The following is a 97,471-nucleotide window of genomic DNA, read 5'->3' as shown; positions in this document are numbered from 1 at the left end:
CCTCATCCGCCAGAACCACCTCGACCGTCGGCCGACCCATACGCGCCATGAGCCCAGCCTACTTCTATAGCGAAATAAAGACTCAGGACACTAGGCGCTGTCCGGCCAAGCCCGCCGGGCTCGCGTACGACCGGTGCCCACGCCGACGGCCATGTGTCGCCGTCGCCGCCACCGGACGCTGCCCCCGTCGCCGTCGCCGTCGCCGTTGCCGCCACCGGACGCCGCCCCCGTCGCCGTCGGCCCGGCGGCGTACGGCACCGGGCCGGCCGGTCCCCGACCCGTCCCGGTCCGAACGGAAGCTCCCGAGGGCTGTCCTGTGCTCCCCGGTGGGCGCACGGCGACAGCCCTGCCCTGTCCCTCGGCCGGGGGCGCGCCGTCACGCCGGTGAGCCGGGCCATCCGCGCACACCCCGTACGAGAAAGGCGCTCCGCCCCGCGAGGCACCGTTTCCGGGGCCGGGCCGATCTACCGGGGCGACGGGAGAGCCCTCAGCCTTCCACCGTCCGGGCGGCGTCCGCCGTGAGGAGTTCCGCCGAGCGGGGGCCCAGACCCAGGGCGGCCGCGGCCGCCAGATCGTCGGCGGTGTCCACGTCCCGGCGCACGGAATCGACGTCGTCGAGCGGGATTTCCCTCGCCCCCGACGCCGAATGCCGATGCCGTGACCGGCCACCGAATCCGGGCCGCAATTCGACGCCGGAGGCGGCCGAGAGGAATGTCGTGCCGATACCGGCCGCGTCCGCGAGAAAGGCTCTCCGGAATCCCGCCGCGTACGCCAGTACCCGCGTCAATTCAGCGGGGCGCAGCGCGGGCAGATCGGCGTTGAGGGCGGCCACCGCCGCGTCGGGACGTGCCTCGCGAACCGTCCGAGCCCCATGTGCCAAGGCGGCGTTGAGCCCCGCGCCGGGCAGGTCGGGAACAATCCGTGCCCCCAGCCGCGCGAGCTCCGCCCCGGCGACGGGGTCGTCCGTGACAACTGCCACATCCCGCACCGCAGGGCAGGCCAGCAGCGCCGCCACGGTGTCCTGGGCGAACGCGAGGGCCAGACTCTGCCGGGGAATGCCCACGGCCGTCGCGGCCAGTCGGCTCTTGGCCAGTACAAGCGGTTTCACCGGGACCACCACGGACCAGTGGGCCGCGCGGTCGGTGTACATCGTCGGCTCTCCGTCCATGCGCATCGCCCCCCATTGTGGCCCGGTCCTGTGACGATCCGGGGGGCCGGTCCGGTGACCGGGGCGTACGGTGTGCTCGACAGACCAGGGGGCTGGGGCGACACTTGACCCCCGGCAGCCGGGCGAGCGCCCGGTGACAGGTGATTCCGCAAGGGTCGTAGAGGAAGGGTGTCCGCGTGTCCCGCCGTAGAATCGGCTTCTGGTACCGCCTGGCGGCGGTCATCGCGAAACCGCCGCTGTTGGTTCTGTTCAAACGGGACTGGCGGGGAACGGAACACATTCCGGCCGACGGCGGATTCATCACCGCGGTCAATCACAACTCGTATCTCGACCCCCTTTCGTATGCGCACTTCCAGTACAACTCCGGACGGGTGCCGCGCTTTCTGGCAAAGGCGGCGCTCTTCGAGGGTTCGTTCGTCGGGATGATGCTCCGCGGTACCCAGCAGATCCCCGTCTACCGCGAGACGACCGATGCCCTGGACGCCTTCCGTGCCGCCGTCCAGGCCATCGAGCGCGGCGAATGCGTGGCCTTCTATCCCGAGGGCACCATCACCCGCGACCCCGGTATGTGGCCCATGGCGGGCAAGACCGGCGCCGCGCGTATCGCGCTCCAGACCAAGGTGCCCGTCATTCCCGTCGCCCAGTGGGGCGCGAATCTCGCGATGCCGCCGTACGCGACGGAGAAGAAGCTGCGACTCTTCCCCCGTAAGACCCTCATCGTGCAGGCGGGGCCGCCCGTCGAGCTCGACAGGTTCTACGATCTGGAACCCACACCCGAGGTGCTGCGCGAGGCGACCGAGGTCATCATGGCCGCGATCACCGCACTCCTTGAGGATGTGCGCGGTGAGAAGGCACCGGCCGAGCCGTACGACCACCGGACGGCCCGTGCAGAACAGCGGCGCAAGGCCGCAGGGGAAGGAACGATGTGACACACCCCGCCAAGGCAGCCGTCTTCGGAACGGGCTCATGGGGAACGGCCTTCGGCATGGTCCTCGCGGACGCGGGCTGCGAGGTGACCCTCTGGGGACGCCGCGCGGAACTCGTGGAGGCAGTCAACACCACCCGCACCAACCCGGACTATCTGCCGGGAATTGAGCTTCCGCCCCAGTTGCGGGCCACCACCGACCCCGCCGAGGCGCTGGACGGAGCGGACTTCACCGTCCTCGCCGTCCCCTCCCAGACCCTGCGGGGCAACCTCGCCGCCTGGGCCCCGAAGCTGCCCGCCGGGACCGTACTCGTCTCCCTGATGAAGGGCGTCGAACTCGGCACCGCCAAGCGGATGAGCGAGGTCGTCGAAGAGGTCGCCCAGGTCCCCGCGGATCGGGTCGCGGTCGTCACCGGGCCCAATCTCGCCAAGGAGATCGCCCAGCGCCGGCCCGCCGCGTCGGTCGTCGCCTGCCGGGACGAGGCGGTCGCCCGGCGGCTCCAGTCCGCGTGCCACACCCAGTACTTCCGCCCGTACACGAACACCGACGTCGTCGGCTGCGAACTCGGCGGCGCGGTGAAGAACGTCATCGGCCTCGCCGTCGGCATCGCCGACGGCATGGGCCTCGGCGACAACGCCAAGGGATCCCTGATCACCCGCGGCCTCGCCGAGACGACCCGGCTCGGCCTGGCGATGGGCGCGGACCCGCTCACCTTCTCCGGACTCGCGGGCCTCGGCGACCTGGTGGCGACCTGCTCCTCACCGCTCTCCCGCAACCACACCTTCGGCGTCAACCTCGGCAAGGGCATGACCCTCCAGGAGACGATCGCGGTCACCCGGCAGACCGCGGAAGGCGTCAAGTCCTGTCAGTCGGTGCTCGACCTGGCGCGCAGGCACGGCATCGACATGCCCATCACCGAGACGGTCGTCGGCATCGTCCACGAAGGGAAGCCGCCGGTGGTCGCGCTCAGGGAACTGATGTCGCGCAGCGCCAAACCCGAACGGCGCTGACCCGCCGGGAGGCGGCTCCGCGCCGACCCGTGGCACACGGTGAGGCGCACGGTAGTCTCAGGGCGATATGAGCACCGAGAACCTCCCCCAGAGCCCTGAGCAGCAGAGCCTTGAGCAGCGGAGCGACGGGCGCCCGCCCCGAAAGCCGCGTGTGGCCGTCGTCTTCGGCGGCCGCAGCTCCGAACACGGGATCTCCGTGGTCACCGCCGGGGCCGTGCTGCGTGCCATCGACCGCACGAAGTACGACGTACTCCCCGTCGGCATCACGGTGGACGGCAGGTGGGCGCTCACCGCCGACGAGCCCGACCGGATGGCGATCGCCGATCGCCGCACCCCGGGAGTCGAGGAACTGGCCGAGTCCACCGAGGGCAATGTGGTGCTCTCCGTCGACCCGGCCGTCCGCGAGGTCGTGTACAGCGAATCAGGCGCCGTGCCCAAGGCACTCGGCGAGGTCGACGTCGTCTTCCCCGTGCTGCACGGCCCGTACGGCGAGGACGGCACCCTCCAGGGCCTGCTGGAACTGGCCGGGGTGCCCTACGTCGGCTCCGGTGTGCTCGCGTCGGCCGTCGGCCAGGACAAGGAGTACATGAAGCGGATCTTCGTCTCCTTCGGGCTGCCCGTCGGCCCGTACGAGGTGATCCGCGCACGCGAGTGGGAGCTGGACCCCGCCGCCGCCCGCAAGAAGATCATCGGCTTCGCCGGTGACCACGGCTGGCCGCTCTTCGTCAAGCCCGCGCGCGCGGGGTCGTCCATCGGCATCACCAAGGTCGACTCCGCCGACGGCCTCGACGCGGCGATCGAGGAGGCCCGTCGGCACGACCCCAAGATCCTGGTCGAAGCGCTGGTGCGGGGCCGCGAGATCGAGTGCGGGGTGCTGGAGTTCGAGGACGGCCCGCGCGCCAGCGTCCCGGCCGAGATCCCAGCCGTGCAGTCGCACGAGTTCTACGACTTCGAGGCCAAGTACATCGACTCGGCGTCCGGGATCGTGCCCGCGCCGCTCACCGACGAGCAGACCGCCGAGGTGCGGCGGCTCGCGGTGGACGCCTTCGACGCGATGTCCTGCGAGGGCCTGGTCCGCGCCGACTTCTTCCTCACCGAGGACGGCCGGTTCGTGATCAACGAGATCAACACGATGCCCGGCTTCACCCCCATCTCCATGTACCCCCGGATGTGGCAGGAGACCGGCGTCGACTACCCCGAACTGGTGGACCTGCTCATCCAGGCGGCGCTGCGGCGCACCACCGGGCTGCGCTGAGGGCCGGCGGGGGAAGCGGCACAGCCGCGGGACGGCTCGGGGCTCCGGGGCCGGTCACAGCATGGCCGGTCGAGGCCCTAGGGAACCTCGATGGTGGCCGGCACGGTCTTCTTGACCGCGTCGGCCAGTTCCGCGAGCGGCGACGAGTCGTGGGCGTACCGCTCGTCCATCGTCACCTCGACATACGTCTCGCGGTACGTCGTGGTGAAGCGGGGCCCGTCCTTCCGCTCCTCGTACAGCCAGTTGACGCCGTTCGCCTCCATCCCGTGCGCCTGGGCATCGCTCATCCGCGCCGGCCGGGGTACGCCGCAGCGCAGTACGATCGCGGCGTCGCCCCAGCCGGCGGTCAGATCGGACGTCGGCTCCGGGTCGGTGCGGTCCTGTCCGCCGACCGTCTTCGGCAGTTCCTCGTGCAGCGCCGCGCACAGAGTCACTTCCTCGGGCGGGGGGCTGGGAACCGGGACCGAAGCGGCGTCGTCCCTGGTGGAGCAGCCCGCGACGGCGAGCAGCAGCACGGTTGAGGCGGAGATCAGGGCGGACCGGCGGACGGAGTTCACCGGCCAAGCGTAGACGGGGGCTACAGGTGCACGACTGGGCAGGTCAGGGTTCGGGTGATGCCGTCCACTTGCTGGACCTTGGCGACCACCAGACGGCCGAGATCGTCGACCGTGTCGGCCTGGGCGCGCACGATCACGTCGTAGGGGCCGGTCACGTCCTCGGCCTGAATCACTCCCGGAATCTTCCCGATGGTCTCGGCGACGGTCGACGCCTTGCCCACCTCGGTCTGAATCAGGATGTACGCCTGTACCACGGAACCTCCAGGGCGGCCCGGGAATCGCTTCCCCTACCTTCGGCGGGGGGAACCCAGGGGGGAGAAAGGGACGCCACGGTATCGCGTCGCCGTGGGCCTCGGGGAGACCTGCGCGCCGGGTGGCGTCCGTAGTGTGGCGTGCGAAAAGCGGAAGTTGACGTATCTCTTGACGGATCCGCGGGACTTCTACGTATCCCTTACGGGTCCGGCACGGTTCTCGTGTATGGATCTGTTGTTCGCCAATGGGTTCGCCGTACGGAATCGTGGGCGGAGTCCGGTACGGATCCCGGTGCACCATGCTGTACGGAGTCCGGTACGGACCTTGTGCGGATCTTTCGACGGTACCCACCGTCAGCGCGGCTCGCGACCGCGGGGATCCCACGCAGGAACAGCTCAGCCGGGTGGTCCGGCGGGACGACGGAGAGGTGAGACTCGGTGAAGGGCACTGTGGGCGAGTTGGGAGAGTTCGGGCTCATCAGAGAACTCACCTCCCGGCTCACCTCCACCCCCGCGGTCCGGCTCGGACCCGGCGACGACGCGGCGGTCGTCGCCGCGCCCGACCGCAGGGTCGTGGCGAGTACGGACATCCTGCTGGAGGGGCGGCACTTCCGCCGCGACTGGTCCACCGCGTACGACGTCGGCCGCAAGGCCGCCGCGCAGAACCTCGCCGACATCGCGGCCATGGGCGCGGTCCCCACCTCGCTCCTCCTCGGCCTGGTCGTGCCGGCCGGGCTACCGGTCACCTGGGCCACCGAGCTGATGGACGGCATCCGGGACGAGTGCCAGGTGGCGGGCGCGGCCGTGGTCGGCGGAGACGTCGTACGCGGCGAGGTGATCACCCTCGCGATCACGGCCCTCGGCGATCTGCGCGACCTCGACCCCGTCACCCGGTCCGGAGCGCGGCCCGGTGACGTCGTCGCGTACACCGGCTGGCTGGGCTGGTCCGCGGCCGGGCACGCGGTCCTGTCACGGGGCTTCCGCTCACCGCGCGCCTTCGTGGAGGCCCACCGCAGGCCGGAGCCGCCGTACCACGCCGGGCCCGCGGCGGCCGGACTCGGCGCGACCGCCATGTGCGACATCAGCGACGGGCTCGTCGCCGACCTCCGCCATGTCGCGGAGGCCAGCAAGGTCCGTATCGATCTGCGTTCCGGCGCCCTCGACATCCCCGGCCAGATGAACGACATCGGCCAGGCCGTCGGCGTGGATCCGCTGCAGTGGGTGCTCACCGGGGGAGAGGACCACGCCATCGTCGCGACCTTCCCGCCCGAGGTGAAGCTGCCCGCGCGCTGGAAGGTCATCGGGGAGGTGCTCCATCCATCGGCGCTGCCCGAGGTGACGGTGGACGGCGCTCCCTGGCACACCCAGGCCGGCTGGGACCACTTCGGATCACCGGAGGAGTCGTGAGGCCGCCGCTGGTCCTGACGGTCGCCGGATCCGACTCCGGCGGCGGCGCGGGCATCCAGGCAGACCTGAAGACGATGCTCGCGCTCGGCGTCCACGGCATGAGCGTCATAGCCGCCGTCACCGCGCAGAACTCCCGAGGGGTCCAGGGCTACTGGGAACTGCCCCCCGAGGCGGTACGCGCCCAGTACCGCAGCGTCGTGGACGACATAGGCGTCCACGCCGTGAAGACCGGCATGCTGGCGTCGGCGGAACTCGTGGAGACCGTCGCCGACCTGCTGGCCGCCACGGACGCGCCCGTCGTCGTCGACCCCGTCGGGGTCTCCAAGCACGGGGACTCCCTCCTGGCGACCGCCGCCGTCGAGTCCGTACGCACGCGGCTCCTGCCGCTCGCCACCGTCGCCACCCCCAATCTGGACGAGGTGGCGCAGCTCACGGGCGTGGAGGCGCACGACGAGACCGGGATGCGCCGGGCCGCCGACGCCGTTCTCGACTGTGGGCCGCGCTGGGCGCTGATCAAGGGCGGCCACCTCGAAGGCGACGCCGTCGATCTGCTCACCGACGGCACCGACGAGCACTGGCTGCGCGCCCCCCGGCACGACAACCGCCACACCCACGGGACCGGCTGCACCCTCGCGTCGGCGATCGCGGCGGGGCTGGCGAAGGGGCTCGGCGTCCCGGAGGCCGTACAGGAGGCCAAGGGGTACGTCACGGGAGCGATCGCGGCCGGGTTCGCGCTGGGGGAGGGCATCGGTCCGGTGGACCACGGGTGGCGGTACCGCTCCTGAAACCGTCCGGGCGGGCCGGAGGGGCGTCACGGGACGCGGGGGAGGGGCCTGGGGGCCTGGAGACGAAGGACTCGACGGTATTCAACGGCGTTCTGCGGCCGGCCCGGCCGCAGGGGCCCTCGTGGTCCGTACGGGCCCCGGCCCCCGCGCCCCCGAGGCGGCGGAAACGGCGAAAGCCGGCCCACCAGACGGTGGACCGGCTTCCAAGGCAACCGCAAGGGCTGCGCTACGACGAGATCACCCCCGCGCGGACGCGGAGGGCATCACCTCTAGCGCGAGACCTTGCCGGCCTTGATGCACGAGGTGCAGACATTGAGCCGCTTCGGCGTCCGACCGACCACGGCACGCACGCGCTGGATGTTCGGGTTCCAGCGACGGGACGTACGGCGGTGCGAGTGCGAAATGTTGTTGCCGAAGCCCGGCCCCTTGCCGCAGACGTCGCAGTTGGCAGCCACGGGACACTCCAAAGACTTCAGATGCACTTACAGTGAATTCCGGCGCGCCGGAAATCAGTAACTGATCAGTGGCTCTGCCGGGGGAATGGCCTGACTCTCATCAGGCAACCGGAGCAGCATACAACGGCTGCTCCCGCACAACGAAACTACCATGGCCTCTTCCCGCCCCCGCCCCGCTCCCAGCCGCCTGCCGGGGTCTACCCTGCGGTGCGACTTGCTGCCCGAGGCCATCGACCGCGGTCGTGTCCGGCTGTCCGAGGAGGATCACCAGGTGCCGCAGAATCTCGACGCCGCAGCGGTACGCACCTGGTGCTCACGGGCGCTGGAGGCGCTCGGCCGCGAGCGCGAGGAGATCGACGCGATCAACGTCTATCCCGTGGCGGACGGCGACACCGGTACCAATCTCTTTCTCACCGTCGAGTCCGCGGCCACGGCCGTGGAGGCGGTCTTCGCCGCGCACGAGACCGGGGGCGGGGTCCCCGAGGTGTCCGTGGTGGTCCGGTCCATGGCACACGGCGCGCTCCTCGGGGCGCGCGGGAACTCCGGAACGATCCTCGCGCAGCTCCTGCGGGGCATGGCGGAGCGCATAGGGGAGGGGGACCATCTCGCCGGAGCCCTGCGGCGGGCCTCGGCGCTCGCGCGGGAGGCGGTCGCGCATCCGGTCGAGGGCACCATCCTCACCGTCGCCGCCGCCGCCGCGGCGGCGGCTCAGGCAGCGCCGGACGACGCCGCGAAGGCCGCGTACGAAGGAGCCAGGACCGCCCTCGACGCGACCCCGGGCCAGCTCGCCGTACTGGGCCGCGCCGGTGTCGTGGACGCGGGCGGGCGCGGGCTGCTCGCGGTGCTGGGGGCACTGGTGGAGGCCGTGACGGGCGCCGCCCCGGTACCGCTGCCCTCGGCGCGGGTCGCGGTGACGGAGGCGGTACGGGGGCCGGCCCCCGCGGCGGAGGCCGCCGAACCCTGCGACGACGGCGGCCCGGCCTTCGAGGTGATCTACCTCCTGGAGGCGGACGACGCGGCCGTGGCACGGCTGAGAGCCCGGCTGGACGCCCTCGGGGACTCCCTGGTCGTCGTGGGCGGCGACGGACTGTGGAACGTGCACGTCCATGTCGACGACGCGGGCGCGGCGGTCGAGGCCGGTGTCGAGGCGGGCCGCCCGCACCGGATCCGTATCACGCACTTCGACAGCGCGGCCCCTCCCGTACGGGAGCAGGCGCAGCGCGCGGTCGTCGTGGTCGTGCCCGGCGAGGGCATCGCGGGTCTCTGCGCCGACGCGGGCGCGACGACGGTGCTCGCCCGCCCCGGAGAGCCCCCCGCCAGCGGTGAACTCGTGGACGCGATCCGCCGCGCCCACGCCCGTGAGGTGGTGCTCCTGCCGAACTCCGCCGAGCTGCGCCACACGGCCGCCGCCGCCGCGGAACAGGCCCGTACCGAAGGGATCCGCGTCGCCCTCGTCCCCACCCGCGCGACCGTCCAGGGCATCGCCGCCCTCGCCGTCCACGAGCCCGCCCGCCGCTTCGACGAGGACGTCGTCGCCATGACCGCGGCGGCGGGGGCGACCCGCTACGCCGAACTGGCCGTCGCCGAGCACCGGTCCTGGACCTCGGCCGGGGTCTGTCAGGCGGGGGACGTGCTCGGGCTGATCGACGGTGACGTGGCCGTGATCGGCACCGATCTCACGGCGACCGCGACGGCCGTGCTGGACCGGATGCTGGCGGCGGGCGGGGAACTGGTGACCCTGATCCTCTCGGACGAGGTCCCTGACGGCACGGCCGTGGCCACCCGTCTCGAACGCCATGTCAGGGAGACCCATCTGGCGGTCGACACCGTCGTGTACGAGGGAGGCCGGGGGGCCGCTCCGCTGCTGATCGGGGTCGAGTAGCCCGCCGGGCGGCCGGGGCGCACGGGGAGTGCCGGGGGTGAGGGGCCCGCCGGGGACGGTGAAATCCGGCGTGATCCCGCCCGTACCGGCGCACCTGCCCCCGCCTGTCGGTCCCGTGGTGTGCAATGGGATCCGTGCCCGTGCTCGATGAACCGTTGAAGAAGACGCTCGGACCCGCCACCGCCAAGGTGCTGGGCGAGCAGCTCGATCTGCACACCGTCGGCGATCTGCTGCATCACTATCCCCGGCGGTACGAGGAGAGGGGGCAGCTCACCCGGCTCTCCGAGCTGCCGCTCGACGAGGACGTGACCGTGGTGGCCCAGGTGGCCGACTCCCGTGTGCACACGTTCAACGGCGGGCGCGGCAAGCGGCTGGAGATCACGATCACGGACGGGAGCGGACGGCTTCAGCTCGTGTTCTTCGGGCGGGGGGTCCACAGGCCGCACACGGAGCTGCTGCCCGGCAGCCGCGCGATGTTCGCCGGGAAGGTCTCGGTGTTCAACCACAGACTCCAGCTCGCGCACCCGACGTACGCCAAGCTGGCCGCGGGCGGTGCCGAAGGCTCCGGGGGCGCCGGCGGCTCTATCGGTTCTGCCGGTACTGCCGGTTCCTCCGACGCGGCGGACATCGAGTCCTGGGCGGGCGCGCTCATCCCGATCTATCCGGCGTGCAAGGGCATGGAGTCCTGGAAGATCGCCAAGGCGGTCGACGCGGTGCTGCCGCGCGCGCGGGAGGCCGCCGATCCGCTCCCGCCGTCGCTGAGGGACGGCAAGGGCTTCGTCTCCCTGCCCGAGGCGCTGCTCAAGGTTCATCGCCCCCATACGAAGGCGGACATCGAGGACGCCAGGCAGCGGCTGAAGTGGGACGAGGCGTTCGTCCTCCAGGTCGCACTGGCCCGGCGGCGCTTCGCGGACACCCAGCTGCCCGCCGTGGCCCGCAGGCCGTCCCCCGGCGGTCTGCTCGACGCGTTCGACGCCGAGCTGCCCTTCACCCTCACCGACGGCCAGCTCAAGGTCACAGGGGAGATCTTCGGCGATCTCGCGACCGAGCATCCGATGCACCGGCTGCTCCAGGGCGAGGTCGGATCCGGGAAGACGCTGGTCGCGCTGCGCGCGATGCTCGCCGTCGTGGACGCGGGCGGCCAGGCGGCGATGCTCGCGCCCACCGAGGTCCTCGCCCAGCAGCACCACCGCTCCATCGTGGAGATGATGGGCGAGCTGGCCGAAGGCGGCATGCTCGGCGGAGCCGAGCACGCCACCAAGGTGGTGCTGCTGACCGGTTCGATGGGGGCCGCCGCCCGCAGACGTGCCCTGCTCGACCTGGTGACCGGCGAAGCCGGGATCGTCATCGGCACCCACGCGCTGATCGAGGACAAGGTCCAGTTCCACGATCTGGGCCTGGTCGTCGTCGACGAGCAGCACCGGTTCGGTGTGGAGCAGCGCGACGCGCTGCGCTCGAAGGGCAAGCAGCCGCCCCACCTGCTGGTCATGACCGCCACCCCCATCCCGCGCACCGTCGCGATGACCGTCTTCGGCGATCTGGAGACCTCCGTTCTCGACCAGCTCCCGGCCGGGCGCTCGCCGATCGCCAGCCATGTCGTCCCCGCGCGGGACAAGCCGCACTTCCTGGCCCGCGCCTGGGAACGGGTGCGCGAAGAGGTCGGCAAGGGCCATCAGGCGTACGTGGTCTGCCCCCGCATTGGCGACGACGCCGAGGAGGCCGGCGTGGCCGACGCCGGCGGAGCGGGCAAGAAGTCCGCGGGGGCCGCCGGGAGCGACGCCGTTTCCGCCGGGGACGACGCCGAGAAGCGGCCCCCGCTCGCCGTGCTCGACATCGCCGGACAGCTGCGGGACGGTCCGCTGGCCGGGCTCCGTGTCGAGGTGCTGCACGGCCGGATGGCACCCGACGACAAGGACGACGTGATGCGCCGCTTCGCCGCCGGCGAGGTGGACGTCCTCGTGGCCACCACCGTCATCGAAGTCGGCGTCAACGTCCCGAACGCCACCGCCATGGTGATCATGGACGCCGACCGGTTCGGCGTCTCCCAGCTGCACCAGCTCCGCGGCCGGGTCGGCCGGGGCTCGGCCCCCGGGCTCTGCCTGCTGGTCACCGAGATGCCGGAGGCCGCGCCCGCGCGCGCCCGGCTCGGCGCGGTCGCCGCCACCCTCGACGGCTTCGAGCTGTCCCGTATCGACCTCGAACAGCGCCGCGAGGGCGATGTGCTCGGCCAGGCCCAGTCGGGAGTCCGCTCCTCGCTGCGGATGCTCACCGTCATCGACGACGAGGAGATCATCGCCCAGGCCCGCGAGGAGGCCGTCACCGTCGTCCGCGAAGACCCCGAGCTGGAGCGCCTGCCCGCGCTGCGCACCGCGCTGGACGCCCTGGTGGACAAGGAGCGCGAGCAGTACCTCGACAAGGGCTGAGAGACTGAGGCGGACAGCCCGCCCGGAAACGACATCGTGCGCGGTTGTGCGAAGTCGTGTTGAATCGTAGGGATTCGCACGGGTTCGCACGGCATCGTGCGGATTCGTACAGCGTCGTAAGGACTGAGATGACCCGCGTGATCGCCGGTTCGGCCGGTGGACGCCGCCTCGCCGTACCGCCCGGCACCGGCACCCGCCCCACGTCCGACCGCGCTCGCGAGGGGCTCTTCTCCAGCTGGGAGTCGCTGCTGGGCAGCTTCGCGGGGGTCAGGGTCGCCGATCTGTACGCGGGCTCCGGCGCCGTGGGTCTGGAGGCGCTGTCGCGCGGCGCGTCCCACGCCCTGCTGGTCGAGGCGGACGCCCGCGCCGCCCGGACCGTCCGCGAGAACGTCAGAGCCCTCGGTCTGCCCGGCGCCGAGGTCCGTACCGGCAAGGCGGAACAGATCGTCACGGGACCGGCTCCCGGTGATCCTTTTGATGTGATTTTCCTTGATCCGCCCTACTCCGTCACAGACGATGATCTTCGGGAGATTCTGCTCACACTCCGCACTCAGGGCTGGCTAGCGGGCGATGCGCTCGCCACCGTGGAACGCAGCACCAGAGGCGGCGCCTTCCCATGGCCACCCGGTTTCGAGCCTTTGCGCTCCCGTCGCTACGGCGAGGGGACGCTCTGGCACGGTCGCGCCGTCTCTGTCTGCGACGAGACGTCTCTGTGCGAAGACGTCCCATGACCGGACCGGAGAGCGAGGAACTTCCAGTGCGCCGCGCAGTCTGTCCGGGGTCGTTCGACCCCATCACCAACGGGCATCTCGACATCATCGGCCGCGCCTCGAAGCTGTACGACGTGGTGCATGTCGCGGTGATGATCAACCAGACCAAGAAGGGCTTGTTCACGGTCGACGAGCGGATGGAGCTGATCCGCGAGGTCACCAGCGAGTACGGAAACGTTTTGGTGGAGTCCCACCACGGCCTGCTCGTCGATTTCTGCAAGCAGCGCGACATCCCCGCCATCGTCAAGGGGCTGCGCGCCGTCAGCGACTTCGACTACGAGTTGCAGATGGCCCAGATGAACAACGGCCTCTCGGGAGTGGAAACCCTCTTCGTCCCGACCAACCCCACCTACAGCTTCCTCTCCTCCAGCCTGGTCAAGGAGGTCGCCGCCTGGGGCGGTGACGTGTCCCATCTCCTTCCGCCCGCCGTGCACCGGGCTCTTGTCCGCCGCCTCGCCGACCAGTGACACGGCACGGCTCGGCGACCCGCAGGCCGCCGTGCGTCAACCGGTGTCGGAAGAGCGCTGACTGGCCGTACAGTCGTCCGGCACAGGACCCATCAGCGCAGAGAGTGGCGAACCACGGTGGACGTGCAGAAAAAACTCGATGAGATCGTCGAGGCGGTCGGCAGCGCCCGCGCCCTGCCCATGTCGGCATCCTGCGTGGTCAACCGCGCCGAACTGCTCGCCATGCTCGAGGAAGTACGAGAGGCGCTGCCCGGCTCTCTCGCCCAGGCTCAGGAACTGCTCGGCGGCCGGGAGCAGATGGTCGCCCAGGCCCGCCAGGAGGCCGAGCGGATCATCGAGAACGCCCACGCAGAGCGGGGCACCCTGATCTCCGGCACCCAGGTCGCCCGGCAGTCCCAGGACGAGGCGGACCGCATCCTCGCCGAGGCCCGCCAGGAGGCCGAGGAGGTCCGCGCCGAAGCCGACGACTACGTCGACTCCAAACTCGCCAACTTCGAGGTCGTCCTCACCAAGACCATCGGCTCCGTGGACCGCGGCCGGGAGAAACTCCTCGGCCGCGGGCCGGGTCTCGACGAGCGGGGCCACGCCGACCAGGACGCACCCGAGTACAGCGCGGACCCGCAGACCCTGGTCAATCGCGCCGACGAGTACGTGGACGCCAAGCTCGGCGCCTTCGAGGCCGTACTCTCCAAGACCCTCGAAGCGGTCGGGCGCGGACGGCAGAAGCTGCACGGCCGCACCGCCGGCGACGCCCTCGGCGAGCACATGGCCGCCCAGGACGCGGCGGCGTCCGGAGGGCACGCCACCAGCGACGCCGACTATCTGGCCGGTCTGGCGGAGCTGGCCGACCCGGAGCCCCGGCCCCAGGCCCAGCCGCGGACGGAGCCCCCGCGCCCCCAGCACGAGCCCGCGTACCAGTCGCAGCCCCCGATGCCGGCCCAGGCCCCGGTCCAGCAGGACCCGTACGCCTACCAGCAGGCGTACGCGGGATACCAGCAGGACCCGTACGCCGCCGGGTATCAGCAGCAGGGGCACCAGCAGCCGGGCCGGCCGGACCAGCAGGGGTACGAGCAGCAGTACGTTCAGCAGGACCCGTACGCGTATCAGCAGCTCACCGCGGAGCAGCCCCGGCACGAGCCCCCGCAGCACCCTCAGCAGCAGGCCCCGGGGCACGTCCAGCCCCAGGGACAGGCCGCGGCCCTCGACGAGACCAGCCTCTTCGACACCAGCATGATCGACATGGAACAGCTGCGCCGCTACGAACAGGGGCGGTGAAGAGGCCGGGAACCGGGGCCGGACCGGGGCCGGATTGGGCCTATAGCGCCCTTTCCAGTATCCTGACTCATCGGTCGCGCACAGTTTCGCGATTCCGGCTGCCCGCTTCCCGCACAGCAAGGGACGGCAGCCCCTCCCCCCGACGTGTCACCCCGACGCGTTGGCACGATCGGAAAGCAGGAAGAGCCCTGAACGCCCGCCTCGACCACCGCAACCCCCTCGTGTTCGACACGCACGAGCTGGGCCGGCGTCCCGGCGCGCTCCAGCGGCTGTCCCGCTCGGTCCCCGCGCCGAAGGACTTCGGCATCGACGGGGTCGTCGGCGTGCCGGAGGGCGCGACCGTGGAGCTCGACCTCCGCCTGGAGTCGGTCATGGAAGGTGTGCTCGTCACCGGCACCGCCCGTGCGTCGGCCGAGGGGGAGTGCGTAAGGTGTCTGGAGCCGCTGCGCCTCGATGTCGCCGCGGACTTCCAGGAGATGTTCACGTACCCCGACGCCGACGACCGGGGCCGCGGCCGAGCCGCGGAGCCCGGCGACGACGCCGAGGACGAGGACATGCTCAGTCTCGAGGACGGCCTGTTCGACCTCGAACCCGTGCTGCGTGACGCGGTGGTGCTCGCACTGCCGATGCAGCCGGTGTGCCGGGAGGACTGTGCCGGTCTCTGCGCCCAGTGCGGGATCAGGCTCGACGACGACCCGGATCACCATCATGACGCCGTCGACATCCGTTGGGCGGCACTGCAAGGACTCGCCGAGACCGTCAAGGACGGCGAGAAGGACAACATGGGCGGCGCCGATGCGGGCGTCGACGAGAAGCAGGAGAAGTAGCCGTGGCTGTTCCGAAGCGGAAGATGTCGCGCAGCAACACGCGCCACCGCCGGTCGCAGTGGAAGGCTGCGGTCCCCACCCTGGTTTCGTGCGAGCGTTGCCAGGAGCCCAAGCTGCAGCACATCGCGTGCCCCAGCTGCGGCACGTACAACAAGCGCCAGGTCCTCGAGGTCTGATCGGCTGGTGAGAGGCCCGATGTCTGAGCTGTCTGAGCTGTCCAACTCCGGTGCCAAGAAGCAGGAAGACACTGGCAAAGCAGCCAACGCAGTCAACGCAGCCTCGTCCCACACGCTCCTGGAAGGGCGGCTCGGCTATCCCGTCGAGTCCGCCCTTCTGGTGCGTGCGCTGACCCACCGTTCGTACGCGTACGAGAACGGCGGACTGCCCACCAACGAGCGGCTGGAGTTCCTCGGGGACTCGGTGCTCGGACTGGTGGTCACCGACACGCTCTACCGGACCCACCCCGATCTGCCGGAAGGCCAGCTGGCCAAACTGCGGGCCGCGGTGGTCAATTCGCGTGCGCTGGCGGAGGTCGGCCGCGGGCTGGAACTCGGCCTCTTCATCCGGCTCGGCCGGGGCGAAGAGGGCACGGGCGGCCGGGACAAGGCTTCCATCCTCGCCGACACCCTGGAAGCGGTGATCGGCGCGGTCTATCTCGACCAGGGTCTCGAAGCGGCGTCCGAGCTGGTGCACCGGCTCTTCGACCCGCTGATCGAGAAGTCGTCGAACCTCGGAGCGGGCCTGGACTGGAAGACCAGTCTCCAGGAACTGACCGCGGCCGAGGGGCTCGGGGTTCCGGAGTACCTCGTCACGGAGACGGGGCCCGACCACGAGAAGACCTTCACTGCTGCCGCCCGCGTCGGTGGTGTCTCGTACGGCACCGGCACCGGCCGCAGCAAGAAGGAAGCGGAACAGCAGGCGGCGGAGTCCGCGTGGCGGGAGATCCGTGCCGCCGCGGACGAGCGCGCGGCCGCGGAGAAGGCCGCGTCCGAGAACGCGGCGAGGCCCGAACAGACCGGGCCCGTTGACACCTCCGGCGACTCGGCCGCCTCAGAAGGCGCCGGTCCCGCCCGGACCCCCGAGGCGGCCGGGACTTCGACCGAAATCACCGTGGCCGAGGGCCCGCGGGAGACATCCACCGTGGATTCCTCCGAGACCACTCGCCCGACGGCCGTCCCCGAGGCGGGCCCGGTCGGGCCGGCGGACCGAGCCACAGCCTGAGTCCTTCCTTCCGGAAGATCTCTCCGATGCCCCGTGCCCCCTCTGGGGAGCGCGGGGCATCGCAGCATTCCGGCCATGTCCGAAGAGGTACGCTGCGGACACCACCATGAGCGTTTCCTGAAGGAGCCCCGTGCCAGAGCTGCCCGAGGTCGAGGTCGTACGCCGTGGACTCCAGCGATGGGTCAGCGGGCGCACGATAACCGAGGTGCAGGTGCTGCACCCGCGAGCCGTCCGCCGCCATATCGCCGGTGCGGAGGACTTCGCGGCCAGACTCCTGGGGCACAGCATCGGCATCGCCCGCCGTCGCGGCAAGTATCTGTGGCTGCCGCTCGGAGCCACCGACAGCTCGGTCCTCGGCCATCTGGGCATGAGCGGCCAACTGCTCGTCCAGCCCGAGGACGCCGACGACGAGAAGCATCTGCGCGTCAGGGTCCGGTTCGACGACCGGATCGGCACCGAGCTGCGCTTCGTCGACCAGCGCACCTTCGGCGGGCTCTCGCTCCATGACAACACCCCCGACGGGCTGCCCGACGTCATCGCGCATATCGCCCGCGATCCGCTCGACCCCGCCTTCGACGACGAGGCGTTCCACACCGCGCTGCGGCTGCGCCGTACCACGGTCAAACGGGCCCTGCTCGACCAGTCGCTGATCAGCGGGGTCGGGAACATCTACGCGGACGAGGCGCTCTGGCGCGCGAAGCTGCACTACGAGCGCCCCACCGCGAGCCTCCCGCGCCCCCGGTCCGCCGAACTGCTCGGTCATGTACGAGATGTCATGAACGCGGCCCTCGCCGTCGGCGGCACCAGCTTCGACAGCCTGTATGTCAACGTGAACGGCGAATCGGGGTACTTCGACCGGTCACTGGACGCGTACGGACGCGAGAACGAGCCCTGCGGCCGGTGCGGCACCCCGATGCGCAGGAGCCCCTGGATGAACCGCTCCAGCTACTTCTGCCCCCGCTGCCAGCGCCCGCCGCGTCCCTGAGCCGCAGCGCTCGCGGGTTGCGCGGGAGAAGGCGGGATCGCGCCCGCACGGCTTGGACCTGCGGGATTCTCAGAAGCCGAAGTTCTGGGTCCACCACGGGCCGCCCTCGCCCAGATGGACGCCGACGCCGAGCGTCTTGTAGTCGCAGTTGAGGATGTTCGCGCGGTGGCCCTCGCTGCTCATCCAGGATTTCATCACCGCGCGGGCGTCCGCCTGGCCCCGTGCGATGTTCTCGCCGCCGAGGTTCTTCACGCCCGCCTGCTCGGCCCGGTCCCAGGGGCTGTCCCCATCGGGATCGGTGTGGTCGAAGAAGCCGCGCTTGGCCATATCGCTGCTGAAGTTCCCCGCCAGCCGTGCCAGGGCAGGATCGAACCGGACCGGGCCGCACCCTTTCACCTTGGCGCGCTCCTCGTTCACCAGGGCCAGGACCTCGGCCTCCATCGCCTCCTCGGCGGAGGGGGCGGCGGGGCTCCGGCGCTGGGCGGGTACGGAGCTCTCGCCGGTGGCCTCGGTCCGAGGGGCGCCGGCCTTCTTTCCGGGGGTCGGGGCAGCCGTCTTCTCCGGGGTCTTCGTCCTGGCCGAGGGCTTCGGAGACGACGGCGACGGCTTCTTCGTCGTCGGGGACGGGGACTTCGACGGCGAGTGCGGCGCGGTGGGGGTCGCGGTGGCCGCGCCGTCCGTCGACTCGGCGCCCGATTGGCCCTGTGTCTGGAGCTTCGCGGAACCGTCCGAGCGCACCGGACCGCCGGGGGAGCTCTCGCCTCCGACGGTGAAGGTGTCGCCGCCCGGCAGCAGACCGGACGCGACGGCCACGGCGCCTACCGCCATGGCCGCGGAGGCGCCGAGCAAACCGGTGCGTACGGGCCTGCCCGCACGTTTGGCCGAGCGTCGATGCCGTCCCATCTGCTGTGCCTTCCTCGTCCTCGACGACCGAACGGCCGTGAATCGGCCGATGAATCAGCTAACCAGATATCCACTCACCCGAACGGGTGACGTGCATCGCGACCGGACTGTACGCCATGACGTGAGTGAGGGAAGTGTTTCGTGAGCAATCCGACGACTACCGTGGCGCCATGGATGATTGCGCACGGTTCACCGCCTGGGTACGCGGTCGAGTACAGGGAGTGGGATTCCGCTGGTTCACCAGGGCGAACGCACTGGAGATCGGCGGACTCACGGGATTCGCCCTCAATCTCGACGACGGCAGGGTGCAGGTAGTGGCCGAAGGATCGCGTGAGAATTGCCACCGTTTGCTGGAGTGGCTCCGCTCCGACGACACACCCGGGCATGTGGACGGAGTCACTGAGATCTGGGACACCCCTCGCGGGGGATACGACGGCTTCGCGATCCGTTGACGGACATCTGTACCGAGCCCGTTCCAGCGGGTCGGGGCGGGAGTCGCCGGTGGCCGTGCGGAGCGGAAACGGCCAGGTGGTTGCCAAGGAGAGCGACTCGTGCGAGGCTGCGCGGACAAGGATGATCTCCACGCCCGCAGGGCCCCGGAGAAGAGGTGCCACCGCAGGGTTCGCGGGCGCGCGCCCCCGGGTTCGCCCCCTTGAGCGGCGTGTGATCGTGTTGACCGTCAAACTTTTTGGTGAGACTCTGGAAGCCCCGCGCACCTTAGCTGTTTGGCAGTAAGAACCGCAGCGACATCAGCAGTACTCAGCACTGTCGAGCACCGCGGGTGCGAATCCCTCACGACCCACACCGCATCGGTCGGTCACTCAGTGTGGAGGACCATCCATCATGGCAAAGGCGCTTCTCGGTTACGTCGGCGGTTCCGACCCGCGACTTCTCTCCGAGATGCGACGGCTCCAGCAGCGCGTCCAGGACCTCGAATCCGAGCTTGTACGGATTCAGTCCGAGAACGACGCGCTGAACGCTGCCGTCGCTCAGCACCCGGGAGAGTCGCTGCTCGACGGCATCGACATCGACGTACCCCAGGCGGAGCCCGCGCTCACCTGAGCCGAATATCCGCTGGAGAATCATCGCGCAAAGATATGCAAGGGACGCCTCGGCGTCCCTTCTTTCTTTCCCCGACCCGTCCCAAGCCAATACAGTCCTCCCCTCAACGTCTGATGTGCCCTGCACCTTCATCGGTGAAACCGCGAGTGAACCACCGGTCTCCTCCGGGTGTTCCGGGCTGTTCGAGCGACGCGAAAGGTAGAGTCCGGCTGCGTGCACCTCAAGGCCATGACCCTGCGCGGGTTCAAATCCTTCGCCTCCGCCACGACGCTGCGTTTCGAGCCGGGCATCACCTGTGTCGTGGGCCCCAACGGCTCCGGCAAGTCCAATGTCGTGGACGCGCTCTCCTGGGTCATGGGCGAGCAGGGCGCGAAATCACTGCGCGGCGGCAAGATGGAAGACGTCATCTTCGCCGGTACGACCGGGCGGCCACCGCTCGGCCGCGCCGAGGTGTCCCTGACCATCGACAACTCCGACGGCGCACTCCCCATCGAATACGCCGAGGTCACCATTACGCGGATCATGTTCCGCAACGGCGGCAGCGAATACCAGATCAACGGTGACACCTGCCGTCTCCTCGACATCCAGGAGCTGCTGTCCGACTCCGGCATCGGCCGCGAGATGCACGTCATCGTCGGGCAGGGCCGGCTCGACTCCGTACTCCACGCGGACCCCATGGGACGCCGGGCCTTCATCGAAGAGGCCGCGGGCGTCCTCAAGCACCGCAAGCGCAAGGAGAAGGCGCTGCGGAAGCTGGACGCGATGCAGGCCAACCTCGCCCGGGTGCAGGACCTCACCGACGAACTCCGCCGCCAGCTCAAACCGCTGGGCCGGCAGGCGGCCGTGGCCCGGCGGGCCGCCGTCATCCAGGCCGATCTGCGCGACGCCCGGCTACGGCTCCTCGCCGACGATCTCGTACGCCTCCGGAAGGCGCTGACGTCTGAGATCGCCGATGAGGCCGCGCTCAAACACCGCAAGGAAGCGGCCGAAGCGGAGCTGAAGGCCGCGCTCACCCGCGAGGCCGATCTGGAGGACGAGGTACGGCGGCTCGCGCCACGGCTCCAGCGCGCCCAGCAGACCTGGTACGAACTCTCCCAGCTCGCCGAACGGGTACGCGGCACGATCTCCCTCGCCGACGCGCGGGTGAAGAGCGCCACCGCGCAGCCCGCGGACGAACGGCGCGGCCGCGACCCCGAGGACATGGAGCGCGAGGCCGCACGGGTCCGCGAGCAGGAAGCGGAACTCGAATCGGCGCTGGAGGCCGCCCAGCACGCCCTAGAGGACACCGTCGCCCACCGGGCCGAACTGGAACGCGAACTCGGGGCCGAGGAACGCCGTCTCAAGGATGTCGCCCGCGCCATCGCCGACCGCCGCGAAGGGCTCGCCCGGCTGGGCGGACAGGTCAACGCCGCCCGCGGCCGGGCCGCTTCCGCGCAGGCCGAGATCGACCGGCTGACCGCCGCCCGCGACGAGGCGGGGGAACGGGCCGCCGCCGCGCAGGAGGAGTACGAGCAGCTCCGGGCCGAGGTGGAGGGCCTCGACGCCGACGACAGCGAACTCGGCGAACGGCACGACACCGCCAAGCGGGAACTGGCCGAGGCGGAAGCGGCCCTCGGCGCCGCCCGGGAAGCCCTGACCACCGCCGAACGCGAACGCGCCGCCGTCGCCGCCCGCCGCGAGGCCCTCGCCCTCGGACTGCGCCGCAAGGACGGCACGGGCGCGCTGCTCGCCGCCAAGGACCGGCTCGGCGGCCTCCTCGGACCGGCGTCGGACCTGCTCACCGTGGCCCCCGGCTACGAGATCCCGGTCGCCGCCGCCCTCGGAGCAGCGGCCGACGCGGTTGCCGTCACCAACACCGCCACGGCCGCCGAAGCGCTGAGGCTGCTGCGCAAGACCGACGCGGGCCGGGCGGCGATACTGCTGGGAGGCGCGCCGGAGCACGACGTTCACGGCGAGCGCCCCCATCCGGACGAGCGCCCGCCGGGCGATCACCGCACGGCGGGCCGGGGCGCCCCGGCCCTGCCGGACACGGTGGGCAGGGAGGCCGGCGACCCGCCGAGCCGGCCCGGCGGAGCCGTACCGGGGCAGGGGTCGGGCACCGTCTCCGTACCGGATGGACGGCCGCACCCCACGACCGCTCCGACGCGACCGGACCCGTCATCGCGGCACCGCTCTGAGCCGCAGAACCGTTTTGAGCCGCAGAACCGTTTTGACCAGGGGCGGAACGGAACTCACGCCGACCCTGGCCGGTCGCCGCGCGCCGCCGACCTCGTGCGTGGCCCGGACGAGCTGATGCCCGCCGTACGACGGCTGCTCCGGAACACGGTCGTCGTCACCACACTGGAGGACGCGGAGGATCTGGTCCACGCACGGCCGGACCTCACCGCGGTGACCGCCGAAGGCGATGTCCTCGGCGCCCACTTCGCCCAGGGCGGCTCGGCCGGCGCACCCAGCCTGCTGGAGGTGCGGGCCTCCGTCGACGAGGCCGCCGCCGAACTGGCGGAGCTGGCCGTCCGGTGCGAGGAACTGACCGGCGCGCAGCAGCGGGCCGCCGCGAGGCGCGCCGGGTGCGCCGCGCTCGTCGAGGAGCTGGGCGAGCGCCGACGGGCGGCCGATCGCGAGAAGTCCGCCGTCTCCGGCCGGCTCGGCCGGCTCTCCGGACAGGCCCGCGCGGCCGCGGGCGAGGCCGAGCGGACCGCCGCTGCCGTCGCCAGGGCCCAGGAGGCGCTGGAGCGGGCCCGCGCCGAAGCCGAGGAGCTGACCGAACGGCTGCTGGTCGCCGAGGAGAGCCCCTTCGAGGAGGAGCCCGACACCCATGTACGGGACCGGCTCGCCGCCGACGGCGCCAACGCGCGCCAGACCGAGATGGAGGCTCGCCTCCAACTCCGTACCCACGAGGAGCGGGTGAAAGCACTCGCGGGCCGGGCCGACGCGCTCGACCGGGGAGCGCGCGCCGAGCGCGAAGCACGGGCGCGCGCCGAACAGCGGCGCGCCCGGCTGCGTCATGAGGCCGAGGTCGCCTCCGCCGTGGCGACCGGTGCCCGCGTGCTGCTGGCCCATGCCGAGGTGTCGCTCGTACGGGCCGAAGCCGAGCGCACCACGGCCGAGGCGGCCAAGGCGGAACGGGAGCGCGACCTCACGGCCGCCCGGGGCCGGGGCCGGGACCTCAAGGCCGAACTGGACCGACTCACCGACTCGGTCCACCGGGGCGAGGTCCTCGGCGCGGAGAAGCGGCTGCGCATCGAGCAACTGGAGACCAAGGCGCTGGAGGAGCTGGGCGTGGAGCCCGCCGGGCTGATCTCCGAGTACGGCCCCGACCGGCTCGTACCCCCGTCCCCGCCCGCCGAGGGAGAGGAACTGCCCGAGTCTCCCGAGCACCCCCGGAACCAGCCGAGCCCCTTCGTCCGCGCCGAACAGGAGAAGCGCCTGAAGTCGGCCGAACGGGCGTATCAGCAGCTCGGAAAGGTGAATCCGCTGGCTCTGGAGGAGTTCTCGGCGCTGGAGGAGCGCCACAACTTCCTCTCGGAGCAGCTCGAAGACCTCAAGAAGACACGGGCCGATCTGCTTCAGGTGATCAAGGAGGTGGACGAGCGCGTCGAGCAGGTCTTCACCGACGCGTACCGCGACACCGCCCGCGAGTTCGAGGGTGTCTTCTCCCGGCTCTTCCCGGGCGGCGAGGGCAGGCTGATCCTCACCGACCCGGACAATATGCTCACCACGGGCGTGGAGGTGGAGGCCCGTCCGCCGGGCAAGAAGGTCAAACGGCTCTCGCTGCTCTCCGGCGGTGAGCGCTCGCTGACCGCGGTGGCGATCCTGGTGTCGATCTTCAAGGCCAGGCCCAGCCCGTTCTATGTGATGGACGAGGTCGAGGCGGCGCTCGACGACACCAACCTCCAGCGGCTGATCCGGATCATGCAGGAACTCCAGGAGTCCTCGCAGCTGATCGTGATCACCCACCAGAAGCGGACGATGGAGGTCGCGGACGCGCTGTACGGAGTCTCCATGCAGGGAGACGGCGTCTCCAAGGTGATCAGCCAGCGCCTGCGCTGATTCCCACCGGATCCGGCGGCGCCGGGTCGGTCACGGTGCTTCGCGACCTGGTAGCTCGGCAATCCGGCAATCCGGCGACCCGGTGGCTCGGCAACCAGGCGACCCGGTGGCTCGGTTGTTCATTGGTCCGGCCCCTGCGCGGCCCGTCGCCCCCGGGGGCCTGTTCCGGCCGCGCCCGGCCGCCGGAACAGGACCTGTCAGCCCCTGCGGCCCCGTGGCCGCCCTCGGCCAGGCGTTCCCCGGTCCGGCCGCCAGAGCCTCGACCTCAGAACTCGTCCGTCGTGTGCGGCAGCAGCTCCGTGCGCGACGCCGCGCCCAGCAGCCGGGCAGCGCCCGCGGTGTGCTCCGTGGCCAGACCCGCGTGGACCAGCTCGGCCGGATCGGTGCCGCCGAGGTAACACGCGGCCAGCTCGCGTACGTCGAGCGAGAGATCGGGCGCGTCCTCGGTACGGGTGACCCGAGCGGCGAGACCGTCCGCGCCGGCGGCGACGGTGAGACGGTAGCGGCCCGCGTTGCCCGGCACGCCCGCGTCGGTCACCTCCAGCACCACATCGACCGGAGCCGACCAGGCGCGTCCCTCCAGAGCGGCGGCCACATCCACCAGCCGCAGCCAGAGCGCGGGGAACTCCTGGGTGACCGCCACCTGATCGCGGTCGCCCGCGAACCGCAGCAGCGGATCGTCCAGCGGCCGACCCCACGCCCGGACCTTGTCGGCCAGATCGATCGAGGCCACATAGCGCCACAGCGCCGCGGCGACGGCGGGGGAGTCCGCCTCCAGCTCGCCGAGATGGACCGTGCCGCGTCCCTCGTCGTCGGTGAGCGTCCGGTAGATGACGTATCCGGCGGGCTCTTCCCCCGCGTCGCCGATCGCCACCACACGCGGCGGGCTCAGGTCGTTGTCGTCTTCGTCCTCCGTCCGCAGGACGTGGGTCCGCCACCAGAAGTCGTCACGGGCCACCCGTCCCGCCCGCTCCGCCCGTCCCGCCTCGTGCCGTGACCCGATCACCGCGGGAGCGTCCGCCGTGGAGACCAGCCGCAGAGGCCGCTCGTCCGGGGCGATCCGCAGGTCCAGCGGGTGGTCCGCGTCGATCGTCACCGTGTACGAACGGGTCGCCGGATCGAAACCGAAGCGGCCGTAGATCCCCGCCTCGGACACCCAGAGCGCCGCCAGCGGCTGTCCGGCCGCCGCACACCGACGCCACAGCTCGGCGATCATCCCGCTGAGCACCCCGCGCCGGCGGTGCGTCGGCAACACCGAAACGAACGTCACCCCGGCACAGTCCAGCTCCCCGCCGGGTACCGACAGCTTCAGCGCATGAGCGGCCAGCAGCCCGACCAGCTCTTCCCCCTCGTAAGCCCCGATGCGGTCGCAGCTCTCCAGAATCTCCCGGTGTGACTTGCGCAGCTCGTCCTCGGCGTCCTTCCCCAGGAACACCAGATAGTGCAGGTCCAGAGCGCGGTCGAGATGAGCCTCTGGGATGGTTCGAAACTCCAACACGGTCATGAACGGGACGCTAACCCGCCGGGTTCAGACGAGTCATCCGGGTTTTTCCGCCGTGACCACCGTCCGAGCCGCTCCCCGCGCCCCTTGCCGCGTGCCCCTCGCCCGGTGCCGCCGCGCCCCGCGGCCCAGCGGCCCTCCGAAACGGAGGATCGAGCGGGAGACAGCCCACCGCTGTCTCCGCTGTCTCTGCGGTCTTCACGGTCTTCGCAGCTCAGCCGCGATGCCCGGACCCTGTTCCGAGGACGTTCCACGACGGTTCCGGGTCCGCCGGGTGATAACCCGAACGCGCACGGTCATGGAAGGACGCCTTCTACGAATCCCCTCAGCCCGTGACTGATACTGGGTGGGTTATGGAAATCGTCATCCTTGCTGTAGTCATCGCCCTGGTCGCGATCGGCGCGATCAGCGGGCTCGTGATCAGCAGCCGCAAAAAGAAGCAGCTGCCGCCCTCGGCCCCGTCGAGCACGCCGACCATCACCGCTCCGCCCGCCGAGCCGCATGTCGGCGATGAGGCGGAGACACCGCGGGAAGAGCCACGCCGCACCATCGAGGAGGTCGACCTCCCGCCGGGCGGGGGATCCGCGGGCACGGCGGTCATCGCCGAAGCTCCCGAGATCGAGATCCCGGAGCCGACCGCCGGACGGCTGGTCCGGCTCCGCGCCCGCCTCGCCCGCTCCCAGAACTCACTGGGCAAGGGGCTCCTCACGCTCCTCTCCCGCGAGCACCTCGACGAGGACACCTGGGAGGAGATCGAGGAGACCCTCCTGATCGCGGACGTCGGTGTCGCCCCCACCCGCGAACTGGTGGAGCGGCTGCGCGAGCGCGTCAGGGTCCTCGGCACCCGGACCACCGACGAACTGCGCACCCTGCTGCGCGAAGAGCTGCTGACGCTCATCGGCACCGACTTCGACCGGGCGGTCAAGACCGAGAGCGGTCTCGACACCCCCGGTGTGGTGATGGTCGTCGGCGTCAACGGCACCGGCAAGACCACCACCACCGGCAAGCTCGCCCGCGTCCTCGTCGCGGACGGCCGCTCGGTCGTCCTCGGCGCGGCGGACACCTTCCGCGCCGCCGCGGCCGACCAGCTCCAGACCTGGGGTGAGCGGGTCGGCGCACGCACCGTGCGCGGCCCCGAGGGCGGCGACCCGGCGTCCATCGCCTTCGACGCGGTCAAGGAGGGCATCGCCGAGGGCGCCGATGTGGTCCTCATCGACACCGCCGGGCGGCTGCACACCAAGACCGGTCTGATGGACGAGCTGGGCAAGGTCAAGCGCGTCGTCGAGAAGCACGGCCCGCTGGACGAGATCCTGCTGGTCCTGGACGCGACCACCGGTCAGAACGGTCTGGTGCAGGCGCGGGTCTTCGCGGAGGTCGTGGACATCACCGGCATCGTGCTCACCAAGCTCGACGGCACCGCCAAGGGCGGCATCGTCGTCGCGGTCCAGCGGGAGCTCGGCGTACCCGTCAAGCTCGTCGGATTGGGCGAGGGGGCGGACGACCTCGCACCGTTCGAACCGGAGGCGTTCGTCGACGCGCTCATCGGGGACTGAGCCGAAGCCCCGATGGTCCGGCGGGCCGACGCCCGAGCCCGATACCCGGGCCGGAGCCGGGGCGGCGGCGGAGACGCGGACACCGACGGAAGCGGCGACGCTCTCCGCGCGGTGGTGACGCTCTCTGTGCAGTTGTGTGGAGTGGTGGGAGAAGTGCCCGGCACGTGGGGGGTGACGCGCCGGGCACTTCCTTGTGACGCCCGATCCTGGGGATCGGATCCGGCGTCACACCCAACGATGCCGGACGAATGCCCTAGGCCGCCGAGCGATGGCAGATATACGCCAAAGTTCCGAGCAGCAGCCGGGCCTCGGGCGGCGCCGCGGCCGTGTCCAGCGACGGGGGCCGCAGCCAGCTGACCGGGCCCAGGCCGGCGTGATCGGACGGCGGGGCCGTGATGTGGTCGCCGGGGCCGAGACAGTGCAGATCGAGATCCGCGTCGTCCCACCCCATCCGGTACAGCAGCTCGGGCAGTCGCCCGGCCGCGCCGGGGGCCACGAAGAACTGGCACCTGCCGTCGGGCGTCGCCGACACCGGCCCCAGCGGCAGCCCCATCCGCTCCAGGCGCACCAGCGCCCGGCGTCCGGCCGGAGCGGCCACGTCGAGGATGTCGAAGGAGCGCCCCACGGGCAGCAGCAGCGCCGCGCCGGGCACCTCCGACCATGCTTCGGTGACCTCGTCCAGTGTGGCCCCCGCCGGGATCTCGGCGCCGCAGGAGAGCGGATGCGCTCCCGGAGCCGTACAGTCCGGGCCGCCGCAGGAGCACGCGCCGCCCGCGGCCCGCGCCCCCGGCGTCACGGCCCAGCCCCAGAGCCCCGTGTACTCGGCCACCGCCGTCACCGTGCGCTCCGCCGCGCGGCCACGGCGTCGTGAGCCCGGACGGGCGGACCGGATGTCCCGGATCCCCTTGCTGCCGCCGATCGTGAAGCCCATGCCCCCTCCAACGGGTCGTGCTCGCCGGTGGTTACGACCCGAAGTCTCCACGTGACACAGCGTCGCAACCGGTAAAGGTCCGGCGGCGCACAGAAGCGCAAGGGGGAGTGCGGATCGATTCGCGCGCCTATCTGCGCATCGTTCCGCCGCCTTCTGATCGTCTTCTGTCAAGTGAATCGCGCCCGAGTGCGGGGCAGTTCATTCGAAGGGGTGGCGAATGGTGGCGTTTCTGGATTCTCTCTCGCGCGCGAGTGATCGTAGGATTACTTTCGGTGTGCGAACCCTGGAGTTGCGCGCGCCGTTGGCTATGCCGGAGGCAACCGGGTTTCCTGTGCGGATCGACTGTGATGGACCGCATCCTCCGCACAGATGGCCCCGACTCACGGCATTCTGGTAGGGGTTCGAGCTTCAGGCTTCACGGATGGGGGCGTTCCAGTGGACGGCAGCGGAGCCGGTACGCATATCGGCAAGCGCCCGAACGAGCGGCTGAGCTCGTGGTTCGTGCGCAGCGGTTGGTCCAAGGGCGAGCTGGCGCGTCAGGTCAACCGCCGTGCGCGCCAGATGGGCGCACACCACATCAGTACCGACACCTCACGGGTACGGCGCTGGCTCGACGGCGAACAACCCCGCGAACCGATCCCGCGCATCCTCTCCGAGCTGTTCTCCGAACGGTTCGGCAGCGTCGTCGCCATCGAGGATCTCGGTCTCCGCTCCGCGCACCAGTCGCCCTCCGTGTCCGGTGTGGACCTTCCCTGGGCGGGCCCCCAGACGGTCACCCTGCTCAGCGAGTTCTCCCGCAGTGATCTGATGCTGGCGCGGCGCGGCTTCCTCGGGACCTCGCTGTCACTCGCGGCCGGCCCGTCCCTCGTCGAGCCCATGCAGCGCTGGCTCGTGCCGACGCCGGGCGCCGAGCCGGGCGGGCGCGAGTCCCTGCCGGGCCCGCGCAGGCCCTCCCGGCTCTCCAAGCCCGAGCTGGAGCTGCTGGAGGCCACCACCGTGATGTTCCGTCAGTGGGACGCCCAGTGCGGCGGCGGCCTGCGCCGCAAGGCCGTCGTCGGCCAGCTCCACGAAGTCACCGACCTCCTCCAGGAATCCCATCCCGAGCCCACCTCCCGGCGTCTGTTCAAGGTCGCCGCCGAACTCGCCGAACTCGCCGGCTGGATGAGTTACGACGTCGGTCTCCAGCCCACCGCCCAGAAGTACTTCGTCCTCGCCCTGCACGCGGCCAAGGAAGCGGGCGACAAACCGCTCGGCTCGTACATCCTCTCCTCGATGAGCCGTCAGATGATCCACCTGGGACGTCCCGACGACGCCCTCGAACTGGTCCATCTCGCGCAGTACGGCAGCCGCGACTGCGCGACCGCCCGGACCCAGGCCATGCTGTACGCGATGGAGGCACGCGCCTACGCCAACATGGGCCAGCCCAGCAAGTGCAAGCGCGCCGTCCGGATCGCCGAGGACACCTTCGCCGACGCCGCCGCGGACGGCGGGCCCGAGCCCGACTGGATCCGCTTCTTCTCCGAGGCCGAACTCAACGGGGAGAACGCCCACTCCTACCGCGACCTCGCCTATGTGGCCGGCCGCAGCCCCACCTACGCCTCACTCGCCGAGCCCGTCATGGAGCGCGCCGTACACCTCTTCGGCCAGGACGACGAACACCAGCGGTCGTACGCGCTCAACCTCATCGGCATGGCCACGGTCCATCTGCTGAAGAGGGAGCCCGAGCAGGCGACCGGCCTCGCCTCCGAAGCCCTCACCATCGCCCGGCGGGTCCGCTCGGAGCGGGTCAACACCCGGCTGCGGAAGACGGTCGACACGGCCGCCCGCGACTTCGGCGATGTGGCCGAAGTCGTCCACCTCACCGACATGCTCACCGCCCAGCTTCCCGAGACCGCCGAAGCGGTCTGACGCACCGCACCCCCACGGGGGCGGTGCCCGTGGCCGGACGCGACCGCATACAGATGCCGCCTGCCGTCCCCCGCCCCCGCCCCTGACTCCGGCTGCCGGCCGCGGGCGCAGGATACGACCGGGCATGTCCGGGAACCGTCCGTTCACGACGGCGTAACACAGACGACCTCTTCGTCACTGGCGCGAAACATCGAGCGGCATCGGCCGAAACGGCGCTGCGTCAACCTCATGGCCCATACCCGGCCCGCAGAACCGCTTCGGCCTCCGACAGCACCATGCCGCGCCGCCGCACCGACGACGAGGAGACGCCGATGCCCCCAGGCATCTCGACGCTTGCCGCAGAAACCCCGACCCTCTCGGCCGCCAACACCGGCTTCATGCTCATCTGCTCCGCCCTGGTCATGCTGATGACACCCGGCCTCGCCTTTTTCTACGGAGGCATGGTTCGCGTCAAGTCCACCCTCAACATGCTGATGATGAGCTTCATCAGCCTCGGAATCGTCACCATTCTCTGGGTGCTCTACGGATTCAGCCTCGCCTTCGGCACCGATTCCGGCTCCCTCATCGGCTGGTCGTCCGAGTACGTGGGTCTCAGTGGCCTCGGTCTCACCCAGCTGTGGGACGGCTACACCATCCCCGTCTACGTCTTCGCCGTCTTCCAGCTGATGTTCGCGATCATCACCCCCGCACTGATCAGCGGAGCGCTCGCGGACCGCGTCAAGTTCACCGCCTGGGCGCTCTTCATCACCCTGTGGGCCACCGTCGTCTACTTCCCGGTCGCCCACTGGGTGTGGGGCGCGGGAGGCTGGCTCTTCGAGATGGGGGTCATCGACTTCGCCGGCGGCACCGCCGTCCACATCAACGCCGGAGCCGCGGCCCTCGGCGTCATCCTCGTCATCGGAAAGCGCGCCGGGTTCAAGAAGGACCCGATGCGCCCCCACAGCCTGCCGCTCGTCATGCTCGGCGCCGGCCTCCTCTGGTTCGGCTGGTTCGGCTTCAACGCCGGATCCTGGCTCGGCAACGACGACGGCGTCGGCGCGGTCATGTTCGTCAACACCCAGGTGGCCACCGCCGCCGCGATGCTCGCCTGGCTGGCGTACGAGAAGATCCGCCACGGCGCGTTCACCACCCTCGGCGCCGCTTCCGGCGCGGTCGCGGGCCTCGTCGCCATCACCCCCTCCGGCGGCTCCTGCTCCCCGCTCGGCGCGATCGCCATCGGCGCGATCGCCGGTGTCCTGTGCGCCATGGCCGTCGGCCTCAAGTTCAGGTTCGGTTACGACGACTCCCTCGACGTCGTCGGCGTCCACCTCGTCGGCGGCATCGCCGGCTCCCTCCTCGTCGGCCTCTTCGCCACCGGAGGCGTCCAGTCCGACGCCAAGGGCCTCTTCTACGGCGGTGGCCTGGAGCAGCTCGGAAAGCAGGCCGTCGGAGTCCTCGCCGTACTGGCCTACTCCCTGGTGGTCTCCGCCGTCCTCGCCTTCCTCCTCGACAAGACGATCGGCATGCGAGTGGACGAGGACGTCGAGATCTCCGGCATCGACCAGGATGAGCACGCCGAGACCGCGTACGACTTCAGCGGCGCGGGCGGCGGCACGGGCTCCCGCAAGGCCGCACCGGTGCCGAGCGAGTCCGTGGCGTCGGCGGCGCGGAACCAGAAGGCGGCGCAGAACAAGAAGGTGGACGCATGAAGCTCATCACCGCAGTCGTGAAACCCCACCGGCTGGACGAGATCAAGGAGGCGCTCCAGGCGTTCGGAGTCCACGGCCTCACGGTCACCGAGGCCAGCGGCTACGGCCGCCAGCGAGGACACACCGAGGTCTACCGGGGCGCGGAGTACACCGTCGACCTCGTGCCCAAGATCCGTATCGAGGTCCTCGTCGAGGACGACGACGCCGAACAGCTCCTCGACGTCATCGTCAAGGCCGCCCGCACCGGCAAGATCGGCGACGGCAAGGTGTGGAGCGTCCCGGTCGACACCGCGGTACGCGTCCGTACGGGCGAACGCGGCCCCGACGCCCTCTGAGAATGCCCCGGAATCTCTGAAAACGCCCCGGAAGAGGCAAGCCCCCGGTGACGGGGGACCGCACCCGGCGGTGAGCGAGCCGGAGGGCACGCGCCCCCGCCGAAGAGGCGGGGGCACCCTCCGCGGCAGCCGGGGGACGGACCGAGCGAGCGAGGTACGAGCCAGTGAACAGCCCAGAAGCCTCCACCGGGGCTGCCAGCGCCCACAGGCCGGCCGGCACCGGACAGGGCGCCCCGTTGCCCGGCGGATACGCGGCGGCCCGGCTGCTCCTTCTCAACGAGAAGGAGCGGTCCGGGCCGCCGCGCCGTCGATCGCTCGCCGAACTCACCGACCAGTGGCTGGCCGCCCTGTTCACCAGCGCCTGCCAGGCGGCCGGGGTCCGTGGCGCGGCGCTCGTCGCCGTCGGCGGCTACGGCCGCGGCGAACTCTCCCCCCGCAGCGACCTCGACCTGCTCCTCCTCCACGACGGAACCACCGGCTCCGGCGCCATCGCCACCCTCGCCGACCGCATCTGGTACCCCGTCTGGGACCTCGGCCTCGCGCTCGACCACTCCGTACGCACCCCCGCCGAGGCACAGAAGACCGCGGGCGACGACCTGAAGGCGCACCTCGGGCTGCTCGACGCCCGCCCGATCGCCGGAGACCTCGGCCTCGTCGCCTCGCTGCGCACCGCCGTACTCGCCGACTGGCGCAACCAGGCCCCCCAACGCCTCCCCGAGCTGAACGACCTCTGCCGCGAACGGGCCGAGCGCCAGGGCGAACTCCGATTCCTCCTCGAACCCGACCTCAAGGAGGCCCGCGGCGGACTCCGGGACGCCACCGCCCTGCGCGCCGTCGCCGCCTCCTGGCTCGCCGACGCGCCCCGCGAGGGACTCTCCGCCGCCCGCCGGATCCTCCTCGACACCCGCGACGCCCTCCATCTGTCCACCGGCCGCGCCACCGACCGCCTCGCCCTCCAGGAACAGGACCAGGTCGCCGCCAAACTCGGCCTCCTCGACGCCGACGCCCTGCTGCGCCAGGTGTACGAGGCCGCCCGGACCATCTCGTACGCCACCGACGTCACCTGGCGCGAGGTCGGCCGCGTCATCAGGGCCCGTTCCGCACGGCCACGGCTCCGCGCCCTGCTCGGCGCCGGCCGCCGCCCCGAGCCCGAGCGCACCCCCCTCGCCGACGGAGTCGTCGAACACGAAGGCGAGGCCGTGCTCGCCCGTACCGCCAGACCCGAACGCGACCCCGTACTGCCGCTGCGCGCCGCGGCCGCCGCCGCCCAGGCCGGACTTCCCGTCTCCCCGCACGCCGTACGGAGACTGGCCGAGGCGGCCCGCCCCCTGCCGGTGCCCTGGCCCGCGGAGGCCCGCGAGGAGTTCGTCACCCTGCTCGGCGCGGGCGAGCCCACCGTCGCCGTCTGGGAGGCGCTGGAGGCCGAGGGCCTGATCACCCGGCTGCTGCCCGACTGGGACCGCGTCCGCTGCCGCCCCCAGCGCAACGCCGTCCACACCTGGACCGTCGACCGCCATCTCGTCGAAGCGGCCGTCAAGGCGTCCGCGCTCACCCGCCGCGTCGGCCGTCCCGACCTGCTGCTGGTCGCCGCGCTCCTCCACGACATCGGCAAGGGCTGGCCCGGCGACCACTGCGCCGTGGGCGAGACCATCGCCAGGGACATGGCCGCCCGGATCGGGTTCGACCGCGCCGACGTGGCGGTCGTCGCCACCCTCGTACGCCACCATCTGCTGCTCGTCGAGACGGCGACCCGCAGGGATCTGGACGACCCGGCCACCGTGCGCAAGGTCGCGGAGGCCGTCAGGACGACCGGCACGCTGGAACTCCTGCACGCCCTCACCGAGGCGGACGCCCTCGCCACCGGACCGGCCGCCTGGTCCGCCTGGCGCGGCTCGCTCGTCGCCGACCTGGTCGCCCGTGTGGCGGCGGTACTCAAGGGCGAACCCGCCGACGAACGGGAACACACCGCTCCCAGCGCCGAACAGGAACGCCTCGCCGTCGAAGCACTCCGCACCGGCGGCCCGGTCCTCTCCCTGCGCGCCCAAGCCGAGCCCCCTCGGGAAGGCCCGGACCCGGACCCGGACCGGGACCGGGACGCGGACCCGTACGCGGCACCGGAACCCGTCGGCGTCGAACTGCTGATCGCGCTCCCCGACCGGCCGGGCGTCCTGCCCGCAGTCGCCGGGGTCCTCGCTCTCCACCGCCTCACCGTCCGGGCGGCCGATCTCCGGGAGGTCGAGCTGCCGGGCGAAATGGGGTCCGGCGAGCCGGGTGCGGGGGCCGTCCTCGTGCTCGACTGGCGTGTCGCGGCGGCCTTCGGCTCGCTGCCCCAGGCCGCCCGCCTCCGCGCCGACCTCGTACGCGCCCTCGACGGCTCGCTGGACATCACGGCCAGGCTGGCCGAGCGCGAGGCCGCGTACCCCCGCAGGCGCGGGGCCGAGCCCCCGCCGCCCAGGGTCACGGTCGCGTCCGCGGCCTCCCGGCACGCCACGGTCATCGAGGTCCGCGCCCAGGACGCCCCCGGCCTGCTCCACCGGATCGGCCACGCGCTGGAGGACGCGGGCGTACGGGTGCGCAGCGCCCATGTGAGCACGCTGGGCGCGAACGCGGTCGACACGGTGTACGTGACGGACGCGCAGGGCGCCCCGCTGTCGGACGAGAGGGCGGACCGACTGGCCCGGGCCATGGAACAGGCCCTGAGCTGACGCGGGAGCGCGGCGGCCCGGTGACGCCGGCCGCCCCCGGTGCCGCCCGCGCACACCGCCCCCGCACACTGCCCCCGCACACCGCCTCCGCACGGCCCCTCCCGTGTACCGGTCCCTGCGGGCGAGGTCACGTACCTCGTGCGTACGGATACTCTGGAGGGCGATTCCCTTGCCCCCGACTCTGAGGACCGACGAGCGCCGTGTTCGATACTCTCTCCGACCGCTTGGCGAACACCTTCAAAACCCTTCGGGGCAAGGGTCGCCTCTCCGAGGCGGACATCGACAGCGCGGCCCGCGAGATCCGTATCGCGCTGCTCGAAGCGGATGTCGCCCTTCCGGTCGTTCGCGCCTTCATCGCGAACGTCAAGGAGCGGGCGCGGGGCGCCGAGGTCTCCAAGGCGCTGAATCCCTCGCAGCAGGTCATCAAGATCGTCAACGAGGAACTGGTCGGGATCCTCGGTGGCGAGACCCGTCGCCTCCGGTTCGCCAAGCAGCCGCCGACCGTCATCATGCTCGCCGGTCTCCAGGGCGCCGGTAAGACGACCCTCGCCGGAAAGCTGGGCCGCTGGCTCAAGGGCCAGGGCCACTCCCCGCTGCTCGTCGCCTGTGACCTCCAGCGTCCGAACGCCGTCAATCAGCTCTCCGTCGTCGCCGACCGCGCCGATGTCGCCGTGTACGCGCCGCAGCCGGGCAACGGCGTCGGAGACCCGGTGCAGGTCGCCAAGGACTCGCTGGAACACGCCAGGGCCAAGCAGTACGACGTGGTCATCGTCGACACCGCCGGCCGCCTCGGCATCGACCAGGAACTGATGCGGCAGGCCGCTGACATCCGCGACGCCGTCTCGCCCGACGAGATCCTCTTCGTCGTCGACGCGATGATCGGCCAGGACGCCGTCAACACCGCCGAGGCGTTCCGCGACGGCGTCGGCTTTGACGGCGTGGTGCTGTCCAAGCTGGACGGCGACGCCCGAGGCGGTGCCGCGCTCTCCATCGCGCATGTCACCGGGCGTCAGATCATGTTCGCCTCCAACGGCGAGAAGCTGGACGACTTCGACGCGTTCCACCCGGACCGGATGGCGTCCCGCATTCTCGGTATGGGCGATGTGCTCTCGCTGATCGAGAAGGCCGAGCAGACCTTCAGCCAGGAAGAGGCCGCCAAAATGGCCTCCAAGCTGGCGAGCAGCAAGGGCAAGGACTTCACGCTCGACGACTTCCTGGCGCAGATGGAGCAGGTCAGGAAGATGGGCAGCATCTCGAAGCTGCTCGGCATGCTGCCCGGCATGGCCCAGATGAAGGACCAGATCAACAGCATCGACGAGCGCGATGTGGACCGTACGGCCGCGATCATCAAGTCGATGACGCCGGCCGAGCGCCAGGAGCCGACGATCATCAACGGTTCCCGCCGGGCCCGTATCGCCAAGGGTTCGGGCGTCGAGGTCAGCGCGGTGAAGAGCCTGGTGGAGCGGTTCTTCGAGGCGCGCAAGATGATGTCGCGGATGGCACAGGGCGGCGGAATGCCCGGTATGCCGGGAATTCCCGGCATGGGTGGCGGTCCGGGCCGACAGAAGAAGCAGCAGAAGCAGGCGAAGGGTAAGCGCAGGAGCGGCAACCCGATGAAGCGGAAGGCCGAGGAGGAGGCCGCCGCCGTCCGGCGTGAGCAGGCGGCTCAGGGCGGCGCCTTCGGACTGCCCGCGGGCGTCGAAGGACAGGAATTCGAACTGCCTGACGAGTTCAAGAAGTTCATGCGCTGACCTTCGACGCGACCGCGGGCGGGCCCCCGCACGGGCGGACCGGGCCGGATCAGGGCGTGCGGGCGATCAGATAGCGGAAGACGTTCGGCATCCACACGGTCCCGTCGCGGCGGATGTACGGATGCAGCGCTTCCGCTATCGCCTTCTCCAGTTGCGGCCGGGGCGTGTGCCCCTTCGGATACGCCGCGTACTGCCCCGTCGACAGCAGCCCGCGTACGGCGCTGTCCACGTCCGCGTACCCGAAGGGGCACGCGACCCGGCCGGACCCGTCGGGCTTCAGGCCGGCACCGGCGGCGAGGTCCTCCAGATCGTCGCGGCGGGCCGGGCGCCAGCCGCCCTCCGGCCGGTGGGCGAGACGTCCGGCGATCCGCAGGATCCCGGAGGTGGCGCAGCGCTCGGGCGGGCCCCAGCCGGTCAGGACGAACGCGCTGCCGCGGTCCGCCAGCCCGACCGCGGCCGCCAGGTCGGATCCGAGCCGTTCGGCGTCACCGGCCGCGCAGCCGATGGGCCGGAACGCGGTGATCATGTTGTACGGAGTGTCCGCGGGGTCCGCCGCGGCGGCCACTTCCCCCTCCACCAGGCCGATGTCGACCGTCCGGGCGTCGGCGGCGGCATCGGGGGCCGTCCGCTCCCGTGCAAGGGCCAGCCGCTCCCGGTCCGTGTCCACCCCGGTCACCCGCGCGCCGCGCGCGGCGGCGATCAGCAGAGCGAGACCGGAGCCGCAGCCCAGACCGAGGAGCCGGGTCGTGGCATCCGCTTCCAGCCGGTCGTACACGGCCTCGTACAGCGGTACGAGCATCCGTTCCTGGATCTCGGCCCAGTCCCTCGCCTGCGCGGACACCTCCACGGGATGTCGCTCGGCCTCCCGGGCCGGTGACATGGACGCCCTGTGGGGTCGGTGCCGGACGAGCGTTGGTGTCATCGAATGCGCCTCGATCCGCTGAGTGGCCGAATACTGGACACCCCCCTGTGGTGCGTACGACTGCGCTCCCCGTGGTCCTCCCCGTACGCCGGAGAACTCCCCTGTCAGAGAACTCCCCGTCCGCCCTGCGTGCAGGGGGCGTACGGCAGTGCTTATGTGCCCCGGCGCACGCCCCAGGGTTCTGTGTGCTTCACCCGCCGCGGTGCGGTTGCCGCCCGAGAGAGCGGACGCGGCGGGGCGGACGCCCGCATGGAGGGCCCGCGTGCCCGAGGGACCCTCTTTCCGCCCGCCATCCGACAGTCTGACCCGACCGGCGGCGCTGAGCACGTCGAGGCTTCGCGCCGGAGCGGGAGCCGGGCGGGAGTCGGAGTCGGCGGCGCGTCCGGCCGACCGTGTCGCGGTGCGGCCGTGCCGTCGGCCCTGCGGGAGCCGTCGGGCGTCTTCTCCCCGCGATTTCCCGCCGACTTCCCGCCGAGTCCCCGTCGATCCGTACCCGGTCCATTCCAGGCCCGTTCCAGGTCCATTCCCGGTCCGGAGGGCGTTCCGGGTAAGGTCGCCCTCATCGCCCCGCCGCCCTCTGTCCGGCGAGGGGGCGGCGGTGCTCACCCCGGTGGGGAGCTGTGACATGAGGGGTGCCGGGGCGCACGCGTTCGTCTGGGGGTACGCGTTCTCGTTGCGGGCGTCCCGACTCGGGGGCCGGTGCGGCGATCCGGTGGAGCGACCGTCCGGGGCGTATGTGAGGGCTCGCTCGACCCGCGGCTCCTCGGGGCCGTATCCGGAGCCGGGCGACATCGGCGATATCACCGTGTCTTCGGCGCATGAGTGCCGTGGGCGCGGGCACAGAACCGAACGCGCCTCCGGCGATCCGGCAGTCCGGTCACCGGGTCATGTGGTTTCCGCCCGTTGCGCCACGAGGAGTAAGCACGGCTACGTACCACCTTGGTGTGAGCTGCGCGTCTTCTCCGTAGATCGGCGTACCCGCTCCAGTCAGGACGCAACAATGCCAACTGACGGGTACGTGCAAATTATTTGGGATGGCCCGGAATGGAACCCGCGAGCGGTTCGGCTCGTTATCACGACGTGAGCACGACACCACCTGTTCTCGCCGCAGAGCTGGCACAGGCATGGGCCGACATTCAGCGGCACCACCCTGAGCTGCCAGATCTCGCCGCGCCAGAGTCCCTGATCGGAGAGTCCTCGTCCGCTTGCGGCGGGGAACTCTCCTTCGAGCGACTGCTCCATGAGGCAGTCCACGGCATCGCCGCTGCTCGAGGTGTCCGGGACACCTCGCGCGCCGGCCGCTACCACAACCGTCGATTCCTGGCGATCGCCGAGGAGATGGGCCTCGACCACGCCGAGGAGCCGCATCCCAGCAGCGGCTTCTCCCTGGTCGTGCTCAGTCCCGAGGCGAAACGCCGGTACCGCCCCACGATCGAGAGACTGCAGCGCGCCCTCAAGGCGCACACGGTCGCCACGGCGTCCGACACCAAGCGCTCCTTCCGCGGACCCGCCGCCCGGCACGGTTCGTCGGGCGGCGGTGTACGGGTGAAGGCCGTCTGCGACTGCGGTCGCAATGTCCGGGTGGTGCCGTCGGTTCTCGCCCAGGCCCCCATCGTCTGCGGAGGCTGCGGGAAGCCCTTCCGCATCCCCGAACCGGTCGCCGCCGCGAGCTGATCCACGGCCGGCCGCCTGACGGGGGCGGTGCGGGCTGTGCCGGCAGGGAGGGGCGGGCGCGCCATCGGCGTGTGGCACAATGACTAGCTGTACTCGACGGCCGACCAGGACCCCTCTCTCCTCCGGCTGACGCGTCCACCGGGCACCCGAGTACCGCAACCCCACGTGGCATCTCGTTGTGCCCAACCACGTCAAGACCAGGAGACACCACTCCCGTGGCAGTCAAGATCAAGCTGAAGCGTCTGGGCAAGATCCGTTCGCCTCACTACCGCATCGTCGTCGCCGACTCCCGTACCCGCCGTGACGGCCGGGCCATCGAGGAGATCGGCCTGTACCACCCGGTGCAGAACCCCTCCCGCATCGAGGTCGACTCGGAGCGCGCTCAGTACTGGCTGTCCGTCGGCGCCCAGCCGACCGAGCCGGTCCTGGCGATCCTGAAGCTCACCGGCGACTGGCAGAAGCACAAGGGCCTGCCGGCCCCCGCGCCGCTGCTCGTGGCCGAGCCGAAGGCCGACAAGCGCGCCGCGTTCGACGAGTTCGCCAAGGCCCTCGAGGGCGGCGAGCCGAAGGGTGAGGCCATCACCCCGAAGGCGAAGAAGTCCGACAAGAAGGCGGACGAGGCGGCCGACGCCGGCGCATCCTCGGCGTCCGCCGAGCCGACGGCCTGAGTATGCTCGAGGAGGCTCTCGAGCACCTCGTGAAGGGCATCGTCGACAACCCGGACGAAGTGCAGGTCGCGTCGCGGAATCTGCGCCGTGGACGTGTGCTCGAAGTCCGGGTCCACCCCGACGATCTCGGTAAGGTGATCGGCCGCAACGGCCGCACCGCGCGCGCCCTGCGCACCGTCGTAGGCGCCATCGGCGGCCGCGGTATCCGTGTCGACCTCGTCGACGTGGACCAGGTTCGCTGAACCAGTAGAACACCGGCTCGGGCCGGGGAGGGCCGTGCGGCCGTCCCCGGCCCGTAGTCGTATCGAGCCGGACGTGCTGTGTGACAGGAGAGAGTGCGAAGTGCAGTTGGTAGTCGCGCGGGTCGGCCGCGCGCACGGCATCAAGGGCGAGGTCACCGTCGAGGTGCGTACGGACGAGCCCGAACTGAGGCTCGCGCCCGGAGCCGTCCTGGCCACCGATCCGGCCGCCGTGGGGCCGCTGACGATCGAGACCGGCCGGGTGCACGGCGGCCGTCTCCTGCTGCGCTTCGCGGGCGTCGCCGACCGCACCGCGGCCGAGGCCCTGCGGAGCACCCTGCTGATCGCCGACGTGGACCCCGGGGCCCTGCCCGAGGACCCCGACGAGTACTACGACCACCAGCTCATCGACCTCGACGTCGTCCTGGCCGACGACACGGAGATCGGCCGGATCACCGAGGTCGTCCATCTGGCCTCACAGGATCTGTTCATCGTGGAGCGAACGGACGGGAGCGAGGTGATGATCCCCTTCGTGACGGAGATCGTCACCGCGATCGACCTGGAGCTTCAGCGCGCGGTGATCGATCCGCCGCCCGGACTGATCGACGACCGCGCCGAGATCGCGTCCGGTCGGGCCGAGCCGTCGGACGAGCCGGTCCAGGGCCGGCCGTCGGACCGGGTAGACGGCAAGCCGTCGGACGGGACGTCGGACGGAGCCGGCCGGGTCCCGCCGACATCCGGCCCGCGCCCCGGCGGGGACTCGACGGAGGACGAGACCTGATGCGGCTCGACGTCGTCACCATCTTCCCCGAATACCTCGAACCCCTGCACGTCTCCCTCGTCGGCAAGGCCAGGGCCCGCGGCCGCCTCGACGTCCACGTACACGACCTGCGGGAATGGACGTACGACCGCCACAACACGGTCGACGACACCCCCTATGGCGGCGGTCCCGGCATGGTCATGAAGACCGACCCCTGGGGCGAGGCGCTCGACGACGTCCTCGCGAGCGGATACGAGGCCGGGGCCCACGGACCCGTCCTGGTCGTTCCCACCCCCAGCGGCCGCCCCTTCACCCAGGAAACCGCCGTGGAACTGTCCCGGCGGCCCTGGCTGATCTTCACCCCGGCCCGCTACGAGGGCATCGACCGCCGGGTCGTGGACGAGTACGCCACCCGGATACCGGTCATCGAGGTCTCCATCGGCGACTACGTCCTGGCCGGCGGCGAAGCGGCCGTCCTGGTGATCACCGAGGCCGTGGCGCGACTGCTGCCCGGCGTCCTCGGCAACGCCGAGTCCCACCGCGACGACTCCTTCGCACCGGGAGCCATGGCGAATCTCCTCGAAGGGCCCGTCTACACCAAGCCGCCCGAGTGGCGAGGACGCGCCATCCCGGACGTGCTCACCAGCGGGCACCACGGGAAGATCGCGCGCTGGCGAAGGGACGAGGCACTGAGGCGTACGGCCCTCAACCGGCCGGATCTGATCGAGCGTTGCGATCCCGCCGCCTTCGACAGGAAGGACCGGGAGATCCTCTCCATCCTGGGCTGGGCTCCCGAGCCCGGCGGCCGATTTTGGCGCAGGCCACAGGCCGTGGAACAATAGGCCGCTGCCGTCCGTCCGGCGTGCGCCCCTGCCACAGGGGGACACGACGCCCGCTCCGACTCAGCGGCCCCTGATCTCATCCTCTCTCCCGCTGATGACCTGTGGCATCGGCGAAGAAAGCAGACGAACATGTCGCATGTGCTCGACGTAGTCAACTCCGCCTCGCTGCGGTCCGACGTCCCCGCGTTCCGTCCCGGTGACACCGTGAACGTCCACGTTCGCGTCATCGAGGGCAACCGCTCGCGTATCCAGCAGTTCAAGGGCGTCGTCATCCGCCGCCAGGGCTCCGGCGTCAGCGAGACCTTCACGGTCCGCAAGGTCTCCTTCTCCGTCGGCGTCGAGCGCACCTTCCCGGTGCACAGCCCGATCTTCGAGAAGATCGAGCTGGTCACCCGCGGCGACGTCCGCCGCGCCAAGCTCTACTACCTCCGTGACCTGCGCGGCAAGGCCGCGAAGATCAAGGAGAAGCGCGACAACTGAGTCCGGGGCGCCCGCGGGCGCCTTCGGCGGCCGGGTCACTGAGCTTCGGCTCACACCACGTCCGGGTCCACCGCGTGGCCGGATAGGCTTCGCCATCGATGGACACCGAAGCGACACACACGGAGCGCGACCGCTCTTCCGCCCCCACAGCCGGGGCCCCCGGGAACGGGGAGACGGAAGAGGGGTCGCGCTCCGTGCGTTCCGGACCCTCCTCAGGGGTATCGAATCCCGAGGGAGCACCGCGCCCCTCCCGGACGTTCTGGCGGATGTCCTGGCGGAGAGCCGTGCTCCTGGGCGTGGTCTGCGTGGGCGTCGTCCTGCTGTTCAGCCGTTTCGTGGTGCAGCCCTTCCAGATCCCCAGCGGTTCCATGGAACCGACCCTGCGGATCGGGGACCGGGTGCTGGTGAACAAGCTGGCGTACCGTTTCGGTGAGGATCCCGCGCGCGGAGACGTGATCGTCTTCGACGGCACGGGATCCTTCGTCCAGGAAGGCGTACGGGAGAATCCGGTCAGTGCGGCGGCACGGGGGGCGCTCGTGGCACTGGGGCTGGCGGAGTCCGCGGAGACGGACTTCGTCAAGCGTGTCGTGGGTGTGGGCGGTGACCGAGTGGTCTGCTGTGACAAGGGGGGCAGGATCGCGGTGAACGGCGTACCGGTCGACGAGGGATATCTGTACCCCGGCGACGTACCGTCCGAGGTTCCCTTCGACATCGTCGTCCCCGACGGCACTCTGTGGGTCATGGGGGACCACCGGAGCGACTCGCGCGACTCCCGAGACCATCTCGGATCGCCCGGCGGCGGCATGGTCCCCGTGGAGCAGGTCATCGGGCGCGCGGACTGGATCGGCTGGCCGGTCGGCCGCTGGACCTCCGTACAGCACTCGGACGCGTTCTCGCGGGTCCCGGAGGCGCCGACGGCGCAGGGGCGGCCCCATGGGTAGCCGTGGACGGCGTCGGGCCGACCACCCGTCCGATACACGGCTGCCCACCGGGACCAGGCCCACGGACGGCGACGCGCGGCCCCTGCCGGGGCGGGCGGAGCGGCGCAAGCTGGCGAAGAAGGTCAAGCGCAAGCGCCGCCGGTCGGCCGTCAAGGAGATCCCTCTCCTGATCATCGTGGCGCTGGTGATCGCGCTGGTGCTCAAGACATTCCTGGTGCAGGCGTTCGTCATCCCGTCCGGCTCGATGGAACAGACCATCCGCATCCAGGACCGGGTGCTGGTGGACAAACTCACCCCCTGGTTCGGCTCCAAGCCGGAGCGTGGCGACGTCGTGGTCTTCAGGGACCCGGGCGGCTGGCTCCAGGACGAGCCGAGCACCTCGAAGGGCAACGACCCGATCGTCGTCAAGCAGATCAAGCAGGGGCTCACCTTCATCGGACTACTGCCGTCGGACGACGAGCAGGACCTGATCAAACGGGTGGTCGCGATCGGCGGCGACAAGGTGAAGTGCTGCGACCAGGGCGGCCGGGTCACCGTCAACGGCGTACCGCTCATCGAGCCGTATCTGAACCCCGGAAACGTTCCCTCCGCCCAGCCGTTCGAAGTCGACGTCCCGCCCGGACGGATATTCGTCATGGGCGACCACCGCGCCAATTCGGCGGATTCCCGTGCCCACCTCGACGAGCCGGGCCAGGGCACGGTCTCGGAGGACGAGGTCGTGGGCCGGGCGGTCGTGATCGCCTGGCCGATCAGCCACTGGAGCAAGCTCGACGAGCCGGAGACCTACGCGTCCGTCCCCAACGCGCGTCCCGGTGCGACCACTGCCCTCGGTGCGTCGAATACTCTGTCGTCACAGGACCGCAAAGCAATGGTCCTCCTCCCGAGCCTTGCGGAACTCTCGCTCGTTATGGGAGTGGTGGGTCTGCTTCTCTACCGGGAATTCCGGGCATCGAGACGTGGACGGTTCGCACGGAGTGAGGAGTGGATGTGGGGGACGTTGCGGTCGGCGCACGGTCCGGGCACGAGCAGCCGGAGGACAGGCCGGAGAGTCCGAATGGGACCTCGGCGTCTTCCGCGTCGGTGACGGGCGATGCGACGGAGCAGCCGGCGGGCGAGGGCGAGAACGACGGAATGACCGGCGCGTCCGGCCCCGGGGACGGCGGCAACGCCTCGGGGGACGACGGTGCCGCCTCCCCCGGAGACGACACCGCCAGGCGGCGAGGCAGTCAGCGGTCGTTCTGGAAGGAACTGCCGATCCTGATCGGCATCGCTCTGATCCTCGCGCTGCTCATCAAGACGTTCCTGGTGCAGGCGTTCTCCATCCCGTCCGACTCGATGCAGAACACCCTGCAGCGAGGTGACAGGGTGCTGGTGGACAAGCTCACCCCGTGGTTCGGCTCCGAGCCCGAGCGCGGCGAGGTCGTCGTCTTCCACGATCCTGGCGGCTGGCTGGACGGCGAGCCCACACCCGAGCCGAACGTGGTGCAGAAGTTCCTCAGCTTCATCGGCCTGATGCCGTCGGCGGAGGAGAAAGACCTGATCAAGCGGACGATCGCCGTCGGCGGCGACACCGTGGAGTGCAAGAAGGGCGGTCCGGTCGAGGTCAACGGGAAGCCGCTCAACGAGCCGTACATCTTCCCCGGCAACTCCGCCTGCGACGACATGCCCTTCGGCCCGTTCAAGGTGCCGGAGGACAAGATCTGGGTGATGGGCGACCACCGGCAGAACTCCCGTGACTCCCGGTACCACACGGAGGACGTGAACGGCGGTTTCGTTCCGGTCGACAAGGTCGTCGGACGCGCCATCGTGGTCGCGTGGCCGGTCAACCGCTGGTCGACCCTCCCCGTACCCTCGACCTTCGACCAGCCCGGTATCAACACCGCCGCGGCGGCCGTCGTCTCCGGCGCCCCACTGGCCATGGGCGCCGTGGGCGCTCTGCCCCTCGTGCTGTGGCGCAGAAGGAGGCTGACCGCCGGGCATACCGCCCGGTAGGGTGCCGTCCCGGACCGCGGATCCGCGGATCGCCGCCACTGCGCGGGGATCCCCCGACGCAGGGGAGAGCTGGGATGGCAACAGGACGTACGGGTGACGGCCACGGCCGGCTCGGCAGCGCGCTGTCGGGGCTGGCCGTGGCCGTCGGCTGTGTGCTCTTCCTCGGAGGCTTCATCTGGGGTGCGGTCGTCTACCAGCCGTACACCGTGCCGACCGACTCGATGACGCCGACGGTGGACGTGGGCGACCGGGTGCTGGGCGAACGGATAGACGGCGACGAGGTGCGGCGGGGGGACATCGTCGTCTTCCGGCAGTCCCAGTGGGGCGATCTGCCGATGGTGAAACGCGTCGTCGGCGTCGGCGGCGACACCATCGCCTGCTGCGGCGACGGCGGAAAGCTCACGATCAACGGCACCGTGATCGACGAACCGTATCTGCGCCGCACCGACGGGCCCGCCTCGCCGAACAACTTCACGGCGACGGTGCCCGAGGGCCAGCTCTTCCTGCTCGGCGACGAGCGGATGGGCTCGCTGGACTCCCGTACGCACCTGGAGGACCCGGGACAGGGCTCCGTGCCCCGCTCGGCGGTGGAGGCTCGCCTGGACGCCGTGGCCTGGCCGCTGAGCGGTGGTGTACTGGAGCGGCCGGAGGGTTTCGCCGGGCTGCCCGGCGGGATCTCGAGGCCGGGGCCGATTCGTTTCGTCTTCGGATCGGTGGTGGCCGGCGCGGTGCTGATCCTCGCCGGGGCGGTATACGGGCCGCTGGCCAGGCGTTTCTCGGGTAGACGGCTCTCGAACAGGGGGAGCGGGAAGGTGGCGACAGGTGCCGGGTGAGGCTCGTGATCCAGAGCGCGGAGGTTCGGGCGTGCGCGGTGGCTTCGGCGACCCCGGCGGTTCCGGTGACCCCGGCGACCCCGGCGGTTCCGGCGGCCAGGGCGGCCAGCGCGGATCTGGAGTTTTCCTCGGCGAGCAGAGGAGAGTGGCGAGGGTCGTTCTGCTCGACCCGCGGGACCGCATCCTGCTGATGCACGGACACGAGCCGGACAACCCGGCCCTGAACTGGTGGTTCACCCCCGGCGGCGGCCTGGAAGACGGCGAGACCCGGGAGGAGGCCGCCCTGCGGGAGCTGGCGGAGGAAACCGGGATCACCGATGTGGAACTGGGCCCGGTGCTCTGGCGGCGGGCATGCTCGTTCCCCTTCGACGGACGCCGCTGGGAGCAGGACGAGTGGTACTTCCTGGCCCGCACGGCACAGACCGTGACCGCCCCGCTCGGGCTGACGGAACTGGAGCGGCGCAGTGTCACGGGTCTGAGGTGGTGGACCTCCGCCGAACTGTCCTCGGCGCGTGAGACGGTGTACCCGACCAGGCTCGCCGAGCTGCTGCGCACGCTGCTCGACGAGGGTCCCCCGCATACGCCGGTGGTCCTGGCCCCGGAATTCGCCTAGGGGTGCAGGAGGGGCTGGCGCACAATGGGGGGACGCAAGGCTGAAGGGGAACATGCCATGAGCGCCGAGGACCTCGAAAAGTACGAGACCGAGATGGAGCTGAAGCTCTACCGGGAGTACCGGGACGTCGTCGGGCTCTTCAAATACGTGATCGAGACCGAGCGCCGCTTCTATCTCACCAATGACTACGAGATGCAGGTCCACTCGGTCCAGGGCGAGGTCTTCTTCGAGGTCTCGATGGCGGACGCCTGGGTCTGGGACATGTACCGGCCGGCGAGGTTCGTCAAGCAGGTGCGCGTTCTCACGTTCAAGGACGTGAACATCGAGGAGCTGAACAAGAGCGACCTCGAACTTCCGGGTGGCTGAGTTATCCACAATGGGCGGGTTGTCCACAGAGATCCACACCTGAGAGCCGGACGCGTCACAGTCGGTGCCAGGAGGTGGTGCCGAGATGAACCCGACGGGGGCACTGGGAAGGTACGGCGAGGAACTGGCGGCGCGGCTGCTGACCGAAGCCGGCATGACGGTTCTCGCGAGGAACTGGCGCTATGGACGGGCCGGCGAGATCGACATCGTCGCCCGTGACGGCGACACCGTGGTGGTCTGCGAGGTCAAGACCCGCAGGGCGGGCACGTTCGAGCATCCGATGGAGGCGATCACCCCGGCCAAGGCCGACCGGTTGAGACATCTCGCCGAGGGCTGGCTGGAGCGGCACGGGGGAGCGCCGCCGGGCGGAGTGCGCATCGACCTCGTGGGGGTCGTGGTGCCCCGGCGGGGGGCGCCGGTCGTCGAGCACGCTCGGGGGGTGGCGTGAATGGGGTTCGCGCGGGCGTGTTCCGTCGCCCTGGTGGGCGTCGAAGGCGTGGTGGTGGAGGTGCAGGCCGATCTGGAGCCGGGAGTGGCCGCGTTCACCCTGGTCGGCCTGCCGGACAAGAGCCTGACCGAGAGCCGGGACCGGGTCCGGGCGGCGGTGGTGAACTCGGGGGCCGAGTGGCCGCAGAAGAAGCTCACCGTCGGGCTCAGCCCGGCGTCCGTGCCCAAGGGCGGAAGCGGCTTCGATGTCGCCGTGGCCTGTGCCGTGCTCGCGGCGTCCGAGCGGATCGACCCCCGGTCCATCGTCGATCTGGTGCTGATCGGGGAGCTGGGGCTCGACGGCCGGGTGCGGCCCGTGCGGGGTGTGCTGCCCGCGGTGCTCGCCGCCGCCGCGGCGGGATACCGGCAGGTCGTCGTTCCCGAGCAGACCGCGGCGGAGGCGTCGCTGGTGCCGGGGGTGTCGGTGCTCGGAGTGCGGAGTCTGCGGCAGCTCATCGCCGTGCTCTGCGACGAACCGGTACCGGAGGAGGAGCCGGTCTCCACCGGCCCGGACCCCATGCTCGCCGGGCTGACGGTGCCGGGCGCCGGAGTGGGCACGGGTCTGGCGGCGGCGCCCGGCGAAGGCCCCGATCTGGCCGATGTGGCGGGACAGCCGATGGCGCGCAAGGCGCTGGAGGTCTCCGCCGCCGGAGCCCACCATCTGATGCTGTCGGGGCCGCCGGGAGCGGGCAAGACCATGCTCGCGGAGCGGCTCACCGGAGTCCTGCCGCCGCTGACCAGGCTGGAGTCCCTGGAGGTCACGGCCGTGCACTCGGTCGCGGGCATCCTGCCGCCCGGACAGCCCCTGGTGCGGGAGGCTCCGTACTGCGCTCCGCACCACTCGGCCACGATGCCCTCGCTGGTCGGTGGGGGGAACGGTCTGCCCAGACCGGGAGCGGTCTCCCTGGCTCACCGTGGGGTTCTCTTTCTGGACGAGGCTCCCGAGTTCGCGGGCAAGGTGCTGGACGCGTTACGGCAGCCACTGGAGTCCGGACATGTGGTGGTGGCGCGGAGCGGGGGAGTGGTCCGGCTGCCGGCCCGCTTTCTGATGGTTCTCGCGGCGAACCCCTGCCCATGCGGCCGGCACACGCTGCACGGCGCGGGATGCGAGTGCCCGCCCTCGGTGATCCGGCGCTACCAGTCGAGGCTGTCCGGGCCCCTGCTCGACCGGGTCGATCTGCGGGTGCGGGTCGAGCCCGTCAGCCGCGCCGACCTGCTGGGCCGGAGCGGCCGGGGCGAGCCGACGGCAGCGGTCGCGGCCCGCGTCCGCGACGCCAGAGAGCGCGCGGCCGCCCGGCTCAGGGACACACCGTGGACCGTGAACAGCGAGGTGCCCGGCCATGAACTGCGAACTCGCTGGCCCGTCGTCCCCGGAGCCCTCGCGGCGGCCGAGCACGACATGGAGCGGGGGCGGCTCACCGCCCGCGGCCTCGACCGGGTCCTCCGCGTGGCCTGGACGATCGCCGACCTCGCGGGCCGCGACCGCCCGGAGGCGTACGACGTCGACCTGGCCCTGGAGATGCGTACGGGGGTGGCGCGGGGTGCCGCCCCCGTGCCGGCGGGCGGAGGAGTCCGGTGACGCGGGGCGAGAGCCTCGCTCCGGACGGCGCCGGTCGTGCCGGCCCCGGCACGTCCCCCGGCGAGCGGGAACGGATCGCGAGGGCCGCACTCACGCGGGTGATGGAGCCGGGCGATGAGCGCGGTGGACGCCTGCTGCGGGAGTTCGGGCCCCGGGAGCTGATGGCGCGGCTCACCGCGCCGGACGCCGACGGGTCGACGCTGCCCGGCACCTCGCCCCGCAGGCTCGCCGGCTACCGGATACGGGCGGCCGCCGCCGATCCGTACGCCGACCTGGACGCGATCGCGGCCACCGGTGGCCGTTTCATCTGCCCGGGTGACGGGGAGTGGCCGACCCAGCTCGACGACCTCGGGGACGCCCGACCCGTCGGGCTCTGGGTCCGAGGCCGATCCGACCTGCGGAAGTGGGCTGTGCGCTCGGTCGCCGTCGTCGGCGCGCGGGCGTGCACACCGTACGGGGCGCATATGGCGTCCGCCCTCGGCACGGGCCTCGCGGAGCGTGGCTGGGTCGTGGTCTCCGGAGCGGCCTTCGGAATCGACGGCTCCGCCCACCGGGGCGCGCTGGCGGCGGGCGGAGCCACGGTGGCCGTGCTGGCCTGCGGGGTGGACGTCGCCTACCCGCGGGGCCATGCCGAGCTGATCGGACGGATCGCGGAACAGGGGCTTGTGATCGGAGAGTTGCCGCCGGGCGGCCATCCCACCCGCAGCAGGTTCATTCTCAGGAACCGGGTGATCGCCGCGCTCACGCGGGGCACGGTGGTCGTCGAGGCCGAGTACCGCAGCGGTTCGCTGGTCACCGCGCGCAGCGCCCTCAGGCTCGGCCGTTACACCATGGGCGTGCCCGGACCGGCCACCAGTGGGCTCTCCGCCGGGGTGCACGAACTGCTGAGAGGCGAGGGAGTGCTGGTCACCGACGCCGATGAAGTGGCCGAGCTGGTCGGCGAGATCGGTGACCTGGCGCCGGCCCGCCGGGGTCCGGTCCTCCCTCGTGACCTGCTGGACCCCATGAGCGCACGGGTTCTCGAAGCCCTTCCGGCACGGGGCGCGGTGGACGGTCGGCAACTGGCCCGCAGCGCCGGGACCACGGCGGACGAGGCGCTCGGCAGGCTGTACGAACTCCACGCGCTGGGCTTCGTCGAACGGTTGGGGGACGGCTGGCAGTTGACCAGTCAAGCGAATCGCGGATCGAAGGTACGGCGAGGCGGTTCTTGATTTGGAGCATTCGGGTGAAAAAGTGATGGGGGTGACCTTTTGCGGTGCTGTCGCAGACACCGGAAGGGCCGGTGTGTGTTGTGTCGGCGCCGGTTTCGAAGGTGTGGCCGATGGCTGTACCTCGCACAGGGGCGCCCCCCCGTCCTTCGCCCGTCGCATCCACGCAGTCACGCTACGCTCACCACCTCCGGCCGAGTTGTCCGTCGGTTCCCCGAAACCTCCGAGCTCCTCCCGCACCGAGTCCCCTCACAGCAGAACGGCTCAAGGCAACGCATGCCCCAGCACACCTCCGGGTCTGACCGCGCGGCAGTGTCCCCCGCTGCCCGGGGCGCCGCGCGGCCCCCTGCTCCCTCGTCGCTCGAGGAGTTGTGGCAGTCGTACAAGGCGACAGGGGACGAGCGGCTGCGGGAGCAGTTGATCCTGCACTACTCACCGCTGGTGAAGTACGTGGCGGGCCGGGTCAGCGTCGGGTTGCCGTCCAATGTGGAACAGGCGGACTTCGTCTCATCCGGGGTATTCGGACTCATCGACGCGATCGAGAAGTTCGACGTCGAGAGGGCCATCAAGTTCGAGACCTACGCCATCACCAGGATCCGCGGCGCGATGATCGACGAACTGCGCGCGCTCGACTGGATCCCGCGCTCGGTACGGCAGAAGGCCAAAGCCGTGGAGCGCGCCTACGCCACGCTGGAAGCCCAGTTGAGACGGACTCCCTCCGAAGGGGAGGTCGCCTCCGAGATGGGTATCGGGGTGGACGAACTTCATGCGGTTTTCAGTCAGTTGTCGCTGGCCAACGTTGTCGCGCTGGAGGAACTCCTCCATGTCGGAGGCGAGGGCGGCGACCGGCTCAGTCTCATGGACACCCTGGAGGACACCGCCGCGGACAACCCGGTCGAGGTGGCGGAGGACCGGGAACTGCGGAGGCTCCTCGCCCGCGCGATCAACACCCTCCCCGAGCGCGAGAAGACCGTCGTCACCCTCTACTACTACGAGGGGCTGACCCTCGCGGAGATCGGAAACGTGCTCGGAGTCACCGAGAGCCGAGTCAGCCAGATCCACACGAAATCGGTGCTTCAGCTGCGGGCGAAGCTCGCGGACGTGGGCCGTTGACGCTGAATCGTGGCTGCCTCTTGCGCGGCATCCGTAAAGTGGAGACGTGCCCAGGATTCGAGCGGCCTCCGTGGCCGAGCACCGGACCATGCAGCGCGACGCCCTGCTCGACGCCGCGCGCTCCCTGCTGTCCGAAGGCGGTACGGAGGCGCTGACCTTCCCCGCCCTCGCCGAACACACAGGTCTGGCCAGGTCTTCCGTATACGAGTACTTCCGCTCCCGAGCGGCGGTCGTCGAGGAACTGTGCGCCGTCGACTTCCCCGTCTGGGCGGCGGAGGTCGAGGCCGCGATGGGGCTGGCGGACAGCGCCGAGGGCAAGATCGAGGCGTATGTGCGCCGGCAACTGGACCTCGTGGGCGACCGGCGGCACCGGGCCGTCGTCGCCATCTCCGCCGGCGAACTGGACGACGGGGCCCGGGAGAAGATCCGCGCGGCGCACGGCGGCCTGATCGCCATGATCGTCGAGGCGCTCGCGGAGCTGGGCCATGAACAGCCCCGGCTCGCGGCGATGCTCCTCCAGGGCATGGTGGACGCCGCGGTCCGCCGGATCGAACTCGGCGCGGCGGAGGAGCCCACAGTGATCGCCGAGGCCGCGGTCTCCATGGCCCTCGGAGGCGTCCGGGGCTGACCCGGGCCCTCGCGCCGAGCGATGCCCGCGCCGCGCCCGCTTTCCCTCGCCGCCCCGGTTTCCCGCGCCGCTCCGGCTTCCCGCGCCGCTCCGGCTTCCCTCGTCGGCGCTGCCGCCGTGGGAGCGCCGTGCCCGCACCGTTCCGGGACCGGTGCCCACGCCGACCGGGTCCACGAGGGTCCGCGCCCGACCCCAGCGCGCCCGGACCAGTACATCTGAGCCCGGTACGGCGGCGGAGGCCGAGATGCGTGCCCCAGGCCACCGCCAGAAGCAGTGCCGCATGGAGCGCCTCCGGCCGGCCTGACGTGAAGGCGGCCGGCTCCGGGCTCCGCCGAGCGGCCGGTCCCAGTGGCGGTGTGCCCGCCACCGGAAGGAGCCGGGACGGCGCACGGCGCACCATCCGGGGCGGCAGCAGGGAGAGCGGGTCCAGATAGCCGGATCCGCGCAGCAGACCCCAGTGGAGACAGCCCGAGGCGCAGTGCGACGGTCCGGACTCGACCCGCGCCACCACCTGCCCCGCACTCACCTCCGAGGCCGGGGGAACCAGCGCGGTCACCGGCTCGTACGTGACCCGCAGCGGCGGGTCGCCCGTACCGGGGAGGGTGATCGTCAGGACACCGCGCCCCGCGATCCGGCCCGTGAACGAGATACGGCCGGGCGCGGCGGCCCGTACCACCGTGCCCGCGGGCGCGGCGAGGTCGATGCCTCGGTGACCCGGCCCGTATGCCGTAGGGGGCGGTTCCCAGCCGCGGACGACCAGAGGGCGCGGCGGGCCCACGGGCCAGCTCCGGTCCACGGCCCGATCACCGCCCACCTCGCTCACCGCACCGCCCGCGCCACCTATCGGACCACCCGTCTCACTCACCGGACCGCCCGGAAGGCCGACGGAGGCCGCCGGCCCCGCCGCCGTGGCGTACGCCGCGAACGCCAGGGCGGGCGCACCGGCGATCGGTGGAATCAGCGGCGGCAGCGCCGACAACAGAAGAACAACGAAGGAGACGAAGGAGACGAAGGAGACGAAGGAAACGGAGAATCCGCGGTACATGGGACAGACCGTCCCGCGGAACGCCCGCCCCGAGTGGATCATGGTCCGGATCTGTGGAGTACCCGCCGGTTGTGGACAACGCCGTCACCCGGCACCGCGTGGGTCCCGTACACTTCTTCTGGCGATCCGGGTCACCGGGTCGACTTCGCACGCCCCGCCACCACTCTCCCATCTCAGGTCGGTGGCCGCGCCCCTCGGTCCATAGCGGCAGGCGCGCCGGGGCGTCAGGACAAACCGAGAATCCAAGGAGATACGGCCATGGCCGTCGTCACGATGCGGGAGCTGCTGGAAAGCGGCGTCCACTTCGGTCACCAGACCCGTCGCTGGAACCCGAAGATGAAGCGCTTCATCTTCACGGAGCGCAACGGCATCTACATCATCGACCTGCTCCAGTCGCTGTCGTACATCGACCGCGCCTACGAGTTCGTCAAGGAGACCGTCGCCCACGGCGGCTCCATCATGTTCGTCGGCACCAAGAAGCAGGCCCAGGAGGCGATCGCCGAGCAGGCGACGCGCGTGGGCATGCCCTACGTCAACCAGCGCTGGCTGGGCGGCATGCTGACCAACTTCTCCACCGTCTACAAGCGTCTGCAGCGCCTCAAGGAGCTTGAGCAGATCGACTTCGAGGATGTGGCCGCGTCCGGCCTCACCAAGAAGGAGCTGCTGGTTCTCTCCCGCGAGAAGGCCAAGCTGGAGAAGACCCTCGGTGGCATCCGCGAGATGCAGAAGGTGCCGAGCGCCGTCTGGATCGTCGACACCAAGAAGGAGCACATCGCCGTCGGTGAGGCGCGCAAGCTCCACATCCCGGTCGTCGCGATCCTCGACACCAACTGCGACCCCGACGAGGTCGACTACAAGATCCCTGGCAACGATGACGCGATCCGCTCCGTCACCCTGCTCACCCGCGTGATCGCCGACGCCGTCGCCGAGGGCCTCATCGCCCGCTCCGGCGTCGCCACCGGCGACTCCAAGCCGGGCGAGAAGGCCGCCGGTGAGCCGCTCGCCGAGTGGGAGCGCGACCTGCTCGAAGGCGACAAGAAGGCCGCCGACGAGACCGTCGAGGCCGCCGAGAAGCCGGCCGAGGACGCTGCCGAGGCCCCCGCCGCCGAGGCCGAGAAGCCCGCCGCGGACGCCGAGCAGGGCTGATCGCCGCACAGATCCGGTAGGTGACGACGGCGGGGGGCGGTGCTACGAGCACCGGCCCCCGCCGCTCACCCGTAGATCTGCGCGGACTCTCGGGTGGATCTTCGACTTTCGACCTTTTCGAGAAGAGATCAAGGACATGGCGAACTACACCGCCGCCGACGTCAAGAAGCTCCGTGAGCTGACCGGTGCCGGCATGATGGACTGCAAGAAGGCGCTGGACGAGGCGGACGGCAACGTCGACAAGGCCGTCGAGCTGCTCCGCGTCAAGGGGCAGAAGGGCGTCGCCAAGCGCGAGGGCCGCAGCGCCGAGAACGGTGCCGTCGTCTCCCTCGTCTCCGAGGACAAGACCTCCGGCGTTCTGCTCGAGCTGAAGTGCGAGACCGACTTCGTCGCCAAGGGCGACAAGTTCCAGGCCGTCGCCAACACGCTCGCCGCGCACGTGGCCGCGACCTCCCCGGCCGACCTCGCCGCCCTGCTCGCCTCCGAGATCGAGGCCGGCAAGACCGTGCAGGCGTACGTCGACGAGGCCAACGCCAACCTCGGCGAGAAGATCGTCCTCGAGCGCTTCGCCCAGTTCTCCGGCTCGTACGTCGGCGTCTACATGCACCGCACGATGCCCGACCTCCCGCCGCAGGTCGGCGTCCTGGTCGAGCTGGACAAGCCGGACGCCGAGGTGGCCAAGGACATCGCCCAGCACATCGCCGCCTTCGCGCCGAAGTACCTCACCCGCGAGGACGTCCCGGCCGACGTCGTCGAGCAGGAGCGCCGCGTCGCCGAGGCCACCTCGCGCGAGGAGGGCAAGCCCGAGGCGGCCCTCCCCAAGATCGTCGAGGGACGCGTCAACGGCTTCTTCAAGGAGGTCACCCTCCTCGACCAGCCGTTCGCCAAGGACAACAAGAAGACCGTCCAGAAGATTCTGGACGAGGCCGGTGTCACGCTGAAGCGCTTCGCGCGCATCCGCGTCGGCGCCTGAGCGCACGGTCGGGTACCGGCGTACGGAGGGAACCCCGAGTACGCCGGGTACACGAGCGAGTACGCGAGGACGCGAGTACGCGATCGATCCGGGAGCCCGATAGGGTTTCTCACGCAGTCATCGGCCGCGTGAGCCCCAAGGCGGCACAACTGCCTTGAAGCGCCGGACGACCGCAGATCTGACGAGGAGGCCATTGCCGAGAGGGACACCAGCACCCACGGCAATGGCCTTCTCGTATGTGCACGAGGAGATCTCCATGAACAAGGGCGCGGACGCCAACCAGGCTGCCGGCGACAACAGCGACCACGACGGGAAGCACGACGTGAAGAAGGCCGGGCGCTTCCTGCTGAAGCTCTCCGGTGAAGCCTTCGCCGGTGGCGGGGGGCTCGGCGTCGACCCCGATGTCGTCCACGCCATGGCACGGGAGATCGCGGCGGTCGTCCGCAGCGGCGCGCAGCTCGCGATCGTCATCGGCGGCGGCAACTTCTTCCGTGGCGCCGAACTCCAGGTGCGGGGCATGGACCGGGCCCGCTCCGACTACATGGGCATGCTCGGCACCGTCATGAACTGCCTCGCCCTCCAGGACTTCCTGGAGAAGGAGGGCATCGACTCGCGCGTCCAGACCGCCATCACCATGGGCCAGGTCGCCGAGCCCTACATCCCGCTCCGGGCCGTGCGCCATCTGGAGAAGGGCCGTGTCGTCATCTTCGGCGCGGGCATGGGCATGCCGTACTTCTCCACCGACACCACCGCGGCCCAGCGGGCGCTGGAGATCGACGCGGAAGCGCTGCTGATGGGCAAGAACGGCGTTGACGGGGTCTACGACTCCGACCCCAAGGCCAATCCCGACGCGGTGAAGTTCGACGCGCTGGAGTACGGCGAGGTCATCTCCAGAAACCTCAAGGTCGCCGACGCCACCGCGATCACCCTCTGCCGTGACAACTCGCTGCCGATCCTCGTCTTCGAGCTGCTTACCGAGGGCAACATCGCGCGGGCGGTACGGGGTGAGAAGATCGGCACGCTCGTGAGTGACCAGGGCACCCGGGCCTGAACTCCGGGGGGTGTCCGACGGCGGTCCGGTGACGGACGCCGGAGGACATCCGGGATAGACAAAGTCCTGCCGGTCGGACACCGTGCAGGAAAGACGCGACGCAGGTTCCGCCCGACCGGTTGGTTGCATGCCGGGCCGCCTACTCAAGACACGCAGGAGCAAGTGGTGATCGAAGAGACCCTCCTCGAGGCCGAGGAGAAGATGGAGAAGGCCGTCCTGGTCGCCAAGGATGACTTCGCCGCGATCCGCACGGGACGCGCGCACCCGGCGATGTTCAACAAGATCGTGGCCGACTACTACGGTGCGCTGACCCCGATCAACCAGCTGGCCTCGTTCTCCGTGCCGGAGCCCCGGATGGCCGTGGTGACCCCGTTCGACAAGAGCGCGCTGCGCAACATCGAGCAGGCGATCCGCGACTCGGACCTCGGCGTCAACCCGGGCAACGACGGCAATATCATCCGGGTGGTGTTCCCCGAGCTGACGGAGGAGCGCCGCCGCGAGTTCATCAAGGTCGCCAAGAGCAAGGCCGAGGACTCCCGTATCTCGATCCGTGCCGTACGCCGCAAGGCCAAGGAGACGATCGACAAGTTCATCAAGGACGGCGAGGTCGGCGAGGACGAGGGCCGCCGTGCGGAGAAGGAGCTCGACGACACCACCGCCAAGTACGTGGCGCAGGTCGACGAGTTGCTGAAGCACAAGGAAGCCGAGCTGCTCGAAGTCTGATGAACGAGTCTTTCCGGGGGGCCCCGCAGCGGGCCGATTACGTCGGCAGGCGGCGACGGCCCGACCGGGGTCCCGCCTCGGCGGGTCCGGCGTACGACTCGGCGGGTCCCGCCTACGATGAGCTTGACGCAGAGCAGACTCGGCCCATGCCCATCGTGCCGGACGTCCCCGACGCAGGTAGAGACGCCGAAGACCGTGATGCCAGCGATCGCGACCACCGCACGGCTCGCGGCGACCGTGACCACGACCAGGGGGCCGGCCGGCTGAGCGGCCCCCTGTTCCGCGACGAGATTCCCCAGGAGCCCATGCCCAGCCCGCAGCCGGCGCCTCAGCCGCCGAAGAGGAAGCGGGACGGCGGTGGGACCGGCCGGGCGAAGAAACGGGCCGGCCGTGATCTGCGGGCCGCCATAGGGGTCGGCGTCGGCCTCGGTGCGGTGATCATCGCCTCCCTCTTCGTCGTCAAGGCGGTGTTCGTCGGCGTCATCGCGGTCGCCGTCGTCGTCGGGCTGTGGGAACTCACCTCCCGGCTGGAGGAGCGCAAGCAGATCAAGGCCCCGCTGGTGCCGCTCGCGGTCGGCGGCGCGGCGATGGTCGTGGCGGGGTACGCCCGCGGCCCGGAGGGGGCGTGGGTCGCCACGGCGCTTACGGCGCTCGCGGTGCTGGTCTGGCGGATGACGGAGCCCCCCGAGGGATATCTGAAGGACGTCACGGCGGGGGTCTTCGCCGCGTTCTACGTTCCGTTCCTGGCGACCTTCGTCGCGATGATGCTCACCGCGGACGACGGCCCGCAGCGGGTGCTCACCTTCCTGGTCCTCACCGTGGTGAGCGACACCGGGGCGTACGCGGTGGGCTGGCGCTTCGGCAAGCGCAAGCTCGCGCCCCGCATCAGCCCCGGAAAGACCTGGGAGGGTCTGCTGGGCGCGGTCGGATTCGCGATGGCGGCCGGTGTGCTGTGCATGGAGTTCGTCATCAACGACGGCACCTGGTGGCAGGGGCTGCTGCTGGGCCTCGCCGTCGCGGCCAGCGCCACGCTCGGCGACCTGGGCGAGTCGATGATCAAGCGCGACCTCGGCATCAAGGACATGGGCACCCTGCTGCCGGGCCACGGCGGCATCATGGACCGGCTGGATTCGCTGTTGCCTACGGCGCCCGTGGTCTGGTTGCTGCTGGTGGTGTTCGTGGGTTCGGGGTGACGGGGCGCGATACCGCGCGCCGGTAGCCGTGGGGCGGGCCGGCGGCGGACCGGACACCGTACGGACCGGGTGACGGCACGGGCGGGGCACACCGTGGACCGGACACCGTACGGAACGAGCGACGGCACGCCTCGGGCACCGTACGGACCGGCCGGATGCGCCGTCCCGACGGCATCGGCCCGGCGGCCCCGTAGGTGATCTTCGCAGGAAGCGGCGGAGCGGGACCCGTTACCCTGGATGGGCGTGCCGCTTCGAGCGGCACGCCCTTCTTGCCCCGCACCCGCGGGGGTGACCCGGTGAGGTCTCCGGGCTTCGGCACCGTCCCACCGTCGGCTCCGGGCCGGCGGAGGTGAACCGACCTCGCCCTACTGAGGAGTTTCCGCTCATGTCCCCCGCACCGGGAGAACTCACCTTCATCGCGCCGCGCGGAGCCAAGAAGCCTCCGCGGCACCTCGCCGACCTGGCACCCGCCGAGCGGAAGGAAGCCGTGGCGGCGATCGGCGAGAAGCCGTTCCGCGCCAAGCAGCTCTCACAGCACTACTTCGCGCGGTACGCCCTCGACCCGGCGCAGTGGACCGACATCCCGGCCGCCGCCCGGGAGAGGCTCGCCGCCGAGCTGCTGCCGGAGCTGATGTCCGTCGTGCGGCACATCTCGTGCGACGACGACACCACCCGTAAGACACTGTGGCGGCTGCACGACGGGACGCTCGTCGAGTCCGTGCTGATGCGCTACCCGGACCGGGTGACGATGTGCGTCTCGTCACAGGCGGGCTGCGGGATGAACTGCCCGTTCTGCGCCACCGGGCAGGCAGGGCTCGACCGCAATCTGTCGACGGCCGAGATCGTGCACCAGATCGTCGACGGGATGCGCGCGCTACGGGACGGAGAGGTGCCCGGCGGGCCGGCGCGGCTGTCCAACATCGTCTTCATGGGGATGGGCGAGCCGCTCGCCAACTACAAACGGGTCGTGGGCGCCATCCGACGGCTCACCGACCCCGAGCCGGACGGGCTCGGCCTCTCGCAGCGCGGGATCACCGTTTCGACGGTGGGTCTGGTGCCCGCGATGCTGCGGTTCGCGGACGAGGGTTTCACCTGCCGTCTCGCCGTCTCGCTGCACGCGCCGGACGACGAACTGCGCGACACCCTCGTCCCCGTCAACACCCGCTGGAAGGTACGCGAGGTGCTCGACGCGGCCTGGGAGTACGCCGCGAAGTCCGGCCGCCGGATCTCCATCGAGTACGCGCTCATCCGGGACATCAACGACCAGGCGTGGCGCGGCGACCGGCTGGGCCGGCTCCTCAAGGGCAAGCGGGTCCATGTGAACCTGATCCCGCTCAATCCGACGCCGGGGTCCAAGTGGACCGCCTCCCGGCCCGAGGACGAGAAGGCGTTCGTCGAGGCGATCGCCGCCCATGGCGTGCCGGTGACCGTGCGGGACACCCGCGGCCAGGAGATCGACGGCGCGTGCGGCCAGCTCGCCGCGTCCGAGCGCTGATCCGCCACACGCCCCCCGCGACGCGGCTCCGGCGCACCCCCGAAGCGTCCCTGATACCGCGCTCATACGACCCCGATACGGCGGTCCGGCGCGACAGGAGACCGGTACGCCGCTCAGCACCGGTGACCTCGCACTCGGGTCCTCGGGGCGCTCCGGGTATGGTGTGCCGGAAACATCTGCATACATCCGACAGGGGAGCGCCACAGCGCTGAGAGTGCGGTACCCACCAGACCGCAGACCCTCTGAACCTTGCCCAGGTCATTCTGGGTAGGAAGTTCGGTCGTAACTCAAGCTGTTGCGCCCTGCCCGGATTCTCGTTCGAGAACCGGGCAGGGCCGCGTCTCTTCCTGGCCACCCCCAGGAGGACTGATCATTGAGCACCACCAGAAGGATCACGGTCACCGCACTGGCCGCGGCGCTGGGCGTGAGCACGCTCGCCGCCTGCGGCGGAGAGTCGAAGGACTCGCCGTCGAACGGCTCCAGCGGGACGGGCGGGGCGAAGTCCAAGACGGTGACGCTCGTCAGCCACGACTCGTTCGCCGCTTCCGACGCCGTGCTGAAGGAGTTCACCGAGGAGACCGGCTACACGGTCAAGGTCCTCAAGAGCGGTGACGCCGGTGAGGCGCTCAACAAGGAGATCCTCACCAAGGGCTCCCCGCAGGGCGATGTCTTCTTCGGCGTCGACAACACCCTGCTGTCGCGGGCCCTCGACAACGGTCTGTTCACACCGCACGAGGCCAAGGGGCTGGCCGGGATTCCGGCGGCCCTTCAACTCGACGCGGACAAGCACCGGGTCACGCCCGTCGACACCGGCGACATCTGCGTCAACTACGACAAGAAGTACTTCGCCGACAAGAAGCTCGCACCCCCGCAGACCTTCGACGATCTGCTCAAGCCCGAGTACAAGAACCTGCTCGTGACGGAGAACGCGGCCACCTCCTCGCCCGGCCTCGGCTTCGTCCTCGGCACGGTCGCCGAGTACGGCGAGAAGGGCTCCTCCAAGGGAGGCTGGCAGGAGTACTGGAAGAAGCTCAAGGCGAACGGCGTCAAGGTCGTCGGCGACTGGGAGCAGGCGTACAACGAGGAGTTCTCCGGTTCCGCGGGCGGCAAGAAGGCGAAGGGGGACCGGCCGCTGGTCGTCTCGTACGCCTCCAGCCCGCCCGTCGAAGTCCTCTACTCCGAGCCGCAGCCGACACAAGCGCCCACCGGGGTCGCCACCGGCACCTGCTTCCGTCAGATCGAGTTCGCGGGACTGCTGAAGGGCGCGAAGAACGAGGAGGGCGGCAAGGCCCTGCTCGACTTCCTCGTCTCCGAGAAGTTCCAGGAGGACATGCCGCTGAACATGTTCGTCAACCCGGTGGTGGAGGGGACGAAGCTGCCCGAGCTGTTCACGAAGTTCGGCGCGGTGGTGGACAAGCCGAGGACCGTCGCCCCCGACGCGATCGCCGACAACCGTGAGCAGTGGATTCAGACGTGGTCCTCGCTCGTAGTGAAGTAGCGAAGCCCGGCCGTACGCGGGCGGTCCGGGAGAACGCGGCGCGGCTCGGTCTGATGACCCTGCCCGTCGCGTTCTTCGCCGTCTTCTTCGCCTACCCCGTCGTCTCCATCGTCGGCCGCGGTCTGGAGACCGACGGGGTCTGGCAGTTCGGCCGGATCGGCGAGGTCCTGGGCCGCTCCGACATCCAGAGCGTCCTCTGGTTCACCGGCTGGCAGGCGCTCGCCTCGACCGCGCTCACCCTGCTGATCGCGCTGCCGGGCGCGTATGTCTTCGCGCGCTACGACTTTCCGGGGAAGGGGCTGCTCCGGGCGGTGGTGACCGTTCCGTTCGTGCTGCCGACCGTCGTCGTGGGAACCGCCTTCCTGGCGCTGCTCGGGCGCGGCGGGGTCCTGGACGAGATGTGGGGCGTCCGCCTCGACACCACGGTGTGGGCGATCCTGCTCGCGCACGTCTTCCTCAACTACGCGGTCGTCGTCAGGACCGTCGGCGGGCTCTGGTCGCAGCTCGACCCCGGGCAGGAGGAGGCCGCGCGGGTCCTGGGCGCCGGGCGGTTCACGGCCTGGCGGAAGGTCACCCTGCCCGCCCTCGCGCCGTCCGTCGCCGCCGCCGCGCTGATGGTGTTCCTCTTCACCTTCACCTCCTTCGGCGTCGTGCAGATCCTCGGCGGGCCGTCGTTCGCCACGCTCGAGGTGGAGATCTACCGGCAGACCGCCCAACTGCTGGACCTGCGGACGGCCGCCGTCCTGACGCTGGTGCAGTTCGCGGCGGTGGGAGCCGTACTGGCCGTGCACGCCGCGACCGTACGCCGACGGGAGACCGCGCTGCGGCTGGTGGACCCGGCGCTGACAGCACGCCGGCCGCGCGGCGGCCGTCAGTGGGCGCTGCTGGGCGGGGTGCTCACCGTGATCGTGCTGCTTCTCGTGGTCCCGCTGGGCATTCTGGTCGAGCGCTCGCTCGACACCCCCGCCGGTTACGGCTTCGACTACTACCGGGCGCTCGGATCGGTCGACGAGCGCGGCGGCGTGTTCCTCGTGCCGCCGATCGAAGCCGTGCGCAACTCCCTTCAGTACGCGGCCGTCGCCACCCTCATCGCGGTGGTCGTCGGCGGGCTGGCCGCCGTGGCGCTCACCCGCCGGGCGGGACGGCTCGTCCGGGGCTTCGACGCGCTGCTGATGCTGCCGCTCGGGGTCTCCGCGGTGACGGTCGGGTTCGGGTTTCTGATCACCCTGGACGAGCCGCCGCTGGATCTGCGGACGTCCTGGATCCTGGTGCCGCTCGCCCAGGCCCTGGTCGGTGTGCCCTTCGTCGTACGCGTCATGCTGCCCGTCCTGCGGGCGGTGGACGGACGGCTGCGCGAGGCCGCCGCGGTGCTCGGGGCGTCACCGCTGAGGGCGTGGCGAGAGGTCGATCTGCCGCTGGTGCGGCGGGCGCTGATGATCGCCGCGGGGTTCGCCTTCGCCGTGTCGCTCGGTGAGTTCGGCGCGACCGTCTTCATCGCCAGGCCGGACAGCCCGACACTGCCGGTGGCGGTGGCGCGGCTGCTGGGGCGTCCCGGAGAGCTGAACTACGGGCAGGCGATGGCGTTGAGCACGATCCTGATGGCGGTGTGCGCGGGCGCGCTGCTGTTGCTGGAGAGAGTCCGCGTCCGCGGTACCTCGGCAGGGGAGTTCTGATGGCGCTGCTCGGACTTGACGATGTGACCGTGCGTTTCGGGGCGCGGACCGCGCTCGACCGGGTGGATCTGGAGGTCGCCGAGCACGAGATCGTCTGTGTGCTCGGACCGAGCGGCAGCGGGAAGTCCACGCTGCTGCGGGTCGTCGCCGGGCTCCAGAGCGCGGATGCGGGACGGGTGCTGCTGGCGGACGCCGACCAGACGAGGGTGCCCGCGCACCGGCGCGGGGTCGGTCTGATGTTCCAGGACCATCAGCTCTTCCCGCAGCGCGACGTCGGCGGCAATGTCGCCTTCGGGCTGCGGATGCGCGGTGCCGGGCGGGCGGAACAGCGGCGCCGGGTCGCGGACCTGCTGGAGCTCGTCGGGCTGCCCGGAGCCGAACGGCGGGCCGTCTCCGCCCTGTCGGGCGGTGAGCAGCAGCGGGTCGCGCTGGCGCGGGCGCTCGCCCCCGAGCCCCGGCTGCTGATGCTGGACGAGCCGCTCGGCCAGCTCGACCGGGGCCTGCGGGAACGGCTCGTCGTCGAACTGCGGGAGCTGTTCGGACGGCTCGGCACCACGGTGCTGGCCGTCACCCACGATCAGGGGGAGGCGTTCGCGCTCGCCGACCGTGTCGTGGTCATGCGGGACGGCCGGATCGCCCAGACCGGAGCACCGCTGGAGGTCTGGCAGCGGCCCGCCGACGAGTTCGTGGCCCGCTTCCTCGGCTTCGACAACGTGGTGACCGCGACGGTCGGCGGTGCCGCGGCGGACACGGTCTGGGGGAAGATCCCCGTGCCGGACGGCTCCCGGGACGGCGAGTGCCGGCTGCTGGTCCGGCCCGCGGGCGTACGCCTCGCCGACGCCGAGGAGGGGCTGCGCTGCACGGTCGAGGGGCGTACGTTCCGGGGCCACCATGTGGCGATACGGCTGAAGCCTCTCGACGGTCCGCCCCTGGAGGCCGCTGTGCCGCTGCGGGACGCGCCGGAGCCCGGGGCCGTGGTGGGGGTGATCTTCGCCGCCGAGGACGTGGTGGTGCTGGGCTGAGCCCGCCGGTCGTCCCGGTCCCCTTCGGTAGGTCCCCTTCGGTAGGTCCCCTTCGGATCGGTCCCCTTGGGAATCGTCTTCGGAAGCCTCGGCCGGCGGGACGATCCTGCGGAGAGCCGGTACTCGATCGCCCGCGAGGTGACGGCCACCCTCGCGGGACCGTCTCAGCCCTTCAGCGGAACCGCCGCCATCATCGCCACCACCAAGGTCAGCGGGGCGAAGACCAGCAGCAGGACCGCCCCCCGCAGGGCGGCGGCGGCACGCAGCGCCTTCGCGGGCGCGCCCAGTCGGCGCAGTTCCTCCGTGGTGGCCGCGCGGGCGTTCCGGGCCTCCACGGCGGAGGTCAGCAGGGTGGCGGTCGTACAGGCCACGACCAGCGCCGCGCCGAGGCCCGTCAGCGGACCGAAGGGGCGCGGGCCCGCGTCGTACAGGGTCCAGGCCGCGATCGCCGCGGAGCCGACCGCGCACACCACCCCGAGCGGGCGGCCGATCCTGCGGGACTCCTCCATCAGGATCCGGCCCGCGAGCAGCCGCACCCCGCCGGGTCCGAACATCTGGAGGAGACGGCCGCAGAAGTGGGTGAGCGCCGGTCCCGCGATCGCGAGGCCCACGGCGGTGAGCGTCCACCCCGTGAGGACCCCCGCCGGGTTGGAGCCGAACTCTCCGGGCAGCGGCAGCGACCCGCCGGTGTGCGTACGGGCCGCGTACGTCCCGACGGCCAGGCCCGCCGCCGTCAGCGCACAGCCCCAGGGCAGCCCGCCGGGCGCGCTCACCGGCTTCGAAGGCCCGTCGGGGGCGGGAGCCGGCGGCGGGGTGGGACGGGGGCGCAGGGCGAGCGCCGCGGCGACCGTCGCGGTGAGCGGTACGAGCGCCAGCAGGGTCAGCGCGGCGGCGAGCGGCAGCGGCTCGTCGGCGGCCAGCAGCTTCGACGCGGCCCCGTCGAACGGCAGACCGGTCAGATCGCCCCGCAGATGCAGGAAGAACAGCAGGGCGAGCATGCTGCCGAGCGTGCCGGACACGGCGGTGGAGGCGGCGGCGAACGCGGCGAGCCGGCGCGGGCCGAGCCCGACCGCCGAGAGCCCGGTGCGGGGCCGGGTGCTCGGGTCCGTACGCGCCACGGCGACGGCGAAGTGCACCGTCGCGGCGAGCGGGACCAGACACCAGGCGAGCCGCAGCAGCGAGGCCGCCGATTCGCCGGGGTGGCCGAGCGCGTACGTCAGGGCGCTCAGCAGCAGAAAGCCGACACCCGCCGATGCCGCCGCGACCGACAGCCGGCGCAGCAGGATCAGGGGGCGGGCGCCACGGACTAGAGGGAGAGCGAGCACTCGGCCCGCCCTTCCGCGTCGGCCGCCACCGGCGAGCCGGCGCAGCGGCCGTCGACGATCGTGATCGCACGGTCCCCGAGGGCCGCCACCTCCGGGTCGCAGGTGGCGAGCACGGTGGTGATCCGGTGCGAGCGGGCCGCGGTCAGCACCGTGCGCAGTACCTGGGCCCGGTCGGCGCGGTGCAGGGTCGCCGTGGGCTCGTCGGCGAAGAGCACGGACGGTTCGGCGACCAGCGCCCGCGCGGTGGCGGTCCGCTGGCGCTGCGCCTGGTTGAGTGCGTCCGGGCGGCGGCGGGCGCACGCGTCGATGTCGAGGCGCTCCAGCCACTCCATCGCGGCGGTCTTGGCCCGGCGGCGGGTGGTGCCGCGCAGGAGCAGCGGGAGGGCGGCGTTCTCCCAGGCGGTCAGTTCGGGTACGAGGCAGGGCTCGGAGCCGATCCAGCCGTAGTGTTCGCGCCGCAGCCGCTCGCGCTGCGGCGGAGGCAGCTTGTGCACGGGGGAGCTGTTGAACCACACCTCGCCCTCGTCCGCGACGAGCTGCCCGGACAGACAGCGCAGCAGCGTCGTCTTGCCGCTGCCGCGCGGGCCGCACACGGCGAGGATCTCGCCCTCCCGCACCCCGAGCGAGACACCGTCGAGGGCGGGGGATCCGTTGTGGGCGTGGTGGAGGGAGCGTGCCCAGATCACATCGTTGTCCGGCGGGGCCACCATGGCGTACACCTCGGTTCTGATCAGATTCGTCGTCCCCCGTATGGGGGAACGAGGTCAGGTCCTGATCGGTCACGAGCACGCTAGGCAGCCGGATGCGGGGTCCCGGGAAGCACACGGCCCGGGTGCGCGCCATCCACTCGGATGGGCGCACCCGGGCCGTGCAAACGCTCCGGACACCGGGTCCGTACGGCTGATCCGGCGTCGACGGTCGCGGATCGGCGGTTCCGGACGGCCGTGTCCCGGACCACCGAGCCCCGGAACCGGCCGCTGTGGCTAGAGCTTCGTCCACGCCTCGGTGAGGACGCCCCGCAGCACCTGCTCGATCTCGTCGAACGTCGTCTGGTCGGCGATCAGCGGCGGCGCGAGCTGGATGACCGGGTCGCCGCGGTCGTCGGCCCGGCAGTACAGACCGTTCTCGTAGAGCGCCTTGGAGAGGAAGCCGTAGAGCACACGCTCGGTCTCCTCGTCCGTGAACGTCTCCTTGGTGGTCTTGTCCTTGACCAGCTCGATGCCGTAGAAGAAGCCGTTGCCGCGGACGTCACCGACGATCGGCAGGTCGTGCAGCTTCTCCAGCGTGGACTTGAAGGCGCCCTCGTTGTCGAGGACGTGCTGGTTGAGGCCCTCGCGCTCGAAGATGTCGAGGTTCGCGATGCCGACGGCCGCGGAGACCGGGTGGCCGCCGAAGGTGTAGCCGTGCAGGAAGGTGTTGTCGCCCTTGTAGAACGGCTCGGCGATCCGGTCGGAGACGATGCAGGCGCCGATCGGGGAGTAGCCCGAGGTCATGCCCTTGGCGCAGGTGATCATGTCCGGGATGTAGCCGAACTTGTCACAGCCGAACGTCGTGCCGAGCCGGCCGAAGGCGCAGATGACCTCGTCCGACACGAGCAGCACGTCGTACTGGTCGCAGATCTCGCGGACGCGCTGGAAGTAGCCGGGCGGCGGCGGGAAGCAGCCGCCGGCGTTCTGTACTGGCTCCAGGAAGACCGCGGCGACCGTCTCGGGACCCTCGAAGAGGATCTCCTGCTCGATCTGGTCGGCGGCCCAGCGGCCGAACGCCTCCGGGTCGTCGCCGTGCAGCGGCGCGCGGTAGATGTTGGTGTTCGGCACCTTGTGCGTACCGGGCACCAGCGGCTCGAAGGGGGCCTTCAGCGCGGGCAGGCCGGTGATGGACAGGGCGCCCTGCGGGGTGCCGTGGTAGGCGACCGCGCGCGAGATGACCTTGTACTTGGTGTGCTGGCCCTTCAGCTTGAAGTACTGCTTGGCGAGCTTCCAGGCGGTCTCGACGGCCTCGCCGCCGCCGGTGGTGAAGAAGACCTTGTTGAGGTCGCCGGGGGCTTCGTTGGCGAGGCGCTCCGCCAGCTCGACGGCCTTGGGGTGCGCGTACGACCAGACCGGGAAGAAGGCCAGCTCCTGGGCCTGCTTGTACGCGGTCTCGGCCAGCTCGGTGCGGCCGTGTCCGGCGTTGACCACGAAGAGGCCGGCGAGGCCGTCGATGTAGCGCTTGCCCTTGTCGTCGTAGATATAGGTGCCTTCACCACGGACGATGGTGGGGACGGGAGAGTTCTCGTACGACGACATGCGGGTGAAGTGCATCCACAGGTGGTCGTAGGCGGTTTTGGAGAGGTCCTGGCTCACGGCTATCGGGTTCCCCACATGTAGGTCTGCTTCTTGAGCTTGAGGTACACGAAGCTCTCGGTGGACCGCACACCGGGGAGTGCGCGAATCCGCTTGTTGATCACTTCGAGCAGGTGGTCGTCGTCCTCGCAGACGATCTCCACCATCAGGTCGAAGGAGCCCGCGGTCATGACCACGTACTCGCATTCGTCCATGGCCGTCAGCGCCTCGGCCACAGGGTCGAGATCGCCCTCGACGCGGATGCCCACCATCGCCTGGCGGCGGAAGCCCACGGTGAGTGGGTCCGTCACGGCGACGATCTGCATGACGCCCTGGTCGAGCAGCTTCTGGACGCGCTGCCGTACGGCCGCTTCGGACAGGCCCACGGCCTTGCCGATCGCGGCGTAGGGACGGCGACCGTCCTGCTGGAGCTGCTCGATGATCGCGAGGGACACGGCGTCGATCGTCGGGGACTGTGTGTTCCCGGCGGACCCGTTCCTGGAATCTGCGCTTCGGCTGGCCACAGACTCACTCTGCACCGGGAGCGTCCGTCTGGCAAGCCCCAATCAATGAAATTCGTTGCAGATCGGCTTGAATATCACTGAATCCGAAGATGCGGTGGGTCGGGGCTGTCGAAAGCGTCACTCGTGCGTCTAGGGTGGATGAACCTGGGTGGACCCACCCATTCGGAGATCAGACAGGAGGGTGGCAACAGTGACCACCGAGCTGCGTCGTCTGCGCAACTACATCAACGGGGAGTTCCGGGACGCCGCCGACGGGCGGACGATCGACGTCACCAACCCCGCGAACGGCGAGGTGTACGCCACCTCCCCGCTCTCCGGACAGGCCGACGTCGACGCGGCCATGGAAGCTGCGGAGTCCGCGTTCCCCGCCTGGCGGGACGCCACCCCCGCCGAGCGTCAGCGGGTCCTTCTCAAGATCGCGGACGCGTTCGAGGAGCGGGCCGAGGACCTGATCGCCGCCGAGTCGGAGAACACGGGCAAGCCGCTGGGCCTGGTGCGCAGCGAGGAGATCCCGCCGATGGTGGACCAGATCCGCTTCTTCGCGGGCGCGGCGCGCATGCTGGAGGGCCGCTCGGCCGGTGAGTACATGGAGGGCATGACCTCCATCATCCGCCGTGAGCCGGTCGGCGTCTGCGCGCAGGTCGCGCCGTGGAACTACCCGATGATGATGGCCGTGTGGAAGTTCGCGCCGGCGCTCGCCGCGGGCAACACGGTCGTGCTCAAGCCGTCGGACACCACCCCGGCGTCCACCGTGCTGATCGCCGAGATCATCGGCGCGATCGTGCCGAAGGGCGTCTTCAACGTCATCTGCGGCGACCGTGACACCGGCCGCGCCATGGTCGAGCACCCGATTCCGGCGATGGCCTCCATCACCGGTTCCGTACGCGCGGGCATCCAGGTCGCCGCCTCCGCGTCCAAGGACGTCAAGCGCGTCCACCTGGAGCTGGGCGGCAAGGCGCCGGTCGTCGTCTTCGAGGACACCGACATCGCCAAGGCCGTCGAGGACATCGCGGTCGCGGGCTACTTCAACGCCGGCCAGGACTGTACGGCGGCCACCCGCGTCCTGGTCCAGGAGTCCATCCACGACGAGTTCGTCGCGGCGCTGGCGAAGGCCGCCTCCGAGACGAAGACCGGCCAGCCGGACGACGAGGACGTGCTCTTCGGCCCGCTCAACAACGCCAACCAGCTGGCCCAGGTCTCCGGTTTCATCGACCGGCTCCCGGCGCACGCCAAGGTCGAGGCGGGCGGTCAGCGCGTCGGCGAGAAGGGCTACTTCTACGCCCCGACCGTCGTCTCCGGTCTGAAGCAGGACGACGAGATCATCCAGAACGAGGTCTTCGGACCGGTCATCACCGTCCAGTCCTTCACCGACGAGGCGCAGGCCCTCGAGTGGGCCAACGGCGTGGAGTACGCGCTGGCCTCCTCGGTCTGGACGAAGGACCACGGCCGGGCGATGCGGATGTCCAAGTCGCTGGACTTCGGCTGCGTCTGGATCAACACCCACATCCCGCTGGTGGCGGAGATGCCGCACGGCGGCTTCAAGAAGTCCGGCTACGGCAAGGACCTGTCGGGATACGGCTTCGACGACTACACGCGCATCAAGCACGTGATGACGTCGCTGGACGCGTAGCACGCGTACGCGTGTGGGGGCGGGGGCCGCGGGGTCCCCGCCCCCTTCGTCTTTGGGGGCGCGGGTCGGTGTACCGGCTTCCCGCACGCCCGGCGCCGCCCGGCACGCCCGGTCGCGCGTCTCCGCGACCGGAGCCCGGCGTTGTGCGTCGACCGACGGGGCGTTGTGCGGCGGGGCGCCGGCCCTTGTTGTACGTGTTGTACGTGCGAGGGCCGGTGACCGGCCGGGTACGGGCGGATATCCCGTGAACCCCCTGTCCCGCCGGGCCGTTCCGAGCGCCTCGGCGGCGGTGCGGCCGGGACCGCGACCGGAGTCCGGCGCTGTGCGCGACATCGGCACGGACCCGGTTGTCCACCCGTGCCTCCGTGCTTCTCTGAGTCATCGCGGTCAGCGCGCCGGCCGAACGGGAGTCGCCCGCCGTTCCATCGGGCCGGAAGGCCCGGACGGCGGTGTTCAGGAGGGTCGGCCGGCCGGGGAGTCGAGCCGCCCGAGCACGGAACGCAGGGTGCCGACCCGGTTGGTGGTGATGGAGTCGACGCCCGCCGCGATCAGTCCGCGCATGGTGCGACGCGTGTCCGCCGTCCAGGCGGAGAGCAGCATGCCGTCCCGGTGGACCCGCTCGGCCAGTTCCCGATCGATGAGGCCGAAGCGGTAGTTGAGCGTGCGCGGCCTCACGGCCTCGATGAGCGCCGGGCGCGGCGGCGCGAGCGACGTCCAGGTCAGCGCGATCTCGGCGGACGGATCGGCCGTGCGGACCGCGAGCATGGTCGCCGGGCCGGCGCAGTAGTACGCGCGGTCGGCCGCGCCGCACTCGTGGACCGTGCCGACGATCCTCCGCACCGAGTCTTCGGTGGCTCCGGGCAGATCGATCATCATCCGGTGTGTGCCGGGCACTCCCAGCGCGTCCCGGAGGGTCGGCACCCCGCCGTGCGTCGACTCCTCGACCTGTGCGCGGGTCAGCTCCGCCAGCGGACGGTCGTGCCTCCACAGCCGCTTCAGCGTGGCGTCGTGGAGCAGCACGGGCACGTCGTCGCGGGTGAGCCGCACATCGATCTCCACGGCGTCCGCGCCGCGGGCGACGGCGGAACGGATCGAGGGGAGGGTGTTCTCGCGGACGAGATAGGGGTCGCCTCGGTGCGCTACGACGGTGACGGAGTTCATACGGTCATTGTCCGCCGTACGTCGCGAGCCTTCCGTCGGGTGTCGGGTGTCGGGTGTCGGGGCGGATGCCGGATGCCGGGGTGAGGAGCCAGGGTGGAGAGTGGGGGCGGTGGCGGCGTCCCGGCGGGGCCGGAGTACGCACGAGCTGCCCCCGCCTTCAGGAGTTCGCCTGCCACGCCCGTGTGTACGCGTCGATCTCCGCCGAGATCCGCGCCTTCCCCGCCGCGTCCAGGAAACTCGCCTCCACCGCGTTCTTGGCGAGGTCGGCCAGACCGCGCTCGTCGAGGCCGAGGAGGCGGGCCGCGACCCCGTACTCGCTGTTGAGATCGGTACCGAACATCGGCGGGTCGTCGCTGTTGACCGTCACCAGCACCCCGGCCTCGACCATCTGCCGGATCGGGTGGAGTTCGAGGTCGGCGACGGCGCGGGTGGCGATGTTCGAGGTCGGGCAGACCTCCAGCGGGATGCGGTGCTCGGCGAGGTGGGCGAGCAGCCGCGGGTCCCCGGCGGCGCTGGTGCCATGGCCGATGCGCTCGGCTCCCAGGACGTTCAGCGCGTCCCAGACGGTCTGCGGGCCCGTCGTCTCACCGGCGTGCGGCACGGACCGCAGCCCGGCGGCGATCGCCCGGTCGAAGTACGGCTTGAACTGCGGCCGTCCCACCCCGATCTCGGGGCCGCCCAGCCCGAAGGAGACCAGGCCCTCCGGGCGCAGGTCCACCGCGAGCCGGGTGGTCTCCTCGGCGGCTTCGAGACCGGCCTCGCCCGGAATGTCGAAGCACCAGCGCAGAAGCACGCCCAACTCGCTCTCGGCCGCCTTGCGGGCGTCCTCGATGGCGTCCATGAACGCCCGCTCGTCGATGCCCCGGCGGGTCGAGCTGAAAGGGGTGACGGTCAGTTCGGCGTAACGGATGTTCTGCCGGGCCATGTCGCGGGCGATCTCGAAGGTGAGCAGCCGTACGTCCTCCGGGGTGCGGACCAGATCCACGACCGAGAGATAGACGTCGATGAAGTGCGCGAAATCGGTGAACGTGAAGAAGTCGGCCAGCGCCTCGGGATCCGTGGGGACCTTGGAGTCCGGGTGGCTTGCCGCCAGTTCGGCGACGATGCGCGGCGACGCCGATCCCACGTGGTGCACATGGAGTTCGGCCTTGGGGAGTCCCGCGATGAACGGGCGCAGGTCGGTCATCAGGTTCCTCCGGCGTGTGATCGGACACATGAACGGAGGATCATCGTAGGCCGCCGTTCCCCGACAGCCGTATCCGCGTAGCATGACGGGGAAGACGATCGGGGGGAGAACCATGGCAGACCATCAGGGCGAACCGGACCCGCGCGACCGTGACCCCTGGGCGCCTCCGGAGGAGAGCGCGGCACAGGGCGGCCCGGCCGGGCCCGGCCCCTCCTCGCCCTCGCAGGGCGGCGTACCGCTGGACAAGCCCTCCGGGGCACCGGCTCCGCCGAGCCCGCATGTGCACAACATGCCGACCGTGACCTCGATGCCCGGCGTCGATCCGCTCGGCGATGCGGGCGCGGTGCCGCCGCCCCCGATCGCCCCCGGCGGGCCGGCTCAGCCCGCGGCGGGTCCCTACGGCTACCCCGGAACCCCGAACCCGGCTCACACCGTACCGGGCGCCGTCCAGCCGTACGGCGCGTACGCCCCCTATCCCGGCTACCCCCAGAGCGGCTGGCATGCCGGTGCCCTCGGGCCGAACGCCATGGGCGTCCCGCAGAACAACATGGGCGTCGCCTCGTTGGTGCTCGGCATCCTCTCCGTCGCCCTGTTCTGCGTGTACGGCATCGTCGGTCTCGTCCTCGGCGTCCTGGCCCTGATCTTCGGTGTCATCGGCCGGAAGCGTGTGAGCAGGGGCCAGGCCACCAATCCCGGTCAGGCGCTCGCGGGCATCATCCTCGGCTCCATCGGCCTCGTCATCGCCCTGATCTTCATCGCCTTCATGATCTGGGCCATCGTCGAGACGGGCATCGAGGAAGAATCAGGGGTCGACGAGTACGACGGGACCTACTCCAGCACCCTGGTGATCGACAGCACCGGTCCCGCAGGTCCGCTGACGAGCGGCCTCCTCTGACGCCGCTCGCCTCCGGTCAGCGCCGGTCCCGTCTCGGTCACCGACCGGGGCCGGGCCCGGACCTTCCCGCCGGCCCCTGGCCCGCCTGAGACCCGCCCCCAGGGCTCCGCACCCCGCATGCACACCGCGGGGTCCTCACACCGCCGCGTCCGCGGATCTCCGCAGCTCCTCCCGTGCCTCCATCAGCGCGAAGCCCAGCAGATTCAGCCCGCGCCAGCGCTCGGGGTCCCGAGCGCGCTCGTCGTCCGCCGCGAGCCCGATGCCCCACACCCGGTCCATGGGGCTCGCCTCCACCAGCACCCGGTCGCCGGTGCCCAGCAGGAACGCCTTCAGCTCCTCGTGCTGCGAGAACTTGTGCACGCTGCCCGAGCGCACCACGGCGAACCGCTCCCGCTCCCACACCGCCTCGTCGAACCCGCGCACCAGCCGCCCGGCCCGCTTCGCCTGAGCCGGGCTCCTCGCGTCGAGCGCCAGCCGCTCCGCCTCCGCGTCCCCGAACAGCCGAGCCTTGCCCGCCATCATCCAGTGCTCCGCTGTCGCGTAACGCACGCCGTCGACCACGAACGGTGACGGCCACCACTGGCTCAGACAGCCCGCGCCGATCCGCCCGTCCTTGCGGGGCGCATGGCCCCAGAAGTACAGGCACTTGATCTGTCCACCGCCGCTGACCTGCTGGATCAGCTGATTCGTCCCCATGCACGCGAGTCTCGCATCCGCCACTGACACTCCGTACGGGGATTCTCGGCGCGACGCGACACATGGTCGACCGAATCCGTCGCGTAACCAAAAGGAAACTGCGGAATCACTTGTTGGCGAACTATCGCTCTGTCAGGATCGGCACTCAAATCACGCTGATTCGACATTCAAGCGAAGACAGTATGCGACGGCCCACCGGGCCGGGACAACGGAGAGCGTCATGGGTAACCGATTCCAAGTGCTGGACCGCTTCGCGGACGGCGCGCAGTACATCGGCGGGCGGCTACGGCCCGGTACCTCTGGGCGCACACAGGAGATCGTCGACCCCGCGAGCGGTGACACGGTCCACCGGTACGAACTGGCCGGCACCGCCGACGTCGACGCGGCGGTCGACGCCGCCCGCGAGGCGTTCCCCGGCTGGGCCGGCGCGACCCCCGGCGAGCGCTCCGACGCGCTGCACCGCTTCGCGGCCGTGCTCGCCGACCGCGCGGGCGACTTCGCACGGGTCGAATCCCTCCAGTGCGGCAAGCCGATCAAGCTCTCCACCGAGTTCGACGTGCCCGGCACCGTCGACAACACCGCCTTCTTCGCGGGCGCCGCCCGCCATCTCCAGGGTCAGTCGGCCGGTGAGTACAGCGGCGACCACACCTCGTACGTACGCCGTGAACCGATCGGGGTCGTCGGCTCCATCGCGCCATGGAACTATCCGCTCCAGATGGCCGCCTGGAAGATCCTCCCCGCGATCGCCGCGGGCAACACCATCGTGCTCAAGCCCGCCGAGATCACCCCGCTGACCTCGCTGATGTTCGCCCGGGCGGCGACGGACGCGGGCATCCCCGACGGCGTGGTCAACGTGGTCTCCGGCGCGGGCCGGGACGCGGGAGAGCATCTGGTCGGCCACCCCGATGTCGCCATGACCTCCTTCACCGGCTCCACCGCCGTCGGCAAGCGCGTCGCCGAGGTCGCCACCTCCACCGTGAAGCGGCTCCACCTCGAACTGGGCGGCAAGGCCCCCTTCGTCGTCTTCGACGACGCCGACCCGGAGGCCGCCGTCCAGGGCGCGGTCGCCGGATCGCTCATCAACTCCGGCCAGGACTGCACCGCCGCCACCCGCGTCTATGTGCAGCGCCCCCTGTACGAGCAGCTGCGCCAGGGCATCGCCGATGTGATGGCGACCGTCCGCCTCGGCGACCCCTTCGACCCGTCGACCGACCTCGGCCCGCTCGTCTCGCACGCCCAGCGCGACCGGGTCGCCGGCTTCGTCGACCGGGCACGCGCGTACGCCACCGTCGTCACCGGGGGCGAGGCCCCGAAGAACGACGGCGCGTACTATCTGCCCACACTGATCGCCGACGCCGCCCAGGACAGCGAGATCGTGCAGTCCGAGATCTTCGGCCCGGTCCTGGTCATCCTGCCCTTCGACTCCGACGACGAGGGCATCGCGCTCGCCAACGACACCCCCTACGGGCTCGCCGCCTCCGCCTGGACCAGAGACGTCTTCCGCGCGAACCGGGCCAGCCGGGAGATCAAGGCGGGCTGTGTCTGGATCAACGACCACATCCCGATCATCAGCGAGATGCCGCACGGCGGATACAAGGCATCCGGTTTCGGAAAGGACATGTCGGTCTACTCCTTCGAGGAGTACACGCAGGTCAAGCATGTGATGTTCGACAACACCGCCGAGGTCCGCAAGGACTGGCACCGCACCGTCTTCGGGGACAGATAGCCGATCCGCCACTGGCGGCACCCACTGTGAAAGGTCACAGCGCATGGACCACAACGAGCCCGACGGCCTGTCCGCGGCACAGCTGGCCGCGATGCGGCGCAGTCTGACCAACGGCCGGGGCGCCCTCTCCCGCCGCTCGGTGCTGCGCGCCTCCGGCATCGGCGCGCTCACCGTCGGCGGACTGGCCACCCTGAGCGCCTGCGGCATCCCGCCGGCCAAGCGCGAAGGAGGGGCGGCGGCTTCCAACGACCGCTCGGACAAGGAGAAGGTGGTCAACTTCTCCAACTGGACCGAGTACATGGACACCAGCGAGGACGGCAAGACCCGCCCGACGCTGGCCGGGTTCACCAAGCGGACCGGGATCAAGGTCAAGTACACCGAGGACATCAACGACAACGTCGAGTTCTTCGGCAAGATCCAGCCGCAGCTCGCGGCGGGCCAGGACACCGGACGCGACCTGATCAACGTCACGGACTGGCTCGCCGCCCGGATGATCCGGCTCGGCTGGGCACAGAAACTCGACGCCTCGCTGCTGCCGAACGCGTTCGCCAACCTCTCGGCCCAGTTCCGCAGCCCCGACTGGGACCCCGGCCGCGCCTACACCTACCCGTGGGCCGGAATCTCCACCGTCATCGCCTACAACACCAAGGCGACCGGCGGAAAGAAGGTCGACTCGGTCAGCCAGCTGCTGGACGACTCCAGTCTCAAAGGCCGCGTCGGCTTCCTCACCGAGATGCGCGACACCGTCGGAATGACCCTCCTGGACCTCGGCAAGTCCCCGGAGAAGTTCACCGACGCCGACTACGACGAGGCGATCGGCCGGCTCCAGAAGGGCGTCGACAAGAAGCAGATCCGCCGCTTCACCGGAAACGACTACACCTCGGACCTCGCCAAGGGCGACATCGCCGCCTGTCTGGCCTGGGCCGGTGACGTCATCCAGCTCCAGGCCGACAACCCCGACATCCAGTACGCCATCCCCCGGGCCGGCTACATCACCTCCAGCGACAGCCTGCTCGTCCCGGCCCAGGCCCGGCACCAGAAGAACGCCACCCGGCTCATCGACTACTACTACGAGCCCGCCGTCGCCGCCCAGCTCGCCGCGTACATCAACTTCGTCTGCCCGGTCGACGGCGTACGCCCCGAACTCGCCAAGATCGACCCCAAGCTGGCCGAGAACGCCCTGATCATCCCGGACCGGGAAATGGCCGCGAAGTCCCATGCCTTCCGCTCGCTGAGCAGCGAGGAAGAGAAGGCGTACGAAGAGAAGTTCGCCAAGCTCATCGGCGCCTGACCTCCCCTTCAGGCACCGCAGAGCCCGATCCCCACGGCTCCCCGAGCCATCGAGCCCCTGAGCCCCCCGAGCCCCCTGCTCTCGACACCACCTGGGACCGCGACCGATGACCGAAAAAACAGCGGGCGGCGATGTCCGCCTCTCCGGGATCAGCAAGACCTACGGCTCCTTCACCGCCGTCCACCCTCTCGACCTCACCGTCCCGCAGGGCTCCTTCTTCGCCCTGCTCGGCGCGTCCGGCTGCGGAAAGACCACCACCCTGCGGATGATCGCCGGCCTGGAGGACCCCTCCACCGGCACCGTCCGCCTCGGCGAGCAGGACGTCACCGCGCTCCCGCCGCACAAGCGCCCGGTCAACACCGTCTTCCAGAGCTACGCCCTCTTCCCGCATCTGACCATCCACGAGAACGTCGCGTTCGGTCTGCGCCGACGCGGCATCCGGTCGGTGAAGAAGCAGGTCGGCGACATGCTCGACCTCGTACAACTCGGGGACAAGGCCCAGCGCAAGCCGCACCAGCTCTCCGGCGGCCAGCAGCAGCGCGTCGCCGTCGCCCGCGCGCTCATCAACCACCCCCAGGTGCTGCTCCTCGACGAGCCGCTCGGCGCCCTCGACCTCAAACTCCGCCGCCAGATGCAACTGGAACTCAAGCGCATCCAGACCGAGGTCGGCATCACCTTCGTCCATGTCACCCACGACCAGGAGGAGGCCATGACCATGGCCGACACGGTCGCGGTGATGAACGGCGGACGCGTCGAGCAACTGGGAGCCCCCGCCGAGCTGTACGAGCGACCGCAGACCACCTTCGTCGCCAACTTCCTCGGCACCTCCAACCTGATCGAGGCCGACGTCGTCTCCAACACCGGCGGCGAGGTCCAGGTCACCGCCGCCGACGCCAAGCTGCGCCTGCCCGCCGACCGCTGCGCCACCGCACCGGCCACCGGCGGCAAGCTCCTCGTCGGCGTCCGCCCGGAGAAGATCTCCCTGGTCCACGCCGACGACGCGGGAAGCGTCCCGGACGGGCGGAATCGTTTCACCGGCACCATCACCGCCGCCAGCTTCATCGGCGTCTCCACCCAGTACGTCATCGACAGCCCGGTCGGCCCGGACCTGGAGGTGTACGTGCAGAACATCGAGCGCGACGCCCGGCTGGCACCCGGCGCCGAGGTCGTCCTGCACTGGAACCCGGAGTACACCTTCGGCCTCGACGCCGCCCAGAACATCGACGCGGGAGTGGTGGAGGAGACGTCATGACCGCCGTCACCGAGGCCCCGCCCCCGGCCTCGCCACAGTCCCCGCCGGCCGATCCGCCGGTGCACAAGCCCTCGCTGCGCCGCAAGCTGGTGCCGTACTGGCTGCTGCTCCCCGGCATCCTGTGGCTGGTCATGTTCTTCGCCCTGCCGCTGGTCTACCAGGCGTCGACCTCCGTCCAGACCGGCTCGCTGGAGGAGGGCTTCGAGGTCACCTGGCACTTCCAGACGTACTGGGACGCGCTGAGGGAGTACTGGCCGCACTTCCTGCGGTCCGTGATGTACGCGGGCACCGCCACGGTCCTGTGTCTGCTCCTCGGCTATCCGCTGGCGTATCTGATCGCCTTCAAGGCGGGCCGCTGGCGCAATCTGATCCTCGTCCTGATCATCGCGCCGTTCTTCACCAGCTTCCTGATCCGCACGCTCGCCTGGAAGACGATCCTCGCGGACGGCGGCCCGGTGGTGGAGGTCCTGGGCGCCGTCGGCTTCCTCGACGTGACCAACTGGCTCGGGATGACCGACGGGAACCGGGTCCTCGCCACCCCGCTGGCGGTGGTCACCGGACTCACGTACAACTTCCTGCCGTTCATGATCCTGCCGCTCTACACCTCGCTGGAGCGGATCGACCCCCGCCTGCACGAGGCGGCGGGCGATCTGTACGCCACACCGTCCACGGCCTTCCGCAAGGTCACCTTCCCGCTCTCCATGCCGGGCGTGGTCTCCGGGACGCTGCTGACCTTCATCCCGGCCAGCGGTGACTACATCAACGCCGAACTCCTCGGCTCCACCGACACCAAGATGGTCGGCAACGTCATCCAGTCGCAGTTCCTGCGGGTGCTCGACTACCCGACCGCGGCCGCGCTGTCGTTCATCCTCATGGCGATCGTGCTGATCACCGTCACCGTCTACATCCGGCGGGCCGGAACGGAGGACCTGCTCTGATGGCACCACTTCGCTGGCTGAGGCGCAATCTCGTCGTCATCGCGGGCCTGCTGACGCTCGCCTACCTGATCCTGCCGAACATCGTCGTGATGGTGTTCTCGTTCAACAAGCCCGCCGGAAAGTTCAACTACACCTGGCGGGAGTTCTCCACCGACGCCTGGCAGGACCCCTGCGGCGTCGCCGACATGTGCGCCTCGCTCACCACCTCCCTCAAGATCGCCTTCCTCGCCATGGTCTTGGCGACGGTCCTCGGCGTGATGATCGCCTTCGCGCTGGTCCGCTACCGCTTCCGGGCCCGGGGCGCGATCAACTCGCTGATCTTCCTGCCGATGGCGATGCCCGAGGTCGTCATGGCGGCCTCGCTGCTCACGCTCTTCCTCAACCTCGGGGCCGAGCTGGGCTTCTGGACCATCCTCATCGCGCACACCATGTTCTGCCTCAGCTTCGTGGTGGTGGCGGTGAAGGCACGGGTGCTGTCGATGGATCCCCGGCTGGAGGAGGCGGCCCGCGACCTCTACGCGGGGCCCGTGCAGACGTTCCTGCGGGTGACGCTCCCGATCGCCGCCCCCGGTATCGCGGCCGGGGCGATGCTCGCCTTCGCGCTCTCCTTCGACGACGTCATCATCACCAACTTCAACTCGGGCAGCACCGTCACCTTCCCCATGTTCGTGTGGGGTGCGGCCCTGCGCGGCACGCCCGTCCAGATCAATGTCATCGGTACGGCCATGTTCGTGATCGCCGTACTGATCGTCGTCGCCGGACAGCTCGTCAGCAACCGGCGGAAGAACAGCGCGCTGACCTAGGTCAGCGCACTGCCCCAAGGGTCACCAGACGGTCCGCCGCGAGCGGACCCCGTAAGGAGTGGAAACCATGGCCCCAGCTGCCATGACCTTCGCATCATCCCTGGCCGACGCCCAGCCCCTCTCGTTCTGGCTGGACGACCCCGCCAAGCCCGCCCCGCTGCCGGCGCTCACCGGCGACGAGCACTGTGATCTGCTCGTCGTCGGCGGAGGGTACAGCGGACTGTGGACCGCGCTCCTCGCCAAGGAACGCGACCCCGAGTGGGACGTCGTGCTGATCGAGGGCCACGAGGTGGGCTGGGCCGCCTCGGGCCGTAACGGAGGCTTCTGCGCCGCCTCCCTCACCCACGGCCTCGGCAACGGCATCTCCCGCTGGCCCGGCGAGATCACCCGGCTGGAGGAGCTGGGCGACCGCAACCTCGACGGGATCGAGCGGACGGTCGAGAAGTACGGCATCGACTGCGAATTCGAGCGCACCGGCGCGATCGACGTCGCCACCGAGCCGTACCAGCTCGCCGAACTGACCGAGATGTACGAGGAGGCCGGGCGGCTCGGCTTCGGCGGTCTCGAACTGCTCGACCAGGACGCCATGCGCACCCAGGTGGACTCCCCGGTCTTCCTCGGCGGCATGTGGGACCGGCGCGGCACCGCCATGCTGCACCCGGCGAAGCTCGCGTGGGGCCTCAAGCGGGCCTGCCTCGACCTCGGCGTACGGATCTACGAGAACACCCGCGGCCTCGAACTCTCCTCCGCGGGTCCGGGGACCGCCGTCCGCACCCCGTACGGCCGGGTCTTCGCGCGCCGGGTCGCGCTCGGCACCAATGTCTTCCCGTCGCTGGTCAAGCGGGTGCGCCCGTACACCGTCCCGGTCTACGACTACGCCCTGATGACCGAACCGCTGAGCGCGGAGCAGCTCGCCTCGATCGGCTGGGGCGGACGGCAGGGGCTCGGCGACGTGGCCAACCAGTTCCACTACTTCAGACTGACCGCCGACCACCGCATCCTCTGGGGCGGCTATGACGCGATCTACCCGTTCGGCGGCCGGGTCAGCGCCGAGATGGACCACCGCCCGGAGACCTACCTCAAGCTCGCCGAGCACTTCTTCCGCTACTTCCCCCAGCTGGAAGGGCTGAGATTCAGCCACGCCTGGGGCGGGGCCATCGACACCTGCTCCCGCTTCTCCGCCTTCTTCGGCACGGCCCACGGCGGCAAGGTCGCCTACGCGGCCGGTTACACCGGGCTCGGCGTGGGGGCGACCCGCTTCGGCGGGGACGTCATGCTCGACCTCCTGTCCGGGCAGCGCACCGAGCGCACCGAGCTGGAGATGGTGCGGAGCAAGCCGCTGCCGTTCCCGCCGGAGCCGGTCGCCTGGGCCGGAATCGGGCTGACCAAGTGGTCGCTGGCCAGGGCGGACGCCCAGGGCGGGCGGCGCAACGCATGGCTGCGGACGATGGACCGCCTCGGCCTCGGCTTCGACAGCTAGCACCGCTGGTACTGCCGGCACCGCCGGTACCGCGGTGTGCGCTACCGGCGGCCGTCCGAGCCCTGTCGTGTCGTACGCCGCCGCCGTCGGCGCCGCCCGCACGGGCCTCTTCCCGCGCCGGACGCGTCCCGGCCAGGACGTGACGCAGTTCACTACCAACGAGTAGCCGAAGTCGCGTCATAGTCGGCGCCCGCCCTTCTCTCTCCGTGTGGAAGCACTTCGCGTGCACACGAGAGGAAGGCGGAGCGATGACCGGCTCAGGAGCCAAGACCGCGGTGGAGTGGCTGGTATCGGTGGCACCGGATCCCGACACCTGTCGGCGGGAGTGGGAGCGCAACCCCCTCGGGGTCGCCCTGCTGCCCGCCGGCAGGCGCTGGGACGTGCTGATCCTCACGGGCGAACTGGGGTACCCCACCCTGGACGTGCTGGGCAGGCTGGTCGACCGGCCGGGCCCCGTCCTCGCCGACTTCGGCGACTCCCGTATGGGGTTCTTCGTGCCGCCGGGCACCGCGGCCCGCTGGGTCGGCACCGGTGTCCGCAGCGCGGGCAACGGAACCTGGATCGTCGTCCCGTATCCGGGCAGGACCGGCCGCGGAGGGGTCCGCTGGCTCATCGCCCCGGACGGCTCCGGAACGCTCTCCGACCCGTCGCTGCTGGAGCTGGCGATGCACGAGGCCGCGGCGGGGATGGGCCGCCATCAGGGTGGGTGAGACGGTCCCGCGCCGGTTTCGGCGGGGGAGCGGGACGGTGAGGCGTCCGTCGTCGCGGGGCGGCCCCGGATCCCGCCCCCGGCGCGGATCCGGGAGGTCATACGCCCGTCTCCGAGGCGCTGCCGGGCGCCCTGGCGTCCGCTCGGGCGGGGGAGTGGGAACCGGAGTCTGCCGAAGGTCTTGACAACCCGATTGGTCTGGACCACATTATGGCTCCCGCTTCCATCCCCCCATGTTTCGGAGGCAGTTGTGGTACGAACCCGAAGTCGCCGCAACCGAGAACGTCTCAGCAGATTCCTGGCCGCCTTCTCCGCGGCCGTCCTCACCGTCGGAGGACTCGTCGCCGCGGCGGGCAACGCCGAGGCGGCCGACAGCGAACTCGCCGTCAACGGCGGCTTCGAGGCCGGCCTCACCAACTGGAGCTGCTCGTCGGGCAGCGGAACCGCCGTCGGCTCCCCGGTCCACGGCGGCACGTCGGCGCTCAAGGCCACCCCGGCCGGCGGCGACAACGCCAAGTGCAGCCAGACGGTCACGGTCCAGCCCAACTCGGCCTACACGCTCAGCGGCTGGGTCCAGGGCGGCTATGTCTATCTCGGCGCGTCCGGCACCGGCACCACCGACGTCTCGACCTGGACGCCGTCCGCGTCCGGCTGGCAGAAGCTCTCCACCACCTTCCGCACCGGCGCGGCCACCACCTCGGTCACCATCTACACCCACGGCTGGTACGGCACCGCCGCCTACCACGCCGACGACATCTCCCTGTTCGGTCCGGGCGGCGGCCCGATCACGGTCCCGGCCGCCCCAACCGGCCTGACCGCCGGATCTCCGGGTTCCACCTCCGTACCCCTGAGCTGGAACTCCGTCGCCGGAGCCACCGGGTACAACGTCTACCAGGGGACCTCCAAGGTCCTCTCGGTGACCGGCACCTCGGCCACCGTCTCCGGGCTGACGCCGCTCACCCCGTACGCCTTCCAGGTCACGGCGACCAACAGCGCGGGTGAGTCCCCGAAGTCGGACACGGTCAACGCCACGACCACCAGCGGCGACACCGGCACCGGCCTCCTGCCGCCGCACGCCCTCGTCGGCTATCTGCACGCCAGCTTCGCCAACGGCTCCGGCTATACGCGCATGGCGGACGTGCCCGACTCCTGGGACGTCATCAACCTCGCCTTCGGCGAACCGACCTCGGTCACCTCGGGCGACATCCGCTTCGCTCTCTGCCCGGTCACCGAGTGCCCGAACGTCGAATCCGCCGCCGAGTTCAAGGCGGCCATCAAGGCCAAGCAGGCGGCGGGCAAGAAGGTCCTGATCTCCATCGGCGGCCAGAACGGCCAGGTCCAGCTGGGCTCCACGGGGGCGCGCGACGCGTTCGTCACCTCCGTCTCGAAGATCATCGACGAGTACGGGCTCGACGGACTCGACATCGACTTCGAGGGCCACTCCCTGTCGCTGAACAACGGCGACACGGACTTCCGCTCCCCGACCACCCCCGTGATCGTCAATCTGATCCAGGCGGTCAAGACCCTCAAGGCGAAGTACGGCAAGAACTTCGTGCTCACCATGGCCCCGGAGACCTTCTTCGTCCAGCTGGGCTACCAGTACTACGGATCGGGCCCCTGGGGCGGCCAGGACCCGCGCGCCGGATCCTACCTGCCGGTCATCCACGCCCTGCGCGACGATCTCACGCTGCTGCACGTCCAGCACTACAACTCGGGCCCGATCATGGGCCTCGACAACCAGTACCACACCATGGGCAGCTCGGACTTCCACATCGCCATGGCCGACATGATGCTCACCGGCTTCCCGGTCGCGGGCAACCAGTCGAGGGTCTTCCCGCCGCTGCGGCCCGAACAGGTCGCCGTCGGCCTCCCGGCCTCGACCCAGGCGGGCAACGGGCACACCTCGCCCGCCGAGGTGACCAAGACGCTCGACTGTCTGACGAAGAAGGTCAACTGCGGCTCGTACCAGACCCATGGCACCTGGCCCGCGCTGCGCGGACTGATGACGTGGTCGATCAACTGGGACCGCTACAACCAGTGGGAGTTCAGCCGGAACTTCGACGCCTACCGATGGAGCTGATCAGCAGCAGCGTTCCGCCCAGGCACCAGCTGCCGATGACGTCAAGAGGCCAGTGGTAGCCGCGGAACACCAGACCGATGCCCGTCGCCAGGGTGAGGAAGAGGGCGGCGGGCATCGCCCATCTCGTTGTCCATCTCCCCGCCCGTCCTCCGGACCGCTTTCCGGTCCGTTCTCCCGGTCGGCGCCGGCCCAGGAGCATGGCCGCGCCGCAGTAGGCGACCATCGCCGTCGCGGTATGCCCGGAGGGGTAGTAGCCGGTCGCGTCCGTCAGCGGTCCGGGGCGGTCGACCAGCGCCTTCAGCGGGACGACGAGCGCGGGCACGGCGGCCATGGCGAGGACGGCGCGCACGGACGCGTACCGAATGGCCCTGCGGTCACTTCCCTCGCCGGCTTCTGCTCTGCCGTCTCTCCACAGCGTGTACGCGATGGCGGCGGCCAGCGCCGGCAGCGCGACCGTCACGCCGCCGAGGTCGGCGAAGAGTTCGGTCAGGGGGCGCGGGCCGCGCCCGGCGACCCCGCGCCCGATCCGCTCGTCGAGGGAGCGCAGCGGTCCGCCGACGACGACCTGCCAGGTGACCAGGGAGAACAGAACCGCGCACAAGGCCGCCGCGAGCAGCCTGACCGTCGGCGGACCAAGAGGCCGCCGGAGGCGCGTAAGGAGGCGCGGGAGGAGAGAGGAACGACGGGCGGCGGCAGGCCGGGAGGTGCGGGGCCGCAGCACCGAGAACGGGAAGAGGGAACGGAGAGAAGCCGGCTGCCCCGGAACAGGGGGGGTAGTTCCGAAACAGCCGACCGGACCGGGCCGCCGCACGCCCCGGGGGGTTTGGGGCGAGCGGCCATCCGATCTGTGAGGAGTCCCAGAGCCGAAGGCTCCGGTGTTGTGCGCGGAGGCACGACCAAGGCAGGGCTGGGGAGGCTCCACCTCGGAGCCGCTCGCAGTCTCCTGCGGGCGGGGTGTTTCTCTCATCTGCGGAAACCGTACGGCAGGGGCTCGGGGACCGACAGGTGGATCTCCATCCCGCCACAGCTTCTTCACAGGCCCCGACCGTTCGGGCGGAACCGGTGAACCGCTGGTCGGAGGGGTCGGGAGACGGGTGCGACGACCCCCGCGAGTCCGGTCGCGGGGGTCGTCGTCAGGCCGTGCGGGGGTCGTCGCGCGCCGCCGGCCGCGTGGATCCGGGCAGCGATCGAGGACGGCGTCCGCAGGCGGTTCCGCGGGCGGTTCCGTGGGCGGTTCCGTGGGCTCAGACGCCCGCGAAGCTCTGCTCGAGGATGTCCAGACCCTCGTTGAGAAGGTCCTCGCCGATCACCAGGGGCGGCAGGAAGCGCAGGACGTTGCCGTAGGTGCCACAGGTCAGCACCAGCAGCCCCTCGGCGTGGCACGCCTTGGCGAGCGCGGCGGCAGCGGCGGGGTTCGGCTCTTTGGTCTCCCGGTCCAGCACCAGCTCGATCGCGATCATGGCGCCGCGGCCGCGGATGTCGCCGATGATGTCGAACTTCTCCGCCATCGCGGCCAGACGGCCCTTCATGACCTCCTCGATGCGCTTGGCCTTCCCGTTGAGGTCCAGCTCCTTCATCGTCTCGATCGAGCCGAGGGCGCCGGCGCAGGCCACCGGGTTGCCGCCGTACGTCCCGCCGAGGCCGCCGGCGTGCGGGGCGTCCATGATCTCGGCGCGGCCGGTCACGGCGGCGAGCGGCAGACCGCCCGCGATGCCCTTGGCGGTGGTGATCAGGTCCGGGACGATGCCCTCGTCCTCGCACGCGAACCACTGGCCGGTGCGGCAGAAGCCGGACTGGATCTCGTCCGCGACGAAGACGATCCCGTTCTCCTTCGCGAACCGCGCGATGGCGGGCAGGAAGCCCTTGGCGGGCTCGATGAAGCCGCCCTCGCCGAGGACCGGCTCGATGATGATCGCGGCGACGTTCTCGGCCCCGATCTGCTTGCTGATCTGGTCGATGGCCTGCGCGGACGCCTCGGCGCCGGCGTTCTCGGCACCGGTCGGCCAGCGGTAGCCGTACGCCACCGGCACGCGGTACACCTCGGGCGCGAACGGACCGAAGCCCTGCTTGTACGGCATGTTCTTGGACGTCAGCGCCATCGTGAGGTTGGTACGTCCGTGGTAGCCGTGGTCGAACACCACGACCGCCTGACGCTTGGTGTAGGCGCGCGCGATCTTCACCGCGTTCTCGACGGCCTCGGCGCCCGAGTTGAAGAGCGCGGACTTCTTGGCGTGGTCGCCCGGAGTCAGCTCGGCGAGCGCCTCGGCGACCTCCACGTAACCCTCGTACGGCGTGACCATGAAACAGGTGTGGGTGAAGTCGGCGAGCTGCGCGGAGGCCCGGCGTACGACGGCCTCGGCGCTCGCGCCGACGCTCGTCACGGCGATGCCGGAGCCGAAGTCGATCAGCCGGTTCCCGTCGACGTCCTCGATGATGCCGCCCCCGGCGCGCGCGGTGAAGACGGGCAGCACGGACCCCACACCACTGGCGACCGTGGCGGACCGGCGGGCCTGCAGTTCGATCGACTTCGGTCCGGGGATGGCGGTGACGACGCGGCGCTCCTGCGGGATTGCGGTCATGCGGGGCTCCGTAACTAGGTGGGCGGCACTGGGACGCTGCTGTGTCGCGTTGGGCGCGTTCTCTCTGCTCCGCAGGCTAGGCGCGGGGGAGGGGGGCGGGCATGCGCCGATCGGGAGTGTTGGGGGTGGTGTTCTTGTTCTTGCCGGACATAGGCCGGGGTGGAGGAGGCCGGGAACGGGGCCGGATCACCCGGCCGGCGGTTTCGCGGCGCGGGGGAGCGGTCCCGGGCCTCTGGCCGCGGACGCCGTGCGGGGCCAATCAGTGAACTCCCCCCACCGGGGCACTAGATTGACCGTGCACGAGGCGGGCCTGGCTGGTCAGGGGGCAGCGGTTCAATGGAATCCGAAGGCACATTCGACGCACGCGGCACACGGTCCGAGCCTGTGCCGCCGTCCCATCCGGGGTCGCCGTCCCATCCGGGGCCGCCGTCTTATGCGGGGCCGCCGCCGACATCGGTGCCCAGGCCCGCGGGCCCACCGGACCTCCCCGCCGTCCCCGGCCACGCGCCCATCACCCGCCCGGCGGTCGTCGACTGGCTCCGCGCCCCTCGCCCGGCCGCCGCCCCCGGCGTCTGGCGTCTCGACCACCGCCCCCGCCCCGACGAGGAGCCGGACCAGGTGCCGGGGCGCCAACTGCTGAGCGGCGCGCTCATCGCGTTCCTCTGCGGCTGGCTTTTCTGGTCGCTGCTCTACAACGAGTACCTCGAAGGCTGGTGGATCTTCGTCGACAACTGGTGGCTGCTGCCCCTGCAGTGGGCGGTGTCCGACCGGAGCAGTGATCTGTTCGTCGCGCTGACGTACCTCTACTACGGACTGGTGCTGGGCCTGATCGCGGTCGGCATGGGACGGGTCGGGAACTGGGGCGAAGTCTGGAGCCGGTACGGCGCTCCACTGTGGCCGCTGTTCGTCCTGGTGCAGGGCGTGTGGCGGGAGATGCCGAGAGAGCCCGCCTGGCTGCTGTGGACCTCGAACCTCTACTACCTGCTCTTCGCGGCCACACTCGTCGCGGTCGTCGGCCGCGCCGGCACCTGGCCGGTCGTACGGCGTCGGCGGCGCGGGGCGACACCCGACGCCGCTCCGCCGCCCCCCGAGGCCGACCCCTCCCAGTGGCCCGAACTCCGCGCCGCCGGGCTGGCCGACGTGGCGCAGAGCCTCGGCGAAGCCGCCCGCAACGGGACGCTCGGGGATGTCGACTACGCGCGGATCCGCAGGGCCTGGCAGGGGGTCCACGCCAGGCCGGACCGGCTGCCCGCCTTCACCGACGCCGTACGCGGGAGCGGTCCCGCCGCCTGTGCCCACCCGTCCGGCCTGCGGGATCTGCCGGTGCGCAACGCCATCCACGATCTGGCCACCGGACAGGTGCGGATCGGCACGGCGGTCGACGACCGGCGCAACCCCTACGCCCGCCGTACCACCGGCGTGGCCCTCGAACCGGCTCTCCTCGGGACCTCCCTCCTCGCGGTGGGTCCCTCCGGGTCCGGCAAGAGCGTGCGGCTCGTACGGCCCGTCGTGGAGTCGCTGTGTCTGCTCGCCCTCGCCAATCGCGCCGCCGTCGTCACCGTCACCGCGTACGGCTCCGGCCTCGCCCCCGACGACGCGTTCGACCTGGTCATCGCCGTCGGCCGCCCCGACTCCACACACGATCTCGACCTCTACGGCGGCGCGGAGGACCCCGACGAAGCCGCCCGGACGCTCGCCGAGGCGCTCGTCGGGGATCTCGCCGCCACCCTCCCCGGAGGGGACAGCCGACGCGCCGCCACCGCGCTCGCCCAGCTCATCGGGCCGTACCGGTCCGTTCACGGGCGCTTCCCCGCCGTACCCGAACTGCGGGAACTCCTCGGCGGCTCGGCGGGCGCGATCGGCGAGCTGAGGGTGGCGCTCCAGGCGCAGGGCGGGCTCGCCGCCGCGGCCCAGCTGCGGGAGCTGGACGCCAGGGAGCGGCAGTCGGCCCGTGCCGATGACATCGGCGTACTGCTGGCGGAGCGGATCGCGTTTCTGGACCGGCCCGCGTTCGCGGGGTTCTTCCGCGCCGACGGCGGGGGGCGGCCGTTCTCGCTCCGCGCCATCGAGCACCCCCTGCGCGTCCGTATCGACCTTCCGGAACGCGGCCACGCCGAGGCGTCGCGCATCGTCGCCCGCCTGGTGCTCGCGCAGTTCAACGAGGCCGCGCTCGCCCGTTCCGACCGGTCGCTGTTCGCCGCCCTCGTCCTCGACGACGCGACCTACACCGTCACCACCGACTCCGTACGGGCCATCCAGCGGATGCGCTCCGTGAACGCCGGGGTCGTCCTCGCGCTGCGCACCCTGGAGGACGTGCCGGAACCCCTGCGCGGGCCGCTGCTCGGGGCGGTCGGCTGCCGGATGGCGTTCGCCGGGCTCGCGCCCTGGGACGGCAACCGGTTCGCCGAGACCTGGGGTACGGAGTGGGTCCAGACCCGCGATGTGACCAACCGGCAGATCATCTCCGACGAGCCGCTCACCAAGGCGCTCCACATGATGCGCCGCCTGGTGACCGGGAAGGCCACCACCGCGGAGGCGGTCACCGTCCGCGAGGTCGAGCGCGCCCGCTGGTCCGCGTCGGATCTCGCGCACGCCGTGCCCGCCGGCCACGCGGTGCTCTCGCTGACGACCGTGCGCGGGGAGCACGCGCCGCCTCTGCTGGTGGACCTGCGGACCTGATTGAGGAAATCCGGTACGGGCAGCGGTGCCGGTGGAACCGCGCGAGGAGGGCCGGAACCCGCGCGGCTCGGCCCCGCCGGTGCGGCGGCGCGCGGTGCGGCCGGGCGCGGTGCGGCGCGGCGGGTGCGGCGCGTCCCTCCCCGGTGCCGCTCGGTCCCGCCCGCCCCGAGGTGGGGCCGTTACTGCTACGACCTGGCAGAATCGAACCAGGCCGTTCATACGGGACGGCGAAATCCGCCATGCCACACGCGCGCAGTCCACCGCGCCCCGCCCTGAAGGTGCCATGCCGCTCACGCTCGCCTCCCTCGCCCAGCACTCGGCGCTCAAGCTCGCCGTACGCGTCGGCGAGGACCATCTGGACCGGCCGGTCCGCTGGGCGCACGTCAGCGAGCTGGCGAACCCCGTCCCGTATCTGGAGGGCGGCGAACTCCTCCTGGTCACCGCCATCACCCTCGACGCGGAGGACCGCGAAGCCATGCGCCACTATGTGCGCAGACTGGTCGGCGCGGGTGTCGTGGGGCTCGGCTTCGCCGTCGGCGTGCACTACGACGACGTCCCGGACGCACTCCTCGACGCCGCCCGGGAAGAGGACTTCCCACTGCTCGCCGTCCCCCGCCGTACGCCCTTCATCGCCATCGGCAAGGCGGTCTCGGCCGCGGTCTCGGCGGACCAGTACCGCGCGGTGACCGCCGGCTTCGAAGTGCAGCGGGAGCTGACGCGGGCCGCGCTCGGCGACGGTCCGGGGGCGGTCGTCGCCCGGCTCGCCGCGTATGTCGACGGCTGGGCCGCGCTGTACGACGCCTCCGGCGCGGTCGTCGCGGCCTCGCCGGAGTGGGCCGCCCGCAGGGCCGCCCGGCTCACCGGGGACGTGGAACGGCTCCGCGAGCGTTCCGCGCCCGCCAGCGCGGTGGTCGGGGGCACCGGCGACGACCGGGTGGAGCTCCAGTCGCTGGGCAGCGGACGCCGGGTGCGCGGCGCGCTCGCCGTCGGCACGGGAGCGCGTCTCGGCACCTCCGAGCGGTACGCCGTGCACTCCGCCGTCGCCCTGCTCACCCTCACCACCGAACGCTCGCGCTCGCTCCAGGAAGCGGAGCAGCGCCTCGGGACCGCGGTGCTGCGGATGCTGCTCTCCGGCCAGCGGGACCACGCCCGCGCGGTCGCAGGGGAGCTTTACGGAACGCTGCTCGACTCCCCCTTCCGGCTGCTCATCGCCGAGCCCGCCCAGGACGCGGGCGACGAGGCGCTCGACTCCCTCGCCGAGGCCCTGGAGTCCGCGGCCTCCCGCAGGGGCGAGGCGGCGATCGTCGTACCGGAGCCGGACGGACGGCTGGTGGTGCTCGCGGCGGACGGCGGCGCGGTGGTCGCCGCCTGCCTCGACGGATACGGCGCCAAGGACGCCACGGAGGGTGGGGTCTTCATCGGGCTCTCGGCCCCGACCGGACCGATCGCCGCGGCGGATGCGTACAAACAGGCCGGTCAGGCTCTCTCGGTCGCCCACAGGCGGGGCCGTGCCCTGGTCGAGCACGAGGAACTGGCCGCCGGGTCCATCGTTCCGCTGCTCGCGGACGACGCCGTACGGGCCTTCGCCGACGGGTTGCTGCGCGCGCTGTACGAGCACGACGCCAAGGGCCGCGGCGATCTCGTGGCCTCCCTGCGGGCCTGGCTCTCGCGCCACGGCCAGTGGGACGCGGCCGCGGCCGACCTCGGCGTGCACCGGCACACCCTTCGCTACCGGATGCGCCGGGTGGAGGAGATCCTGGGGCGCTCGCTGGACGATCCGGATGTCCGGATGGAGCTCTGGCTGGCCCTCAAAACGGCATCCGATCCTGCCTCGGGCTGAGCGCGACGTCGGATTTCCGCCAGCGGTGCCCGAAGGCGGGCAAATATCTTGGCAAGCGGGGATGTCAGTACCTAAAGTCGCGTCGATGCTGGCGCGCCGAGGTGTCCCGCCGCTGTCCGGTACGCCCGCAGTCCTCTGCTCCTCCCGTGCACGCCGCTGTTCACGACCGCCCGCTGTCCGCAGTTCCCCGCGTTTCCCCGTCCCGTACCCCCCGCTTACGGGACCCCCTGCCCTCCGAGGGGCTCGCGCCGCCGTTCAGGGAGATCAGGTCCCAGGGCCGAGGGCATGAAGCCCGGAAGACGAGAAGGACCGAATGACACCACGCTTCCGGGCAGTCGGCGCCGCCGCCGCACCCGCCGCCGATCCGGCCGCACCCTCCGGACACAGCGCCCCCGCCCGCCGGATATCCGGCGCCGTCTGGGCCGCACTCGTCATCGTGTACATCCTCTGGGGCTCCACCTATCTCGGCATCGCCATCACCGTCGAGACGCTGCCGCCCTTCCTGTCCGCAGGCGGGCGCTTCGTCCTCGCGGGCCTGATCCTCGCCTCGCTCGTGGCCTGGCGACAGGGGCTCTCGGCCCTCAGGATCACCCGCGCCCAACTCGTGTCCGTCACCGTGGTGGGACTGCTCCTCCTCCTCGGCGGCAACGGTCTCGTCGTCCTCGCCGAGACCTCCGTCCCTTCCGGCCTGGCCGCGCTGCTGGTCGCGATCGTCCCCGCCTGGGTCGTCGTCCTCCGCCGAGTCTCCGGCGAACGCCCCGGCATCGGCGCGTACGGCGGCGTTCTGCTCGGCCTTGTCGGCCTCGCCGTGCTCACCCTGCCCGGACTCAGCGGCGAGGTACGCCTGTGGGGCGTCCTCACCGTGATCGCCGCGACCGTCATGTGGTCCGTGGGCTCCTTCTCCTCCTCGCGCATCCCGATGCCGGCCAACCCCTTCGCGGCCAGCGCGTACGAGATGGTCGCCGGCGGCATCGGGTGCGCCCTGGTCGGCCTCGGCCGCGGCGAACAGCACGGTTTCGCGTTCACCGAGGTCTCCACCCGTTCCTGGGTCGCGCTCGCCTATCTGGTCGTCTTCGGCTCCCTCGTGGCGTTCACGGCCTACGCCTGGCTCCTCCACTCCGCCCCGCTCTCCCTCGTCGCCACCTACGCGTACGTCAACCCGGTCGTGGCGGTCCTCCTCGGCGCGCTGATCCTCGACGAGCGGCTGACCTGGCCGATCGCCGTGGGCGGCGCGATCGTGGTCGCGGCGGTCTGCCTGATCGTCACCACGGAACGCCGCCGCTGAACCGCGCCCGATCGTGCCACCGCCACCGCCACCGCCACCGCCACCGCCACCGCCCCGCGCCTCCGCCCCTGGCTGGTGCGCAGTGGCCAAACCGTAGGCAACGGCCCGTCTATCACTCCACCCCGGACAAACGCACGAGCGCCGTCCCGCCCCTACCGTGGGGGCACAGCAGAACCCTCTACCTCGGAAGGGCCGGGACATGACCTCCACCCACGCCTTCTGGCTCGCCGGACGGCAGGCCACCGGCGACACCTCCTTCGACGTCACCTCCTCCTGGGACGGGCGTCTCGTGGGACAGGTCTCCGTCCCGACCGAGGCACAGGTCGAGGAGGCCGTCGCCGCCGCCCACGCCGTACGCGACGAGTTCGCCGCCACCCCCGCGCACGTACGGGCCGCCGCCCTCGACCACGTCTCGCGCCGACTGGCCGAGCGCACCGAGGAGATCGCCCGGTTGATCTCGGCGGAGAACGGCAAGCCCATCAAGTGGGCCCGCGGCGAGGTCGGCCGGGCCGTCTCCGTGTTCCGGTTCGCGGCCGAGGAGGCCCGGCGCTTCAACGGCGGCGAGGCCCAGCGGCTCGACACCGACGCCGGCGGCACCGGGCGGCTCGCGCTCACCCGCCGCATCCCCAAGGGCGTCGTCCTCGGGATCGCGCCGTTCAACTTCCCGCTGAACCTCAGCGCCCACAAGGTCGCCCCGGCCATCGCCGTCGGCGCGCCGATCATCCTCAAGCCCGCCCCGGCGACTCCCCTCTCCTCGCTCGTCCTGGGCGAGCTGCTGGCCGAGACCGACCTCCCGGCCGGCTCCTGGTCCGTGCTGACCGTCCCGAACGACCGGATGCCCGCCCTCGTACAGGACGAGCGCCTGCCCGTGATCTCCTTCACCGGCTCCGGCCCGGTCGGCTACGCGATCATGGACTCGGTCCCGCGCAAGCACACCACCCTGGAGCTGGGCGGCAACGGCGCGGCCGTCGTCCTCGGCGACTGGGCCTCGGAGCAGGACCTGGACTGGGCGGCGACCCGGATCGCCACCTTCTCCAACTACCAGGGCGGCCAGTCCTGCATCTCCGTCCAGCGCGTGATCGCCGACGCGTCCGTGTACGACCGGCTGCTGCCGAAGATCGTCGCGGCCGTCGAGGCCCAGGTCACGGGTGACCCGAGCGACGACGCCACCGACGTCGGCCCGCTGGTCAGCGAGGACGCGGCCAAGCGCGTCGAGTCCTGGGTCGACGAGGCGGTCACGGCCGGCGCGTCGCTCCTGGCCGGCGGCAAGCGCGACGGCGCCGCCTACGCGCCCACCGTCCTCACCGACGTTCCCGCCGGTGTCACCATCGCCCACGAGGAGGTCTTCGGACCCGTCCTCACGGTCACCAAGGTGAACGGCGAGGCCGAGGCGTTCGACGCCGTCAACGACTCCAAGTACGGACTCCAGGCGGGCGTGTTCACCCACGACGTCCAGACCGCGTTCCGCGCCCACCGCGCCCTGGAGGTCGGCGGCGTGATCATCGGCGATGTACCCTCCTACCGCGCGGACCAGATGCCGTACGGCGGAGCCAAGCAGTCCGGCGTCGGCCGCGAAGGCGTCGCCTACGCGATGGACGACTACACCTACGAGCGCGTCCTGGTCCTCACCGGCCTCGCGCTCTGACGCTCACCGCGACCACCGGCGCGACGGCCGGCGACGGAGCGAATCCGCAGTCGGCCGACCGGAAACGTCCGGGAGCGAAAAGTCTTCGAGAAGCGGTACGCGGACCAGCGGCCGGAGCCCACTGTGCGGGGGCTCCGGCCGTTCCTTTTCCCGCCGGACGCGGGCGGCGTGGCCGGCGAAGCGACGCCCGAGCACCTGTACGCCGCCGACGCGGTTCCGCTGCCGGGTCAGAACGAGGCACACGTCCCAACCCGCTCTTGTGCTGCCCGTACTCCGCTGTCGATGTGCTGTGTTGGACCCGCGGCGCAGGCGGTCAGGAGTAGCGCAAGTCGATGTCGCGTACGGCGCTTTCCAAACGACGAGGACACTTCCGCCTGCCCGAGGCGCTTTCGCCTGTCACACCGGCACCCCGTCAGGGATCCCCGGACACGCCTTCGTCCCGCTCCCTGGGGAGGGCCGATGCGCTCCCCCTAGCCTGTAGCGACGGCGGCCAATGCCGCCATCCATGGGAAGTCCTCGGGGTTGCCCTGCTTGGGCGGATGCGACTGGTAGCCGTCCGCGCCGTCCAAGTACCTGACTCCTTGCGCGCGCAGATCCGCGATGCTGCGCGCCACCGCCGGTTGCCGGGCCTGCGCCTGATTGAAGTACGGCATCGCCGCCACGGGCACCCCGAGGCCCACGCCTTCCGACACCAGGCCGATGGCCAGGGTGTCGGCGATGCCCGCCCCCCACTTGTTCAGGCTCGTGCAGCTGAGCGGCGCGACCAGCATCGCGTCCGCTTTCGGGAGCGAGTCCTTCTGGCCCGGCATCTTGTACCGCGACCTCACCGGGTGCCCGGTGAGGTCCTCCAGGTCACCGAGGCGGTCGCTCCACCACAGGGCCGCAGCAGGCGTCAGAATGAGGCACACGTCCCAACCTGCCTCTTGTGCTGCCCGCACTCCGGTGTCGATGTGCTGTGTCGGACCTGCGGCGCAGGCGATCAGGTAGAGGACCCGGGTTGTCATGCAGGGAGTCCACACTGGGCCGCCAGGGACCGCAACCGTCGATCAGGGTTCGCGGTGGCTTGTACGACGTCCTCCACGAACACCTGACCGGCCTCCTAACCGGTCCTGCCTCCTCGCTTCCATGAAGACCGGACCGACTGAGGCGAAGAAGCGGCAGGCGAAGCAGGCCGCCTGCGTTCGGCGTCGGCTGTCACCGGGGCGAGCGGCAGCCGTACGGTCTCGGTCCGCACCCGCTGCCCCGGGTGTCGGACCTGAGAGCGAAGCCGGTCGTTACCCTCGCCGAAGAGTTCAGATGACGGGTGGCCGCCCGAGCCGGGTCATCCGCCACACGGTCCGCCAGCGGATCGGGGAGCGCGGTGGGCAGGGTGTCCGGACTCCCTCGAAGAACCCACCCCACCAGGCCCGTAGCCCGCTCGACGGCGGCCTCTGCGTGAGGGTGTAGGCCACCCACGTCAGGAGATACAGGGGCACCAGAACGGCAGGGAGGTGGCGTTTGGCGAGCCACACGCGGTTGCGGCCGGTGTTGCGGTAGTAGGCGGCGTGACGGGAGGGTTCGGTGCGGGGATGCTGGAGGACGATGTCGGCGCGGTAGTGGATCTCCCACCCCGCGTCCAGCGCCCGCCAGGCGAAGTCGGTCTCCTCATGGGCGTAGAAGAACCGGTCCGGGAACGGGCCCACCTCGTCGATGACGCCGGTACGGATGGCGTGGCCGCCGCCGAGATAGGTGGTGACCGGGCCGGACCGAAGCGGGTCCGATTCACCGAGACGGGGAACGTGGCGTCGTTGGGTGCGGCCGGTTTCGTCCGCGATGCGGAAGCTGACCACCCCCAGGCGGGGGTTCACCGCGAAGGCATCCCGGAGCAGCGCGAAGGTGTCGGTGTCCGGCAGTAGCCCATCGTCGTCCAGGACCACGACGACATCGGTGCCGCCGTGGTCGCGCAGCCACTGGACTCCGGCGTTCCGGCCGCCGGGGATGCCGAGGTTCTCCGGCAGCTCGACGGCCGCCACACCGTGCGGGAGGGCGGGCAGCTTCACGCCCTGCCCCAGCACCACGGCCTTCGCGGGGGCGCCCACCTGGGCGGCCACCGAGTTCAGGAGCGCTTCCAGTTCCTGCGGGCGGTCGCCCATGGTCAGCACCACGACGCCCACCGTCAGGGTTTCCGGGCTCATGGCCGCGTCCCGAGGAGTTCGGCGGCCCGCCGCTGAAGGCGTCCGGCACCGGGTACGCCGCGCTTGCGGTACGTAGCTGCGGTGGACCGGATGGCGCGGATCTCTGCCCGTCCTCGTTCGGAAACCACCCCGTCCATCATCGTGAGGGACCTCCCCCACAGCGCCACGGCTTCCTCAAAGCGGTTCTGGGCGGCCACCGACTTGCCCAGGTTGGCCAACGTCAGTCCATGCCCTCGCTGATATGTGTGTGGGGCGCGCCCGGCGAGGGCCGTACGGTAATGCCGTTCGGCCGCCGGGTGGTCGTTCAGGGCGGTCAGGGTCTTACCTGTGTGTGAGGCAACCGTGGCCGCCACCGGTCCGGACCCGGCAGCGTACGACGAGACGGGCTCCCTCGTGTCCCCTGCGGTGTCCTCTGCGGCAAGAAGTGCCCGAGCGGCCTTGTCTTTTTCCCCGCTGTGCCCGTACGCCCGCGCACAGGTCACAAGCAGCAGCGCCTCGGTCTGCCGGTCCACACGTCCCGATGCACGCCGTAGCGCCTCCTCCGCCAGAGCCACACAAGAGTCCGTGTGCCGGAGGTCGAGAGCCTGGTGTGTCAGAGCGCGCATCATCCACGCCCCCAAGCCGTTGGGGTCTGCCTCGCAGGCCAGTTGGTAGCCGAGGACGTAGTAACGCTGGGCGAGCCCTTCGCGGCCGAGATCATGGTGCTTCCAGCCGACCAGACACGCCAGGTGGGCAGCTGCCCCAAAGGCGTCTCAGCGGATCGCGTCCGAGGGGAAGCGGGCTTCCAGGAGAGGGGCAACCGTGTCGGTCAAATAGGCAGTGGCCGTGCTCAAGCCGTGGCCTCCGCCAAACCTGTCGTCCACGGACCGGAACATCTCGGTGACCTGCCGGATGGCCTTGATTTCCGCACTGCTAACGGTCCCGCTGCCCTCGGCCGTTCTGAGTGTGGCGGCGACTGCCTCATGGTCGTAGTCCAGAGGAATGGCGACCGCCGATGCGGCAAAGGCGGAGTGCAGAACATCCCTACGGCGGAGCATCACGAGCCTCCCGAGGTCGGCGGCGGTGGCTACCGGGTCAGCCCCGATGGCCTCCAGGGCGTCTGCGCAGCCTAGACCGATCTCGGCGACCGTCACCCTCCGGTCCATCTTTCGGGTGAGAGCTTCTGCCAGGTAGACGCCAGTCCTGCCGGACGGTGTCCCGCCGGCAACCCAGTAGGCGACGGCCGAAGGCCCGGTGCTCAGCCGCTCACCTGCCTCGGCAGCGACCGTGCGGACCTCACGAGCGAGCGCGTAGTAGGTGACATCGGCTTCGGTGATGACGGCCGCCAGTTGTTCATTCATTGTCTGACCATCCATCAATTCGATTTCTTTGAAACGATCTTGAACGCCTTGAACGAAGACCAGCCGTCTTCACCGTACCGGCGGCGCGATGACACCGGTTGACTGTTCACCAGGAGCAACGACACCTCTGGATAGCTCCCCAAGCGGCATTGGTCCCCGACAACTTCGCGCCACCGGACCGCCCGCTGCGCTCCCCTCCAATAGCAGGAGATCCCTCGTGCCGCCGCAGCAAACCACTCATGTCCCTGATCAGGTCGTACCCGGCTGGGTGACTGCAGGAACGACGGTCTATGACCCTCTAGAACAGCGCGTGGGAGTCGTCCAGTTCGTCGGGGATTGGGAGGACCCTGCCACCCGCGCTGTCACCCCGAACGCCGTCTTCGTCCGGCCTGAGTGTGGCGGCACCGAGTGGGTTGCAAAGGATCCCTGCAGCCTCTGTCGCCCGTGACGGCCTTCAAACAGCACTCCGCCTCCCTCGGCTCGCCTCCCAACCTCTTGATCGTTAAGGACTGATTCATGGTTTCCGTTCCCCGGCCGCGTGCCCGTCTGCAACGCCGACGTCCCGTCAGGGATGCCCGGACGCGTGTGGTCCGTAAGGGGTTAGAAGCTGTTGTCTTTCCGCACTTGATCGCCGTGTTGTCGCTGGTCAGGCATGGTGCCGGGGTTTCCGTGGCAGACAGAGCACGTCGTGTCAG

Annotated in this window: 81 protein-coding genes and 3 pseudogenes; 63 read left to right on the top strand and 21 right to left on the bottom strand. The window is 70.8% G+C overall.

Going from position 1 to position 97,471, the window contains the following annotated elements:
- Positions 1–487 precede the first annotated feature (487 nt).
- On the bottom strand, positions 488–1,174 hold the full coding sequence (gene cofC, locus ACWEFL_RS30900; protein ID WP_451718883.1) for a 2-phospho-L-lactate guanylyltransferase: 687 nt from the start codon (positions 1,172–1,174) through the stop codon (positions 488–490).
- Between the two features lie 170 nt (positions 1,175–1,344).
- On the opposite strand from cofC, the gene ACWEFL_RS30895 reads away from it, so the two are divergent.
- The 3 genes from ACWEFL_RS30895 to ACWEFL_RS30885 all read left to right on the top strand — a co-directional run bounded on the left by ACWEFL_RS30895 (position 1,345) and on the right by ACWEFL_RS30885 (position 4,359).
- Positions 1,345–2,097, top strand: coding sequence for a lysophospholipid acyltransferase family protein (locus tag ACWEFL_RS30895; RefSeq protein ID WP_451718880.1), 753 nt, complete (start codon positions 1,345–1,347; stop codon positions 2,095–2,097).
- Positions 2,094–3,104 (top strand): NAD(P)H-dependent glycerol-3-phosphate dehydrogenase, encoded by a 1,011-nt coding sequence (locus ACWEFL_RS30890; protein ID WP_451718877.1) that lies wholly within the window; start codon positions 2,094–2,096, stop codon positions 3,102–3,104. Before ACWEFL_RS30895 ends, ACWEFL_RS30890 begins: the two co-directional genes overlap by 4 nt.
- Before the next feature lie 67 nt (positions 3,105–3,171).
- Positions 3,172–4,359, top strand: coding sequence for a D-alanine--D-alanine ligase family protein (locus ACWEFL_RS30885; protein ID WP_451718874.1), 1,188 nt, complete (start codon positions 3,172–3,174; stop codon positions 4,357–4,359).
- Between the two features lie 77 nt (positions 4,360–4,436).
- Here ACWEFL_RS30885 and ACWEFL_RS30880 read toward each other — a convergent pair whose 3' ends face one another.
- Both ACWEFL_RS30880 and ACWEFL_RS30875 read right to left on the bottom strand, forming a co-directional pair.
- Positions 4,437–4,916 (bottom strand): DUF3515 domain-containing protein, encoded by a 480-nt coding sequence (locus ACWEFL_RS30880; RefSeq protein ID WP_451718871.1) that lies wholly within the window; start codon positions 4,914–4,916, stop codon positions 4,437–4,439.
- Positions 4,917–4,936: 20 nt separating this feature from the next.
- Positions 4,937–5,170: an Lrp/AsnC family transcriptional regulator gene (locus tag ACWEFL_RS30875; protein ID WP_451718868.1), complete on the bottom strand. Its 234-nt coding sequence runs from the start codon at positions 5,168–5,170 to the stop codon at positions 4,937–4,939.
- A gap of 435 nt (positions 5,171–5,605) precedes the next feature.
- Here ACWEFL_RS30875 and ACWEFL_RS30870 point away from each other — a divergent pair, with 435 nt between their 5' ends.
- The gene (locus tag ACWEFL_RS30870; RefSeq protein WP_451718865.1) at positions 5,606–6,574 is read left to right on the top strand and encodes a thiamine-phosphate kinase; all 969 of its coding nucleotides are present in this window, start codon (positions 5,606–5,608) and stop codon (positions 6,572–6,574) included.
- Positions 6,571–7,359 (top strand): bifunctional hydroxymethylpyrimidine kinase/phosphomethylpyrimidine kinase, encoded by a 789-nt coding sequence (thiD, locus tag ACWEFL_RS30865; RefSeq protein WP_451718862.1) that lies wholly within the window; start codon positions 6,571–6,573, stop codon positions 7,357–7,359. The genes ACWEFL_RS30870 and thiD overlap by 4 nt, the downstream gene beginning before the upstream one ends.
- Positions 7,360–7,628: 269 nt before the next feature.
- Here the strand turns inward: thiD and rpmB are convergent, their stop codons facing one another.
- Positions 7,629–7,814: a 50S ribosomal protein L28 gene (rpmB, locus tag ACWEFL_RS30860; RefSeq protein WP_003957616.1), complete on the bottom strand. Its 186-nt coding sequence runs from the start codon at positions 7,812–7,814 to the stop codon at positions 7,629–7,631.
- A 271-nt stretch (positions 7,815–8,085) separates the two neighbouring features.
- Between rpmB and ACWEFL_RS30855 the strand changes: the two genes are divergently transcribed.
- From ACWEFL_RS30855 to mutM, 9 genes and pseudogenes are all read left to right on the top strand, one after another.
- Positions 8,086–9,696: a DAK2 domain-containing protein gene (locus tag ACWEFL_RS30855; RefSeq protein WP_451718905.1), complete on the top strand. Its 1,611-nt coding sequence runs from the start codon at positions 8,086–8,088 to the stop codon at positions 9,694–9,696.
- Positions 9,697–9,821: 125 nt separating this feature from the next.
- Positions 9,822–12,119 (top strand): ATP-dependent DNA helicase RecG, encoded by a 2,298-nt coding sequence (gene recG, locus ACWEFL_RS30850; RefSeq protein WP_451718860.1) that lies wholly within the window; start codon positions 9,822–9,824, stop codon positions 12,117–12,119.
- Positions 12,120–12,247: 128 nt separating this feature from the next.
- Positions 12,248–12,850, top strand: a complete 603-nt coding sequence (gene rsmD / locus ACWEFL_RS30845) for a 16S rRNA (guanine(966)-N(2))-methyltransferase RsmD (RefSeq protein ID WP_451718858.1) — start codon at positions 12,248–12,250, stop codon at positions 12,848–12,850.
- 26 nt (positions 12,851–12,876) lie between these two features.
- On the top strand, positions 12,877–13,356 hold the full coding sequence (gene coaD, locus ACWEFL_RS30840) for a pantetheine-phosphate adenylyltransferase (protein WP_451718855.1): 480 nt from the start codon (positions 12,877–12,879) through the stop codon (positions 13,354–13,356).
- A 117-nt stretch (positions 13,357–13,473) separates the two neighbouring features.
- On the top strand, positions 13,474–14,631 hold the full coding sequence (locus ACWEFL_RS30835) for a cell division initiation protein (protein ID WP_451718853.1): 1,158 nt from the start codon (positions 13,474–13,476) through the stop codon (positions 14,629–14,631).
- Positions 14,632–14,819: 188 nt separating this feature from the next.
- On the top strand, positions 14,820–15,458 hold the full coding sequence (locus tag ACWEFL_RS30830; RefSeq protein ID WP_451718902.1) for a YceD family protein: 639 nt from the start codon (positions 14,820–14,822) through the stop codon (positions 15,456–15,458).
- Between the two features lie 2 nt (positions 15,459–15,460).
- Positions 15,461–15,634, top strand: a complete 174-nt coding sequence (gene rpmF, locus ACWEFL_RS30825; RefSeq protein WP_003965982.1) for a 50S ribosomal protein L32 — start codon at positions 15,461–15,463, stop codon at positions 15,632–15,634.
- 28 nt (positions 15,635–15,662) lie between these two features.
- Positions 15,663–16,529 (top strand): annotated as a pseudogene (rnc, locus tag ACWEFL_RS30820) (ribonuclease III); the annotation flags it as partial.
- Positions 16,530–16,809: 280 nt separating this feature from the next.
- A complete protein-coding gene (gene mutM / locus ACWEFL_RS30815) occupies positions 16,810–17,664 on the top strand; it encodes a bifunctional DNA-formamidopyrimidine glycosylase/DNA-(apurinic or apyrimidinic site) lyase (protein ID WP_451718851.1) in 855 nt (284 codons plus the stop codon).
- A gap of 69 nt (positions 17,665–17,733) precedes the next feature.
- Here the strand turns inward: mutM and ACWEFL_RS30810 are convergent, their stop codons facing one another.
- Complete coding sequence (locus ACWEFL_RS30810) at positions 17,734–18,567, bottom strand: CAP domain-containing protein (RefSeq protein WP_451718849.1); 834 nt, start codon at positions 18,565–18,567, stop codon at positions 17,734–17,736.
- 170 nt (positions 18,568–18,737) lie between these two features.
- Between ACWEFL_RS30810 and ACWEFL_RS30805 the strand changes: the two genes are divergently transcribed.
- The 3 genes from ACWEFL_RS30805 (at position 18,738) to ACWEFL_RS30795 (ending at position 23,679) form a co-directional block, all read left to right on the top strand.
- On the top strand, positions 18,738–19,019 hold the full coding sequence (locus ACWEFL_RS30805) for an acylphosphatase (RefSeq protein WP_451718847.1): 282 nt from the start codon (positions 18,738–18,740) through the stop codon (positions 19,017–19,019).
- Positions 19,020–19,410: 391 nt separating this feature from the next.
- Complete coding sequence (locus ACWEFL_RS30800; protein ID WP_451718844.1) at positions 19,411–19,629, top strand: hypothetical protein; 219 nt, start codon at positions 19,411–19,413, stop codon at positions 19,627–19,629.
- Between the two features lie 213 nt (positions 19,630–19,842).
- Positions 19,843–23,679: an AAA family ATPase gene (locus tag ACWEFL_RS30795; RefSeq protein ID WP_451718842.1), complete on the top strand. Its 3,837-nt coding sequence runs from the start codon at positions 19,843–19,845 to the stop codon at positions 23,677–23,679.
- A gap of 265 nt (positions 23,680–23,944) precedes the next feature.
- On the opposite strand, the gene ACWEFL_RS30790 is transcribed toward ACWEFL_RS30795, so the two are convergent.
- Positions 23,945–25,183 carry a GNAT family N-acetyltransferase gene (locus ACWEFL_RS30790; RefSeq protein ID WP_451718839.1) on the bottom strand — a complete coding sequence of 413 codons (1,239 nt, stop codon included), beginning with the start codon at positions 25,181–25,183 and terminating at the stop codon, positions 23,945–23,947.
- A 350-nt stretch (positions 25,184–25,533) separates the two neighbouring features.
- Between ACWEFL_RS30790 and ftsY the strand changes: the two genes are divergently transcribed.
- Positions 25,534–26,733 carry a signal recognition particle-docking protein FtsY gene (gene ftsY, locus ACWEFL_RS30785; protein WP_451718836.1) on the top strand — a complete coding sequence of 400 codons (1,200 nt, stop codon included), beginning with the start codon at positions 25,534–25,536 and terminating at the stop codon, positions 26,731–26,733.
- 253 nt (positions 26,734–26,986) lie between these two features.
- Here ftsY and ACWEFL_RS30780 read toward each other — a convergent pair whose 3' ends face one another.
- Positions 26,987–27,664: a bifunctional DNA primase/polymerase gene (locus ACWEFL_RS30780; RefSeq protein WP_451718833.1), complete on the bottom strand. Its 678-nt coding sequence runs from the start codon at positions 27,662–27,664 to the stop codon at positions 26,987–26,989.
- A 435-nt stretch (positions 27,665–28,099) separates the two neighbouring features.
- On the opposite strand from ACWEFL_RS30780, the gene nsdA reads away from it, so the two are divergent.
- The 5 genes from nsdA (at position 28,100) to ffh (ending at position 36,051) form a co-directional block, all read left to right on the top strand.
- A complete protein-coding gene (gene nsdA / locus ACWEFL_RS30775; RefSeq protein WP_451718830.1) occupies positions 28,100–29,572 on the top strand; it encodes a transcriptional repressor NsdA in 1,473 nt (490 codons plus the stop codon).
- 311 nt (positions 29,573–29,883) lie between these two features.
- Positions 29,884–31,260 carry an ammonium transporter gene (locus tag ACWEFL_RS30770; RefSeq protein ID WP_451718827.1) on the top strand — a complete coding sequence of 459 codons (1,377 nt, stop codon included), beginning with the start codon at positions 29,884–29,886 and terminating at the stop codon, positions 31,258–31,260.
- Entirely contained in the window at positions 31,257–31,595 is a 339-nt protein-coding gene (locus ACWEFL_RS30765) for a P-II family nitrogen regulator (protein WP_143640660.1), read from the top strand. Before ACWEFL_RS30770 ends, ACWEFL_RS30765 begins: the two co-directional genes overlap by 4 nt.
- Before the next feature lie 236 nt (positions 31,596–31,831).
- Entirely contained in the window at positions 31,832–34,300 is a 2,469-nt protein-coding gene (locus tag ACWEFL_RS30760) for a [protein-PII] uridylyltransferase (protein ID WP_451718899.1), read from the top strand.
- A gap of 200 nt (positions 34,301–34,500) precedes the next feature.
- A complete protein-coding gene (gene ffh, locus ACWEFL_RS30755) occupies positions 34,501–36,051 on the top strand; it encodes a signal recognition particle protein (protein ID WP_451718824.1) in 1,551 nt (516 codons plus the stop codon).
- Positions 36,052–36,100: 49 nt separating this feature from the next.
- Here the strand turns inward: ffh and ACWEFL_RS30750 are convergent, their stop codons facing one another.
- Positions 36,101–36,973: a methyltransferase domain-containing protein gene (locus ACWEFL_RS30750; RefSeq protein WP_451718821.1), complete on the bottom strand. Its 873-nt coding sequence runs from the start codon at positions 36,971–36,973 to the stop codon at positions 36,101–36,103.
- A 1,044-nt stretch (positions 36,974–38,017) separates the two neighbouring features.
- On the opposite strand from ACWEFL_RS30750, the gene ACWEFL_RS30745 reads away from it, so the two are divergent.
- The 17 genes from ACWEFL_RS30745 to ACWEFL_RS30665 all read left to right on the top strand — a co-directional run bounded on the left by ACWEFL_RS30745 (position 38,018) and on the right by ACWEFL_RS30665 (position 51,395).
- Positions 38,018–38,647 carry a hypothetical protein gene (locus ACWEFL_RS30745; protein ID WP_451718819.1) on the top strand — a complete coding sequence of 210 codons (630 nt, stop codon included), beginning with the start codon at positions 38,018–38,020 and terminating at the stop codon, positions 38,645–38,647.
- A 215-nt stretch (positions 38,648–38,862) separates the two neighbouring features.
- Positions 38,863–39,315, top strand: coding sequence for a 30S ribosomal protein S16 (gene rpsP, locus ACWEFL_RS30740; protein WP_451718816.1), 453 nt, complete (start codon positions 38,863–38,865; stop codon positions 39,313–39,315).
- 2 nt (positions 39,316–39,317) lie between these two features.
- Complete coding sequence (locus tag ACWEFL_RS30735) at positions 39,318–39,557, top strand: RNA-binding protein (RefSeq protein WP_020868149.1); 240 nt, start codon at positions 39,318–39,320, stop codon at positions 39,555–39,557.
- A 100-nt stretch (positions 39,558–39,657) separates the two neighbouring features.
- Complete coding sequence (gene rimM, locus ACWEFL_RS30730; protein WP_451718813.1) at positions 39,658–40,335, top strand: ribosome maturation factor RimM; 678 nt, start codon at positions 39,658–39,660, stop codon at positions 40,333–40,335.
- On the top strand, positions 40,335–41,156 hold the full coding sequence (gene trmD, locus ACWEFL_RS30725; RefSeq protein ID WP_451718811.1) for a tRNA (guanosine(37)-N1)-methyltransferase TrmD: 822 nt from the start codon (positions 40,335–40,337) through the stop codon (positions 41,154–41,156). The genes rimM and trmD overlap by 1 nt, the downstream gene beginning before the upstream one ends.
- 129 nt (positions 41,157–41,285) lie before the next feature.
- Complete coding sequence (gene rplS / locus ACWEFL_RS30720; RefSeq protein WP_451718809.1) at positions 41,286–41,636, top strand: 50S ribosomal protein L19; 351 nt, start codon at positions 41,286–41,288, stop codon at positions 41,634–41,636.
- Positions 41,637–41,734: 98 nt separating this feature from the next.
- Positions 41,735–42,577: a signal peptidase I gene (gene lepB, locus ACWEFL_RS30715; RefSeq protein WP_451718807.1), complete on the top strand. Its 843-nt coding sequence runs from the start codon at positions 41,735–41,737 to the stop codon at positions 42,575–42,577.
- On the top strand, positions 42,570–43,661 hold the full coding sequence (gene lepB, locus ACWEFL_RS30710) for a signal peptidase I (protein ID WP_451718805.1): 1,092 nt from the start codon (positions 42,570–42,572) through the stop codon (positions 43,659–43,661). The genes lepB (ACWEFL_RS30715) and lepB (ACWEFL_RS30710) overlap by 8 nt, the downstream gene beginning before the upstream one ends.
- Positions 43,565–44,569 carry a signal peptidase I gene (lepB, locus tag ACWEFL_RS30705; RefSeq protein ID WP_451718802.1) on the top strand — a complete coding sequence of 335 codons (1,005 nt, stop codon included), beginning with the start codon at positions 43,565–43,567 and terminating at the stop codon, positions 44,567–44,569. The genes lepB (ACWEFL_RS30710) and lepB (ACWEFL_RS30705) overlap by 97 nt, the downstream gene beginning before the upstream one ends.
- A gap of 74 nt (positions 44,570–44,643) precedes the next feature.
- Positions 44,644–45,402, top strand: a complete 759-nt coding sequence (gene lepB / locus ACWEFL_RS30700; RefSeq protein WP_451718800.1) for a signal peptidase I — start codon at positions 44,644–44,646, stop codon at positions 45,400–45,402.
- Between the two features lie 145 nt (positions 45,403–45,547).
- Positions 45,548–46,015: an NUDIX hydrolase gene (locus tag ACWEFL_RS30695; protein WP_451718897.1), complete on the top strand. Its 468-nt coding sequence runs from the start codon at positions 45,548–45,550 to the stop codon at positions 46,013–46,015.
- A 57-nt stretch (positions 46,016–46,072) separates the two neighbouring features.
- On the top strand, positions 46,073–46,381 hold the full coding sequence (locus ACWEFL_RS30690) for a DUF2469 domain-containing protein (protein WP_003965949.1): 309 nt from the start codon (positions 46,073–46,075) through the stop codon (positions 46,379–46,381).
- Positions 46,382–46,466: 85 nt separating this feature from the next.
- Complete coding sequence (locus ACWEFL_RS30685) at positions 46,467–46,829, top strand: YraN family protein (RefSeq protein ID WP_451718798.1); 363 nt, start codon at positions 46,467–46,469, stop codon at positions 46,827–46,829.
- Positions 46,830–48,446 (top strand): YifB family Mg chelatase-like AAA ATPase, encoded by a 1,617-nt coding sequence (locus tag ACWEFL_RS30680; RefSeq protein ID WP_451718795.1) that lies wholly within the window; start codon positions 46,830–46,832, stop codon positions 48,444–48,446.
- A gap of 101 nt (positions 48,447–48,547) precedes the next feature.
- Complete coding sequence (dprA, locus tag ACWEFL_RS30675; RefSeq protein ID WP_451718894.1) at positions 48,548–49,657, top strand: DNA-processing protein DprA; 1,110 nt, start codon at positions 48,548–48,550, stop codon at positions 49,655–49,657.
- A 273-nt stretch (positions 49,658–49,930) separates the two neighbouring features.
- On the top strand, positions 49,931–50,767 hold the full coding sequence (whiG, locus tag ACWEFL_RS30670; protein WP_451718792.1) for an RNA polymerase sigma factor WhiG: 837 nt from the start codon (positions 49,931–49,933) through the stop codon (positions 50,765–50,767).
- A 70-nt stretch (positions 50,768–50,837) separates the two neighbouring features.
- Positions 50,838–51,395 carry a TetR/AcrR family transcriptional regulator gene (locus ACWEFL_RS30665; protein WP_451718891.1) on the top strand — a complete coding sequence of 186 codons (558 nt, stop codon included), beginning with the start codon at positions 50,838–50,840 and terminating at the stop codon, positions 51,393–51,395.
- Between the two features lie 433 nt (positions 51,396–51,828).
- Here the strand turns inward: ACWEFL_RS30665 and ACWEFL_RS30660 are convergent.
- Positions 51,829–52,440: pseudogene (locus ACWEFL_RS30660) on the bottom strand (peptidoglycan DD-metalloendopeptidase family protein); the annotation flags it as partial.
- A 258-nt stretch (positions 52,441–52,698) separates the two neighbouring features.
- Between ACWEFL_RS30660 and rpsB the strand changes: the two are divergent.
- The 9 genes from rpsB to ACWEFL_RS30615 all read left to right on the top strand — a co-directional run bounded on the left by rpsB (position 52,699) and on the right by ACWEFL_RS30615 (position 63,214).
- Positions 52,699–53,586, top strand: coding sequence for a 30S ribosomal protein S2 (gene rpsB / locus ACWEFL_RS30655; protein WP_451718790.1), 888 nt, complete (start codon positions 52,699–52,701; stop codon positions 53,584–53,586).
- 136 nt (positions 53,587–53,722) lie between these two features.
- Positions 53,723–54,559, top strand: a complete 837-nt coding sequence (gene tsf / locus ACWEFL_RS30650) for a translation elongation factor Ts (RefSeq protein WP_451718787.1) — start codon at positions 53,723–53,725, stop codon at positions 54,557–54,559.
- Between the two features lie 256 nt (positions 54,560–54,815).
- Positions 54,816–55,610, top strand: a complete 795-nt coding sequence (gene pyrH, locus ACWEFL_RS30645; protein WP_451718889.1) for a UMP kinase — start codon at positions 54,816–54,818, stop codon at positions 55,608–55,610.
- Between the two features lie 165 nt (positions 55,611–55,775).
- Entirely contained in the window at positions 55,776–56,333 is a 558-nt protein-coding gene (gene frr / locus ACWEFL_RS30640; protein ID WP_451718785.1) for a ribosome recycling factor, read from the top strand.
- On the top strand, positions 56,333–57,526 hold the full coding sequence (locus tag ACWEFL_RS30635) for a phosphatidate cytidylyltransferase (protein ID WP_451718782.1): 1,194 nt from the start codon (positions 56,333–56,335) through the stop codon (positions 57,524–57,526). Before frr ends, ACWEFL_RS30635 begins: the two co-directional genes overlap by 1 nt.
- Before the next feature lie 385 nt (positions 57,527–57,911).
- Positions 57,912–59,021 carry a 23S rRNA (adenine(2503)-C(2))-methyltransferase RlmN gene (rlmN, locus tag ACWEFL_RS30630; protein ID WP_451718779.1) on the top strand — a complete coding sequence of 370 codons (1,110 nt, stop codon included), beginning with the start codon at positions 57,912–57,914 and terminating at the stop codon, positions 59,019–59,021.
- Between the two features lie 373 nt (positions 59,022–59,394).
- Complete coding sequence (locus ACWEFL_RS30625; RefSeq protein WP_451718776.1) at positions 59,395–60,519, top strand: thiamine ABC transporter substrate-binding protein; 1,125 nt, start codon at positions 59,395–59,397, stop codon at positions 60,517–60,519.
- A gap of 53 nt (positions 60,520–60,572) precedes the next feature.
- Positions 60,573–62,192: an ABC transporter permease gene (locus ACWEFL_RS30620; protein WP_451718886.1), complete on the top strand. Its 1,620-nt coding sequence runs from the start codon at positions 60,573–60,575 to the stop codon at positions 62,190–62,192.
- Positions 62,192–63,214, top strand: a complete 1,023-nt coding sequence (locus ACWEFL_RS30615; RefSeq protein WP_451718773.1) for an ABC transporter ATP-binding protein — start codon at positions 62,192–62,194, stop codon at positions 63,212–63,214. The genes ACWEFL_RS30620 and ACWEFL_RS30615 overlap by 1 nt, the downstream gene beginning before the upstream one ends.
- Positions 63,215–63,378: 164 nt before the next feature.
- Here ACWEFL_RS30615 and ACWEFL_RS30610 read toward each other — a convergent pair whose 3' ends face one another.
- From ACWEFL_RS30610 to ACWEFL_RS30595, 4 genes are all read right to left on the bottom strand, one after another.
- Positions 63,379–64,539 carry a hypothetical protein gene (locus ACWEFL_RS30610; protein ID WP_451718771.1) on the bottom strand — a complete coding sequence of 387 codons (1,161 nt, stop codon included), beginning with the start codon at positions 64,537–64,539 and terminating at the stop codon, positions 63,379–63,381.
- Positions 64,521–65,249: an ABC transporter ATP-binding protein gene (locus ACWEFL_RS30605; protein ID WP_451718769.1), complete on the bottom strand. Its 729-nt coding sequence runs from the start codon at positions 65,247–65,249 to the stop codon at positions 64,521–64,523. The genes ACWEFL_RS30610 and ACWEFL_RS30605 overlap by 19 nt, the downstream gene beginning before the upstream one ends.
- Before the next feature lie 273 nt (positions 65,250–65,522).
- Positions 65,523–66,902 (bottom strand): aspartate aminotransferase family protein, encoded by a 1,380-nt coding sequence (locus ACWEFL_RS30600; protein WP_451718766.1) that lies wholly within the window; start codon positions 66,900–66,902, stop codon positions 65,523–65,525.
- A complete protein-coding gene (locus tag ACWEFL_RS30595) occupies positions 66,887–67,402 on the bottom strand; it encodes an Lrp/AsnC family transcriptional regulator (RefSeq protein WP_451718763.1) in 516 nt (171 codons plus the stop codon). Before ACWEFL_RS30595 ends, ACWEFL_RS30600 begins: the two co-directional genes overlap by 16 nt.
- Before the next feature lie 175 nt (positions 67,403–67,577).
- Between ACWEFL_RS30595 and ACWEFL_RS30590 the strand changes: the two genes are divergently transcribed.
- Entirely contained in the window at positions 67,578–69,017 is a 1,440-nt protein-coding gene (locus ACWEFL_RS30590) for a gamma-aminobutyraldehyde dehydrogenase (RefSeq protein WP_451718760.1), read from the top strand.
- A 453-nt stretch (positions 69,018–69,470) separates the two neighbouring features.
- Here ACWEFL_RS30590 and ACWEFL_RS30585 read toward each other — a convergent pair whose 3' ends face one another.
- The gene (locus ACWEFL_RS30585) at positions 69,471–70,178 is read right to left on the bottom strand and encodes a glycerophosphodiester phosphodiesterase (protein ID WP_451718757.1); all 708 of its coding nucleotides are present in this window, start codon (positions 70,176–70,178) and stop codon (positions 69,471–69,473) included.
- Between the two features lie 157 nt (positions 70,179–70,335).
- On the bottom strand, positions 70,336–71,364 hold the full coding sequence (locus tag ACWEFL_RS30580; RefSeq protein WP_451718755.1) for an adenosine deaminase: 1,029 nt from the start codon (positions 71,362–71,364) through the stop codon (positions 70,336–70,338).
- A 112-nt stretch (positions 71,365–71,476) separates the two neighbouring features.
- Between ACWEFL_RS30580 and ACWEFL_RS30575 the strand changes: the two genes are divergently transcribed.
- Complete coding sequence (locus ACWEFL_RS30575; protein WP_451718752.1) at positions 71,477–72,259, top strand: DUF4190 domain-containing protein; 783 nt, start codon at positions 71,477–71,479, stop codon at positions 72,257–72,259.
- 135 nt (positions 72,260–72,394) lie between these two features.
- On the opposite strand, the gene ACWEFL_RS30570 is transcribed toward ACWEFL_RS30575, so the two are convergent.
- Positions 72,395–72,955 (bottom strand): NADAR family protein, encoded by a 561-nt coding sequence (locus ACWEFL_RS30570; protein WP_451718749.1) that lies wholly within the window; start codon positions 72,953–72,955, stop codon positions 72,395–72,397.
- A 220-nt stretch (positions 72,956–73,175) separates the two neighbouring features.
- On the opposite strand from ACWEFL_RS30570, the gene ACWEFL_RS30565 reads away from it, so the two are divergent.
- The 8 genes from ACWEFL_RS30565 to ACWEFL_RS30530 all read left to right on the top strand — a co-directional run bounded on the left by ACWEFL_RS30565 (position 73,176) and on the right by ACWEFL_RS30530 (position 83,234).
- Positions 73,176–74,681 carry a gamma-aminobutyraldehyde dehydrogenase gene (locus ACWEFL_RS30565; protein WP_451718746.1) on the top strand — a complete coding sequence of 502 codons (1,506 nt, stop codon included), beginning with the start codon at positions 73,176–73,178 and terminating at the stop codon, positions 74,679–74,681.
- Positions 74,682–74,724: 43 nt separating this feature from the next.
- A complete protein-coding gene (locus ACWEFL_RS30560) occupies positions 74,725–75,972 on the top strand; it encodes an ABC transporter substrate-binding protein (RefSeq protein WP_451718743.1) in 1,248 nt (415 codons plus the stop codon).
- A gap of 106 nt (positions 75,973–76,078) precedes the next feature.
- On the top strand, positions 76,079–77,224 hold the full coding sequence (locus ACWEFL_RS30555; RefSeq protein WP_451718740.1) for an ABC transporter ATP-binding protein: 1,146 nt from the start codon (positions 76,079–76,081) through the stop codon (positions 77,222–77,224).
- Positions 77,221–78,162 carry an ABC transporter permease gene (locus ACWEFL_RS30550; RefSeq protein WP_451718737.1) on the top strand — a complete coding sequence of 314 codons (942 nt, stop codon included), beginning with the start codon at positions 77,221–77,223 and terminating at the stop codon, positions 78,160–78,162. Before ACWEFL_RS30555 ends, ACWEFL_RS30550 begins: the two co-directional genes overlap by 4 nt.
- Positions 78,162–78,965 (top strand): ABC transporter permease, encoded by an 804-nt coding sequence (locus ACWEFL_RS30545; RefSeq protein WP_451718734.1) that lies wholly within the window; start codon positions 78,162–78,164, stop codon positions 78,963–78,965. Before ACWEFL_RS30550 ends, ACWEFL_RS30545 begins: the two co-directional genes overlap by 1 nt.
- Before the next feature lie 67 nt (positions 78,966–79,032).
- Complete coding sequence (locus tag ACWEFL_RS30540; protein ID WP_451718732.1) at positions 79,033–80,445, top strand: NAD(P)/FAD-dependent oxidoreductase; 1,413 nt, start codon at positions 79,033–79,035, stop codon at positions 80,443–80,445.
- 248 nt (positions 80,446–80,693) lie between these two features.
- Positions 80,694–81,155, top strand: a complete 462-nt coding sequence (locus ACWEFL_RS30535; protein ID WP_451718729.1) for a hypothetical protein — start codon at positions 80,694–80,696, stop codon at positions 81,153–81,155.
- Between the two features lie 249 nt (positions 81,156–81,404).
- A complete protein-coding gene (locus ACWEFL_RS30530; RefSeq protein WP_451718726.1) occupies positions 81,405–83,234 on the top strand; it encodes a chitinase in 1,830 nt (609 codons plus the stop codon).
- Here ACWEFL_RS30530 and ACWEFL_RS30525 read toward each other — a convergent pair.
- Both ACWEFL_RS30525 and gabT read right to left on the bottom strand, forming a co-directional pair.
- Entirely contained in the window at positions 83,200–84,201 is a 1,002-nt protein-coding gene (locus ACWEFL_RS30525) for a phosphatase PAP2 family protein (RefSeq protein ID WP_451718723.1), read from the bottom strand. The two genes, ACWEFL_RS30530 and ACWEFL_RS30525, sit on opposite strands and share 35 nt — an antisense overlap.
- A gap of 277 nt (positions 84,202–84,478) precedes the next feature.
- Positions 84,479–85,813 (bottom strand): 4-aminobutyrate--2-oxoglutarate transaminase, encoded by a 1,335-nt coding sequence (gene gabT, locus ACWEFL_RS30520; protein ID WP_451718720.1) that lies wholly within the window; start codon positions 85,811–85,813, stop codon positions 84,479–84,481.
- Between the two features lie 456 nt (positions 85,814–86,269).
- Between gabT and ACWEFL_RS30515 the strand changes: the two genes are divergently transcribed.
- The 4 genes from ACWEFL_RS30515 (at position 86,270) to ACWEFL_RS30500 (ending at position 93,262) form a co-directional block, all read left to right on the top strand.
- Positions 86,270–88,492: an ATP/GTP-binding protein gene (locus ACWEFL_RS30515; protein ID WP_451718717.1), complete on the top strand. Its 2,223-nt coding sequence runs from the start codon at positions 86,270–86,272 to the stop codon at positions 88,490–88,492.
- 283 nt (positions 88,493–88,775) lie between these two features.
- Complete coding sequence (locus ACWEFL_RS30510; RefSeq protein WP_451718714.1) at positions 88,776–90,332, top strand: PucR family transcriptional regulator; 1,557 nt, start codon at positions 88,776–88,778, stop codon at positions 90,330–90,332.
- A 313-nt stretch (positions 90,333–90,645) separates the two neighbouring features.
- Positions 90,646–91,617 carry an EamA family transporter gene (locus ACWEFL_RS30505; protein WP_451718712.1) on the top strand — a complete coding sequence of 324 codons (972 nt, stop codon included), beginning with the start codon at positions 90,646–90,648 and terminating at the stop codon, positions 91,615–91,617.
- A gap of 199 nt (positions 91,618–91,816) precedes the next feature.
- Positions 91,817–93,262, top strand: a complete 1,446-nt coding sequence (locus ACWEFL_RS30500) for an aldehyde dehydrogenase family protein (protein ID WP_451718709.1) — start codon at positions 91,817–91,819, stop codon at positions 93,260–93,262.
- A gap of 470 nt (positions 93,263–93,732) precedes the next feature.
- On the opposite strand, the gene ACWEFL_RS30495 is transcribed toward ACWEFL_RS30500, so the two are convergent.
- From ACWEFL_RS30495 to ACWEFL_RS30485, 3 genes and pseudogenes are all read right to left on the bottom strand, one after another.
- The gene (locus ACWEFL_RS30495; RefSeq protein ID WP_451718706.1) at positions 93,733–94,266 is read right to left on the bottom strand and encodes a flavoprotein; all 534 of its coding nucleotides are present in this window, start codon (positions 94,264–94,266) and stop codon (positions 93,733–93,735) included.
- A 288-nt stretch (positions 94,267–94,554) separates the two neighbouring features.
- Positions 94,555–95,436: a glycosyltransferase family 2 protein gene (locus tag ACWEFL_RS30490; RefSeq protein ID WP_451718703.1), complete on the bottom strand. Its 882-nt coding sequence runs from the start codon at positions 95,434–95,436 to the stop codon at positions 94,555–94,557.
- Positions 95,433–96,791, bottom strand: a pseudogene (locus tag ACWEFL_RS30485) (tetratricopeptide repeat protein). The gene ACWEFL_RS30490 and the pseudogene ACWEFL_RS30485 overlap by 4 nt, the downstream one beginning before the upstream one ends.
- Between the last annotated feature and the right edge of the window lie 680 nt (positions 96,792–97,471).

The organism is Streptomyces sp. NPDC004838 (assembly GCF_053600955.1).
Note: the sequence above shows the minus strand (reverse complement) of the source record. Positions and strands in the feature narration are given on the sequence as shown.

What these genes read in the sequence shown, in the direction of transcription:
- cofC (WP_451718883.1), bottom strand. Translation starts at nt 1,174, where the DNA reads ATGCGCATGGACGGAGAGCCGACGATGTACACCGACCGCGCGGCCCAC.
- ACWEFL_RS30885 (WP_451718874.1), top strand. Translation starts at nt 3,172, where the DNA reads ATGAGCACCGAGAACCTCCCCCAGAGCCCTGAGCAGCAGAGCCTTGAG.
- recG (WP_451718860.1), top strand. Translation starts at nt 9,822, where the DNA reads ATGGGATCCGTGCCCGTGCTCGATGAACCGTTGAAGAAGACGCTCGGA.
- rsmD (WP_451718858.1), top strand. Translation starts at nt 12,248, where the DNA reads ATGACCCGCGTGATCGCCGGTTCGGCCGGTGGACGCCGCCTCGCCGTA.
- ACWEFL_RS30810 (WP_451718849.1), bottom strand. Translation starts at nt 18,567, where the DNA reads ATGGGACGGCATCGACGCTCGGCCAAACGTGCGGGCAGGCCCGTACGC.
- ACWEFL_RS30805 (WP_451718847.1), top strand. Translation starts at nt 18,738, where the DNA reads ATGGATGATTGCGCACGGTTCACCGCCTGGGTACGCGGTCGAGTACAG.
- ACWEFL_RS30800 (WP_451718844.1), top strand. Translation starts at nt 19,411, where the DNA reads ATGGCAAAGGCGCTTCTCGGTTACGTCGGCGGTTCCGACCCGCGACTT.
- ACWEFL_RS30790 (WP_451718839.1), bottom strand. Translation starts at nt 25,183, where the DNA reads ATGACCGTGTTGGAGTTTCGAACCATCCCAGAGGCTCATCTCGACCGC.
- ftsY (WP_451718836.1), top strand. Translation starts at nt 25,534, where the DNA reads ATGGAAATCGTCATCCTTGCTGTAGTCATCGCCCTGGTCGCGATCGGC.
- ACWEFL_RS30780 (WP_451718833.1), bottom strand. Translation starts at nt 27,664, where the DNA reads ATGGGCTTCACGATCGGCGGCAGCAAGGGGATCCGGGACATCCGGTCC.
- ACWEFL_RS30770 (WP_451718827.1), top strand. Translation starts at nt 29,884, where the DNA reads ATGCCCCCAGGCATCTCGACGCTTGCCGCAGAAACCCCGACCCTCTCG.
- ACWEFL_RS30765 (WP_143640660.1), top strand. Translation starts at nt 31,257, where the DNA reads ATGAAGCTCATCACCGCAGTCGTGAAACCCCACCGGCTGGACGAGATC.
- ACWEFL_RS30750 (WP_451718821.1), bottom strand. Translation starts at nt 36,973, where the DNA reads ATGACACCAACGCTCGTCCGGCACCGACCCCACAGGGCGTCCATGTCA.
- ACWEFL_RS30745 (WP_451718819.1), top strand. Translation starts at nt 38,018, where the DNA reads ATGGAACCCGCGAGCGGTTCGGCTCGTTATCACGACGTGAGCACGACA.
- ACWEFL_RS30735 (WP_020868149.1), top strand. Translation starts at nt 39,318, where the DNA reads ATGCTCGAGGAGGCTCTCGAGCACCTCGTGAAGGGCATCGTCGACAAC.
- trmD (WP_451718811.1), top strand. Translation starts at nt 40,335, where the DNA reads ATGCGGCTCGACGTCGTCACCATCTTCCCCGAATACCTCGAACCCCTG.
- rplS (WP_451718809.1), top strand. Translation starts at nt 41,286, where the DNA reads ATGTCGCATGTGCTCGACGTAGTCAACTCCGCCTCGCTGCGGTCCGAC.
- lepB (WP_451718807.1), top strand. Translation starts at nt 41,735, where the DNA reads ATGGACACCGAAGCGACACACACGGAGCGCGACCGCTCTTCCGCCCCC.
- lepB (WP_451718805.1), top strand. Translation starts at nt 42,570, where the DNA reads ATGGGTAGCCGTGGACGGCGTCGGGCCGACCACCCGTCCGATACACGG.
- lepB (WP_451718800.1), top strand. Translation starts at nt 44,644, where the DNA reads ATGGCAACAGGACGTACGGGTGACGGCCACGGCCGGCTCGGCAGCGCG.
- ACWEFL_RS30690 (WP_003965949.1), top strand. Translation starts at nt 46,073, where the DNA reads ATGAGCGCCGAGGACCTCGAAAAGTACGAGACCGAGATGGAGCTGAAG.
- ACWEFL_RS30685 (WP_451718798.1), top strand. Translation starts at nt 46,467, where the DNA reads ATGAACCCGACGGGGGCACTGGGAAGGTACGGCGAGGAACTGGCGGCG.
- ACWEFL_RS30680 (WP_451718795.1), top strand. Translation starts at nt 46,830, where the DNA reads ATGGGGTTCGCGCGGGCGTGTTCCGTCGCCCTGGTGGGCGTCGAAGGC.
- dprA (WP_451718894.1), top strand. Translation starts at nt 48,548, where the DNA reads ATGGAGCCGGGCGATGAGCGCGGTGGACGCCTGCTGCGGGAGTTCGGG.
- whiG (WP_451718792.1), top strand. Translation starts at nt 49,931, where the DNA reads ATGCCCCAGCACACCTCCGGGTCTGACCGCGCGGCAGTGTCCCCCGCT.
- rpsB (WP_451718790.1), top strand. Translation starts at nt 52,699, where the DNA reads ATGGCCGTCGTCACGATGCGGGAGCTGCTGGAAAGCGGCGTCCACTTC.
- tsf (WP_451718787.1), top strand. Translation starts at nt 53,723, where the DNA reads ATGGCGAACTACACCGCCGCCGACGTCAAGAAGCTCCGTGAGCTGACC.
- pyrH (WP_451718889.1), top strand. Translation starts at nt 54,816, where the DNA reads ATGAACAAGGGCGCGGACGCCAACCAGGCTGCCGGCGACAACAGCGAC.
- ACWEFL_RS30635 (WP_451718782.1), top strand. Translation starts at nt 56,333, where the DNA reads ATGAACGAGTCTTTCCGGGGGGCCCCGCAGCGGGCCGATTACGTCGGC.
- rlmN (WP_451718779.1), top strand. Translation starts at nt 57,912, where the DNA reads ATGTCCCCCGCACCGGGAGAACTCACCTTCATCGCGCCGCGCGGAGCC.
- ACWEFL_RS30620 (WP_451718886.1), top strand. Translation starts at nt 60,573, where the DNA reads ATGACCCTGCCCGTCGCGTTCTTCGCCGTCTTCTTCGCCTACCCCGTC.
- ACWEFL_RS30615 (WP_451718773.1), top strand. Translation starts at nt 62,192, where the DNA reads ATGGCGCTGCTCGGACTTGACGATGTGACCGTGCGTTTCGGGGCGCGG.
- ACWEFL_RS30605 (WP_451718769.1), bottom strand. Translation starts at nt 65,249, where the DNA reads ATGGTGGCCCCGCCGGACAACGATGTGATCTGGGCACGCTCCCTCCAC.
- ACWEFL_RS30585 (WP_451718757.1), bottom strand. Translation starts at nt 70,178, where the DNA reads ATGAACTCCGTCACCGTCGTAGCGCACCGAGGCGACCCCTATCTCGTC.
- ACWEFL_RS30580 (WP_451718755.1), bottom strand. Translation starts at nt 71,364, where the DNA reads ATGACCGACCTGCGCCCGTTCATCGCGGGACTCCCCAAGGCCGAACTC.
- ACWEFL_RS30575 (WP_451718752.1), top strand. Translation starts at nt 71,477, where the DNA reads ATGGCAGACCATCAGGGCGAACCGGACCCGCGCGACCGTGACCCCTGG.
- ACWEFL_RS30570 (WP_451718749.1), bottom strand. Translation starts at nt 72,955, where the DNA reads ATGGGGACGAATCAGCTGATCCAGCAGGTCAGCGGCGGTGGACAGATC.
- ACWEFL_RS30565 (WP_451718746.1), top strand. Translation starts at nt 73,176, where the DNA reads ATGGGTAACCGATTCCAAGTGCTGGACCGCTTCGCGGACGGCGCGCAG.
- ACWEFL_RS30560 (WP_451718743.1), top strand. Translation starts at nt 74,725, where the DNA reads ATGGACCACAACGAGCCCGACGGCCTGTCCGCGGCACAGCTGGCCGCG.
- ACWEFL_RS30555 (WP_451718740.1), top strand. Translation starts at nt 76,079, where the DNA reads ATGACCGAAAAAACAGCGGGCGGCGATGTCCGCCTCTCCGGGATCAGC.
- ACWEFL_RS30550 (WP_451718737.1), top strand. Translation starts at nt 77,221, where the DNA reads ATGACCGCCGTCACCGAGGCCCCGCCCCCGGCCTCGCCACAGTCCCCG.
- ACWEFL_RS30545 (WP_451718734.1), top strand. Translation starts at nt 78,162, where the DNA reads ATGGCACCACTTCGCTGGCTGAGGCGCAATCTCGTCGTCATCGCGGGC.
- ACWEFL_RS30540 (WP_451718732.1), top strand. Translation starts at nt 79,033, where the DNA reads ATGGCCCCAGCTGCCATGACCTTCGCATCATCCCTGGCCGACGCCCAG.
- ACWEFL_RS30535 (WP_451718729.1), top strand. Translation starts at nt 80,694, where the DNA reads ATGACCGGCTCAGGAGCCAAGACCGCGGTGGAGTGGCTGGTATCGGTG.
- ACWEFL_RS30525 (WP_451718723.1), bottom strand. Translation starts at nt 84,201, where the DNA reads ATGAGAGAAACACCCCGCCCGCAGGAGACTGCGAGCGGCTCCGAGGTG.
- gabT (WP_451718720.1), bottom strand. Translation starts at nt 85,813, where the DNA reads ATGACCGCAATCCCGCAGGAGCGCCGCGTCGTCACCGCCATCCCCGGA.
- ACWEFL_RS30510 (WP_451718714.1), top strand. Translation starts at nt 88,776, where the DNA reads ATGCCGCTCACGCTCGCCTCCCTCGCCCAGCACTCGGCGCTCAAGCTC.
- ACWEFL_RS30505 (WP_451718712.1), top strand. Translation starts at nt 90,646, where the DNA reads ATGACACCACGCTTCCGGGCAGTCGGCGCCGCCGCCGCACCCGCCGCC.
- ACWEFL_RS30500 (WP_451718709.1), top strand. Translation starts at nt 91,817, where the DNA reads ATGACCTCCACCCACGCCTTCTGGCTCGCCGGACGGCAGGCCACCGGC.
- ACWEFL_RS30495 (WP_451718706.1), bottom strand. Translation starts at nt 94,266, where the DNA reads ATGACAACCCGGGTCCTCTACCTGATCGCCTGCGCCGCAGGTCCGACA.
- ACWEFL_RS30490 (WP_451718703.1), bottom strand. Translation starts at nt 95,436, where the DNA reads ATGAGCCCGGAAACCCTGACGGTGGGCGTCGTGGTGCTGACCATGGGC.